The organism is Desulfuromonas sp. CSMB_57 (genome assembly GCF_020194955.2).
GTDB lineage: Bacteria > Desulfobacterota > Desulfuromonadia > Desulfuromonadales > Syntrophotaleaceae > JAFCIY02.
In genome coordinates, this window is the sequence record NZ_JAFCIY020000030.1 from 1 (window position 1) to 84,664 (window position 84,664).

The 84,664-nt window shown below is 61.8% G+C and carries 71 protein-coding genes, 1 tRNA gene and 1 riboswitch; of the genes, 46 read left to right on the forward strand and 26 right to left on the reverse strand.

The features are described from left to right. The first annotated feature begins 243 nt into the window (after positions 1-243). From JQN68_RS09160 to mobA, 4 genes are all read left to right on the forward strand, one after another. Positions 244-861 carry an LbetaH domain-containing protein gene (locus tag JQN68_RS09160; protein WP_225073877.1) on the forward strand — a complete coding sequence of 206 codons (618 nt, stop codon included), beginning with the start codon at positions 244-246 and terminating at the stop codon, positions 859-861. Between the two features lie 71 nt (positions 862-932). Then, entirely contained in the window at positions 933-2,087 is a 1,155-nt protein-coding gene (locus JQN68_RS09165) for a cysteine desulfurase family protein (RefSeq protein WP_225073878.1), read from the forward strand. 25 nt (positions 2,088-2,112) lie between these two features. Further along, complete coding sequence (fdhD, locus tag JQN68_RS09170) at positions 2,113-2,919, forward strand: formate dehydrogenase accessory sulfurtransferase FdhD (protein ID WP_249621131.1); 807 nt, start codon at positions 2,113-2,115, stop codon at positions 2,917-2,919. 31 nt (positions 2,920-2,950) lie between these two features. Continuing rightward, entirely contained in the window at positions 2,951-3,559 is a 609-nt protein-coding gene (gene mobA, locus JQN68_RS09175; protein ID WP_225073462.1) for a molybdenum cofactor guanylyltransferase, read from the forward strand. 296 nt (positions 3,560-3,855) lie between these two features. Here mobA and mazG read toward each other — a convergent pair whose 3' ends face one another. Then, positions 3,856-4,713, reverse strand: coding sequence for a nucleoside triphosphate pyrophosphohydrolase (mazG, locus tag JQN68_RS09180; RefSeq protein ID WP_225073463.1), 858 nt, complete (start codon positions 4,711-4,713; stop codon positions 3,856-3,858). A 216-nt stretch (positions 4,714-4,929) separates the two neighbouring features. Here mazG and JQN68_RS09185 point away from each other — a divergent pair, with 216 nt between their 5' ends. The 19 genes from JQN68_RS09185 (at position 4,930) to JQN68_RS09275 (ending at position 21,399) form a co-directional block, all read left to right on the forward strand. Then, complete coding sequence (locus JQN68_RS09185) at positions 4,930-5,487, forward strand: YceD family protein (protein WP_225073464.1); 558 nt, start codon at positions 4,930-4,932, stop codon at positions 5,485-5,487. Between the two features lie 84 nt (positions 5,488-5,571). Further along, complete coding sequence (gene rpmF / locus JQN68_RS09190; RefSeq protein WP_225073465.1) at positions 5,572-5,748, forward strand: 50S ribosomal protein L32; 177 nt, start codon at positions 5,572-5,574, stop codon at positions 5,746-5,748. A 30-nt stretch (positions 5,749-5,778) separates the two neighbouring features. Next, positions 5,779-6,807: a phosphate acyltransferase PlsX gene (gene plsX / locus JQN68_RS09195; protein WP_225073481.1), complete on the forward strand. Its 1,029-nt coding sequence runs from the start codon at positions 5,779-5,781 to the stop codon at positions 6,805-6,807. A 16-nt stretch (positions 6,808-6,823) separates the two neighbouring features. After that, entirely contained in the window at positions 6,824-7,804 is a 981-nt protein-coding gene (locus JQN68_RS09200) for a beta-ketoacyl-ACP synthase III (protein ID WP_225073466.1), read from the forward strand. 35 nt (positions 7,805-7,839) lie between these two features. Then, positions 7,840-8,754, forward strand: coding sequence for an ACP S-malonyltransferase (gene fabD / locus JQN68_RS09205; RefSeq protein WP_225073467.1), 915 nt, complete (start codon positions 7,840-7,842; stop codon positions 8,752-8,754). Between the two features lie 6 nt (positions 8,755-8,760). Continuing rightward, entirely contained in the window at positions 8,761-9,516 is a 756-nt protein-coding gene (fabG, locus tag JQN68_RS09210; protein ID WP_225073468.1) for a 3-oxoacyl-[acyl-carrier-protein] reductase, read from the forward strand. Between the two features lie 66 nt (positions 9,517-9,582). Then, positions 9,583-9,816 carry an acyl carrier protein gene (acpP, locus tag JQN68_RS09215; RefSeq protein ID WP_225073469.1) on the forward strand — a complete coding sequence of 78 codons (234 nt, stop codon included), beginning with the start codon at positions 9,583-9,585 and terminating at the stop codon, positions 9,814-9,816. A gap of 256 nt (positions 9,817-10,072) precedes the next feature. Continuing rightward, the gene (fabF, locus tag JQN68_RS09220; RefSeq protein WP_225073470.1) at positions 10,073-11,305 is read left to right on the forward strand and encodes a beta-ketoacyl-ACP synthase II; all 1,233 of its coding nucleotides are present in this window, start codon (positions 10,073-10,075) and stop codon (positions 11,303-11,305) included. Positions 11,306-11,316: 11 nt separating this feature from the next. Continuing rightward, complete coding sequence (gene rpiB, locus JQN68_RS09225) at positions 11,317-11,772, forward strand: ribose 5-phosphate isomerase B (RefSeq protein ID WP_225073471.1); 456 nt, start codon at positions 11,317-11,319, stop codon at positions 11,770-11,772. A gap of 158 nt (positions 11,773-11,930) precedes the next feature. After that, positions 11,931-13,181, forward strand: coding sequence for a serine hydroxymethyltransferase (gene glyA / locus JQN68_RS09230; RefSeq protein WP_225073472.1), 1,251 nt, complete (start codon positions 11,931-11,933; stop codon positions 13,179-13,181). Beyond that, positions 13,182-13,649 (forward strand): deoxycytidylate deaminase, encoded by a 468-nt coding sequence (locus JQN68_RS09235; RefSeq protein WP_225073473.1) that lies wholly within the window; start codon positions 13,182-13,184, stop codon positions 13,647-13,649. A gap of 4 nt (positions 13,650-13,653) precedes the next feature. Continuing rightward, complete coding sequence (gene nrdR / locus JQN68_RS09240) at positions 13,654-14,127, forward strand: transcriptional regulator NrdR (RefSeq protein WP_225073474.1); 474 nt, start codon at positions 13,654-13,656, stop codon at positions 14,125-14,127. 22 nt (positions 14,128-14,149) lie between these two features. Then, complete coding sequence (gene ribD / locus JQN68_RS09245) at positions 14,150-15,262, forward strand: bifunctional diaminohydroxyphosphoribosylaminopyrimidine deaminase/5-amino-6-(5-phosphoribosylamino)uracil reductase RibD (protein ID WP_225073475.1); 1,113 nt, start codon at positions 14,150-14,152, stop codon at positions 15,260-15,262. Then, a complete protein-coding gene (locus JQN68_RS09250) occupies positions 15,247-15,897 on the forward strand; it encodes a riboflavin synthase (RefSeq protein ID WP_225073476.1) in 651 nt (216 codons plus the stop codon). Before ribD ends, JQN68_RS09250 begins: the two co-directional genes overlap by 16 nt. 33 nt (positions 15,898-15,930) lie before the next feature. Next, complete coding sequence (locus tag JQN68_RS09255) at positions 15,931-17,136, forward strand: bifunctional 3,4-dihydroxy-2-butanone-4-phosphate synthase/GTP cyclohydrolase II (RefSeq protein WP_283775480.1); 1,206 nt, start codon at positions 15,931-15,933, stop codon at positions 17,134-17,136. A gap of 36 nt (positions 17,137-17,172) precedes the next feature. Further along, positions 17,173-17,637, forward strand: coding sequence for a 6,7-dimethyl-8-ribityllumazine synthase (gene ribH, locus JQN68_RS09260; protein WP_225073477.1), 465 nt, complete (start codon positions 17,173-17,175; stop codon positions 17,635-17,637). Positions 17,638-17,643: 6 nt separating this feature from the next. Then, the gene (gene nusB, locus JQN68_RS09265) at positions 17,644-18,117 is read left to right on the forward strand and encodes a transcription antitermination factor NusB (protein WP_283775481.1); all 474 of its coding nucleotides are present in this window, start codon (positions 17,644-17,646) and stop codon (positions 18,115-18,117) included. Between the two features lie 183 nt (positions 18,118-18,300). Next, complete coding sequence (locus tag JQN68_RS09270) at positions 18,301-19,611, forward strand: homoserine dehydrogenase (protein WP_225073478.1); 1,311 nt, start codon at positions 18,301-18,303, stop codon at positions 19,609-19,611. A 174-nt stretch (positions 19,612-19,785) separates the two neighbouring features. Then, a complete protein-coding gene (locus tag JQN68_RS09275; RefSeq protein ID WP_249621132.1) occupies positions 19,786-21,399 on the forward strand; it encodes a mannose-1-phosphate guanylyltransferase/mannose-6-phosphate isomerase in 1,614 nt (537 codons plus the stop codon). A gap of 51 nt (positions 21,400-21,450) precedes the next feature. Here the strand turns inward: JQN68_RS09275 and JQN68_RS09280 are convergent, their stop codons facing one another. Next, complete coding sequence (locus JQN68_RS09280; RefSeq protein WP_225073480.1) at positions 21,451-21,831, reverse strand: four helix bundle protein; 381 nt, start codon at positions 21,829-21,831, stop codon at positions 21,451-21,453. 188 nt (positions 21,832-22,019) lie between these two features. On the opposite strand from JQN68_RS09280, the gene JQN68_RS09285 reads away from it, so the two are divergent. Then, positions 22,020-23,372 carry a phosphohexomutase domain-containing protein gene (locus JQN68_RS09285; protein WP_249621133.1) on the forward strand — a complete coding sequence of 451 codons (1,353 nt, stop codon included), beginning with the start codon at positions 22,020-22,022 and terminating at the stop codon, positions 23,370-23,372. A 383-nt stretch (positions 23,373-23,755) separates the two neighbouring features. Here JQN68_RS09285 and JQN68_RS09290 read toward each other — a convergent pair whose 3' ends face one another. Next, positions 23,756-24,964, reverse strand: coding sequence for an NHL repeat-containing protein (locus tag JQN68_RS09290; protein ID WP_249621134.1), 1,209 nt, complete (start codon positions 24,962-24,964; stop codon positions 23,756-23,758). Between the two features lie 296 nt (positions 24,965-25,260). Between JQN68_RS09290 and JQN68_RS09295 the strand changes: the two genes are divergently transcribed. Beyond that, positions 25,261-25,806: a C2H2-type zinc finger protein gene (locus JQN68_RS09295; protein WP_249621135.1), complete on the forward strand. Its 546-nt coding sequence runs from the start codon at positions 25,261-25,263 to the stop codon at positions 25,804-25,806. A gap of 20 nt (positions 25,807-25,826) precedes the next feature. Here JQN68_RS09295 and JQN68_RS09300 read toward each other — a convergent pair whose 3' ends face one another. The 3 genes from JQN68_RS09300 to JQN68_RS09310 form a co-directional block, all read right to left on the reverse strand. Continuing rightward, complete coding sequence (locus tag JQN68_RS09300; protein WP_249621136.1) at positions 25,827-26,279, reverse strand: hypothetical protein; 453 nt, start codon at positions 26,277-26,279, stop codon at positions 25,827-25,829. Positions 26,280-26,299: 20 nt separating this feature from the next. Continuing rightward, a complete protein-coding gene (locus JQN68_RS09305) occupies positions 26,300-27,343 on the reverse strand; it encodes a type IV pilus twitching motility protein PilT (RefSeq protein ID WP_225073449.1) in 1,044 nt (347 codons plus the stop codon). A gap of 211 nt (positions 27,344-27,554) precedes the next feature. Beyond that, positions 27,555-28,817, reverse strand: a complete 1,263-nt coding sequence (locus tag JQN68_RS09310; protein WP_225073460.1) for a DEAD/DEAH box helicase — start codon at positions 28,815-28,817, stop codon at positions 27,555-27,557. Between the two features lie 233 nt (positions 28,818-29,050). Here JQN68_RS09310 and JQN68_RS09315 point away from each other — a divergent pair, with 233 nt between their 5' ends. Together JQN68_RS09315 and JQN68_RS09320 are read left to right on the forward strand one after the other, a co-directional pair. Beyond that, positions 29,051-29,695: a class I SAM-dependent methyltransferase gene (locus tag JQN68_RS09315; protein ID WP_225073450.1), complete on the forward strand. Its 645-nt coding sequence runs from the start codon at positions 29,051-29,053 to the stop codon at positions 29,693-29,695. A 42-nt stretch (positions 29,696-29,737) separates the two neighbouring features. Next, positions 29,738-31,159, forward strand: a complete 1,422-nt coding sequence (locus tag JQN68_RS09320; protein WP_225073451.1) for a dihydrolipoyl dehydrogenase — start codon at positions 29,738-29,740, stop codon at positions 31,157-31,159. Positions 31,160-31,187: 28 nt separating this feature from the next. Here JQN68_RS09320 and gap read toward each other — a convergent pair whose 3' ends face one another. Further along, a complete protein-coding gene (gap, locus tag JQN68_RS09325; RefSeq protein WP_225073452.1) occupies positions 31,188-32,210 on the reverse strand; it encodes a type I glyceraldehyde-3-phosphate dehydrogenase in 1,023 nt (340 codons plus the stop codon). 359 nt (positions 32,211-32,569) lie between these two features. On the opposite strand from gap, the gene JQN68_RS09330 reads away from it, so the two are divergent. From JQN68_RS09330 to JQN68_RS09360, 7 genes are all read left to right on the forward strand, one after another. Next, positions 32,570-33,832 (forward strand): metallophosphoesterase family protein, encoded by a 1,263-nt coding sequence (locus JQN68_RS09330; protein WP_225073453.1) that lies wholly within the window; start codon positions 32,570-32,572, stop codon positions 33,830-33,832. After that, complete coding sequence (locus JQN68_RS09335) at positions 33,829-37,311, forward strand: YhaN family protein (protein WP_249621137.1); 3,483 nt, start codon at positions 33,829-33,831, stop codon at positions 37,309-37,311. Before JQN68_RS09330 ends, JQN68_RS09335 begins: the two co-directional genes overlap by 4 nt. A 345-nt stretch (positions 37,312-37,656) precedes the next feature. Continuing rightward, on the forward strand, positions 37,657-39,060 hold the full coding sequence (locus JQN68_RS09340) for an MBL fold metallo-hydrolase RNA specificity domain-containing protein (protein WP_225073455.1): 1,404 nt from the start codon (positions 37,657-37,659) through the stop codon (positions 39,058-39,060). A gap of 138 nt (positions 39,061-39,198) precedes the next feature. Beyond that, positions 39,199-40,860 carry a glycosyltransferase family 4 protein gene (locus JQN68_RS09345; RefSeq protein WP_225073456.1) on the forward strand — a complete coding sequence of 554 codons (1,662 nt, stop codon included), beginning with the start codon at positions 39,199-39,201 and terminating at the stop codon, positions 40,858-40,860. Positions 40,861-40,967: 107 nt separating this feature from the next. Beyond that, positions 40,968-41,054: transfer RNA gene (locus JQN68_RS09350), tRNA-Leu, on the forward strand. A gap of 115 nt (positions 41,055-41,169) precedes the next feature. Next, complete coding sequence (locus JQN68_RS09355; protein WP_225073457.1) at positions 41,170-42,273, forward strand: glycosyltransferase; 1,104 nt, start codon at positions 41,170-41,172, stop codon at positions 42,271-42,273. An 86-nt stretch (positions 42,274-42,359) separates the two neighbouring features. Continuing rightward, positions 42,360-42,800: a nucleoside 2-deoxyribosyltransferase gene (locus tag JQN68_RS09360; protein ID WP_225073458.1), complete on the forward strand. Its 441-nt coding sequence runs from the start codon at positions 42,360-42,362 to the stop codon at positions 42,798-42,800. 97 nt (positions 42,801-42,897) lie between these two features. Here the strand turns inward: JQN68_RS09360 and JQN68_RS09365 are convergent, their stop codons facing one another. The 8 genes from JQN68_RS09365 to JQN68_RS09400 all read right to left on the reverse strand — a co-directional run bounded on the left by JQN68_RS09365 (position 42,898) and on the right by JQN68_RS09400 (position 54,632). Next, positions 42,898-44,574, reverse strand: coding sequence for a Na/Pi cotransporter family protein (locus JQN68_RS09365; RefSeq protein WP_249621138.1), 1,677 nt, complete (start codon positions 44,572-44,574; stop codon positions 42,898-42,900). Between the two features lie 126 nt (positions 44,575-44,700). Beyond that, a complete protein-coding gene (locus JQN68_RS09370) occupies positions 44,701-45,333 on the reverse strand; it encodes a DUF502 domain-containing protein (protein ID WP_225073531.1) in 633 nt (210 codons plus the stop codon). 30 nt (positions 45,334-45,363) lie between these two features. Then, a complete protein-coding gene (locus tag JQN68_RS09375) occupies positions 45,364-47,859 on the reverse strand; it encodes a heavy metal translocating P-type ATPase (RefSeq protein ID WP_249621139.1) in 2,496 nt (831 codons plus the stop codon). Next, positions 47,856-48,428 (reverse strand): DUF305 domain-containing protein, encoded by a 573-nt coding sequence (locus tag JQN68_RS09380; RefSeq protein WP_225073533.1) that lies wholly within the window; start codon positions 48,426-48,428, stop codon positions 47,856-47,858. Before JQN68_RS09380 ends, JQN68_RS09375 begins: the two co-directional genes overlap by 4 nt. A gap of 332 nt (positions 48,429-48,760) precedes the next feature. Beyond that, positions 48,761-50,872 carry a methyl-accepting chemotaxis protein gene (locus tag JQN68_RS09385; RefSeq protein ID WP_225073534.1) on the reverse strand — a complete coding sequence of 704 codons (2,112 nt, stop codon included), beginning with the start codon at positions 50,870-50,872 and terminating at the stop codon, positions 48,761-48,763. Positions 50,873-51,005: 133 nt separating this feature from the next. Continuing rightward, positions 51,006-51,082, reverse strand: a riboswitch (cyclic di-GMP riboswitch). A 192-nt stretch (positions 51,083-51,274) separates the two neighbouring features. Next, the gene (gene metF, locus JQN68_RS09390) at positions 51,275-52,186 is read right to left on the reverse strand and encodes a methylenetetrahydrofolate reductase [NAD(P)H] (protein ID WP_225073535.1); all 912 of its coding nucleotides are present in this window, start codon (positions 52,184-52,186) and stop codon (positions 51,275-51,277) included. Between the two features lie 75 nt (positions 52,187-52,261). Then, on the reverse strand, positions 52,262-53,974 hold the full coding sequence (gene glgP, locus JQN68_RS09395) for an alpha-glucan family phosphorylase (RefSeq protein WP_225073536.1): 1,713 nt from the start codon (positions 53,972-53,974) through the stop codon (positions 52,262-52,264). A gap of 190 nt (positions 53,975-54,164) precedes the next feature. Next, positions 54,165-54,632, reverse strand: a complete 468-nt coding sequence (locus JQN68_RS09400) for an RrF2 family transcriptional regulator (RefSeq protein ID WP_225073537.1) — start codon at positions 54,630-54,632, stop codon at positions 54,165-54,167. Between the two features lie 255 nt (positions 54,633-54,887). Between JQN68_RS09400 and JQN68_RS09405 the strand changes: the two genes are divergently transcribed. The 5 genes from JQN68_RS09405 (at position 54,888) to JQN68_RS09425 (ending at position 62,385) form a co-directional block, all read left to right on the forward strand. After that, positions 54,888-55,265, forward strand: a complete 378-nt coding sequence (locus tag JQN68_RS09405) for a VanZ family protein (RefSeq protein ID WP_225073538.1) — start codon at positions 54,888-54,890, stop codon at positions 55,263-55,265. Continuing rightward, positions 55,262-57,949: a PD-(D/E)XK nuclease family protein gene (locus JQN68_RS09410; RefSeq protein WP_225073539.1), complete on the forward strand. Its 2,688-nt coding sequence runs from the start codon at positions 55,262-55,264 to the stop codon at positions 57,947-57,949. Before JQN68_RS09405 ends, JQN68_RS09410 begins: the two co-directional genes overlap by 4 nt. Then, positions 57,946-61,320 (forward strand): UvrD-helicase domain-containing protein, encoded by a 3,375-nt coding sequence (locus JQN68_RS09415; protein ID WP_225073540.1) that lies wholly within the window; start codon positions 57,946-57,948, stop codon positions 61,318-61,320. The genes JQN68_RS09410 and JQN68_RS09415 overlap by 4 nt, the downstream gene beginning before the upstream one ends. A 101-nt stretch (positions 61,321-61,421) precedes the next feature. Then, positions 61,422-61,937: a hypothetical protein gene (locus JQN68_RS09420; RefSeq protein ID WP_225073707.1), complete on the forward strand. Its 516-nt coding sequence runs from the start codon at positions 61,422-61,424 to the stop codon at positions 61,935-61,937. A gap of 172 nt (positions 61,938-62,109) precedes the next feature. Then, positions 62,110-62,385, forward strand: coding sequence for a DUF4242 domain-containing protein (locus tag JQN68_RS09425; protein WP_225073706.1), 276 nt, complete (start codon positions 62,110-62,112; stop codon positions 62,383-62,385). Positions 62,386-62,463: 78 nt separating this feature from the next. Here the strand turns inward: JQN68_RS09425 and JQN68_RS09430 are convergent, their stop codons facing one another. Then, a complete protein-coding gene (locus JQN68_RS09430; RefSeq protein WP_225073705.1) occupies positions 62,464-64,614 on the reverse strand; it encodes a thioredoxin domain-containing protein in 2,151 nt (716 codons plus the stop codon). A 364-nt stretch (positions 64,615-64,978) separates the two neighbouring features. Between JQN68_RS09430 and JQN68_RS09435 the strand changes: the two genes are divergently transcribed. The 7 genes from JQN68_RS09435 to JQN68_RS09465 all read left to right on the forward strand — a co-directional run bounded on the left by JQN68_RS09435 (position 64,979) and on the right by JQN68_RS09465 (position 70,401). Further along, a complete protein-coding gene (locus tag JQN68_RS09435) occupies positions 64,979-65,401 on the forward strand; it encodes a TadE family protein (RefSeq protein WP_249621140.1) in 423 nt (140 codons plus the stop codon). Between the two features lie 24 nt (positions 65,402-65,425). Beyond that, complete coding sequence (locus tag JQN68_RS09440; protein ID WP_225073703.1) at positions 65,426-65,962, forward strand: TadE/TadG family type IV pilus assembly protein; 537 nt, start codon at positions 65,426-65,428, stop codon at positions 65,960-65,962. 24 nt (positions 65,963-65,986) lie between these two features. Next, positions 65,987-67,363, forward strand: a complete 1,377-nt coding sequence (locus JQN68_RS09445; protein ID WP_225073702.1) for a vWA domain-containing protein — start codon at positions 65,987-65,989, stop codon at positions 67,361-67,363. Positions 67,364-67,378: 15 nt separating this feature from the next. Beyond that, the gene (locus JQN68_RS09450) at positions 67,379-67,558 is read left to right on the forward strand and encodes a Flp family type IVb pilin (protein WP_225073701.1); all 180 of its coding nucleotides are present in this window, start codon (positions 67,379-67,381) and stop codon (positions 67,556-67,558) included. Between the two features lie 112 nt (positions 67,559-67,670). Next, entirely contained in the window at positions 67,671-67,841 is a 171-nt protein-coding gene (locus JQN68_RS09455; RefSeq protein WP_225073700.1) for a Flp family type IVb pilin, read from the forward strand. 193 nt (positions 67,842-68,034) lie between these two features. Then, on the forward strand, positions 68,035-69,879 hold the full coding sequence (htpG, locus tag JQN68_RS09460) for a molecular chaperone HtpG (RefSeq protein ID WP_225073699.1): 1,845 nt from the start codon (positions 68,035-68,037) through the stop codon (positions 69,877-69,879). A 300-nt stretch (positions 69,880-70,179) separates the two neighbouring features. Then, positions 70,180-70,401 (forward strand): hypothetical protein, encoded by a 222-nt coding sequence (locus JQN68_RS09465; protein ID WP_225073698.1) that lies wholly within the window; start codon positions 70,180-70,182, stop codon positions 70,399-70,401. Positions 70,402-70,465: 64 nt separating this feature from the next. Here JQN68_RS09465 and tssH read toward each other — a convergent pair whose 3' ends face one another. The 10 genes from tssH to tssE form a co-directional block, all read right to left on the reverse strand. Beyond that, positions 70,466-73,093 carry a type VI secretion system ATPase TssH gene (gene tssH, locus JQN68_RS09470; RefSeq protein ID WP_249621141.1) on the reverse strand — a complete coding sequence of 876 codons (2,628 nt, stop codon included), beginning with the start codon at positions 73,091-73,093 and terminating at the stop codon, positions 70,466-70,468. Positions 73,094-73,555: 462 nt separating this feature from the next. Further along, positions 73,556-73,735 (reverse strand): hypothetical protein, encoded by a 180-nt coding sequence (locus tag JQN68_RS09475; protein ID WP_225073862.1) that lies wholly within the window; start codon positions 73,733-73,735, stop codon positions 73,556-73,558. Between the two features lie 51 nt (positions 73,736-73,786). After that, on the reverse strand, positions 73,787-74,302 hold the full coding sequence (locus tag JQN68_RS09480; RefSeq protein ID WP_249621142.1) for a hypothetical protein: 516 nt from the start codon (positions 74,300-74,302) through the stop codon (positions 73,787-73,789). Between the two features lie 13 nt (positions 74,303-74,315). Further along, complete coding sequence (locus tag JQN68_RS09485) at positions 74,316-75,512, reverse strand: PAAR domain-containing protein (RefSeq protein WP_249621143.1); 1,197 nt, start codon at positions 75,510-75,512, stop codon at positions 74,316-74,318. Positions 75,513-75,549: 37 nt separating this feature from the next. Next, positions 75,550-77,292: a type VI secretion system tip protein TssI/VgrG gene (gene tssI, locus JQN68_RS09490; protein ID WP_225073790.1), complete on the reverse strand. Its 1,743-nt coding sequence runs from the start codon at positions 77,290-77,292 to the stop codon at positions 75,550-75,552. A gap of 86 nt (positions 77,293-77,378) precedes the next feature. Continuing rightward, the gene (locus JQN68_RS09495; protein ID WP_225073789.1) at positions 77,379-78,323 is read right to left on the reverse strand and encodes a hypothetical protein; all 945 of its coding nucleotides are present in this window, start codon (positions 78,321-78,323) and stop codon (positions 77,379-77,381) included. A gap of 10 nt (positions 78,324-78,333) precedes the next feature. Then, entirely contained in the window at positions 78,334-79,362 is a 1,029-nt protein-coding gene (locus tag JQN68_RS09500) for a lysozyme inhibitor LprI family protein (RefSeq protein WP_225073788.1), read from the reverse strand. Between the two features lie 409 nt (positions 79,363-79,771). Then, entirely contained in the window at positions 79,772-82,570 is a 2,799-nt protein-coding gene (gene tssF / locus JQN68_RS09505) for a type VI secretion system baseplate subunit TssF (protein WP_249621144.1), read from the reverse strand. Then, a complete protein-coding gene (gene tssF / locus JQN68_RS09510) occupies positions 82,549-84,264 on the reverse strand; it encodes a type VI secretion system baseplate subunit TssF (protein WP_249621145.1) in 1,716 nt (571 codons plus the stop codon). The genes tssF (JQN68_RS09505) and tssF (JQN68_RS09510) overlap by 22 nt, the downstream gene beginning before the upstream one ends. 34 nt (positions 84,265-84,298) lie before the next feature. Continuing rightward, positions 84,299-84,664: type VI secretion system baseplate subunit TssE (gene tssE / locus JQN68_RS09515; protein ID WP_225073854.1), on the reverse strand; the 366-nt coding region annotated here is incomplete at its 5' end.

Genomic DNA, 84,664 nt, shown 5'->3' on the forward strand with positions numbered 1-84,664 from the left:
GTTCGCCAAGTTCACCGTGCCGGGTCCGCCCCTGAAGATCGCCGCCGGTCTGCTCATCGCCGGTTTCTTCGTCACCCTGATGTTCAAGCGCCCGCAGCATGTGTCCCATTACCGCGCCGCCAAGCCGGCCGTTTCGGGTCAGTAAGCGGGATTGTTTCAGGTAACCGGTTTTTAACGCAGCAACCTCAGTGGGGCCTTCGTCTGAAGGCCCCACTGTCATAATGAGCATCTGGAGAGGCAGTCATGATCGAAAAAAACGTATTGGCTGATTTTTGCGGCAAGGTTTCCGAACCCGTCATCGACCCGACGGCCTATGTGCATCCCCTGGCGGCCGTCATCGGCAACGTCATCCTGGGCAAGAACGTCATGGTTTCCCCCAGTGCCGCGGTGCGCGGTGACGAGGGACAGCCCCTGTGCGTGGACGATGACGCCAACGTGCAGGACGGCGTGGTCATCCATGCCCTGGAAACGGAAATGAACGGCGAGCCCATCGAGAAGAACCTGATGGAAGTGGATGGGAAGAAGTATGCCGTCTACGTGGGCAAGCGCGTGTCCCTGGCTCATCAGGTCCAGATCCACGGGCCGTCCGTGGTCATGGACGACACCTTTGTCGGCATGAAGGTGCTGGTGTTCAAGTCCCGCGTCGGCAAGGGCTGCGTCCTCGAGCCGGGCGCCATCGTCATGGGCGTGACCGTGGCCGACGGCCGCTATGTGCCGGCCGGTTCCGTCATCCGCACCCAGCAGCAGGCCGATGAGCTGCCCGTGGTTACGGAAGACTATCCCTTCCGGACCCTGAACAAGGGCGTGGTGCATGTCAACACCGCCCTCGCCAAGGGTTACCTGGCGGCGCAGAAGGGCTGATGCGAATGCATGGGGGAGGGCGGTTCGCCTTGGCGGACGCCTCCCCCGTTTTTCTTTTCAGGATTCCGGGCGTGAGTATTCCCATCTATCTCGACAGCCATGCCACCACCTTCGTGGAGCCCAGGGTGCTCGAGGAAATGTTGCCCTATTTCGGCGAGCAGAGCGGCAACCCGTCCAGTCCCGAGCATTACCACGGCGCCGCGGCCCGCGCCGCCGTGGATCGGGCCCGGCAAACCATCGCCGACTGCCTCGGCTGTATCGAGGCACGGGACATCCTCTTCACCGCCGGGGCCACGGAAGCCAACAACCTGGCCCTGATCGGCAGTTGGCGGGCTTCATCGGGGCAAAAGCAGCACTTCATTACCACCGCCATCGAGCATCCCTCGGTGCTGGCAACCCTCGATTACCTTGCCGCCCAGGGTGCGCAGGTCACCCGGGTCGGGGTGGATGCCTGGGGTCGGGTAAATCCCGACGCGCTTCGCCAGGCCCTGCGTCCTGACACCTTCATGGTTTCCGTCATGGCGGCCAACAACGAAATCGGCACGCTGCAGCCGTTGGCGGAGATCGGTCAGCTGTGCCGGGAGGCCGGGGTGCTGTTCCATTGCGATGCGGCCCAGGCCGTCGGCCATGAAGCCCTGGAGGTCGAGGCCCTGCAGGTCGATTTTCTGTCCTTCTCCGCTCACAAATTTTACGGTCCCAAGGGCGTCGGCGCGCTCTATCGACGCGGGACCGAACCGACCATTCCTCTACAGCCCATCTTGTTCGGCGGCGGCCAGGAAATGGGCCTTCGCTCCGGCACCCTGAACGTGCCGGGCATCGTCGGCATGGCTGCCGCCCTGCGTATCGCCAGGGACGAAATGGAACAGGAAAATCGCCGACTGGACAAGCTGGCCGCGGCTATTTTCGCCAGGCTGCAACAAGCCTTTCCCGCCATTCGGCGCAACGGTTCTCCGCAGCACCGGTTGGCGCGCAACCTGAGCCTGACCCTGCCCGGCGTGGAGGCGGCCGCCCTGATCCAGTTGCTCAAGGATCGCGTGTCCTTTTCTGCCGGTTCCGCCTGTGCCACGGCCAAGCCCGAGCCGTCCCATGTGCTCAAGGCCATCGGCCTGAGCGACGAGGAGTGCTATCAGACCATCCGGCTCGGCCTGGGACGGGCCGTACAGGATGCCGGGGTAGCGGAAATGCTGTGCGCCGGCATTGCCGCAGCGCCGGTTTTTCTGGATTGAAGCCGGTATAAGGAAAATGTCTGCCATGGAAGAGAACAAGGAATTTCGTACCTGTTCCGTACTGCAATATCGCCATGGCGAGCTCGCCGAGGCGGACGATGTGGTGGCCACCGAGTACGATCTGACCATCCGCGTCAACGATAAGGAGTTCATCACCCTGCTCTGTACGCCGCGTTCCCTGGAGAACCTGGTGGTCGGCTTCCTGTTCTCGGAGGGGGTGCTGCGTTCCCTGGAGGACCTGGAGAGCGTAGCCGTGGATGTCGAGAACAAGCTGGCCCGGGTGCGGCTGCGCGGCGACGATGCCTATCTGCTGTCCGGCGATCGCCTGTATGCGCAACGCACCGTGACCACGGCCTGCGGCAAGGGTCGCTCCATGCTCTATGTGGCCGATTTCGGCGGCGGAGCGGGACCCATCGAGGCGGTCCTGCCGATCCGGGCCGCGGATGTTCTGGAATTGATGAAACAGTTCAACCAGGAGTCGGAGCTGTTCCGTAACACCGGCGGCGTACACAGTTGCGCTCTGGCCCAGGAAGGGGATATCCTGATTTTCGAGGAGGATATCGGGCGGCACAATGCCCTGGATAAAATTCTCGGCCAGGCCATGCGTGCCGGAATGCCGTTGCATGATAAGATGGTGCTGACCAGCGGGCGGATTTCCTCCGAGATTGTGGCCAAGGTTGCCCGACGGAGAATACCGGTCATCGTGTCCCGCTCGGCCCCGACCAGCGCGGCCATCGAGCAGGCCGGACAGTTGGGCATGACCCTCATCGGTTTCGCCCGGGGCGGGCGTTTCAACGTCTATACCAATTTTTCATGCCTGCGGCAGGATTGAAACGCGGGATTGATGGGAAAAAGGAGAGGGCATGGAATTCGGCAGTGCAGTCATATTGGCCGGCGGCAAGAGCAGCCGCATGGGATTCGACAAGCAGTTTCTGCGGCGTGCCAACTCCTATCTGCTCCACTCCCACGGCGAAACCCTGTCGTCGCTGTTCGACCAGGTCATCGTCGTGACCAACCGCCCGGAGTTTTACGCCGACAGCCGGTTTACCGTGGTCAGCGACGAAATCCCCGGACAGGGACCCCTGAGCGGGATTCATGTCGGCCTCAAGACGGCCCGCTCCCGCCATGTCTACCTGTTGGCCTGCGACATGCCCTATATCCACCTGGAATATGTCCGCTATATGCACCGGCGGATGAGCCTTACCAACGCGGAAATCTGCGTGACCCGTCGCGCTGATCGCCTCGAACCCTTCAATGCCTTCTACGCCCGCAGTCTGGTGTCCGACATCGAAACTTATCTAACCCAGGGCCGGCATTCTCTGTTCCGCTTCATTGCCGAGCACGATGCCTGCTATATCCCTGAAGAGGATGCATTGCGCTTCAGCGCCGATTGGGAAATGTTCCTCAATCTCAATACCCGTCAGGATCTGGAGAAATGGCGGGATCAGGGCGTGCAGCAGGCCGGGGGCTGAAGGAACGGCTTGGATGCGGCGCTCCGCCGGGCTTTCTCCCTACCTTTTCCACCTTTTCCCTTCTGAAATTCGTTATATATTTTAAAAATAACGAAATTTTGCCCTTGCATTCCTTAAGTTCCTGAAAAGATTGATCTTTATATGGTGTCTAGTTTTTGGGCAGAATGGTAAAGTGACTGTTTACGGGCAGCCCCGGCGGTTCTTCAACAGGGTTGTCCACAGGCTTTGCACAGAAGATGTGGAAAAGGCCGCCATCTACCTGATGCACCGATGTTTTTGTTGTGGGTGCGGCGAGGTCATCCTTGTCGGGCGGGATGATCGGGACGGATCCCGGACCCTTCCAGGTCTGCAATGTGCCCTTCCGAGGATTTTTTGGCCGCCTGCCAGAGCAGCAGCAGTTCCTCCATATCCAGATCCTGCACCTCCCGCCCGTCTTGGCGCAGTTGCCCTTCCAGGTGCTGAAAGCGGCGCGTGAAACGGCGGCCGGTCTGACGCAGGGCATCCTCCGGATCGATCTGCAGATAGCGTCCCAGGTTCACCGCGGCGAACAGCAGATCGCCGATTTCGCCGGCCAGTTCATCCTGGTTGCCGCGCCGGAACGCTTCTTCGCATTCTTTCAGTTCTTCGTGTACCTTGGCGAAAGCCTGACCCGCCTCGGTCCAGTCGAATCCGGCCCGGCTGGCCCGCTCACCCAGTTTGCAGGCGGCCAACAGGGCCGGCAGATGATTGGGCAGTTCGCCGAGACGGGATGCGGGGCCCTTCGCCGCCGGCTTTTCACCGCGCTTGATGGCTTCCCACTGGCGCCACAGATCTCCCTCTCCCGTCACCGGCGTGGCCGCAAATACATGGGGGTGGCGCCGGACCAGTTTATCGGCAATCCCGGTGATGACGTCGGTCAGGTCGAACTGCCCCCGTTCCTGGAAAATCCGTGCTTGAAACACCACCTGCAACAACAGGTCGCCGAGTTCCTCGCAGATTTCCTGCGGCGAGCCGCGGTCGATGGCATCCAGTACTTCATAGGTTTCTTCCAACAGACAGGCCTTCAGGCTGTGGGGCGTCTGGCGGGCGTCCCAGGGGCAGCCCTCGGGCGAACGCAGGGTGGCCATGATCTGTACGAGACGTTTCAAGGCCGGATCGGCATCGATTTTGGACATGGATCCTCCAGTATGGTGTGCTGGTCTTCTTTTAGCCCGAAAGCGCCCAAAAGGCAATCTGTGGCAACCATTTATTCCTTGCATTGCACCCCATAATGAGCTAGTAAAAAGCCTGGCCGGGCGCATTTTTCCCGGCCTGCTTTTCACTTGACAAAAGAAGGCCACTCTTTATACTACCCGCTTACCTGTGGCGGAATGCCCAAAAGCGGATGGAGGATGGAGTTGCGCGTTCGGGTCGAAGATATCAAAGCTGAAGGCCTGAGCCTCGAATTTGTCGAGCCCGTGGAGGACTTTCCGGTTCTCGCCGAGATGGTCGAGGAGGGGGAGGCAAGCTTTCTGCAGCCTCTGACCGTGTGTCTGAGAGCCCAGCGCACTTCCGGTGTGGTCGCCATCACCGGCACCCTGCGAACCCGGCTGCGACTGGCCTGCAGTCGCTGTCTGAAGGAATTCGACAGCGATCTGGAGGTGCCCTTCGAGCTGGCCTTCGTCGAGGAGATGCCCTCCCTGGAGGGTTTCGAGGACGAAGAGGGGGCGGAGGTCGAACCGGAGCGGGTGGGACTCATTCCCTTCGACGGCGAAGAGATCGACCTGATCGAAGCGCTGCAGGAGCAGGTGGTCCTGGCCATGCCTTACAAGCCCTTGTGTCAGGAGGCCTGCCGGGGTTTCTGTCCGAATTGCGGTGCGGATCTCAATGCAGGGCAATGCGAATGCGGTCCGCCCGAGCCCACAGGCAAATTTGCCGTTTTGAAGGATTTCAAGGTCCGAAAACCATAGCCCGTTATCCGTTTGGCTTGTAACCCTGTAACGGATACAGACGAACATTGCGGCCGGGGGCCGCTTGTAAAAGGAGTTTGAATCATGGCCGTACCCAAGAAAAAGACCTCCAAGTCCAAACGCGACATGCGCCGCGCCCATGATGCCCTGGCCGCGCCCGGCATCTCCGTCTGCCCGCAGTGCAAGGAGCCCAAGCAACCCCACCGCGTTTGCGCGAGTTGCGGCAGCTACAAGGGCAAGGACGTCGTTGAACCCAAATAATTCGAAAAGGGCGTCCGATTGAGCAAGCGTATTGTTGTTGCGGTTGATGCCATGGGCGGGGATAATGCCCCGGACGTGGAGGTGGAAGGGGCGGTTGCCGCGGCCCGACGGTACCGGATACCCATTATTCTGGTCGGCGATCGTGAGCGGGTCGAACAGTGTTTGCAGCGCCATGACATCCGTGGGTTGGATATCGCCGTCCGCCATGCCAGTGAAGTCGTCGGCATGCACGACGCGCCCTCTGATGCCGTGCGCAAGAAGAAGGATTCGTCCCTGCGCGTTGCCTTCGAGCTGATCGGCAGCGGCGAGGCGCAAGCCGTGGTCAGCGCCGGCAATTCCGGCGCGACCATGGCGGTGGGCATGTTTCTTCTGAAACGCATTCCGGGTATCGACCGACCGGCCATCGCCACCATCATGCCCAATCTGCAAAGCCAGACCGTGGTGCTGGACAGCGGTGCCAATGTCGATTGCAAACCCCTCAACCTGGTGCAGTTCGCCACCATGGGTGCCATTTACGCCAAGTCCATCCTCGGCAAGGAAAGCCCGCGGGTCGGCGTGCTTTCCAATGGCGAAGAGGAGTGCAAGGGCAACGATCTGGTGCGCGCCGCCCACCAGGCCCTGAAAGGATCCGCCCTCAACTATATCGGGTTTGTCGAGGGGCGGGATGTTTTTAACGGCAAAGTCGATGTTGTGGTCTGTGACGGGTTTGTCGGCAACGTGGTGCTCAAGGTCGCCGAAGGACTCAGCGAGGCGTTGCGCAGCATGCTTCGGCAGGAAATCGGCCGCCGGTTTTGGGCCAAGCTCGGCTATCTGCTGGCCCGTCCGGCCTTTCGCAGCTTTGCCCGCAAGGTCGATTATGCCGAATACGGCGGCGCTCCGCTGCTGGGTATCCAGGGTACCGGCATGATCTGTCATGGCGGCTCCAATCCGAAGGCCATCATGAATGCCATCCGGTTGGCGCGGGAGTCGGTGGCCCGGGGGCTCAACGATCGCCTGGTCGCTCAGATGGCTGGTCCGGAGGATTGCGAACCTTCGGAATCGGCTTCCGGGCTGGGCTAGGAACGTATCCACAGTCATGAAGCAGTCACGCATCATCGGGACCGGGTCCTGTCTGCCGGAGCGGATACTGACCAACGCCGAACTGGAGCAGACCCTCGATACCAACGATGAATGGATCGTCACGCGGACCGGCATTCGCGAACGGCGCATCGCCGCGGAGGGGCAATATACCTCGGACCTCGCCGGCGGAGCCGCGCGCCAGGCCCTGGCCATGGCCGGTCTGGAGGCCGCCGATATCGATCTGATTCTGGTGGCGACGGTAACGGGGGATCTGAGCTGGCCGGCGACGGCCTGCCTGGTCCAGGATCAACTGCAGGCCACCCGGGCCGCAGCCTTCGATATTTCCGCGGCCTGCAGCGGTTTTCTCTACGCCTTGTCCACCGCCGACAGCTTTCTGCGGGCCGGCACCGCGCGCCGGGCCCTGGTCATCGGGGCGGAGATTTTCAGCCGCATCGTCGACTGGCAGGATCGCAGCACCTGCATCCTGTTCGGGGACGGCGCCGGCGCCGTGGTCCTGGAAATGGGGGAAGGTGCGGGCCAGTTGCTCGGCTGTCATCTGCACTCGGACGGCAGCCAGTGGCCGCTGCTGTACCAGTTGGGCTACGGATCGCGCAATCCCGCCGGCGACCAGAGCCGCAATCCGGAACATCCCTTTATCCGCATGCAGGGCAACGAGGTGTTCAAGGTCGCCGTGCGCAGCCTCTCGGAAGTGGCGCTGGAAGCCCTGGAGGCGCAGTCGTTGACGGTGGCGGATGTGGATCTGCTGGTGCCCCACCAGGCCAACCAGCGGATTCTCGAGGCGACCGCCAAACGTCTTGGGTTGCCGCCCGAAAAGGTGATGATCAATGTCGACCGTTACGGCAACACCTCGGCGGCATCCATTCCCATCGCTCTGGACGAAGCACATCGCAGCGGGCGGTTGCAGCCCGGGCACCTGGTGCTGCTTAACGCCTTCGGCGGCGGCTTTACCTGGGGAGCGGCTCTGGTGCGCTGGTAGCACGAGACCGCCTTCTGAACCGGAAAGGATCTATCATGACGGCCTTCGTGTTTCCCGGTCAGGGTTCCCAATATCCGGGCATGGGCAAGGAATTGGCGGATAATTTCGCCGTCGCCCGGCAGACCTTCGAAGAAGCCAACGAAGCCCTCGGTTTCCATATTGCCCGACTGTGCTTCGAGGGCCCCGAACAGGAGCTGCAACTGACCGCCAATACCCAGCCGGCCATCGTCGCCACCAGCATCGCTGCGCTGCGCGTCGTGCAGGCTGAGACCGGTCTGCAACCGGCTTTTGTCGCCGGCCATTCCCTGGGCGAATATGCGGCCCTGGTATGTGCCGGCGGCCTGGCCTTCGGCGATGCGGTGCGCATCGTCCGGCAGCGCGGCACCTTCATGCAGCAGGCGGTTCCCGTCGGCGTCGGCGGCATGGCGGCCATCATGGGCCTTGACAATGCCGCTTTGACGGCGGTATGTGAAGAAGCAGCCCAGGATGAACTGGTGGCGCCGGCCAATTTCAACAGCCCCGGCCAGGTGGTCATCGCCGGCCATCTGACGGCGGTGGAACGGGCCATGGCCCTGGCTCGGGAACGCGGCGCCAAGCGCGCCCTGCCGCTGCCGGTCAGCGCCCCCTTTCATTGTCCGCTCATGCAGCCGGCGGCCGATGGTCTGGCCGAAGTGCTCGGCCGGGTGACCATCGGCGAGTTGCTGTGCCCGGTGGTGAGCAACGTCGAGGCCGTCCCCAACCGCGATGCCGGCAAGGTCCGCGAACTGCTGGTGCGGCAGGTCTGCGCTCCGGTGCGCTGGGACGAATCGGTTACCGTCATGGCGGCCCAGGGGGTCGAGCGGTTCATCGAGATCGGCCCCGGCAAGGTGCTGTCCGGTCTCATCAAACGAATTGTCAAAGGGGTCGAGGTGCAGAACGTCGAGGATTGCGCCGGCCTCAAGACATTGTGAGGGAACATGTCCAACCAAACCGGTCTGCTCAAGGATAAAGTCGCCGTCGTGACCGGCGCATCGCGCGGCATCGGCCGCGCCATCGCCCTCAAGCTGGCTGCTTCCGGCGCCCGGGTGGTCCTGTCGGCCCGCAGCCAGTCCGCCTTGGACGACCTGGCGGCGGCAATCGCGGCGGCGGGGGGCGAGGCCCTGGCCGTGCCGACGGATATCGCCCGGACGGAGGACGTCGAAAACCTGTTCGAAACGGCCCTGGCGCGCTTCGGCCAGGTCGACATTTTGGTCAACAACGCCGGCATTACCCGGGACACCCTGCTGGTCCGCATGAAGGACGCGGATTGGGACGCGGTCCTGGAAACCAACCTCAAAGGACCCTTTCTCTGCAGCCGCGCGGCCGCCAAGATCATGACCAAGCAGCGCTGCGGCCGCATCATCAATATCTCCTCGGTGGTGGGCGAGATGGGCAATGCCGGGCAGGCCAACTACTGTGCCAGCAAGGCCGGTCTCATCGGTCTCACCAAGTCCATGGCACGGGAATTGGCACGACGCCATGTCACCGTCAACGCCGTGACGCCGGGGTTTATCGTTACCGACATGACCGAGGTGCTGTCCGACAAGGTCAAGGAAGAGTTGCTGGGCCAGATTCCCCTGGGGCGCTTCGGCGAAGCCGACGATATTGCCGCCGCCGTGGTTTTTCTGGCCTCCGACCAGGCCGCCTACATCACCGGGCAGGTGCTCGGGGTGAACGGCGGCATGTACATGTAACCCGAGTGGTTGATTCATTCTGTCCGGTGCCGTCACCGGGCCGAACCAAACAAGGAGGTGAAGCAAATGGCTTCTATCGAGGAAAAAGTCAAACAGATTATTGCTGAACAGCTGGGTGTTGACGAGGAACAGGTGACCGGTGACGCGTCCTTCATGGACGATCTGGGTGCCGACTCTCTGGACACGGTAGAACTGGTCATGGCGCTGGAAGAGGAATTCGATATCGAAATTTCCGATGAAGACGCCGAGAAGATTCAGACGGTTCAGGACGCCATCGATTATATCAGCGAAAATTCCTGATCCATGCAGGCCCCGGGGAGGTGGACGCCGGCAGGGCGTTTCCTCCCCAGAATTTGCAGCAAGATTAATGAGTTGATCCATAGCATTTCCGGGACATATTTTAACCGGCGCGGTATGGCGTGCGGTTGACACCCGGGAGCTGGCAAACTGGCCGATGGCCGATGGCATGGGTCGCGCGGTGATGTGCGTCGGCCGATACGGTCCACCTACCACGACCCGTGCGTCCGGCCCGAAATCCGGAGGAGTAATCAGAATCATGCGAAGAGTCGTTGTAACGGGTATTGGAGTGGTTTCCCCCCTCGGCACCGGGACGGGGAAGAACTGGCAGGCCCTGCTGCAGGGACAATCCGGAATAGGACCCATCACCCGGTTCGACGCCTCCGACCTGCCGACCCGGATTGCCGGCGAAGTCAAGGACTTCAACGCCGAGGATTATATCGACAAAAAAGAGATCAAGAAAATGGATCTCTTCATTCAATTTGCCATCGGTGCCGCCGACGAGGCGCTGAAGGATTCCGGCCTGCAGATCACCGACGCCAACGCCGAGCGCGTGGGCGTGCTGGTGGGAGCCGGGCTGGGCGGTCTGCCGACCATTGAAAAATACCATGAAGCCTATCTGGAGGGCGGCTACAAGAAGATCTCGCCGTTCTTCATCCCGATGCTCATCACCAACCTGGCGCCGGGCCACATCTCCATGCGCTGTGGTGCCAAGGGGCCCAACCTGTCTTCCGTCTCGGCCTGCGCCACCGGCACCCATTCCATCGGCGACGCCTACCAGATTATCCGACGGGGCGATGCCGACGCCATGATCGCCGGCGGTACCGAATCGACCATCACCCCCCTGGCCGTCGGCGGCTTTGCCGTCATGCGCGCCCTGTCGACCCGGAATGACGATCCCCGCGGCGCCAGCCGTCCCTTCGACAAGCAGCGCGACGGTTTCGTCATGTCCGAAGGTGCCGGCATCCTGGTGCTCGAGGAATTCGAAGCGGCCAAGGCGCGCGGCGCCCGCATCTATGCCGAGGTCTGCGGCTACGGCCTGACCGGCGATGCCTATCACCTGACGGCGCCCGCCCCGGGCGGCGAGGGTGCGGCCCGCTGCATGGCCATGGCCCTGCGCAATGCCGGCATCGCTCCCGAAGAGGTCGATTACATCAATGCCCACGGCACTTCGACGCCCTTCAACGATCTCTATGAAACCATGGCCATCAAGACCGTGTTCGGTGATCATGCCCGCAAGCTCATGGTCAGTTCCACCAAGGGCATGACCGGCCACGCCTTGGGCGCCGCCGGTGGCCTGGAAGCCGCTTTCATGGCCTTGGCCATCCACCGGGATGAAGTGCCGCCGACTATCAACTACGAGGAACCGGATCCCGAATGCGATCTGGATTATGTGCCCAATGAAGCCCGGCAGGCCCCGGTGCGCGTGGCCCTGTCCAACTCCTTCGGTTTTGGCGGCACCAACGCCACCCTGCTGTTTCGCAAGGTTTGAGAGGTCAGGTCATGATTTTCATCGCCAGCGATCACGGCGGGTTGGATCTGAAGGAAGCCATCAAGGCCTGCCTGGCCGAGCGCGGCCTGGCCTGCCGGGATCTCGGCACGGACAACGGCAACTCGGTGGATTACCCCGATTTCGGCGAAAAGGTCGGCCGCGCGGTGTCGTGCGGCGAGGCCCAGCGCGGCATTCTGCTGTGCGGCACCGGCATCGGAATGTCCATCGTCGCCAACAAGTTCCCGGGCGTGCGGGCGGCTCTCGTCTGGGATGAATTTACCGCCCGCATGGCCAAGGAACACAACAATGCCAATGTGCTGGTCATGGGCGGGCGGGTCCAGAGTCCGGACACGGCCTGTCGCATGGTCGGCATCTGGCTGGATGCCGTCTTCGAGGGCGGGCGCCATCAGCAACGCCTGGACAAGATCAAGCAGATTGAAGAGGACGTCCAGGCCGGACGCCTCTGATTCGCCGGAAACCCGGGGCAAGCCAGCGGCTTGCCCTTTGGCTTTCCTTTCGGCTCGACCCTGCCGTCTCCGCTCTGGCCCGACTTCTCCGGGCGAGGGGACGGCCATCCATCAATTCACGACCCTTTTCATCCCATAAATACGGAGGCCCGTTGACCATGTATCAGCAACTTGCCCAGTTCGATCCGGAAATCGCCGCGTCCATCCGCAGCGAAACCGAACGCCAGGAGTACAATCTCGAATTCATCGCTTCGGAAAACTTCGTCAGCGAAGCGGTCATGGAAGCCCAGGGTTCGGTCATGACCAACAAATATGCCGAAGGGTATCCGGGCAAGCGCTACTACGGCGGCTGTGAAATGGTCGATATCGCCGAGGAACTGGCCATCGAGCGCGCCAAGCAGCTGTTCGGCGCCGAGCACGCCAACGTCCAGCCCCATTCCGGTTCCCAGGCCAACATGGCGGTCTATTTCGCGGTCTGCAACCCCGGCGACACGGTGCTGGGCATGAACCTGGCCCACGGCGGCCACCTGACCCACGGTTCGCCGGTGAATTTCTCGGGCAAATTGTTCAATATCGTCTCCTACGGCGTGCGGCAGGACACCGGCTACATCGATTACGAAGAAGTCGAGCGACTGGCCCTGCAGCACCAGCCGAAACTCATCGTGGTCGGTGCCAGCGCCTATCCGCGCACCATCGATTTTCCGGCCTTCCGGCGGATAGCCGACCAGATCGGCGCCAAGATCATGGTCGACATGGCCCATATTGCCGGCCTGGTGGCCGCCGGTCTGCATCCCAGCCCGGTGCCCCATGCCGAGTTCGTCACCACCACCACCCACAAGACCCTGCGTGGGCCGCGCGGCGGCATGATCCTCTGCCAGGAGGAATACGCCAAGACCATCAACGCCAACATCTTCCCCGGGATCCAGGGCGGACCCTTGATGCACGTCATCGCCGCCAAGGCGGTGGCCTTCAAGGAGGCCCTGACTCCCGAGTTCAAGGTCTATTCCGAGCAGGTGATCAAGAACGCCCGGGTGCTGGCCGAGTGCCTGAAGCAGGAAGGGTTCAACCTGGTTTCCGGCGGGACCGACAACCACCTGATCCTGGTCGACTTCTCCGGCACCGAAACCACCGGCAAGATGGCAGAAAAAGCCCTGGAAAAAGCCGGTATCACGGTCAACAAGAACAGCGTGCCCTTCGAGACCCGCTCGCCGTTTGTCACCAGCGGCATCCGCCTCGGCACGCCGGCCTCCACCACCCGCGGGCTGCGTGAAGCGCAGATGCAGCAGGTCGCCGCCTGGGTCGGTCGCGCTCTGCGGGCCATGGAAGACGAGGCCGCCCTGACGGCGATTCGCGAGGAAGTCAAGGCCCTGTGCCTGCAGTTTCCCCTCTACGCCCACCGGCTGAAGTAGATGGAACGCCCGTCCTGGGAAGAATATTTCATGGAAATCGCCCGCCTGGTGGCGCGTCGCGCCACCTGCCTGCGCCGCCAGGTGGGTGCGGTTCTGGTCAAGGATCGGAATATCCTGGCCACCGGTTACAACGGTTCGCCGTCCGGGCTGCGGCATTGCACCGAAACCGGCTGTCTGCGGAACCAACATAATATTCCTTCCGGACAGCGGCACGAACTGTGCCGCGGCCTGCACGCCGAGCAGAACGCCATCGTCCAGGCCGCCAAGCACGGCACCAACATCAGCGGCGCGACCCTGTTCTGCACCAATGCGCCCTGTGTCATCTGTGCCAAGATGATCATCAATGCCGGCATCCGGCAGGTGGTCTACCTCGAGGGCTATCCGGACGATCTGGCCCTGGAGATGTTGCAGGAAGCCGGCGTGGCGGTGCAGGCCTTGGCCCAGTTGCTGGCGGAAAGGGCCGGGTAACGGCATGAAATGTCCCTTTTGCGGCTATCCCGATACGCGGGTGGTCGATTCGCGTCTCAACAAGGAAGGCAACGCCATTCGGCGGCGGCGAGAGTGCTCCCGCTGCGAGCGGCGCTGTACCACCTTCGAGCGGGTCGAGGAAGCCCTGCCCCTGGTGGTCAAGAAGGACGGCCGCCGCCAACCCTTCGATCGTCTCAAGGTTATCGCCGGCATTCAACGGGCCTGCGAAAAGCGGCCGGTCTCCATCGCCACCATCGAAAAAATCGTCGACCACATCGAGCGGCAACTGCAGGAAAGCGGCGAGCGCGAGGTCGAATCGAGCCGTATCGGCGAGGCCGTCATGGAGGCCCTGCACGGCCTCGATCAGGTGGCCTATGTGCGGTTTGCCTCGGTCTACCGGCAGTTCAAGGATATCAACGAATTCATGGCCGAGCTCAAGGATATTCTCGCCCAGGGCGGCGGCCAGGAAAAAGCCTGAGGTGGCGGGAGAAGGCGCCGGCATGAGCCTGACAGCCGAACACTACATGGCCCGGGCCCTGGAACTGGCCCGGCGCGGCGAAGGCCGCACCCGGCCCAACCCGGCCGTTGGCGCAGTGCTGGTCCGGGACGGCCGCATCGTCGGCGAGGGTTTTCATCCCGCCGCCGGCCAGCCCCATGCGGAGATCTTCGCCCTGCGCGAAGCCGGCGAGGCGGCGCGCGGCGCCGACCTGTACGTCACCCTCGAGCCGTGCAATCACCAGGGCCGCACCGGTCCCTGCACCGAGGCCATCCTGGCCGCCGGCGTGGCCCGGGTGGTGGTGGGCACCGAGGATCCCAACCCGCGGGTGGCCGGCTGCGGCCTGCGGCGCCTGGCCGCCGCCGGCATCGCCGTGCAAAGCGGCGTGCTGGCCGCCGAATGCCGGCGGCTCATCGCCCCCTTCGCCAAGCATATCGTCAGCGGTCTGCCCTTCATCACCCTGAAAAGCGCCGTCACCCTGGACGGCAAAACCGCCACCTCCAGGGGCGATTCCCAATGGATCAGCGGACCCGCCAGTCGCGAATGGGTGCACCGCCTGCGGGATCGGGTGGATGCCATCATGGTCGGCATCGGCACCGCCCTGCGGGACGATCCGCGACTGACCACCCGGCTGCCCGAGGGCGGCCGCGACCCGCTGCGGGTGGTGGTCGACTCCCGGTTGCGCCTGCCGGAACAGGCGGCCCTGCTGCAGCTGGATTCCGCGGCCCCGACCCTGGTTGCCACCACGGCACAGGCCGCGCCGGACCAGGTCGACCGTCTGCGTCGTGCCGGGGCCGAGATCCTGGTGGTAGCGGAGCGCGCCGGCCGGGTGGATCTGACCGCCCTGGCCCGCTTGCTGGGCGAACGCGGGTTGCAGCACATTCTGCTCGAAGGCGGCGCCGGGCTCAACGCCGGCTGCTGGGAAGCCGGCCTGGTGGATCGGCTGATGTTGTTCGTGGCGCCCAAGGTGGTGGGCGGCGCTGACGGCTTCGGCATCTTTGCCGGGCGCGGCGTCGAGCGCCTGGCCGAGGCGCGGGGGGTGCGAGAGATGCGGGTTCAGCAGGTCGGCGACGATCTGCTCATCGAAGCCGAGGTGCAGGTATGTTCACAGGACTGATTCAGGATCTGGGCACGGTGCGCCGGCTGGAAAAGCAGGGTGCCGCGGGACGGCTCACCGTCGCCACCGCCCTGCCCATGGACGATTTGGAAATGGGCGAAAGCATTGCCGTCAACGGCGTCTGCCTGACCGTGGTCGGCTTCGGCGGCGGCCAGTTCAGTGCCGATGTGTCGCCGGAAAGCCTGCAGCGAACCAATCTGGGGTCCCTTACCGCCGGCCGGCGGGTCAACCTGGAGCGTGCCCTGCGGCTTTGCGATCGTCTCGGCGGGCACCTGGTCAGCGGTCACGTCGACGGTGTCGGCACCCTGGTCGAGCGGCGCAAGGACGAGAACGCCATCCGTTTCGCCATCGAGGTCGCCCCGGAACTGGTGCGCTACCTGGTGGAAAAGGGTTCCGTGGCGGTGGACGGCATCAGCCTGACGGTCAATACCGTCGGGGAAAACCGCCTGCATCTGGCCGTCATTCCCCACACTCTGGAGAAAACCACCCTGCAGGAGCGCCGGGTGGGGGATCGGGTTAACATCGAAACCGATCTGTTGGGCAAGTATGTGGAACGTCTGCTGCAGCCGGCCGGCGGCGCGGCCAGCGCCGGCGGCCTGAGCCTCGATTTCCTTGCCAAGCATGGCTTTCTGTGACATATTACCAGGCTACCGCAAGGGGAGGAATGCATGATCAAAGCCAATATCGAAGCCGCACTGGAAGATATCCGTCAGGGCAAAATGATCATCCTGGTGGATGACGAGGACCGCGAAAACGAAGGCGATCTGGCCATGGCCGCCGAACTGGTCACGCCCGAGGCCATCAACTTCATGGCCCGCGAAGGGCGGGGGCTCATCTGCCTGTCCCTGACCGAGGAGCGCGCCGACTACCTGAATCTGCCGCTGATGGTGCAGGACAACACGTCCTCCTTCGGCACCGCCTTCACCGTCTCCATCGAGGCCCGGCGCGGAGTATCGACGGGCATTTCCGCCGCCGATCGGGCCACCACCATCAAGGTCGCCATCGCCGACGAATCCGGCGCCCGGGATCTGGCGCGGCCGGGACATGTCTTCCCCCTGCGGGCCAAAAAGGGCGGCGTGCTGGTGCGCGCCGGGCAGACCGAAGGCTCCGTCGATCTGGCCCGCCTGGCGGGTCTCAAGCCGGCCGGCGTGATCTGCGAGATCATGAACGACGACGGCACCATGGCGCGCCTGCCGCAACTCGAGGAGTTCGCCGCCCGCCACGACCTCAAGATCGTCACCATCGCCGACCTGGTGCGTTACCGCATGAGCAACGAAACCCTGGTCCGGCGCGCCGCCGAAACCCTCATGCCCACCGCCTACGGCGGCGAGTTCATGGCCATCGGCTACGAAAACGAGGTGGACAAGGCCCAGCACCTGGCCCTGGTCAAGGGCACCATCGACCCGGCCAAACCGGTCCTGGTGCGGGTCCATTCCGAATGTCTGACCGGGGACGTGTTCGGCTCCATGCGCTGCGATTGCGGGGATCAGCTGCACGCCGCCATGTGCCAGATCGCCGAGGAGGGCTGCGGCGTCATCATCTACATGCGCCAGGAAGGGCGCGGCATCGGCCTCAACAACAAGCTGCGCGCCTACGCCCTGCAGGACCAGGGCTGCGACACGGTGGAGGCCAACGAAGCCCTCGGCTTCAAGGCCGATCTGCGCGATTACGGCATCGGCGCCCAGATCCTCCTTGATCTCGGCGTGCGCAAGATCCGGCTGATGACCAACAACCCGAAAAAGATTGTCGGCCTGGAAGGGTACGGCCTGGAAGTGGTGGAACGGGTGCCGGTGGAGATGCCGCCGACCTGCTCCAATATCCGGTATCTGCAGACCAAGCGGGAAAAGATGGGCCACCTGCTGGAAAATCTTTAGCCGCTCACCGCGACGCGGCGCACCAGGAGATCAGACATGGGTACGACCTTTGAAGGAAAACTCGATGCGAGCGGGCGCAAGTTCGCCATCGTCGTCAGCCGTTTCAACAGCTTCATCTGCGAGCGCCTGGTGGAAGGGGCCATGGATGCCCTGATCCGGCATGGCGCCGCCGCCGGGGACCTCGATTTGGTGCGGGTGCCGGGCGCCTACGAGATCCCCCTGGCCGCCCAGCGCCTGGCCGCCACCGGGCGCTACGACGCCATCGTGTGTCTCGGCGCGGTGATTCGAGGTTCCACCCCCCATTTCGACTACGTCTGCGCCGAGGTTTCCAAGGGCGTGGCGGCCGTGTCCCTCCACAGCGGCCTGCCCGTCGCCTTCGGCGTGCTGACCACCGATACCATCGAGCAGGCCATCGAACGCGCCGGCACCAAGGCCGGCAACAAGGGCGCCGAGGCCGCCGTCACCGCCATCGAGATGGTCAATCTCCTGCAGCAGTTCTGAGGGTCTATGTCCATCGGTGTACGTCGCAGCGGCCGGGAACTGGCCGTGAAGATCATTTACAGCCTCGACCACGCCCCGGAGGGCAGTGTGGACGATGTCCTGGGCACCTTCTGGGGGCATTTCCGTTTCCAGGACAATGTGCTGGGGGAACCCCTCGAAGAAGAGTGGGACAATCTGCCCATCACCGTGGTGCGGTTTGCCGAGGAACTGGTGCGGGGCGTCGCCGCCCATCGGCCGCAACTGGACGAGGCCATCAAGGAATATTCCACCAACTGGTCCCTGGAACGCATGTCCCGCGTCGATTTGGCCATCCTGCGCCTGGCGGCCTTCGAACTGCTGTTCCAGCCCGATGTCCCCGCCAGCGTGGCCATCAACGAAGCGGTGGAAATCGGCAAGCGCTACGGGACCAAGGACACGCCGGCCTTCGTCAACGGTATTCTGGACAAGATAGCTAAGTGCAGGCTGAAGGCTGAAGGCTGAAGACTGAAGACTGAAGACTGAAGACTGAAGACTGAAGACTGAAGACTAAAAGCTAATGGCTGAACACTGAACACTGAATGCAATGCGGGATGGACTGGGTTTAGAATTTACTTCAGCCTTCGGACTTCAGCCTTCAGCCTGAACATCAGCCTTCAGCCTGCCTTATCAAAACAAGGAGTGGCAATGAAAGAGATCAACGTCGGTCTGCTCGGGTTCGGCACCATCGGTGCCGGTGTGGTCAAGGTCTTTCAGCGCAACAGCGCCCTGATGGAACGGCGCCTCGGCGCGCGTCTGCAATTGATGCGCATTGCCGACCGCGACACCACCACCGATCGCGGCGTGACCACCGCGCCGGGCCAATTGGTCAACGATGCCCAGCAGGTGCTCGCCGACCCGCAGATCGATGTGGTCATCGAACTCATCGGCGGCTATGAGCCGGCCCGCACCTTCGTGATGCAGGCCATCGCCAACGGCAAGCACGTGGTCACCGCCAACAAGGCGCTGCTGGCCAAGCATGGCGCCGAGATCTTCGCCGCCGCGGCCGCCAAGGGCGTCTCGGTCATGTTCGAAGCCTCCGTGGGCGGCGGCATCCCGGTCCTGTCGGCCATCAAGGAAAACCTCTGCGCCAACGAATTCCGCTGCGTGTTCGGCATCCTGAACGGCACCTGCAACTACATCCTGACCCGTATGACCAACGAGGGCGCCGACTTCGCCACCGTGCTCAAGGATGCCCAGGCCCACGGTTTCGCCGAGGCCGATCCGACCTTCGACGTCGAGGGCATCGACACCGCCCACAAGCTGGCCATCCTCGTCTCCCTGTGCTTCGGCACCCGCATCGGCCTGGAGCAGATCTCCATCGAGGGCATCAGCCAGATCACCCCGCTGGATATCGAATATGCCCGCGAGTTCGGCTACAAGATCAAGCTGTTGGCCATCGGCAAAAAGCAGAACGGTGCCATCGAGGCCCGCGTGCATCCGACCATGATTCCGACCCATTACCCCCTGGCCGATGTCGACGGCGTGTTCAACGCCGTGCGCCTGGTGGGGGATTTCGTCGGCCCGGTGATGCTCTACGGCCAGGGCGCCGGGCGGGACGCCACCGCCAGCGCCGTCATGGGCGACGTCATGGCCATCGCCCGCGACATGCTGGCCGGCAGCGGCGTGCGCACGCCATCCCTGGGCTATCTGCCGGAAGCCATCGTCGATCTGCCCATCAAGCCCATGGACGAGATCGTCAGCCAGTATTACCTACGCTTCACGGTGGTTGACCAGCCCAACGTCATGGCCAAGATTTCCGGCGTTCTCGGCCGCTGCCAGATCAGCATCGCCTCAATGATGCAGCCGGAACGCCACGCCAGCGGCTCGGTGCCCATCGTCATTATGACCCACGAGGCCAAGGAGGCCGATATCCGGGCCGCCCTGGCGGAAATCGACCAACTCGAGGTGGTGCGGGAGCCGAGCCGGTTCATTCGCATCGAAAGCGAGATGGAATAAGCAGTTGCACCAACAAAAACGGCGTCCCGAAGGGGGCGCCGTTTTTGTTGGTGCCGGCTGAACGCCGAAGGCCGTCAACTTGCCGTCACCTCTAAAATCCATTTCGCCGCCAGGCTGCCGAGCAACCAAGAGCCTTTGCCGGCTGACTAGGCATTTCTTTTCCATGGAAAAACCATGATCACTCCGGTAATTCTCTCCGGCGGAACCGGTTCCCGGCTCTGGCCCTTGTCGCGGGAACTGTATCCGAAACAGCTGCTGCCCCTGGTGAGCGAAGCTACCATGCTGCAGGAAACCCAGCTGCGATTGAACGGCCTGGAAAATCTGCTGGCGCCCCTGGTGGTGTGCAACGAAAGCCACCGCTTCATGGTGGCCGAGCAGCTGCGCCAGGCCCAAGTCCCGGCCGGCGCCATCCTGCTGGAACCGGTGGGCCGCAACACCGCGCCGGCGGTGGCGGTGGCGGCGCTGCAGGCCCAAAAAACGGGGGACGATCCGGTGCTGCTGGTGCTGCCGGCGGACCATGTGATTGTCGACGGCGAGACCTTCCGCAACGCCGTGCTGCACGGAGCGGAGTTCGCGCGGGCCGGGAAGCTGGTCACGTTTGGGATTGTGCCAACGAAACCTGAAACTGGGTATGGCTACATACGCGCGGATCGTGCGTGTCATTTGTTTGAAAACCGTCATTTGTCATTGGTCACTAGTCATTTGTCTGAAAACCGTCATTCGTCATTGGTCACTTGTCATTTGCCAAAAACCAAGGACCAAGGACCAATGACTAATGACTCGACGGCGCAAGCCGTCGTTACAAATGACCAAGGACCAATGACGAATGACGGTTTTACAACAAATGACCAAGGACCAATGACTAATGACGCCACTGCATTTCAAGTGGCCAAATTCGTTGAAAAACCGGATCTGCCTACTGCCGAGTCCTATCTCGCTTCCGGCGACTACTATTGGAACAGCGGCATGTTCATGTTCCGGGCTTCGCGGTATTTGGAGGAGTTGGCGACGTTCGCGCCGCAGATGTTGGCCTGCTGCCGGGAGGCTCTGGAGAAGGCGCAGCGGGATCTGGATTTCGTGCGGCTGGATGCGGCGGCCTTTGCCGCCTGCCCGAAGGATTCCATCGACTACGCGGTGATGGAAAAGACCGCCGAGGCGGTGGTGATTCCCCTGGATGCGGGCTGGAGCGATGTCGGGTCCTGGTCGGCCCTGTGGGAAGTGGGGACGACGGATTTGGACGGCAACGTGGTGCGCGGCGATGTGCTGACCCACGACAGCCGCAACTGCTACCTGCATGCCACCGGGCGCATGGTGGCGGCGGTGGGGTTGGAGGATCATGTGGTGGTGGAGACCGCCGACGCGGTGCTGGTGGCGCGGCGCGACCGGGCCCAGGAGGTCAAGGCCATCGTCGACCGGCTCAAGGAGCAGGGGCGCGGCGAGGCCCTGCTGCACCGCAAGGTCAACCGCCCCTGGGGCGCCTATGAGTGTATCGATGCGTCCGAGCGGTTCCAGGTCAAGCGCATCACCGTCAATCCCGGCGCCAGTTTGTCCCTGCAGATGCATCACCATCGCGCCGAGCACTGGATCGTGGTCAAGGGTACCGCCCGCATCACGCGCGGTGACGAGGTGCTGGTGCTGTCGGAAAACCAGTCCACCTACATTCCCCTCGGCGTACCGCACCGGCTGGAGAATCCCGGTCTGCTTCCGTTGGAACTCATCGAGGTGCAGTCGGGGTCGTATCTTGGGGAGGATGATATTGTGCGTTTTGAGGATCGCTACGGGCGTTAGCCCGTAGCGATCCTCAAAACGGGTCATTTGTATAAAAACCGTCATTGGTCATTAGTCATTAGTCATTGGTTTTTGGGAGCCGATGGAGCGAAGGTAGGCGTTGAGTTTGGGCATGAGTTCCTGCAACAGAGGCTTGGTAGTGTGGATATTATCTTCGGAAAGCAGGCCACGGTTATAGGCGCGGCGCAACCAATGTCGGACTTCGTAAAGGGAACCTCTGGCAATGCGTACGAATCTTCGGTTGTCCTGATAAGTTCCCCGGCCGCTGCCTTCAGCAATGTTGGCCCCTACACTGTCCACGGCACGAACCAGTTGCTTTCCAACAGTATCTCTGGCCAGACCATCCCATTCTGAAACAATCTGCCAGATCTCATCCGCCAATTTTTCCGATAGCTGATAAACCCGTAGCCCCTCAAACCCTCGAATCGACACGATGCCCCCATGATGGATTTTAATTTTCCAAATCTAACACCCATCAAAACAAGATCCAAGCGCAAAGGACACCCCGGCATTAATAAGAAGGGACCAAAATTCCTAAAATGGATAGGTGTAAACAACAAATGACAAAGGACAAGTGACCAATGACGGTTTCTATACAAATGACCAATGACGAGTGACCAATGACGATTTTACCTTGCTTTAAAGCCTACGACATTCGCGGCCGGTTGCCGGACGAGCTGAACGAGGACATCGCCTGGCGCATCGGCCGGGCCTATGCCGCGTACCTGCGCCCGGAGCGGGTCGTGGTGGGACGCGATGTGCGGCTCAGCAGCGCGGCGTTGTGTGATGCTCTGTCGGCCGGGCTCATGGCGGGCGGGGCGGAGGTGTTCGATATCGGCCTGTGCGGTACGGAGGAGATCTATTTCGCCACCTTTGCCGCCGGGATGGACGGCGGCATCATGGTGACGGCCAGCCACAATCCCATGGATTACAACGGCATGAAACTGGTGCGGCAGGGGGCGCGGCCCATCAGCGGCGACAGCGGTCTGCATGCCATCCGGGAGTTGGTGGCCCAAAACATTTTTGCTCCGGCGGCGAAATCTGGCTCCCGCTCGGTTATGGAGGTGCGGGCGGATTACGTGGCCCATCTGCTGGGGTACGTCGAGGTCGGGCAGCTGCGGCCTCTGAAGATCGTGGTCAACGCCGGCAACGGGTGCGCCGGCCCGGTGCTGGATGCGCTGGAGGAACGGCTGCCCTTCGAGTTCATCAAAATCCACCACCAGCCGGACGGCACTTTTCCCCACGGCATTCCCAATCCCCTGCTGCCGGAGAACCGCGCGGCCACGGCCGAGGCGGTGCTGGCCCACGGCGCGGATCTGGGCATCGCCTGGGACGGCGATTTCGATCGCTGTTTCCTCTTTGACGAGCAGGGTGCCTTCATCGAAGGCTATTACGTGGTGGGTCTGCTGGCGGCGGCGTTTCTGCAACACCATCCCGGCGCCCGCATCATCCACGATCCGCGCCTGACCTGGAACACGGTGGACCTGGTCCGGGGCCTGGGCGGCACGCCGGTCATGAGCAAGACCGGCCATGCCTTCATCAAGGAGCGCATGCGGGCCGAGGACGCGGTGTACGGCGGCGAGATGAGCGCCCACCATTATTTTCGCGATTTCGCCTACTGCGACAGCGGCATGATCCCCTGGCTGCTGGTGACGGAGCTGATGAGCCGCCGCGGCCAGCCCCTGTCCCGGCTGGTCGGCGAGCGCATCGCCCGCTACCCGGCCAGCGGCGAAATCAATCGCCGCCTGAGGGATCCGGCGGCCACCCTGGCCCGCATCGAGGCCCATTACCTCGGCGCGGCCCGGGGTGCGGATTTTACCGACGGCCTGAGCATGGAATTCGACCGCTGGCGCTTCAACCTGCGCAGTTCCAACACCGAACCGGTGGTGCGGCTGAATGTGGAGAGTCGCGGCGACCAGGCCTTGATGGAGGACAAGACGCGGGAGATTCTGGGGCTGATGGCGGGGGACTGAGGGAGGCAGCCGGGCCCTGCTTGACTCTATACCTTCATGCCCACCTGCTACAATCTGCGCAATCTGCGTCGAGAGACTTTGAATTCAAGGTCAAAGGCAATTTAGCCGCAGATACACGCAGATGAACGCGGATCAGGGCAAGGTCAAGGGCAAGTTTTACCACCCGCTTCGCTCGAGCCGCAGAGAACACAGAGTAAAGGCGGGAGAAAATCTTAAGAACCTGGTCTTGGGTTAAAACCTAGAAAAAGGTTCTTTGTTTAAGGTGTTATCGGTGTCCATCTGCGTGCATCTGTGGCAAAAAAGGTTTTAGAATTTTGGTTTTCTCAGATTGGACTCCGTGTCCTCTGTGCCTCGAGCGTAGCGGGTGGTGAAACAGGTTTTGCCTATTGCGGGTCGGGCCCAATAAATTCCACCTGAATGATCTGCTGGGCGCCGTAGGGGATGCCGTAGAATTTGTTGTTGATCCGATCGCCCGTGACCCACTTGCCGGTGCTTGTGGGCACGATGCCCTCGAGGGGGATGCGGGTGGCGGTGCCGGCCTCGGGATCGATGACCAGCAGGTCCGAAGCGGTGTAGGGGACGGCGTAGATGTTGCCGTCGGGGCCCAGGACGGCTTCCGACCAGCCGGCGCCGGAAAAATTGGCCCTCAGGTTGTGCAGGGCGGCCGTATTGGTCATGGGGTCGATGATCAGGATGTCCGGGGATTGGCTGTAGGGAATGGCGTAAATCTTGCCGTCGGGAGCGAGAATCCCCTCGGCGTACTTGTGCTGTCGCGTCAGCTTGGCGCCGAGGTCGTCACGAAAGGCTATCCCCGACGCCGGATCGATGATGAGGATGTCCCGGGCATGGCGGGGCATGCCGTAAATGCGGCCGTTGCCGGCACGGATTCCTCCGGACCACTTGTGGGAACCGTGCAACCTGGCCCCCATGTCGCTGCGCACGGCGGTGCCGGCCATGGCATCGATGATCAGGATGTCTCGGGCATTTCTAGGGATGCAGTAGATTTTGTTATCCAGGCCGAGCACGGCGCCGGCCCACTTGGCCCGGTCGGACAGGTCCAGACCGAAGTCGGTCTGCGTCGCGGTGCCGGCGATGGGGTCGATGATCAGCACGGTCGAGGCATGGTAGGGTACCCCATAAATTTTCCCGTCCGGGCCAAGGCATCCGCTGGCCCATTTTGACCCGCCTTGCAGTGTTTCTCCCAAGGTGCTGCGGGTGGCGCTGTTGGTGCGCGGGTCGATGATGAGGATGTCCTCTGCGCTGTAGGGAATGCCGTAGATTCTGCCGTCCGGGCCTTTGACGCCGCCCCACCATTTGGATTTCGTTTCGAATGGTTTCGCGCCGAATTTGCCGATGGTGACAACGAGGGTGAATTCGGCTCCCGGCAGGCGTACGGACTGTACTCGCTGGCCGTTGAGCTTGCTGGACCGCAGGGCACCCGTCTTGGCTCCGTTTGCGCCCATGGGACCTGGCTCGGAGTGCATCACGCGGGAAGCAGGTGTTTTGGAATGGAGTTCGGGGCCTTCTTCGTTGCTGCAGGCCATCACACAGAACACCGCCAGCCACCACAACACAATTGCAGGAATTTTCATGCTCGGCCCCTTGGGGAGAGGGCCATGGGCGCAGGGCAAGAAGGGGGAGGCGGTCCATGGCGGGTCCCTGTCCAAAAGCATACAACCCGAAAGGCGCGATGCCAGGGACACGTCGAATTTTGCCGGTGGCGGACCGCCCTTCTTTGAAAAACCTTGACGATCCAATCCCGGGTGGCGCAATAATACCCATATACAGGTTGCTAGAAAATTTTCCTGCATCGCCAACTGTTTGAGTACGCAGCAGAAATGGTTTTCGTGGCAGCATTGGCAGGGCTCACCTTGCGGAGATTTTCGACATGAACAGGTTCGTCGCTGCAATCCTATTCGTCATGGCGGTTTTCCTGCATGGTCCGTCGGTAAGCGGGACGGCAGGGCATGAATCGGGGGCGGGCCGGACCGCACCCCTGGTCGATTGCTCGAACTGCAGTCTTGATCTTATGAATCCCGGGCGTTGGAAGGAACGACTCGTCGCCCCGTCCAAGCCGGTTGCCGCGCCCATTTGGTGCGCCGCCTGCGGCCTGGAGTTCCCCTCCGCCGACGCCTTGCAGCAGCATCTGCGGGAGCATCCGGAACACCGGACCGCGCCCTTGGTGGATTGCATGAACTGCAGTCTGGATTTGATCAATCCGGGGCGTTGGAAGGAACAGCTCACCAGTCCGGCCCAACCGGTGGCCGCGCCGATTCGATGCACGGCCTGCGGATTGGAATTTTCATCCGGCGAAGGGTTGCAGCAACATTTGCGGGAACATCCGGAACATCGGACCGCTCCTCTTATCGATTGTTCGAACTGTGGGCTGGACTACACCCGACCGGATCGCTGGAAAGAGAAACTCCGGAAATAGCCCCGGGCAAAGGGGCGGGGTTAGTCCCGGACCGAGATGACGAACCGGGCACCGATGTAGACGATGTGCTCCGACACGAACAGGCGGTAAAACCGGTCGGGCCGGTTGAGGTAGTCGCTGACCCGGCTGCGGTCCTGGGGCAGGTCCACAAAGATGTCGCCTTCGACGGTTTTGCCGTGCAGGGTGGTGACCTGTACCCGGTACTTTTTGCCCAGCATCATCAGTTCATCGCCTTCATCCACGGCCGGCGTGGCGGCCATGACGATGTTGGCGGTGTTGATGTGCACCGTGCCGCCGGCGGTTTTTACCGGCACAAAGGCGTCCTCGCTGTCGTTGAGCAGGTTGCCGACCCGTTGCGGCTTCTGACCGCGAACGTCGTATAGGCTGAGAAAAACCTCGCCCGCCACATCGCTGCCATCGGCCAGGGTAAGCCGGACCTCTTGCCGGGTTTTGGTGATTTTCTGGTCGCTCATTCCAACTCCTCCTTTTCCTGCTACTGAAACTGACTCTTGTTGGCCGCGAACTTGTAAGCTTCCTCACGGGTGATTTTGCCGGCGGTGAGCAGGTCCTGGATGGCCTGATCCATGAGCATCATGCCCTGGGCCCGGCCGGTCTGGATGACCGAGGGGATCTGGAAGGTCTTGCCTTCGCGAATCAGGTTGGAAACCGCCGGGGTCACGGCCAGGATTTCCAGGGCGGCGCAGCGCTTGCCCTCGACGGTACGCAGCAGTTGCTGGGCGATGACGCCTTTGAGGGATTCGCCGAGCATGGTGCGTACCTGCTCCTGCTGGTTGGTGGGGAAGACGTTGATGATGCGGTCGACGGTTTTGGCGGCACTGCTGGTGTGCAGGGTGCCGAACACCAGATGGCCGGTTTCCGCCGCGGTGATGGCCAGTTCGATGGTTTCCAGATCGCGCATTTCGCCGACCAGGATGAGATCCGGATCCTCCCGCAGGGCCGCCTTGAGGGCCGAGGCGAAGGAGCGGGTATGGCGCCCGACTTCCCGCTGGTTGATGAGGCTCTGTTGGCTGACGTGCACGAATTCGATGGGATCCTCGACGGTGAGGATGTGGTCCTTGCGGGTCCGGTTGACGTGGTCGATCATGGCCGCCAGGGTGGTGGATTTGCCGCTGCCCGTGGGACCGGTGACCAGCACCAGGCCTTTTTTGAACTGGGTGAAATTGAGTACCGCCGGGGGCAGGCCGAGTTGCTCGGCGCTGAGGATTTCGGCGGGAATCAGGCGGAACACGGCACTCATGCCGAGGCGGCCGGAGAAGATGTTGGCCCGGAAGCGGGATTGCAGTTCCGGGACCTCGTAGGCATAGTCGAGATCGCGCGTGGTTTCGAAGGTCTTGCGCTGGGTCTCGGTCATGATCTCGTAGAGCAGGGCCTTGTTTTGCTCATGGCTGAGCACCTGGTTCATGGCCGCTTCCAGTTCGCCGGAGCGACGGATCAGGGGCGGATTGCCGGGGGACAGATGCAGGTCGGAGCCGCCCTTGTCCTTCAAAATTTTGAACAGTGCGTCAATTTTGGCCATGGGTGTGGTCTCGTGGAATGGGGAAAACGCAGGGTTGCCGTCCTGGTCGCGGCTTCGGTGAAATCCTTCCTCCATGGCAAGCATATTCCATGCCGGCTGAAACCGGGCCGGGAGGGTGGCTGCTGGTGGTGGGGATTTTTAGAAAAATACAAAAGCCAGGAGTTGCGCAAAGGCCGCTCCTGGCTTTTTTTCATCCGTCCTGCAGTCAGGCTCAGCTTTTTACGGCCTGACCGGCCGTTGCCGACCGCGGCCGACGGTGGCTGGAGGTCCGCCCGCCGGGAGGGTTTTGCCGCGAGGCGGGACGCTGCTGCCGGGGGGCCCGGGCATTTTCCCGGGGTTCCGCCGGGGCGGTCGCCTGGTAGTCGAAATCGGCCAGGGTGCGTCGCTCGATGGCGCTGCCCAGGGTCTTTTCGATGGCTCGGACCATGGCGGTATCTTCGCCGCTCACCAGGGTAAAGGCATCGCCGGTACGGGCGGCGCGGCCGGTGCGGCCGATGCGGTGAATATAGGCCTCTGGGGTGTCGGGGATATCGTAGTTGATGACGTGGGACACCTGTGAGACGTCGATGCCGCGCGCTGCGATGTCCGTGGCCACCAGGGTCTGATAGCGGCCTTCACGAAAGCCGTTGAGGGCTTCCTGGCGACGGTTCTGGGACAGATTGCCCTGCAGGGAGGCGGCTTTGTAACCGGCTTTTTCCAGTTGCAGACCCAGGCGCTTGGCGCGGTGTTTGGTGCGGGTGAAGATCAGCACCGACTCGGTATCCGTGTGCTGCAGCAGTTCCAGCAGCAGGGCGGTTTTCAGGTGCGACGCCACGGGATACAGGGCATGGCTGACGGTGGTCGCCGGGGCGACGGTGCTGACCTGCACGGTGGCCGGGTTGACCAGCAGATCGCGGGCCAGTTTGCGGATGGCGTCGGGCATGGTGGCCGAAAACAGCAGGGTCTGGCGCTGCTGGGGCAGATGGCCCAGAATGCGCCGGATGTCGGGGAAAAAGCCCATGTCGAACATCTGGTCGGCTTCGTCCAGGACCAGGACCTCCAGGGCGCCAAGGGCGATGGTTCCCTGGCGGATGTGGTCGAGCAGGCGCCCCGGGCAGGCGACGACGATCTCGGCGCCGCGCTTGAGTTTCTGCACCTGCGGGTTGGCGCTGACGCCGCCGTAGATGGTCATGCTGCGCAGGCCGGTCTGTCCGGCGAGGCTGCCGATGGCTTCGTGGATCTGCTCCGCCAGTTCGCGGGTCGGGGCGATGATCAGGGCCCGAACCCGGCCGCGCGGACCGTCCATGAGGCGGTGCAGGATGGGTAGCGCGAAAGCGGCCGTTTTGCCGGTACCGGTCTGCGCCAGGCCCATGACATCGCGGCCCGCCATCACCGTGGGGATGGCCTGCTGCTGAATCGGGGTTGGGACGGAAAAGCCCGCGGCGACCACTCCGGCGGCGACCTTGGGGTGAAAATTGAACTCTTGAAACTCCATCAAATCCTTCTCTCTGCGTTCCATATAAAAAAACCCCGGAGGGATTCCGGGGTTGACGATGACGACGTTTTGACTTCGTTTTTTTCCTGGAACGGCTTATTCTTGGGCCAAGCCTAACAGTGCGCTACGGGTCCTGTCAAGGGAATTCCCGGCCGGACCTCCACCGCTACAGGTCTTAAATGGGCGGAAATTCAGGCGGGAGCCCAATCATCAGTCCGCTGAAAGTGTTTTCTATGATATCTGAACCAAGCTGTCCGCTGTGCCGCCGGCCCGACATCTACGGCATTGATTGCGCCGAAAAAATCTATTACCGATGCCGTCGCTGTCGACTGGTGTTTCTGGATGCGCGTTTTTATCTCGAGCCCGCCGCGGAAAAGGCGGTCTATGACTGGCATGAAAACCGGGCCGATGATGCCGGCTACCGGAGCTTTTTGTCGCGCAGCTTGCAGGAAATAGTCCAACGTCGGCCGCCGCCGGCGGCGGGGCTGGATTTCGGCTGCGGTCCCGGTCCGGTTCTAATGGCCATGGCGCGGGAGGAGGGTTACGAGATGGCCGCCTACGACAAGTTTTATGCCGACGACCCGGGTGTTTTCCTGCGAAAATATGATTTCATTACCTGTACCGAGGTGGTGGAGCACCTGCGTGACCCGGTCGGGGAACTCGACCGCCTGTGGACCCTGCTCAAACCCCGGGGGCTGCTGGTGGTGCAGACCAAGCGGGTGCTGGACGATGTACGGTTCAAGAGCTGGTTCTATCGGCGGGATCCGACTCACATCTCCTTTTTTGCCCCGGACTCCTTCGAATGGCTGGCGGAGCGGTGGGGGGCGAAGCTGGCCTTCCCCCAGGGCGATGTGGCGGTTCTGGTCAAGGGGGCCTGATGCGCCGGGCGGCGTGGCGGCAGATACTGATGGAGGTTGCGGATGCGTAAAGAGGTGGATGTGGTGGTCATCGGCGCGGGCAGCGCCGGGCTGGCGGCGGTGCGGCAGATCCGGCAGGTCACCGACAATTTCCTGCTGGTCAATCAGGGCGCCCTGGGCACCACCTGCGCCCGGGTCGGGTGCATGCCGTCCAAGGCCCTGATCCAGGTGGCGAAGGATTATCATCGGCGGGAATGGCTGGCTGAAGCGGGCATCCGCGGCAGCCTGGACCTCCAATGCGACCTGCCGGCGGTGATGGAGCATGTGCGCCGGCTGCGCGATCGCTTCGCCTCGGGCATGGTGCGGGTGACCCGGGATCTGGCCGGGGAGCGGCTGGTGGCAGGGACGGCCCGCCTGCTGGGGCCGGATCGCATTCTCCTCAACGGCGAGGAGATCGCCTGCCGCCGCCTGGTGCTGGCCGTCGGAGCCCGACCGACCGTGCCCGAGGCCTGGCAGCGCTTCGGGGAGCGCCTGATGACCAGCGATACGGTATTCGAGCAGCGGGACTTTCCAAAACGGCTGGCCGTGGTCGGCATGGGCCTCATCGGTCTGGAACTCGGCCAGGCCCTGGCCCGGCTGGGGGTGGAGGTGGTCGGTTTCGGCCGCAACCCCAAGGTCGGCGGCATCTCCGATGCGACCATCAGCAGGGTAGCCCGGGATCAGTTCGCGCGCGACTTGCCGCTGCACCTGGGCTCGGCCGTCGAGGTGGCGGAGCAGGGCGCGGAGTTGCTGGTCGGCAACGCGACGACGGAGTTGCGCGTCGACGCCGTGCTGGTGGCGGTGGGGGTCACCCCGAATGTCGAGGGCCTGGGACTGGAAAACCTCGGCGTCGAACTGGACCAGCGGGGCCTGCCGCAGTTCGACCCGCACACCATGCAGGTGGCCGATCTGCCGGTGTTTTTGGTCGGCGATGCCAACGGCTGCCGGCCCATCCTGCATGAGGCTTTGGACGAGGGGCTGATTGCCGGTCACAACGCCGTCGCCGCCGAGGCGGGGCGGTTTTGCCGCCGCCCGGCCCTGCGTATCGGCTTTTGCGATCCGCAGATTGCCGCCGTCGGAAAACTGCCGGTCCCGGATGGGGAGGAAACCATCCTGACCGGTCTCGCCGATTTTTCGGAACAGTCCCGCGCCGCCCTCGAAGGGCGCAACGCCGGCCGCCTGCATGTCTATGCGGACCGGGACAGCGGCCGGCTGCTGGGCGGGGAAATGGCCGTCCCCGAGGCGGAGCATCTGGCCCACCTGCTGGCCCTGGCCGTGCAGCAGCAGATGACTGTCCACGAGGCGCTGCTGATGCCCTTTTATCACCCCGCCGTTGAGGAGGGACTGCGCGCCGCCCTGCGGGATGCCGCGCGGCAAATGAAAGACGCCCATCCGGCCCCGGAACTGTCCCTGTGTGGTGCCGCGCCGGAACGGCCCCTGTGCTGACCCGGCCGCTGCAGCCGAGAAATAAGGTTCAGCAACCCCGGGCGGCCATATGCTTTGCCAGATCCACCAGGCGCGCCGAATAGCCCCATTCGTTGTCGTACCAGGCCAGCACCTTGGCCACCCGGCGGCCGAGCATCATGGTGGAAGGGGCGTCGATGACCGCCGAATGGGGATCGCCGACGATATCCTGGGACACCAGGGCTTCGTCCGTAACCCGCAGAATGCCCTGCAGAGCGGGGTTGGCGGCGGCGTCGCGCAAGGTCCGGTTGATCTCTTCCACGGAGGCGTCCTGCTCCAGGGTGAGGACCATATCGGTGATGGAGCCATCGGGCACCGGCACCCGCATGGCCATGCCCGTCATGCGCCCGGCCAGTTCCGGCAGGACCTTCTCCGCCGCCTTGGCGGCGCCGGTGGTGGTGGGAATGATGGACAATGCCGCCGCCCGGCCGCGCCGCCGGTGGCGCGCCGGGGTGTCCATCAGGGACTGGCTGGAAGTGTAGGCATGCACGGTGGTGAACACCAGGGTCGCGATGCCGAAGCGGTGATGCAGGAGCTTGGCCACCGGGGCCAGGCAGTTGGTGGTGCAGGAGGCCATGGAGACGACGCGGTGGGCCTCCGGACGGTAGGCGTCTTCGTTGACGCCCATCACCAGCATGGCGTCAGAGTCGTCGGCCGGGGCCGAGACGATGACCCGCCGCGCGCCGGCGGTCAGATGGCCGGCGGCCTTGGCCCGCGGTCGCAGGGCGCCGCTGCTTTCGATGACGATGTCGACCTCCAGATCGCCCCAGGGCAGGGCCGTCGGGTCGCTCTGGGAAAAGAAGGGGATGCGCTGGCCGTCGATGCTCAGGGCGGCTTCCGCGGCGGCCACCTTGCTCGCATACCAGCCATGCACCGAATCGTACTTGAGCAGGTAGGCGAGGTCGTCCAAATCCGCCAGATCGTTGATCCCCACCACCTCGAAGTTGGCGTTGCGCAGGAACTGTTTGCAGACCGTCCGGCCGATGCGGCCGAAACCGTTGATGGCGATGCGGGTCTTTGCTGAACCGGGCATGGCATACTCCTTTGGGTTGAAAGGCAGGTCGATGCAGGGTTGAATGAACTGTTCGTTAATGGGGCTCGGGCCCGCCACGCCAAGGGTGTCTGGCGCCTGGATGGCGCCGGTCAAGCCCCAGGGATGGGTTCATGCGTCCCTTGGCGTGGCGGGTGCGAGCCCCTTCTGCGCAGTTTCCGAAGAGTCACGGGCTCGCGTCTATTCTGGAAAGGCCCGAACTCTCTGTCAACCGTCTTCCAAAATTTTCATGGCCGGGGCGACCTGCTCCAGGCTGAAGACCTTGCAACTTCCCCCTCCCTTCGGTAGAGTGCGGATCGGGTTCAGCGATTCTTTTCTACCGGTCCGGGAATGATCCATCCATGTCCACATTCCGCTTTCTGCATGCCGCCGACCTGCATCTCGACAGCCCCCTGCGGGGTCTCGAAGCCTATCCCGATGCACCCCTGGACCAGATCCGGGGTGCCACGCGGCGGGCCCTGGAGAACCTGGTCGACCGGGCCATCGAGGAGCAAGTGGCGTTTCTGCTGTTGGCCGGGGACATCTATGACGGGGAATGGAAAGATTACCACAGCGCGCTGTTTTTTGCCCGCTGCATGGGGCGCCTGCGGGAAGCGGGGATCCGGGTCTTTCTGATATCCGGCAACCACGACGCCGCCAGCGTCATCGCCCGCGCCCTGCGTCCTCCGGACAACGTTCATGTCTTTGCCACCCGCCACCCGGAAACGGTGCGTCTGGATGCATTGGGGGTGGCGATTCACGGCCAGGGCTACGCCCGTCGCGACAATCGCGAGGATATGGCGGCGGCCTACCCGGCGGCCCTGCCGGGGCTGTTCAACATCGGCTTGTTGCACACGGCCCTCAACGGCCGTGCCGGCCATGAACCCTATGCGCCCACCTCCCTCGCCATTTTGGCCGGCAAGGGCTACGATTATTGGGCCCTGGGCCACGTTCACCAGCGCGAGGTGGTTTCCCAGACGCCCTGGGTGGTGTTTCCGGGGTGTCTGCAGGGCCGGCACATTCGCGAAGCCGGCAGCAAGGGCGCTGTTTTGGTCAGCGTCGAGGAAGGGCGGGTCCAGGATGTGGCGGAATGCCAGCTGGATGTCCTGCGCTGGCAGGAATGCCGCCTCGATGTGACCGGCTGCGACAGCCTCGACACCCTCTTGCAAAAGGTTCAGGGGCATTTCGAGGCGGCCCTCAGCCAGGCCGACGGCCGCGTCGTGGCCCTGCGCCTGCGGCTGGCCGGCGCCACCTGTCTGCACCATGAACTGCACCGCAACCTGGCCCGCTGGACGGAGGAATGCCGCGCGCTGGCCGCCGGCTTGGGCTCGGTCTGGCTGGAGAAGTTGATGCTGGATACCCGCCCGGTGGCGACGCCGTGGACCGGGCTGGAGGAGGATTCGCCCCTGGCCGGCCTGATCCGGGCGGTGCAGGACCTGACTCTGAGCGGACCGGCGGCCATGGGCGTCGGGGAACTGGCCGAATTGCGCAGCCGGCTGCCGGTCGAATTGACCGGTGACGGCGATCCGTTCGATTGCCGCGATCCGGAGCGCCTCGGCGAGCTGCAGGAGGAGGTGCGCGAACTGCTCCTGGGACGGCTGCTGGGGCAGGGCAGGGTGGCATGAGAATCCGGCGCTTGGAGCTGAGGGCGTTTGGCCCCTTTACCGGCAAGGTGCTGGATTTTTCCGGCGACGGACCGGGCCTGCACCTGGTGTACGGCCCCAACGAGGCCGGCAAGAGCAGTACCTTGCGCGCCCTGAAGGCCTGGCTGTACGGTTTTGAGGAGCGCACCCGCGACAACTTCCTCCACCCCAACGACCAGTTGCTGGTGGCCGGTCTGGTGGAAGAGGCGGGGCGGCAGCTGTATTTCGCCCGGCGCAAACGCCGCAAGGCCGATCTCCTCGATGCCGCGGGCCATCCTCTGGACCCGGCCCTGCCGGCGGCCCTGCTGCACGGCATCGACCTGGCGACCTTCGAAAAGCTGTTCGGACTCAATCATGAAAGCCTGGTCCAGGGGGCGACGGATATCCTGCTGGAAAAAGGCGGCGCCGGCACCACCCTGTTTGCCGCCGGCACCGGCTTTGCCGCCCTGCGCGAGGTACTGGCCGGGCTGCAGACGGACAGCGATGAGATCTACAAGGCGCGTGCGGCCAAGCCGCTGCTGAACAGCGAACTGCGGCAATTCGCCGCCCTCAAGGAGGATATCAAGGGACTGTCCCTGTCCGGACGCCAGTGGCAGGAGCACGATCAGGCGTTGCGGCAGGCCCTGCAGGAGTTGGAGCGGGCACGTCTGCGACGCGGCGAACTCGATGGCGAGCGACGGCGCCTGGAGCGCCTGCTGCAGGCCCTGCCGGTGTTCGGTGCGCGCCGGGAACTGCGGCGGCGACTGGCGGACCTGCAGCGGGTTCGCCCCCTGCCGGCGGATTTTGCCGACCGCCGGCGCGACGTGGAGGAACGCTTCACCGTCGCGCGGCAGAAGCTGGCCGCGGCGGAGGAGCGGTGCCAGGAATTGCGTCAGCAGGCCGCCGGCATTCAGCTCGATGCCCCCTTGTTGGACCAGGCGGAAACCATCGGCCGGCTTCATCAGCGCCTCGGCGAATACCGCAAGGGATTGCGCGACCTGCCGTTGCTGGAGGGTAAACGGGTCCAGGAAAAGACCGCCGCCGGACAGCTGTTGCGAAAACTGCGCCCGGATCTCGATCTGGCAGGGGCGGAGGCCCTGCGGCCCTTGCTGCGACGTCGGCGGGGCATCCAGGAATTGGGCTCGCGCCTGCCCCTGCTGCAACAGCGGGCCGATGAGGCCGATCGCGAGTTGCGGCGCCTGGAACGGGAGCGGGAGGCATTGCAGAACTCCTTGCAGAGTCTTGCCGAACCCGTCGATGTGCAGCCCTTGAAAGCCGCCTTGGCGGCGGCGCAGCAATTGGGCGAGGTGGACCGGGAGCTGGCCGAACGCGGCCGGGAAACGCAGGCGGAGCGCGAAGGACTGCGGGTGGCGGTGCGTCGCTTGGGGCTATGGCAGGGGACGGCTGAGGAATTGGCGGCCTTGCCGCTGCCCCTGGAGGAATCCGTCGCCCGGTTCCTGGCCGACCGGCGGACCGGCCGGGAAGCGCAGCTGGAACTGGACCGCCGGCGGCAGGAACTGGAGCAGGAGCAGGCTCGTCTCGGGTTGGAGATCGCCGCCATCGAGAATGCCGGCGAGGTACCCACGGAAAGGGAGCTGGAGCGGCTGCGGCGGTTGCGGGACCAGGGTTGGCAGCTACTGCGCCGGCAATGGCTGGACGGGGAGGAGATCGGTGCGGAAGCCAGCGCCTACCATCCCGAGCTGCCGTTGCCCGAGGCCTTCGAGCAGAACCTGGTGCAGGCCGACGCGACGGCCGATCGGCTGCGCCGCGAGGCGGCCCGGGTGCATAAATACGCCCATCTGTTGGCACAACAGGAGGCGACCCGCGCGGCCCTGGAAGACCTGGCGACGGCACGACCGGTGCTGGCAGAGCAGGCTGCGGCCCAGGAGCGGCAATGGCAGGAGCTCTGGCGGCCCTGCGGGGTGCGGCCCCTGTCGCCGGAGGAAATGGCGCCCTGGCTGGCCCGCATGGACAAGCTGCGCGGGCAGGCGGAGCAACTCCTGTGTCAGGAACAGAAACTGGCGGGTCTGGCGGCGCGCCGCGAGGCGGCCAGAGGGAACTTGGCGGGGGCATTGGCGCAGCGGGGCGTGGCGGCGCCGGCCGGCCCCGACCTGGCTCCGATCCTCCATCTGGCGCAGCAGGAACGGGATCGCAGTGAGGCGCAAGCCCGGGAACAGCAGACCCTGCAGCGCCAATGGACGGCTCTGACGGCCGCCTTGCCGGCGGCGGCCGAGGCGGTACGGGAGGCCCATGACGGTCTGGACCGTGCACGACGGAACTGGACCGAGGCTCTGCAGGAGCTGGGCTTGCCGCCCCAGGCCGCTCCCGGCGATGTGGACGATTTTTTCGAAAGTCTGTCCGCCTGCCTGGAACATTTGGACAAAGCCGCTGAATTCGCCAAACGCGCCGCCGGCATTCAGCGCGACAACGACCGGTTGCAGGAAGAGGTGCGACTGCTGCTGGGGCATGTGGCCCCCGACCTTGCGACACTGCCCATCGAGCCGGCCATGGAGCAGCTCAACGGCTTGCTGGAACGGGCCCGCGCCCAGCAGGTGATGCTGGAGGGGTGCCGGGAAAGCCTGCGCAGGGTCGAGACCGAACTCAGCCGCCAGCGCGGCGTGCTGGCCGCGGTCAGGACCGAGTTGGCCGATCTCTGCACCCTGGCCGGATGCGAATCCGCGGACGGACTGGAGACGGCCCTGCGCGATTGGCAGGAACGGCAGGCCCTCGAGGCCCGCCTCGCCGAGGAAGATCGGCGCCTGCTGCAACTGGCCGGCGGCATGCCCCTCGCCGAGTTCGAGGGTTTGGCCGGCCAGGTGGACGCCGATGCCCTGCCGGGCCAGGTGCAGGCCTTGGGCGAAGAGTTGGAAGAGGTTAATCGGCGGATCAGTGAACTGGATCAGCAGGTCGGTGAAGAACGCACCGAGTTGCAGCGCATGGACGGCAACGCCGCCGCCGCTCTGAAGGCCGAAGAAGCCCAAACCTGCCTGGCGCGCATGCGCCGTCTGGCCGAGCGTTTTGTACGCCTGCGCATTGCGGCCCGGGTCCTGGAGGAGGAGATCGAACGGTACCGGACCGAGCATCAGGATCCGGTGCTGGCCCTGGCCGGAGCCTACTTCGCCGAATTGACCCTGCATTCCTTTGCCGGACTGCGCACCGATGTGGGTGACAAGGGGGAGCCGGTCATCGTCGGCATGCGTGGCAACGGCCATCGGGTGGCCGTGGAAGGCATGAGTTCCGGCACCCGGGATCAGCTGTTCCTTGCCCTGCGCCTGGCCTCCCTCGAACATCGCCTGGATCGGCACCCGGCCATCCCCTTCATCGTCGATGATATCCTGGTCAATTTCGACGATGACCGCACCCTGGCAACCTTGAAGGCGCTGAACCGCCTGGCGCAAAAAAACCAGGTCATCCTGTTCACCCACCACCGCCAGGCGGTCCGGGCCGGTACGGCCTTGGATTGCCAGATTCTGGAACTGTAACAGCAGGGCGGCGGTCGGCCGCGGTTCGTAACTATTATTTGTTTATGCCCCCGGCTCCAGCCGAGGCAGTACTTTCTCCTTCTCGTACTCGTAATCGTACTCGTACTCGTAATCGATTCATGGACCGGCTACGATTACCATGACGACAACGACAACCGTTCGCTACCTCTTCACTGACCATAAGGCGAGCTTCTGCGCCCAAGGTCGGTCTCCGACAACACATAACATGAGAAAAGTGTCTAACCAGGTCATATTTTTAGAATTGACAAATCTTCCCCTCTGTGAAACCATGAGCGCTGCTTCATTCGTTTTTTCTTGTACCGAACATCCTCCGGTTGTCTGCCCATGTCTTTCCAAATTTTGCATCATGGCGCCGTGGACGGCGTCACCGGGTCCTGTCACGAGCTGCGACTGGCCTCCGGCGCCGGCCTGCTGGTGGATTGCGGGCTTTTTCAGGGCGAAGAGGAGTCGGGGCAGGGGGCCGGCGCCCAGCGCCTGGCCATCGAATTTCCCGTCCAACACCTGCGCGCCCTGGTGGTGACCCATGTGCATATCGACCATGTGGGGCGTATTCCCTACCTGCTGGCGGCCGGTTTCGAAGGGCCGATCTATTGCAGTCAACCCTCCGCCGAGTTGCTGCCCCTGGTGCTGGAAGACTCCCTGCGGGTCGGGGTCACCCGGGATCGGCAGCTGCTTGACAAGTTTTTGACTCGGTTGCAACGGCAGATCAAGCCTTTAGCCTACGGTGCCTGGCAGAATATTGACACCGGGACTGCCGAGACTCTGGCGATTCGGCTGCAGCCGGCGGGTCATATCCTCGGTTCCGCCTACGTCATGGTCCGGTTGGGCGGCCAGCGACCGGGGCCGGATACTCTGGTGATGTTTTCCGGCGATCTGGGGCCGCCGCACACGCCGTTGTTGGCGGCTCCCCGACCTCCCTGGCGGGCCGATGTGGTAGTGCTCGAAAGCACCTATGGCGACCGGTTGCATGCAGGACGGCGGCTGCGGCGCCGACAATTGCAACAGGTCCTGGAAACCGCACTGGCCGACAACGGCGTGGTGTTGGTGCCGGCCTTCAGCATCGGTCGCACCCAGGAACTGCTGTATGAACTCGAAGGGATCCTTCACGCCCACCGCAAGCCGTCGGATAATTCCGGCCTCACTTGGCAAAATTTGGAAATCATTGTGGATTCGCCCCTGGCCAACCGGTTCTCGGCGGTCTACCGGAACATGAGCCGGTTCTGGGACGCCGAGGCCCACCGGCGTCTGCAGGGCGGTCGCAAGCCCCTGTCTTTTCCACAGCTGACCACCATCGACGACCACGCCGAGCACCAGCGCAAGGTCGCACATCTGACCGCCCATGGCGGCCCCTGCGTGGTCATCGCCGCCGGCGGCATGTGCCAGGGCGGCAGAATCGTCAATTATCTCAAGGCGCTGCTCGGTGACCCGCGCACCGATGTGCTGCTGGTCGGCTATCAGGCGCGGGGTACCCCGGGCCGGGATATCCAGGTGTACGGGCCGCGCGGCGGCTATGTTCTGCTCGACGGCGAGCGCTATCCCATTCGCGCCAAGGTGCATACGCTGGCGGGCTATTCGGCCCACGGGGACCAGTTCAATCTGGTCAATTTCGTGGGGCGCATGCGCCATTGGCCGCAACGGGTACGCCTCGTGCATGGAGAGTTCGCGGCCCGGCAGGCCCTGAAGGCGGCCCTCGAAGAAATTCTGGGTGAGGGCAGGGTGGAATGTTGAAAAAAACCGGTTCCAGGCCGGAGTGCGGCGCCGCCATCTGTTTGGATAGAAAATTATATTAAAATTATTGCAATTTGTTTTTTGCAGGAATATTGTTGCGGGCAAGAGCAATGAACCCTGCGCGCAGGAGGTTCTTCCATGGAGATGCTCAAGCTGTTCTACGTGTTCATGACCGCCCTGTTCGTCAGCCTGGTCATGGTGCCGGGGTTGCGGCGGTGGGCCATCGAAAAGCGTCAGTTCGATGTTCCGGACCGGCGCAAGGTGCATGTCCGGCCCAAGCCGCGTCTGGGCGGGGTGGCCATCTTCCTGGCGTTCCTGTTCTCCGTCCTGCTGTTCGACGGCATCGGCCGCGAGGTGCGGGGGATCCTGGCCGGTGCCCTGATCCTGTTCATGACCGGGCTCATCGACGATCTTTACGGCCTCTCCGCCAAGCGTAAATTTATTGGGGAGATCCTGGGTTGCCTGGTCACCATGGCCGTGGGCGGCCTCTATATCGCCCATCTCGGCAACCTGTTCGGCACCGGATACATCGTGTTGCCGGTCTGGATCGGCGTGCCCTTCACCCTGTTCGCCATGGTCGGCGTGGTCAACGCCATCAACCTGCTGGATGGCCTGGATGGACTGGCCGGCGGTTTTTCGACCTTTGCCCTGGGTGCCTTTCTGGTGCTGGCCATGGAAGGCGGCAACGACCCGGTGATGCTCATGTGCGCCGGACTCATGGGCGGCCTGTTCGGGTTTCTGCGCTACAATGCCTATCCGGCCCGCATCTTCATGGGCGACGCGGGCAGTCTGACGGTGGGTTTTCTGCTCGGTTTTCTGGCCATCTACCTCACCCAGGGGCCCGCTGCCGAAGTCAAACCCGTCATCCCCTTCATCATCCTGGGCCTGCCGATTGTCGATACGGTGCGGGTCATGTCCGAGCGGGTCCTCAAAGGGGGCAACCCCTTTCAACCGGATCGCATTCATGTCCACCACCGGTTTCTGGATCTCGGTTTCAACCACCGTTTCACGGTGATCATCATTCACGGCATGACCCTGTTCTGGGTCATGGTGGCCCTGCTGCTGCACCATCTGCCGTCCCACGTCCTGTTGTTTCTGTACCTGTCCCTGTCTCTGCTGTTTTACCTGGGATTGCGGGTTTCCCTGCATTATCGCGACCGATTGAGCCTGTTCCGGCGCGACTCGGAGCGCAGCCTGCGCGAAACGGCCGTTTATCAGGCCTTGAGTCATTGGATTGCCCAGACCGATCTGTTGCTGGCGGCGGCCCTGGCCCTGTTTTTGATGTACACCATCGCCAATCCGGGCCATGTGGACGGGCAGATCACCCTGTTGTCCTCCCTGTTGCTGGCCGTCAGCGGTCTGACCTATTTGATGACCCGCAATTACCGCCACCCCTTCCTGTTGGCTCTGATTTTCAGCGCCGGCATGCTCATCGCCTTCCAGACCGAACAGTTTAACTCCTCGCGGATGGCATCCGCCATGCTGCCCGAGTCCTTCGTCAATCTGCTGTTCGTGTTCAGCGCCGCGCTCATCGGCCTGCGCATCCTGTTTCGGCAGGCGGAGCCCTTCAGTTTTCGGGCTTCCTTCGACATTCTGTTGCTGGCCATGTGCCTGTCCCTGGCGGTGCTCGCTCCGGACCTGCAGCTGGCCATCCGCCTGCCCGAGGTGCTGTTCAAGGGACTGGTGCTGTTTGCCGCCTGCAAGCTCTTGGCCTTTAAGGCCCAACCCGTGTTTCGCTGGGTCTTCCTCGGTTTGCACGGGGTGCTGCTGACCTTCGTGTTGCGCGGCATGTTGGGGTGACCCCGGATCTTGCCGGCACCGCCGGCAACCTCTGACAATCTTTCGCGATGCCCGAATTTTTTTGTTGCATCGGAATCGGCCATTTGTTATAAGTTGTCTCGCTTCAAGCCGAAGTGGTGGAATTGGTAGACACGCTAGGTTCAGGGTCTAGTGACCGTAGGGTCGTGGGAGTTCGAGTCTCCCCTTCGGCACCACAAAACAAAAAGCCCGTAATCGTGATGATTACGGGCTTTATTGTTTTGGGGCCGGCCTGATAAACTGTGCAGAGCAGGGTACACCGGAAGCAACTGGTCACCGTGGAGAGCCATTGTGCGCATCCTGATCGTCATTCCCCGTCAACCCCGCACAACAGGCAACTGGGTGGCTGCATGCCGCCAGCAAACAGGCCTGCAAGCCCTTGGCCATACCGTTCGCATTGTCGAAGTGGCGGAACCGGGGGAGGGCCTGGAAAAGACCGTGGCAGGCTTTGCGCCGGACGTGGTCAACCTGCTGCACGCCTACCGCAGCGGCAAACCTTGGCTGGCCTGCCACTCTGCGTACCATATCCCTTTGGCGGTCACCCTGACCGGCACCGATGTCAACCACGACCTGAACAGTCCCCAAGAGCGGACCATCATTCTGCAGGTTTTGGCAGCTGCCGGGGCCATCATCACCATCCATCCCGTAACCTGTCAGGCTTTGGCCCTGGAGTTTCCGGACTGGTCGGCCAAACTGCATCATGTGCCGCCGGCGGTGACCTTCGAGGGCGAGTATTTCGACCTTCGAGGGCGGTTGAAAATCCCTCGGGAAGCGGTGCTGTTTCTGCATCCGGCCGGCGTGCGACCGGTCAAAGGCAATCTGGAGTTGCTGTTGATGTTCGACCGGGTCGTCCGCGCCAAGCGCTGCCGCCTGGTTTTCTGCGGTCCGATACTGGATGCGGATTACAGCATGAGTTTTTTTCGCGCTCTGCGCGGCCGTCCGTGGGCCTTGTATGCGGGAGAGGTTCCGGTAGCGGCCATGCCGAGCGTCATGCAGGCGGCGGACGTGGTCCTCAACAATTCCTGCAGCGAAGGGTTCTCCAGCGTTTTGCAGGAAGCCGCCGGTCTTGGCGTGCCGGTGCTGGCTCGGGACATCCCCGGCAATCGGGGGGCCTTCGAGCCGGGATGCCAGGGATGGCTTTACGGTTCCGCCCAGGATTTCGTTCGGCAGGCCGTAGGCTTGGCAAAACATCCCGGTTGGCGCCGCCGATTGTCCCGGCCCACGCCGACTGTCCGTTCCCGGCTGGAAGAAGCTCTTCAATTGGAGCACATCTACCGTCGTCTTCTGGCCGCTCCAGCCAGGCCCTGTCTCCCTTCGACCTTCAGTGACCGGGACGACAACCGGTTTTCGCCCTGTGGGGTCGGACACGGCCGGGAATGGGGGGCCACCTCCTGATCCGTACCCGAGACCTTGGGAGTGGCGGCGCAGAAGATGGCAGGGAAACTTACGCGTGGATTTTTGGCGTGGGAAGGTAAGGACTCATGGTGAAAATATTCTTTTCCGGATCCATTCGCGGTGGCGGAAAGTATCGGGCAAGTTATCTGCGGGTGCTCGACTTTCTGCAGAGCTACGGCGAGGTCATTTCAGAGCATTTCGAGCCAGGCAACGCACCCGCAAGCGGAGAAGGCGTCGATGACGCGGCCATTTATGCCAGGGATGTGCGATGGATCGGGGAGGCGGATCTGCTGATTGCCGACGTTTCGCAACCGTCCATCGGCGTGGGGTATGAAATCGCCTTGGCGGAAAGTCTCGGCATCCCGGTGCTGGCGCTGTATGACTCGCGGGCGGAAAATCCCTTATCCGCCATGATTGCCGGCAATCCCCGGATCCCTGTCCTGCGGTATGCTTCCCATGCCGAGCTGTGGCCGATGCTGGACGCCGCCCTAGTGTCTCATGCGGTCAGTCGTGTCAAGAAATTCTGAGAGATTTTGGTTGTCGGCAAGGCGCGCCGCCGCGGGCCTGGCCAGAGTTAAGCCGCCAGGCCATACCCCATAGCCCTGGGCCTTGCAATGACTCGTCTCACCGGGCTTCAAATGCCAGCGCCTCGTAGAGATTGACGGTATGGTTCTTGATGCGGCGCAGGGCGATGGCCATGTCGCTGAAGATGAGCGCCGACAAGGCACCGCAGGAGCCGGTCTTCATGCGGTCCAGGTGGGCATCGCGCATGGTGTCGGCCATCTCGTTGAGCCGGTTGGCGGCCTCCCGCACGGCGCTCTTGCTGCCGCTGTCCTCGCCGTGGAGAGTTTTTGCCACCAGAATAAAGAATGCAAAAACCCTGGCGTGGAAATTCTCCAAATCCTTCCAGGCCTCTTTGCTGAAATCGAGGTCGTTCTTTTCCAGTCGCTTCAAGTAGGCGACCAGAGAGGCCGCGTAGTCGGTAATCGATTCCAGTTCGTCGGCGGCGCGAATGTAGGCATAGGCCCGATCCGCCTGCTCCAGGCCGGCCTGGCCGGCTTGCATCAGGGAGACGGTGAAGGTGGTGATTTCCTTCTGCATGATATCCGTCTCTTCCTCGATGGCTTTTACTTTCTGGCAAAACCGCTCCCGGCCCTTCAAATCCGGCTGCAGCAGGCTGCCGACATGGCGCAGGGCCTTGTGGACGCGCTTCTGCATCCCTTTGAGTTCCTCATGAACCATTGAAACGCCCATGGCCACCGGCATGCTGCCGGGGGGACCGAAGTATTTGAACGGTCCTTTTCCCTTCTCGCCGGTCTCCGGTACGATTTTAACGACCACCTTTTCCAAGTATTGAAGAAAGGGCAACATGATGAGGGTTGCCGTAATATTGAACAGCGAGTGGCCGAAGGCGATATGGGCGGCGATGTAAGGCCGGCTTCCTTCCTGATTCACGTAATCGGCCGCTCCGGGGACAACCGTCTCGATCAGGCCGATGAAGGGGGCAAAAACCGCGAGGACGATAAGGACTCCCAAAAGATTGAACATGGTGTGGGCCATGGCGGCCCGCCGGGCGGTGAAGGTGCTGCCGAGGGCGGCAAGTTGGGCGGTAATGGTCGTACCGATATTCTCACCCAGAACCAGGGCCACGGCGGTCTGCATGGGGATGGCGCCGGTGGCGGCGAGGGCGATGGTGATGCCGAGCATGGCCGAACTGCTCTGAATGACCATGGTCATCAGGCAACCGATGGCGACGCAGCCAAGCAGGCTCGGCAGCGAGCGGGCATCGAGGAGGAGCATCAGGTTTTTGAACCCCTCCGCATCGCGCAGTGGCTTGAACGCCCCGCTCATGATTTCCAGACCGAAAAAGATCATGCCCAGGGCGACCACAACCTTGGCGATGCCCGAGATGCGTTCATTTTTTACAAAGAGCATGGGGAAGATGGCCAGGCCGACCAGCAGCAGGCCGTATTTGCCGATATTGACCGCTAGAATCCAGCCGGTGATGGTGGTGCCGATGTTGGCACCCAGAATCACACCGATGGCCTGGCTGAGTTGCATCAGGCCGGCGTTGGTGAGGCCGACGACCATGACCGTGGTGATGGAGGAGGATTGGACGAAGGCGGTGACGCTCAAGCCGACCAGCACCGCTAAAATGCGATTGGTGGTAACGGAAGCGATGGCTTTGCGGATCAGCCCTCCGGACAGCATCTGCAGGCTTTCCGACAGGAATTTCATCCCGAGGATGAAAATGCCGAGGCCGCCCAGGACCGTATAGCCCATCTTGAATGGTTCAATCATGGTGTCGATCTCCCACGGAGGAGGGTATCAAGGTGCCATCGCCACGGCGAATTTGCGCGCATAGTAATACGCTTGATGACTTTTGAGCGCAAGTATTTTTAGACGGAGTTTGCAGCGCCGGCAAGGTTAGTGTCCCGTTTCCGGCCCGTGAAAGTTGCCATGGCCCTTGTCGGTGGTCAAACCGCCGGTAACGACGAAGCCCATGGCCCGGTGGGTGGACATGTCGATGGGGGTGATGCGGGAGCGCGGCACGATGACCGTGTAGCCGCCGATCTGGTAGCTGAGGGGCAGGTAGACGGCTACCTCGCCGTCGCTGCCGATGCCTTGCGGCAAGCCATGAAAATCACTGCGGGTCACGAACCCGATCATGCGCATGGGCAGGCCGCCGAATTCCAGATCGAGTGCCACCACCTGGTTGAATTGGGTTTCCCGCTTGGTGGCGAAAAAGCCGACAAAATCCTTCAGGGAACCGTACAGGGTTTTCACCAGGGGGATGCGGTTCATGAGGGATTCGCTCAAATCGAACATTCTGCGGACCAAAAAAGCGTTGAGCAGGATGCCGAGCACCAAGGTGCCGGCCAGTCCCACCAGCAATCCCATGCCGGGCAGATACCAGCCTTCCGGCAGCAGGATTTCCAGAAACGACCCCAGGACCATTTCCGCCGAACGCACCAGCCAGTAAAGAATATAGATGGTCAATAGGGCCGGCAGCATGGCTACCAGGCCTTGAAACATGATCTTGCCGATACCTTTGAACATGATGGGCGGACTCCGAAATGGGGAAATGGGTCACTTTTTTGACAGACGATAAGCCGGACGGATGGAAACCCGGCGCAGCAGGTTGGCGTTGGCCACCACGGACACGGAACTGGTCGCCATGGCAATTTCCGCCAGGACCGGATGCAGCATGCCGGCAATGGCCAGGGGGATCATGACGATATTGTAGAAAAAGGCCCAAAACAGGCCCTGGACCACCTTGCGGTAGGTGGCGCGGGAGAGCTTGAAGGCGCCGATAACGCCGTCCAGGTCGCCTCGCACCAGGGTGATGTCCGCCGCTTCGATGGCGATGTCCGTGCCGGTGCCGATGGCGATGCCGACATCGGCCTGGGTCAGGGCCGGGGCGTCGTTGATGCCGTCGCCGACCATGGCCACCAGGCCGCTGCCACGGGCCTGCAACTGCTTGATCTGATTCAGCTTGTCTTCGGGAAGGACTTCGGCCAGCACCTGATCGATGCCGACCTGGGCGGCGATGGTACGGGCCGTGCGGCGATTATCCCCGGTCAGCATGATGGTTTCCAGCCCCAGTTCCTTCAGTTCGCGCACGGCCGCCACCGCTTCCGGCTTCAGGGTGTCGGCCAGAGCGACGAGGCCCAGGAGGTCGCCGTCGACGGCCACCAGCATGGCGGTTTTGCCGTCGTTTTCAAGGCGCTGCATGCGGTCTTCGGCCTGGTCCGTGGCGATGCCGTTTTGGTTCAGGAAGGCGCGCCGTCCCACCAGCACGGTTCGGGATTCCACCCGGCCGCGTACGCCCTGGCCGCGCACGGCGGCAAACTCCGCCACTGCGGCCAAGGTCAGGTTCCGCTCCCGGGCGCCGCGCACCAGGGCCTTGCCGAGGGGGTGCTCGCTGCCCTGTTCGACGGCGGCGGCCCAGCGCAGCAGGGCGGTTTCGCCATCCGGTTCCTGTGCCAGGTCGCCGATGGGCAGCAGGTCGGTGACTTCCGGCAGGCCGCGGGTCAGAGTGCCGGTTTTGTCGAACACCACCATGCGGACGTCGCGCATGGCCTGGATGGCTTCGCCGGAGCGTATCAGAATGCCGTTTTCGGCGCCGATGCCGCTGCCGACCATGAGGGCCGTGGGCGTGGCCAGACCCAGGGCGCAGGGGCAGGCGATGACCAGCACGGAGACGGCGGCGATGAGAGCCAGGGTGAAGCTGTTCAGGTGCAGGTTGACCCAGGGCAGAAAGGCGCCGCTCCAGGCCAGCAGGGGCTGCAGGAAGCCGGGGAAAATGAGCCAGGCGGCAAAGGTCAGTACGGCCAGCACCACGATGATGGGTACGAAGACGGCGGTGACGCGGTCCGCGAAAGCCTGGATGGGAACTTTGGTGGTCTGGGCCTGTTCCACCAGGCGGATGACCTGGGCCAGAAAGGTGTCCTTGCCGACCCGGGTTGCTTCCACCACCAGCAGGCCGTCCTGGTTGATGGTGGCGCCGATGACGTTGTCGCCGGGCCCGCGATTCACCGGCATGGATTCCCCCGTGGCCATGGATTCGTCCACGGCGCTCTGGCCCTCGAGGACGCGGCCGTCCGTCGGAATCTGTTCCCCGGGCCGGACCACCATCTGGTCGCCGGGCACAACTTCGGCCACGGGAATTTCCAGTTCTTCGCCGTCCCGACGGACCCGGGCGGATTTGGCCCCCAGTTCCAGCAGCTTGCGGATGGCTTGGGAGGCCCGCCCCTTGGCACGGGCTTCGACATAGCGGCCGGTCAGGTGAAAGGCCATGATCATGGCGGCGATGCCGGCGTAGTTGGGCACGTGCAGGAGGAAATGGGCCGGTCCGGTGATGAAGGACGCGCCGGCACCCAGGGCGATGAGGGTGTCCATGTTGGGGGCGCCGTGGCGGGCGGAACGCCAGGCCGCCATAAAGGTCTTGCGACCGGCCCAGAACAGCACCGGGACCGCCAACAGGATCATGCCCAGATGCATGACCGTCATGCTCGGCCAGACGATGCCGAACACCATGTCGGGAATCATCCAGAGGATCAAAGGCAGGGTGAAGGCCCAGGCCAGCAGCATGGCGTGAAGCGCCTGGCGGTGAGCCAGGGCCTCCCGCGTTTCGGCCTCCTGGTCGATGGTCGGGGAGTCATCCAGAGCCCGGTACTGGAAGCCGATCTCCCGCAGCGCCCGGCGGAAATCGTCCACCTGCGCCAATCCCGGAACATGGCGCACGCCGGCCCGGGCGGTGGCGAGATTGACCTGGGCTTCCAGCACCCCGGGCAGTTGGCGCAGGGCTTTTTCGACCCGCGCCACGCAACTGGCGCAGTGCATGCCGTTGACCTCGAACTGCAGGCGTTGCTCCGGCACGTGGTAGCCGGCCGCCCGTACCGCGGCGATGAGATCGTTCAAAGTGGCCTGCTCGCCATCAAAACGGATGGCGGCGCGCTCTCCGGCCAGGTTGACTGCGGCGTCCGACACACCGGGAACCTTGAGCAGGGCCTGGCGAACATGATGGACACATGAGGCGCAGGTCATGCCGCCGATGGGTAGCTGGATCTGTTCCACACTCATGGAGCCACCCCGAACCAGTCGCGCAACCATTGACGCATGGTGGCGATTTCATCCTTTTGGGCACGGATGATCTCCGCCGCCAGGTCCTTCAGGTCGGCATTTTTGGCCAACTGCAGAGCTTCCCCGGCCATGGCGATGGCCCCTTCATGGTGGGAGATCATGGCTTCGAGGAAGCGTTGCTCATAGGGGCGCCCGTCCTCGGGGGCAACGGCCATGGCGCCCATGTCCATGGCCAGTCCCGAGGTCATCGGCAGATCCGGGAACAGCTGCCGACGCAGTTCGGTCATGAACTCGATTTCGGATTGTTGGGTATCGATGATCGCCCCGGCCATGGTCAGCAGTTCAGGGCGTCGGGTTTGATTCTGCAGAGCCCTGGCCATCTCGACGGCGCCCTGATGATGCCCAATCATGCTGTCGATGAAGAGGGCATCGTAGGGCAATCCGCTTTGCACCCGGGGCGGATGGTGGGCGTGATCGTTTTGGGCGAAGGCCGTGTTGGAGAGGGACAGGGCGGTCAGAAATGCCAGCAGGCAGCCGGCCAGCAGGGGCGGCAGGGGCATCGGGCGCATGGACGAATCCTTTCGGCAGGGAAGGGAGAACTCGGCACGCTTGGGGCCGGACCGGTTCAATTGAAACGCGATGTGCGAACTATGATAATACTACCGGATTTTTTCCAAAACCAGCAATTAGATGCCACGTGCCGGCTGGGGACTTGGTTGAAGGTACAGGATCAGGCGTCCTAAGCGATACGTTGTCATGCAGGGGATGCAAGGGAGCGATTGGGGGAAAGACCGGATTGGAAATCCGCCGGGCCGGGCGGCTGCAACAGCTGGCGGCACAATATTTGGTGGCCAAGGGGCACGGCATGCCGTGCCCCTTCAAACTCAATCCTTTAAAACTTTCAGTACCTGCCGAACTCCCCATCATCCAGGGCGATCAGTTCGGCCGGATCCGGCAGTGCTGCAAGGCGGGCCGGTTGGCCGGCCGCGCCGTTGGCGGTGGCCAAGGTCGGCAGGGCGTCGAATTGCCGGCTGCCTGTTACGGCCGAAGACCGGTGTTGCCGGCCGGACTTGACCTGAAAACGGCGCAGCATCTGCCGCAGATGTTCGGCCTGGCCGGACAGTTCTTCCGCCGCCGCGGCGCTTTCCTCGGCATTGGCGGTGGTCTGCTGGGTCACCGATTCAATTTGCCCCAGCCCCTTGCTGACTTCTTCCAGACCCGCCGCCTGTTCCTTGGACGCTGCGGCAATATCGGCCACCAGGTCGGAAACCTTGGCGGCGCCGGTCACGATATCCTTCAGGGCCGCGGCGGTCTTGTCGGCAATTTCCGCGCCCCGTGCCGTGCGGCGCCCCGACTCTTCGATCAACTCTTCCGTTTCCTTGGCCGCCTTGGCGCTCCGGGCGGCCAGGTTGCGCACCTCCTCGGCCACCACGGCGAAACCTTTGCCGTGCTGCCCGGCCCGCGCCGCCTCCACGGCGGCATTCAGGGCCAGCAGGTTAGTCTGAAACGCGATTTCATCGATAACCTTGATGATCTTGGTAATGCTGTCCGCCGATTGATTGATGTCCGCCATGGCTTCGACCATGCCGGACATCAGCCGGTTGCCCTCGGACGCGTTCTGTTGGGCGCTGCCGGAAAGGGCATTGGCCTGCAGGGCGTTATCCGCGTTGTGCTTGGTCTGGGAAGCCAGTTCCGCCATGGCGGCGGAAATTTCCTCCAGGGAAGCGGCCGATTCCGTCGCCCCCTGGGAAAGGGTCTGGCTGCCGTCGGCCACCTGGGTGCTGCCGGCGGCAATCTGTTCACCGGCAAGTTGCAGTTGGGTGACCAGGTCGCTCAGGCCGGCGACCATCTGCCGCAGAGCCTTGCCCAGGACATCCCGCTCGGAAGCCAGTTGGACCTCGATGGTCAGATCGCCTGCGGCAATTTTCTGGGCCGCCTGGACCTTTTCCTCCAGGCCGTCGGCCATGCGGTCCAGGGCCTTGGCCAGGGTGCCGATTTCGTCATCGCGGTTCAGGCGCAGGCGGCGGCTGACATCGCCGGCCATGATGTCTTCGGCCAGGGCGACGCCCTGCCTCAGGGCCTTGACGATGGAATCGGACACCAGGTACAGGCCGATGCCGACGCCGGCCAGGGTGAACAGGCCGGCCAGCAGGCTGATCCAGCGGATACCGGCCAGGGGCGCGAAGATATCGTCGAAATCGGCTCCGGCCGCGACGATCCAGCCGGTATTGGACACTTCCTTGAAGACCACCTGTTTGGGCACCCCCTGCCAGGCGTAGGTCAGCATGCCGCTTTTGGTGCGCAGCATTTCCTGGCCCCAATCCGTGTCGCCGATGGACTTGGTGAAAATGTTTTCCTGCTGGGGGTGGGCCAGGAAGCGGCCGCCGGAATCCACCAGGTAGGCGTAGCCGTGGTCGCCGATGCGGGCCGGGGCGATGAAGTGGCTGGCGATGTAGGTCAACTTTACGGCCCCCAAGCTGACCCCGACCGTTTGTCCATCGCGCTGGATGGGCTGGGCGATGATGAGGGCCGGCTGGCCCGTAGCCCGGCTCTGCACCAGTTCCCTGGCGGCGGAGCCCTGCATGGCGGTCTGGAAGTATTGCCGGTCGTGGATGCGCAGTGTTCCGATCTGGGCGGGGTCCGTGGCGGCAATGGCGGTGCCGGTGGCGTCGGTGATGGCGAGGAACTCAAACTGCTCGGGATAATCGGCCAGCATCTGCAGCAGGGCATCGTTGGCGGCATCCACCTGCCTGCCCGAGGCGCCTGTCCCTGCCTCCAGCAGGTCGCGGACCACATTGCGGCCGGACAGGGTTTTGAAGGTTCGCTGCAGATCCCCGAGGTAGCTGTCGATTTGTGTGGCGATGCCGGTGGCGCTGATGTTCATCTGGCCGCGCAGGGCCGTCTGCAGGGCATTGCGGGCGCTGCGATAGGACACCAGGCCGGATGCGGACAGGCACACCAGGATGATCAAGGCTGTAGGCAATAACAATTTCTGGCGCAGGTTGAGTTTCACGAAGTTTCCTCCTAGCAGGGGTGAGGGAAAAGAACCTTGGCAGCGAAAAAATAAAATAAAAAAACACCCATTCCGAGGATCGGAAGGGTGCTGCAGGGAACGAAAATAGGTCGGTAGTGGTGGTTCGGCATCATTCGGTAACCCGGCCATCGCTTTACAGGATCCGTGGCTTTGCGTCCCCGGGTCACCCCGGGTTTGCTCTTGTCGTGATTGTCAAGGATATGCTTATAGAAAAAAAATTATTTGTCAACAATTCTAATTTTTCAACCGCACTTTTTTTTGGCGCCGGGCGACAGGAGAATGTTGCCACGGAAAAGACAGGTAGTTTATCCGCTTGGGCGGATGGCTTGGGGACAGGCAGGATTTGCTGAAGGGCGGTTCGGCAGGCGGTCCGAGCCGCCATCAGTCGCGCGGAAAGTGCTCCAGGCCGAGATTGAGGTAGATCTGGCGGGTGGCGTCGGAATGATTGAGGGTATAGAAATGGATGCCGCGCACCTGGTTGTCCAGGAGGTCCCGGCACTGTTCCGTGGCCCAGTGGATGCCGATGCGGCGGATGGCTTCGGGATCCTTCTGGCAGCGCTGGACGGCGCGCAGCAGGGAGGCGGGAAAACGGGCGCCGGCGGCCAGTTCCGCCATGCGTTGCATGCCTTCGAAGGTGGCGATGGGCATGATGCCGGCAATGATGGGAATGCGAATTCCGGCCAGTTCGCAGCGCTCGCGGAAGTCGTAGAAATCCCGGTTGTCGAAAAACAGCTGGGTGCAGATGTAATCGGCGCCTTCGTCCACCTTGGCTTTCAGGTGATCCATTTCCAGCAACCGGTTGGGGGTGCCGGGGTGTCCTTCGGGAAAGCCGGCGACGCCGATGCCGAAGCCGCGCCGGTCGGGATGCATGCCGCCTTCATTGAAGCGGCGGATGAAGCGGACCAGGTCGGCGGCATGGGGAAAGGCATCCCGGGAGCGATCGTAAATGCCTGCCTCCGGGGGCGGATCGCCGGCCAGAGCGAGAATGTTGCTGATGCCCGCGGCGGCATAGCGCTCCAGGATGCGCTGGATTTCCGCTTCACTGCTGCAGACGCAGGTCAGATGGGGAATGGGATCGAGGCTGGTCTGGTCGTGAATGCGCATGACCAGGTCGTGGGTGCGTTCCCGGGTCGAACCGCCGGCCCCGTAGGTGACGGAGGTGAAATGGGGCTGCAGGGCTTCCAGTTGCCGGATGGACTCGTAGAGGTGCGAGGCCGCCTTGTCCGTTTTGGGCGGAAAGAACTCAAAGGAGAAGGTGGTGGCGTGGCGGGCGAAGATATCTTGGATATGCATGCTGAAAATCCGTGGTCAGAGCCAAAGCTTGTTTTGTGAACGACGTTGCCGGTTGCGAAAGCGGCTTTCGCCGCCTCAGCGGAAATAGGCTTCCGTCACGTAGCGTCGCATCATGAAATGGGTGTTGAAATAATAGGCGTTCTTGCCGATGGCGTTTTTCATGACGCGGATCCAGCCCGGGCGATCCTGATAATACAGGGGCAGGATGACCTTTTCCAGTTTCTGGTACAGATCGTGGGCATCTTGTTCCGAATGGTTCTGGGTGATGGAAGGTCCGTCGGGCGGCGGGCCGATGGACCAGCCGGTCACGCCTTCGATGTGGCCTTCGATCCACCAGCCATCCAGCACGCTGAAGTTCGGCACTCCGTTGAGGGCCGCTTTCATGCCGCTGGTGCCGGAGGCTTCGAGGGGGCGCAGGGGATTGTTGAGCCACAGGTCGACGCCGGGAATCAGGCGGCCGGCCACATCCATGTTGTAGTCGCTCAGGTAGACCATGGGAATCTGGTCGCTGTAGCGCTGGATGTGCTGGACGATGTTGTGGATCAGTTCCTTGCCTTCCTGGTCTCGAGGATGGGCCTTGCCGCCGAAGACGATCTGGAGGCGGCCCTTGGCGATGGCCAGGAGCCGATCCATGTCCCGGAAGATGAGATCGCCGCGCTTGTAGGTTGCGGCCCGGCGCGCAAAGCCGATGGTCAACAGGTCCGGATTCAGGGCGGTGCCGGTGGTTTCCTCGATGTACTGGAACAGGTAGGCCTTGGCGCCACAGTGGGCTTCCCAGATTTCTTCGTCCGGGATGCTGTCCACCCGCACCAGCATTTCCGGCTCGGTGCCCCAACTTGGGAGGTAGTGGTTGAACAGGTTGACGAAATAGGGGGACGCCCAGGTAAAAGGGTGGATGCCGTTGGTGATGGCGTGGATCTCGAAGCCGGGAAACAGGGCCTGGGAGACTTCGCCATGTTTTTTGGCCACCCCGTTGGTGAAACTGCTGAGATTCATGGCCAGTCGGGTCATGTTGAGATGGTCCTGGCCGCCCAGTTCCTTGAGCAGTGAGATGGGTGTTTCATGGCCCAGGATGCGCTCCACCAGGTCGTAGGAGAACTGGTCGTGCCCGGCTTCCACCGGCGTATGGGTGGTGAACACGCATTGCACCGTCACTTTGCGCACATCCCAGGAGGCGCGCTCATCCCAGGTGTCCTCCACCGGACGCCGGGTGCGATTCAACAGTTCCAGGGTCAGCAGGCTGGCATGACCTTCGTTCATGTGGTATTTGCGCACCCGGAAGCCGAGTTGGGAGAGCAGGCGGGCGCCACCCATGCCGAGGACGATTTCCTGTTTCAGGCGATAGGCCTGATCGCCGCCGTACAGGACATCCGTGATGCGGCGGTCTTCGGGGGCGTTGCCGGGGATGTCCGTATCCAAAAACAGCACCGGGATCTCGCCGCCGGTCGGGCTTTTGACCCGGTACAGCCAGGCCTGAACCTTGACGTCGCGGCCTTCGATGCTGACCAGCGCCTTGTTCGGCAGGCATTCCAGAACGGTTTCCGGGCTCCAGGTGCTGGGTTCTTCCTGCTGCCAGCCTTCCCGGTCGAGGCGTTGGTTGAAATACCCCTGTCGATGTACCAGGGTCACGGCGACCATGGGCAGCTTCAGGTCGGCGGCGGTCTTGATGGTGTCGCCGGCCAGCACGCCGAGACCGCCGCTGTAGGTGGGAATGTCCGCCGTCAGGCCGATCTCCATGGAAAAATAGGCAATGCGCGGCTCGGTTAGGTAGGACTTCCAGTCGCTCATGACGGCCAGTTCTCGCTTGAAAGGTGTTGTTTTTCCCGGGCAAAAGGCCTTGCGCCCCCATCCCGAGGGCGCCCCGGGACCCCTTGGCGGCAGTTAGCATTGCCAAGCCGGATCCGGTCGGAGCACGACGGAAACAGGTGTGGCTCCTAGCTTATACGAAAACCGTCGGGGGTCAATGGGGATGTTGGTCTCAGATGTAATACATCAGGTGTTCATCGGACTCGCGCTTGAAACCCATGTCATCGGCCCGGTTGCAGAGGGTCTGCAGGGTGATGGAGCTATAGTAATCGCCCAGAATCTCCGCCGCTTCCTGCCAGACGGTCTGGGTGACGCATTGACCGGCCAGGTTGCAGCCTTTACCGCTTTTGGGTTTCGGCGCCGTGCAACTGACCAGCAGCGTATCCCCTTCGGCAGCGGCAACGATATCCTTGACGGTAATCTGATCCGGCTTGCGAGCCAGGAAATAACCGCCTTGAGGGCCTTTTTTGCTTTTCAGGATGCCGGCCTTCTTAAAGGATTGGAAAATCTGTTCCAGGTAGCGGGGGGAAATATCCTGCCGACGGGAAATATCCTTGACCTGAGTCGGCTGAGTCCCGGCATTGTAGGCCATGTCGAACAATGCGCGCAGGCCGTAACGGCTTTTGGTTGACAGTCGCACAGCGGACCTCCCGGTGGTGCAAGAGTGAAACCTGATGGAAAAAGTCGATAAAATCCTGACCCTGATTGTGTTATATCCGCACTGATAAGTCAAGCTTCTGCAGCGCGGCGAAACCTGAGGGTGTCTTGTCCCCGCGCATTCCCCACGAGCCGCGGTCACGAATCGGGGTTTTATTCGTCGCCCAAATAACGTATTCTAACCCGGATGTCACAGCCCCTGCTGTCAGATGCAGAACCGGAAAGGTTTTTTCCCCTCATGTCACACCGCAGCGGCATCCGCGTTGCCATCTATCTGTTGACCGCCCTGACCATCATGCTGCTATCCCTCATGGATCGTCCGCCGGTGCCGCAGAGCGGTCTGCTCGGCTGGGACAAACTCCAACACGCGCTGGCCTACGCCTTTCTGACCCTGCTGGGCGGCTGGGCTTTTACCCCTGGCTTGGGAGCGCGGCGCGCATGGCGCTGGGCGCTGCTTTTGGCGGTGACCTATGGGGGGTTGATGGAGGTGGCGCAATTTCTGCTGTCCGGCCGCCGCAGCGGCCATCCGGCCGATGCCCTGGCCAATGCCCTGGGCGCAGCGGCGGTATTCGGTGTCGCGCGCCTGCTGCGCGGTAGTCAGGAGGAGCGGCAGTGACGGAGAGCCGGTTTCCTCTCGCCCAATTGCTGCAGGCGGCCCGGGACGGCGCCTTGGTGCTGACCGTCAACCAGCGCCTGGAACGATATCTGCGACGGCTGTTTGATGACGAGTGCCGCGCGGCGGGCGAGCAGGCCTGGGCGGCACCGGCCATTCGTTCCCTGGGCCGTTGGCAGAAAGAGTTATGCGACCAGCTTGGGCTGGCCCACGCCTGCCTGACTCCCGCCCAGGCTCTGCGCCTCTGGGAGGAGATCATCGAGCAGGACCTGACGCAGTGCGGCGCCGGGTTGTTGCGCGTCGGCGAGACCGCGAAGCTGGCCGGCGAAGCCCATGCCCTGCTGTGCGAATACGGGGTTTCCTTCAACGCTGTCGAAGGTGGCGAGGATCACCAGGTGTTCCTGCGTTGGCAGGGGGCGTTTGAAGCGGCCCTGGAGCGCGGCGGCTGGCAGGATCCGGCCCGCCTGCCGGAGCGGTTGGCGGCGGCCCTCGCGTGGGGCGAGGCGATCTGTCCCAAGCGGGTCTGGCTGGCCGGGTTCGACGACTTGCGGCCCGCCGTCCTCAGGCTGACCGCGGCCCTGGCGGCAGGCGGAGCTGCCGTCGGCAGCTGGCGAGGGGCGCCGGGGGCACCCTCCCGGGCCGGCCAGGTGACGGGCCTGGATCCGGAAGACGAAGTGCGTCGCTGCGCCCGCTGGGCCCGCAACCTGCTGGCTCAAAGCGATGCGACCATCGGCATCATCGCTGTCGATTTGGCAGCCTACCAGAAAACCCTGCAGCGCATCTTTCGGGAAGAGCTGGCACCGTCCTCCCTGCTGCCGGGTGCCGCGCAGGAAAAAGCCTTCAATCTCTCCCTGGGCACACCCCTGGCTGCGACGGGGATGGTGGTCGCCGCCCTGGAACTGCTGTCCCTCGGCCGGCAGGTTGCCCTGGACCGGATCAGTTACCTGCTGCGTTCCCCCTTCGTCTGGGGGTACCTCGCCGAGTCCTCGGCACGGGCCCTGTTCGACCGTGAACTGCGGCAGCTGCGCCAGACTGCCTGGCCCCTCCCGCAACTGGTCAAGCGCGCCCGCAGCGGCTTTAAAAAGGGACTGGGGCGCTGCGATATTTTTGCCCGGATGCTGGAAAACGTCCACTCCGCCCTGGAGGATCGAAGCCGGCGCCGGCCGGGAGCCTGGGCCGAATCTTTCGCCCGTCTGCTCGATGATTGCCACTGGCCGGGGGATCGCAGACTGGACAGCCGCGACTACCAGCTGTTCGTTGCCTGGAAGGAAGTCTTGGCCGGGCTGGCTGCCTATGACGAGGTCTGCTCTCCCATGGGGCGCGCCGAAGCCTTGACCTTGCTGAAACGGGCGGCCGGGGAGACCCTCTTCCAGCCTCAGGGCTCCGAAGAGCGCCTGCAGATTCTCGGTACCCTGGAAGCGGCCGGGTTGCAGTTCGATCACGTCTGGATTCTCGGCCTGCACGAGCAGGCCCTGCCGGCCCCGGCCCGCCCCAACCCGTTTTTGCCGCTGGACCTGCAACGCCGCCACGGCATGCCCCATGCCGATGCGGCCCGCGAACTTGATTTCGCCGGCCGCGTCCTTGACCGCCTGTTGACGGCGGCGCCCCAAGTGGTGGTGAGCTGGCCGGCCCGGCAGGACGGGCAGCCGTGCCGCATCAGTCCCCTGGTCCGACACCTGCCGGAGTGGAACCCGGAGTTGGCCGACAGTCAGGCTCCGGCCCGGATCGTCCGTCGGGAATCCGGCCCCCTGGAGGCTTGGGTCGATGACTTGGGCGCGCCTTTGCCGGCCGGGGTGCGCGTGAGCGGCGGTACCGCCATCCTCAAGGACCAGGCGCTCTGTCCTTTCCGTGCCTACGCGCGCCATCGTCTGGCGGCCGACGGCTTGGCCGTCGGCAGTCTCGGTCTGGACGGACTGGATCGCGGCGTGCTGGTGCACGATGCCCTGGAGCATTTTTGGCGCCAGACCGGCGATTGGCACCAGCTTCAGGCGTTGTCGGAGTCGGCGCGACGATCCCGGCTGGCGACCTGCGTGAACCGGGCTTTGCAGCGTCTGGAAAAGGATCGACAGCTCCACCTGCCGGCGGCGCTGCGCGCCATCGAGGCCCGGCGCCTGACGGAACTGCTGGCGGAATGGCTGCTGGTGGAAGGGGCGCGGGCGCCTTTTGTGGTGGAAGAACTGGAGCGGTGGCACCAGGAAAGTCTGGCGCAACTCACCATTCAGACCCGCATTGATCGCATCGATCGCCTGGCGGATGGCAGCCGCCTCATCATCGATTACAAAACCGGCCGTCCCGCCCTAGGCGACCTTCTTGGCCGACGTCCGGTGGAACCGCAATTGCCCCTCTATGGAGTCGGGCGACAGCAGGAGGAACTGGCGGCCGTGGCCTTCGGCCGGGTGCGGCGTGGTGACTGCGGCTTTGTCGGCCTGGCCTGCCGGGACGAGATCCTGCCCCGGGTGGCGGCAGTGACCGATGGGGGTTTGCCGGTGCCGGCAGGCGGCAGCGCCTGGCAGTCCCTGCTGGAATTCTGGCGAGAGGCGTTGCTGGACCTGGCCCGGGCCTTTGCCGCAGGGCGGGCGGAGGTCGATCCCATCAGTGCCCGCCAGGCCTGTGACCGATGCGACCTCCAGGCCCTGTGCCGCATCGGCGGCACGGCCGATTTCGAGGCTGCGGAGGAGACGCCATGACCGATTCCACTTCCCGGCCTCCCGACTACCAGGCGCGGCAGCAGGCCCTCGACGTCCGGCGCTCCTTCATCGTTCAGGCGCCGGCCGGCAGCGGTAAGACCGAACTGCTCATCCAGCGGATTCTGGCCCTGCTGGCGACCGTCGAGGCCCCGGAAGAGATTTTGGCCGTCACTTTTACCCGCAAGGCCGCCGGCGAGATGCGCGAGCGCCTCGGCCGGGCCCTGGTGGAGGCCCGGGGGCCGGAACCGCAAACGGAGCATGCCCGCCAGACCTGGCAGTTGGCGCGGGCTGCCCTGGCCAACGACGAGCGGCGCCAGTGGCGGCTGCTCGAGCATCCGGCCCGCCTGACGGTGCAGACCATCGACGGCCTGTGCGCGTCCCTGGTGCGGCGCATGCCCTGGCTGTCCCGGTTCGGCGCCCAGGCGACGGTGACGGAGGAGGCCGCCGAGCTGTATCGGGCAGCGGCCGAGCGGGTGCTGGACCTGGCCGAACAGGAAGCCCCGGAAAGTGCCGCCGTGCAGGAGCTGTTGGCCCACCTCGACAACCGGCTGGAGCGGCTGCGGGATCTGCTGGTGGCCATGCTGGCCCGCCGCGATCAGTGGCTGCGGCATTTGGCCGGGCAGAACGCCGAAGGGCAGCGTCGCGTCCTGGAGGACAGCCTGCGCACCCTGGTTACAGAGCATCTGCAGGGGTTGCAGGCGTTGCTGCCATCCTCCGTTACCTCGGCTTTGCCGGCCCTGGCCGCGTTTGCCGCCGCCCACCTGCCGGAGAGGGGCACAGGCGGGCGCATCGGCCGCCTGCATGATCTGGCTGCTTTTCCTCTTCCCCAAGCCGAGGATCTGGATGATTGGCAGGCCCTGGCGGATCTGCTGTTGACGGCCGGCGACACTCTGCGCAAAAAGCTGGACAAGAACTGCGGCTTCCCGGCCCACAAAAGCGGGGCCTTCCCGGCCATGAAGCAGGCCATGGCCGGGGTCTTGGAAGAACTGGCCGCCATTCCGGCCCTGGCCGAAGCCTGGGCGGCGGTACGCCAACTGCCGCCGGTGGTCTATGAAGCCGGACAATGGCGCATTCTGCAGGCCCTGGTGGCCCTGTTGCCACGGGCGGTGGCGGAACTGTGGCTGGTGTTTCGGGAGCGCGGCCTGACGGATTTCGTCGAGGTGGCCCAAGCCGCCGGCCGGGCTCTCGGGGACTGCGACGCGCCCACGGATCTGATGTTGCATCTGGATCGCCGCATTCAGCATATCCTGGTGGATGAATTCCAGGATACCTCCTGGGGACAATACCTGCTGCTGGCCAAGCTCACCGCCGGCTGGCAGCCCGGCGACGGCCGCAGCCTGTTCCTGGTCGGCGATCCCATGCAGTCCATCTACCGGTTTCGGGAGGCGGAGGTCGGCCTCTATCTGCGCAGCCGGCGGCACGGTATCGGTGCTCTGCCCCTGGAAACCCTGACCCTGTGCGCCAATTTCCGTTCCCAGGCCGGCATCGTCGAGTGGGTCAACCGGACCTTTCCGGATCTGTTCCCGGCACGGGAAAACGAGGCTCTGGGCGGCGTCTGTTATGCTTCCTCCGTGGCCGTGCGGCCGGTCCGGGCCGGAGCGGCGGTGCAGGTGCATCCCTTTGCCGGGCGGGACGACGGCGCCGAAGCGGGCCGGGTGCTGGAACTGGTGCGGGAGGCACGGCGCCTGGATCCGCAGGGCAGCGTCGCGGTGCTGGTCCGCGCCCGCAGTCACCTGCAGGCGATTGTCGCGGCGCTGCGCGCTGCCGGTCTGCGGTTCGCCGCCCAGGAGATCGATCCCCTGGCCGATCGGGAGGTGGCGCGGGACCTGTTGTGCCTGACCCGTGCCCTGCTGCACCCCGCCGATCGCATCGCTCTGCTGGCGGTGCTGCGGGCGCCCTGGTGCGGCCTCGCCCTGGCGGAACTGGACAGCCTGTGCCGCGACGGCGCCGGGCGCACCCTGGCGGACCTGCTGCGTGAGCCGCAACGTTTGGCCGGGTTGTCGGCGGAGGGCCGGCGCCGGTTGGAACGCACCTGGCGGATTCTCGGCGAAGCCGCCGCCCAGCGCGGCCGGCAATCCCTGCGTTCCCTGGTGGAAGGGGCCTGGCTGGCCTTGGGCGGACCCGCCTGCACCGATGAAGCCGGGCTGGCGGATGCCGCCGCGGTGCTGAGTCTGCTGGAAGACTGCGATCACGGCGGCGACCTGCTGCCCTACGAAGAGCTGGAAGCCAGGCTGGCGCAACTGTACGCCGCCCCCGATCCCCTGGCCGACGGCGGCCTGCAGGTCATGACCATCCACAAGGCCAAGGGACTGGAGTTCGATACGGTGATATTGCCCGGTCTGGGCCGGCGGCCGCGGGGTGATGATCCGCCCCTGATGCGCTGGCTGGAACTGCCGGAGGCCGGTCTGCTGCTGGCGCCCATCGCCCCCCTGGACGGCCGGACCCGTGACCCCATTTACGATGCCATTGCCCGCATCGAACAGCAAAAGCACGACCTGGAGGCGACGCGCCTGTTGTACGTGGCGGCGACGCGAGCCCGGCACCGGTTGCATCTGCTGGGCCATGCCCGGGCGGACAACAGCGGCGGGTGGCGACCGGAAAACGGTTCCTTCCTGGCCCGGCTCTGGCCGCAGGTTGCCGATGGCTTTCAGGCCTTGGCCCCAGACGCCGACGCTGCGGACGGTCAGGCTCCGGCGGTCGCCGCGCCTTTGTGCCGGCTACCCGTCGGTTGGCAACGGCCGTCCCTGGCGGACGCCCTGATTGCCGCAGGTCCGCCCGTCCTGCAGCCATCGGCCCTGGCGGCCGGCCAGGACCAGCTTTGTCTGGCGCCCCAAACCGAAGACGGGCGGCATATCGGCACCGTCACCCATGCCTGGCTGGCGCGCATGGGCGCGGAGGGGCTTGCCGGTTGGTCGGAGGGCAGACTGCAGCGGGAGTTGCCCGTTATGCGGCGTCGCCTCGGGCAGCTTGGCATTGCAGCCGACCGCCTGGAGCAGGCCGCCGGCCTGGTATTGCGTGCCCTGTGCCGGACTCTGGCCGATGCACGGGGATGCTGGCTGCTCGCGGACCATGCCGAAGCCTTTTGTGAACTGGCCCTGTGCGGGACCCTGGACGATCGCCTGGTGCATGCCATACTGGATCGAACCTTTGTCGACGGTGATGGGGTACGCTGGATCGTCGACTATAAGACGGTGGAGCCCGGCACGGAAGATCCGGCGCAGTTCATGGCCAGGGAAGGAGAGCGCTATCGCCCGCAACTGGAGGTCTATGCAGCCCTGATGACCCGTTGGCGACCCGGAACAGCGGTTCGCACCGCTCTGTATTTTCCCCTGTTCGGGGGGTGGTGGGTTTATGATCAGGCTGAAGGCTGAAGGCTGAAGGCTGAAGGCTGAAGGCTGAAGGCTGAAGGCTGAAGGCGGAAGGCGGAAGGCGGAAGGCGGAAGGCGGGAAAACTCAAACCAGGAGGAGGAAGATGCGCAAACTGATCGGTTCGGCCATGGTGGCGGCGTTGTTGATGGGCGTCGGATGCGGCAAGAAGGAGGAGCAGCAGGTGGTGAAGACCCCGGAAGGCGACGTTACCGTGACCCGCAAGGACGGCGAAGTCAGCAGCGTGACGGTGACCGGCAAGGATGGGACCACTACCTTTACCCAAAGTGGCGGCGAACTGCCCAAGGATATGAAGGTGCCCGTGTATCCCGGGGCCGGCGCTGCGGAAAGCGGCAGTTTCAGAGCCTCGCAGCAGGGCAACGAGGGTGTGGAACACGTTTCCTCCGTTATGCTGCATACCAAGGATGGCTTGGACAAGGTGAAGGATTTCTACCAGGGTCAGCTCAAGGAAAAGAATCCGCATATTTTCGAAATGAGTGTTCCGGACGGCAAAATGGTGACCTTTGCCATGGAGGGCGAGAAACGATCAACCACGGTGGTGCTGACGGAAAACCGGCAGCAGGGCGGTACCGATATCCAGATTGTTTCGGTCAAGAATTAATGCTTTGCAACATGTTGTTTTTGCATTAATCTGCCGGTTTTGCCTGGTGTCTTCAGGCGTCGCCCAGCTTTCAAAACAGTGTTGCATTTGGAACCGGTTTGCAGGCAATATGTAGGGAATGGTGCGGCCAGGTCGGCCGTACCTCAACCTGTTACGAAAGGGGATATGGCACATGCCGAAATTTGTGATCGAGCGTGAACTGCCCGGCGCAGGCAAGCTTTCCGGACCGGAATTGCAGGGAATTTCCCAACATTCCTGCGGTGTTCTGCAATCCATGGGGCCCACCATCCAGTGGGTGGAAAGTTATGTGACGGACGACAAGATCTACTGCATCTACATTGCGCCCAGTGAAGATGCGGTACGCGAGCATGCCGAAAAAGGCGGTTTCCCCGCCAATCGCGTCAGCGAAATTCGTACCGTTATCGATCCGACCACGGCTGAAGGCTAATCCGGCCGGAATGGATCCATGGTAAAACCGAAACGCCCCCGTCACCACGCTGACGGGGGCGTTTCGGTTTAAACGCGGTCAGACTTCCGACTGATCCAACAACGCCGCCAGTTCTTCCGGGCTGCGCGCCGGTTCCAGGCAGGCCTGCTCCCGGCACAGGTAAGCCGTGACGCCGTCGTCCAGAGGCCGTTTGCCCCGAACTACCGGTGCCAGTTCGTCCAGGGCGGCGTCTTGAGGCCGGCGCCAAAGCACCAGGGTACGCGGCCGGAAGCGTTGCCGCAGGGTTCGCAGCATGGCCTTGGCCCGGGGGGTTGTCGGATCGCCGGCCAGTACCAATACCTGGCGGGGACCGAGGGCGAAATCCAGGGCGAGGAGCAACTGTGCGCTGCCGGTGGGATACTTGTTCATCTGTTGGGCTGAAGCCCGCAACACCGCTTCACCGGCCTCTTCCAGGGAGCGATCGCCGGTCATGACGGCGAGTTGCAACAGCACCAGGGCCGCCACGGAATTGCCGGCCGGGACGGCCGCATCGACCAGGGTCCGTTTGCGCCCCAAGACCTCCTCCGCATCCGTGCCGGAATCAAAATAAACCCCATCCTCGTTGCCGAACAGGGCTTGCATGGCTTTGGTCAGGCACAGCGCTTCGCCCAGGTAGCGATGATCGAAGGTGGCCTGATAGAGTTCCAGCAGCCCTTGGATGAAGAACGCGTAGTCCTCCAGAAAGCCCGGAATGGCGGCTTCGCCGTCGCGATAGCGTCGCAACAGGCGGCCTGATGTGTCGCGCATGGTGTTCAGAATAAAGTCCGCCGCGCGGGCGGCGGCCTGAACATATTCATCGTATCCCAAAATCGCCCCGCCGCGGGCCATGGCGGCAATCATCAGGCCGTTCCAGGCCGTCAGGATCTTGTCGTCCCGGTAGGGACGCACGCGCTGCTGCCGGGCTTCCTGGAGCTTTTGGAGACCCAGGGCGAGCACCGCGCCCAACTCCTGGGCGGGAACGCCGAACCATTTGGCCCATTCCGTCAGATCCATTTCCAGCCGCGGTATGTTCTTTCCTTCGAAGTTGCCCTCGGGAGAAATTTCGTAGCAATGGCAGAAAATGGTGCCATGTTCATGCCCCAGGACCTCCTCGACCTGTTCCGGGGTCCACAGATAGAAGGTGCCTTCGGCGCCTTCCGAATCGGCATCCTCCCCGCAACAGAAAGCTCCGCCGTGGTGGGTCAGATCCCGTATGACGTAACGCAGAATCTCATCGGCGGTATTGCTGAAAAAGCCATCGCCGCTGGCCTGGAAGGCATCCAACGCCGCCGTTGCCAGCAACGCCTGGTCGTAAAGCATCTTTTCGAAATGGGGCACCCGCCAGAAGGTATCCACGGAATAACGGTGCACGCCAAAACCGACATGGTCATAGATGCCGCCCAGGCGAATGTGCTGCAGGGTACGCAGGGCCATGGTCCGGGCGTTGTCCAAGCCAAAGCGGGCATGAATGCGCAGCAGCAGGGACAGGTTGTGGGGCGTGGGGAATTTGGGCGCGTCGCTGAAGCCGCCGCGCTTGTCGTCGAAGTTTTCCAGGTATTTCTCGTAGGCCCTCTGCAGCGGGACATCCTTTAGGGCGCCGGAGGATCCGACGGTGGCGGTCGGCTCCTCCATCTTCAACAGCATGTCGCGCAGTTCCCGGCCGGTTTGCAACAGGCGCTCGGGATCCGATGTCCACATGGTGCCGATGCGTTCCAGAACCTCGATGATGCCCGACGCCTCCCCCCGCGCGTTGCGGGGCAGGTAGGTGGCCGCGAAAAAGGGGGTTTTGTCCGGCGCCAGAAAGACGTTCAAGGGCCATCCACCGCCGCCGGTCAGGAGTTGACAGACCGTCATATAGGTATTGTCGATATCGGGCCGTTCTTCGCGGTCCACCTTGATGGCGATGAAATGCCGCTTCAGCACGGCGGCGACCTCGGGATCCTCGAAGGATTCCTGTTCCATGACATGGCACCAGTGGCAGGTGGAATAGCCGATGGACACCAGAACCGGCTTGTTCTCCGCCTTGGCCGCGGCGAAGGCTTCCTCGCCCCAGGGATACCAGTCGACGGGGTTGGCGGCATGCTGCAGCAGGTAGGGACTTTTCTCAAAAACCAGGCGGTTGAAATCCGGTCCGCCATCCGGAGGCAGGGTCGATGTGTCCAGGGCCGACAGGCGGGCAACCAGGGTGTCGCGATCTAGCGTATGGGACATGGTGAACTCCTAGGATGAAAAACTCCGACTATTTGCTGGCGCGATTGTTAAACCTTAACAAGCCACTGCATATATGCAAACCGGGGCCTGGTGCTCCGGGCCGGCAAAAATTCATTCCTCCATGACAATTCAGGTAGCCGGGAAGAAGGGTCTTACTCTCTCTCTCCTGGATCTCTTGCGAACAATTATTTCCTGTTTAATAAAACTTTGTCTAAAAGGTTGACAGAAGCGTTTTTTAAGGTATTTGTCATTTCAAAACGCTGTTCACGTTGGTTTTAAATTAGAAAAATATTTAAAAGGGCGTATTATGGGTGTCAATCAGGATCAGAAGGTCAGAATCAGGAACCGATGCGCGGGGGTATCCGTGGTGGAGTTTGCCCTCATCGTACCGGTCTTTCTGCTGTTGTTCTTTGCGGTGGTTGACCTGGGTGTCATGTTCTGGGTCAACCTGACCATGCAACACGCGGTGCGGGAAGGCGCCCGTTACGCCATTACCGGACGCAAGGATCTGGATCCGAACCCCGATGAAGCGGCCCGCATCCGCGATGCGGCAGTACTGGAAAAAATTAAGAAAAGCTCTCTGGGGCTGTACGATAAGGTTGTCGACGACACCGAGGTAACCGACGCCGATGGCAACGCAGTGGCCGGTTTCGGGCAGCCCGGTGAGACCATCGTCATCAACCTCAACTGTTCGTGGCCCTTGCTGACGCCATTGATCCGTCCGTTTTTCTCCGAGGGGACCTATCACTTTACGGTCAGTACGGCCATGCGCAATGAGATGTTTTAACCCTAAACGCAAACAAGGACGGCTATGAAACTGAACGATCATGGGGTTTCCGTGGTGGAATTCGCGCTGTTATTGCCTTTGCTGATCGTCTTGGTGTTTGGCATCATAGAGTTTTCCCGGGCGCTGTTCACCAACAATGCCATCATTAATGTCAGCCGTGAGGGCGCCAACCTGGCCACCCGCACCTCGACGCAAACTCCGGAAATTCTCAATGCCGTAGCGCGTACGGCCCGGCAGGTCGATATGCGGAACGCGGCGATGATCTATCTGACCCGAATCATCGAAAACGACGGGGTGGCGCAGGTGACGGAACAGTACCGCTGGACCGGTTCCCAGATGGGCAGCCCACCCGACAGCAGCGTCTGGCCCTGCAATCGACCATGGGATTCAGGGCGCTGCAGAATTCAAAATCCCCTCAACCCTTCCAGGCCCGCCAACATCAGCCTTACCCTTAATCCCAACGAAGAGATCATTGCCGTTGAGGTGTTCTATCGCTACGAACCCATATTCAACAATTTCTTCGGAAGAACCCGGCTGCTGTATTCCGCAACGGTTCTCTGACACACTGATGGAGGAGGGAATGTCATGATACTGTTGCGGAGATTGAATGAAAAGGGGCAGGTGGTGGTTCTGGTGGCCCTATCCGCCGTCGTTTTGCTGGGTCTGACAGGGCTGGCCATCGATTCGGGCATCGGCTACGGCGTCAAGGCGAAGCTGAATGCCTCTGTCGATGCAGCGGCCATCGCCGCGGCCCGGGCGGTGGCCACCGGAGACAATGACGGGGCGCGGGTGGTGGCTGCCCGGCAGGCCGCCGAGCGTTTTTTTGCCGCCAACTTTCCCAATGGCTGGATGGGGGCGACTCCGAGCGCTCTCAACACGGTGGCCGTACATGAAGCGGACGGTTTTTGGCGCATCTCGGTGACGGGGCAGGCGACGGTGCCAACCACTTTCATGCAGGTGATGGGGTTCCGCAACATCACCGTCAACGCCGAGGCCGAGGTGATCAAACGGGACCTGGACATGGTGCTGGTCATCGACAACTCGGGTTCCCTGGGGCCGCCGACCAGTCCTCAAGGAACCTTCCGCAAGGTTCAGGATGCCGCCATCAGTTTCATCGACAAGTTCAATGAAGGGCCCGGCGGCGATCGCATCGGCCTGATCTCCTTCGGCTCCGGAGCAGAGATCGATGTGCCCATCAACAAAAATGCCAATCGGGGATTCAGTAAAAACACCCTGCGCAACGCCATTAACGCCATTCCTCTCGGTGGTGCCACGGCTTCTGCCGAAGCCTTCCGTCTGGCCTTCGACGAAATCGAAGCGGTGCCGGCGGATGTGAGGTCGAGCCTGCGGGTGGTGGTGTTCTTCAGTGATGGGGCTCCCAACCTGGTGGCCGCTGACTACAACCGTGCCGGAACCACGGTTCAAGGTGGTCTGTACTCCGAAACGGAGGGCCCCGGCAACAGTCGCGCCAACCGCATGTTCCGCCATAACCAGCGCAACAACCAGATGCCGGGCAATTTTTCCGATATCGTACGGTTGCCTCGCAACGGGCTGGGGAACGTCCCCCTTGCCAGTTTCAACAATCAGCGCAGCCTGACCCCTTCCGGGGCGGAATATGAGCAGACCCGCTGCAATGTCAACAAAGCCGCCCGCAACATGGTGGAAAATCTGGCCAATACGACCCGTGAAGCAGGGGTGCATGTCTTCACCCTTGGTCTGGGCGAGCGACTCAACAGTCTGGAAGTGACTTTCTGCGGGTACGGGCCCGATGAGCGGGGCGCCAACATTCTGCGCCGCCTGGCGAACATGGATCCCAACCGCAATGCCAGCGGCGAGGCGGGCGAATCCGACACCCTGAATACCAGTCAGCCCATCGGGCTGTATGTTTTTGCGGAGGATGCCGATCAGATGGAGGCGGCCTTCAACCAGATTGCCAGTGCGATCATGCGGCTGACGCGCTGAGTCGGGAGGTTGAATATGTGGTTGAAACGTTGGCATGGATTCCTGAAAGGCGAGGGCGGCGCGACGGCGGTGGAATATGCCGTTATGCTGGCGCTGATTGTCATTGTCGCCATCGGCGCCATTCAGCTCTTGGGAGAAAAGGTCAACAATGCTTTTCAGGGTACCGTCGAAGAGCTGGAGGGTACTGGCGGTTGACCGAATAAGGTGGAAATGGTTTCGTAACGCACTATAAAAAAACGGTTTTTTAATATCAGAGAAAATGTTATCCTCATTTTGTGAATTGCTTGCAGCAAAGGAGGTAGGGGCTATGTTGTGGGATACTTTGAAAAATCTTGGCAAGGACGAAAGTGGCGCGACATCGGTAGAATATGCCGTGATTCTGGCCCTGATTATTGTCGTGGCGTTTGTGGCCATCCAAGCCTTGGGGCTTTCCGTCAACAACTCTTTTGAATTGTTCAACACTCGATTCAATCCCTGACTGGGATGGCGCCATAGTTCAACCCGATCTGCCTGGCCAGACAGGCTTCCCCGGAATTGTTTCCGGCCAAGGGGTCGTGTGTGCTTTTCCTTTGAAGAAATGGGTATTTTGCGTGCCGGGGGCGGGTTGACAAATCCGCCCCCTCTGCCTACATTGGCACGGTCAAAATACCTTCCAGGAGGAACTAGCGCATATGACTCAGGAACACAGGGAACAGGGCAACATCACCATCCACACCGAGAACATCTTCCCCATCATCAAGAAATGGCTCTACAGCGAAAAGGAAATCTTCCTCCGGGAACTGGTCTCCAATGCCGTCGACGCCATCCACAAATTGCAGCACATCAATGTCGTTGAGGGATTGCAGCTGAGCAACGAGTATGCCGTCGACATCAGCGTGGACCCGGCCGCCGGCACCCTGACCATCAAGGACAACGGCATCGGCATGACCGCCGACGAGGTCCGCAAGTACATCAACCAGGTGGCCTTCTCCTCCGCAGAGGAATTCGTCGAACGATTCAAGGATCTCAAGGATAAAAACCAGATTATCGGTCATTTCGGTCTGGGGTTCTATTCCAGCTTCATGGTGTCCGCCAAGGTCGAGATTTTCAGCCGCTCCTATTTGCCTGAGGCCGGCGGAGTGCACTGGTCCTGCGAAGGCTCCACCAGTTACACCCTGGGTGAGCACGATAAGGCGGATCGCGGCACCGAAGTGGTGCTGCATCTGGACCAGGATGAGCGTGAATTTCTGGACCCGGTGCGGTTGCGGGAAATTCTCAAGCGCTATTGCAATTTTCTGCCGGTGCCCATTCGTCTGGCCGGCGACGTGGTCAATGACCAATCTCCCCTTTGGACGGCAACCGCCGGCGAGGTGGAGGAGGGTCAGTATCGGGAGTTTTACAAGAAGCTCTACCCCTGGACGGACGATCCCCTGTTTTGGATTCACCTCAATGTCGACTACCCCTTCAACCTCAAGGGGATCCTGTATTTCCCCAAGCTGACCACTGAATTCGATGTGGCCAAAAGCCACATCAAGCTGTTCTGCAACCAGGTGTTTGTTACCGACAACTGTCCGGAACTGATTCCGGAGTTTCTCAATCCGTTGCAGGGTTGCCTGGATGCCCCGGACCTGCCCCTCAACGTTTCGCGCAGCTATCTGCAGAACGAACCCCAGGTGCGCAAGATCCGCGAGGTCATCACCAGCAGGGTAGCCGGGAAAATCGTCGATTTGGCCAAAAAGGATCGGGCCGCCTTCGGGCCCATCTGGGAAAATATCCATACCTTTGTCAAATACGGGATGATGCGGGATGACAAGTTCGGCGACAAGCTCAAGGAACAGGTGCTGTTTAACAGCACCGGGGCCGAGCGGTTGACCACTCTGCCGGAATATCTGGAGCGGGCCAAGGATCAGCACGCCAACAAGGTCTTTTATGCCACCAACGAGGCGGCGCAGGGTACCTACCTGAAACTGTTCGCCAAACAGGGGCTGGAGGTGCTGATCCTGGACAGCCTGATCGACAATCATTTCATCCAGTATCTGGAAATGAAGAACCCGGAGGTGCATTTTCAGCGGGTCGATGCCGATTTAACGGAAAATCTCATTGAAGAAAAAATAAAAATTCAATTGCCCGGGAGCGATGAAAATCAGGCTAACGCATCAAGATTAAAAGAAATATTTGAAAAAACCCTGCACGTAGGGCAGCTTTCGGTGCGTGTTGAAAGGTTGAAGGATGATTCCGTCCCTGCTATTATCCTACTGGCCGAGCAAACCCGGCGCCTGCAGGAGATGACCCGCATGCTGGGCAAGGGGGAGGAAAACCTGTTCGGGGAACATACCTTGCTGGTCAATGCCACCTCTCCCGCGGTTGCCAATATCCTCTCCCTGCAGCAGGCCGGACGCGATGATGACTGCCGGATGCTCATTGAACAGGTTTACGATCTGGCCCTGCTTTCACACCGGCCCTTCGACAAGGAACGGATGGAGGAATTTCTGGCCCGGAGCAACCGGCTGTTGGCCAAACTGGGTTCTTCGAACTGAGCGTTCCGGCAAGATGCGAATTTCCGATCGTATGATCGGGGTTCAGGAATTTTCCGGCATCAAGGTCCCTTGAAAATGGGGTCCGTAAACAGGAAATAAGGCAAGTTTACAGGTTTTTTAACTCGGATATGTCCCTGTTTTTAAACGGAAAAAAAGATTAAAAAAAATTTTTTCGAAAAATTTCGAGCTTTCGAAAAATTTCTGTTGATTTTGCCAGAAAAAGGAGTAGATTCTTGCCGTCTGCCCAAGAGGCGGATGGGTCACTAGACCCAATCAGGGGGATGAAGGAGGTGAAACAGCATGAAGAAACTCGTTGTGATGCTCAGCATTCTGCTTATGGCTACCATGGCTATCGCCTGCAAAAAGCAGGAAGAAGCTCCGGCTACGGTAGAGCAGACCGAAGCGGTTGACACTGCCGCTGACCAGGTTGTCACCGAAGAAGCAGCTCCTATGGCTGAAGAAGCGCCTGCCGCCGAAGCAGCTCCGGCTACTGAAGAGGCTCCTGCTACTCAGGCCAACTAATTGCTGCACCCAGTTTTACGAAAAAAGCCTGCGGGGTTATCCCTGCAGGCTTTTGTATTTTCCGCTACCGAAAGCGCAGGCTGAAGCGGCCGTCTTTGGCCGATCCGATGTGCGCCGTGGCGGGTAGTGGGTCATCGCCCAGGCGCTGCAGGATGCCCGCCGAGAGCTGCGGCAGCAGGGTACCGCGCAGGATGTGGTCGATGTTGCGGGCGCCCGTATCCACCTCGGTGCAGCGCTCGGCGATGTCCGTCACCACCGAGCGTGACCAGCTCAGTTTCATGTTGTGGCTTTGACACAGGCGCTCGGCCAGCTGGTGCAGGCGCAGAGCGGCGATTTCCTGAATGAAGGCCGCGTCCAGCAGGTAGAAGGGCACGATGGTCATGCGTGCCAGCAGGGCCGGCTTGAAGTGCCGCACCAGTTCCGGGCGGATGGCTTCGGTCAGTTCTTTTGCCGTCGGCCGGCTGGAGCCCGCGCAGAGGTGGCTGACGGTATCGGCGGCCAGGTTGCTGGTAAGAAACAGCACGGTGTTTTTAAAGTCGATCTCCCGTCCTTCGCCGTCGGCCAGAGAGCCCTTGTCGAACACCTGGTAGAAGAGGTTGACCACATCCAGGTGGGCCTTTTCCACCTCGTCCATGAGCACCACCGAGTAGGGCTGGCGGCGCACCGCCTCGGTGAGTTTGCCGCCTTCGCCGAAGCCGACGTAACCCGGCGGCGAGCCGATGAGGCGGCTGACGGTGTGGGCTTCCTGAAACTCACTCATGTTGACGGTGGTGAGAAAGCGCTCGCCGCCGAACAGCAGATCGGCCACCGCCAGGGCGGTTTCGGTCTTGCCCGTCCCCGAGGGGCCGACCAGCAGGAAGATGCCCTGGGGTCGGGTGGGGTCGCCCAGTCCCGCCTTGGCGGCGCGCAGGGTTTCGCCGATGACCGCCAGGGCCTCGTCCTGACCCTTGATGCGCCGGCGCAGATCCGCCTCCAACTGCATGGCGCTGCCGGCCTGATCCCGCAGTACCTTGCCCAGGGGGATGCCGGTCCAGTCCGAGACCACCTTGGCCACCATATCGGGATCGACTTCCACCCGCACCAGGGGCTGCGCTGCCTGGGCCGCCTCCAGTTCCGTGGTGACGGCGGCGATGCGTTCGCGGAGCGGTTCGCCGGAAGCTTGCGAAGCCTGCGACGCCACCGCTTCGCCCAGTTCCCGGCGCAGGGCGATGAGGTCCCGAGCCAGGGCCTGCTCTTTCTGCCAGCGCTCGGTCAGGGCGGCCCGTTCTTCCTCCAGTTCGGCGAGCTGCCGCTCCAGCCGCGTCTGCCGCTCCGGGTCCGGAGCCGCGCCGTGCAACAGGTCTCGTTCCAGGGCGGCCTGCTCCCGCCGCAGGGCCGCAATGGCCCGCTCCTGGTCCTCCAGGGCCTCCGGCTTGGCGCTCAGCAGAATCTTCACCCGCGCCGCGCTGGTATCCAGCAGATCCACCGCCTTGTCCGGCAACTGCCGTCCCGAGATGTAGCGGCCTGACAGCTCGGCGGCGGCGACGATGGCGTCGTCCCGCACCGTCACGCCGTGGGCCGCTTCGTATTTATCCTTCAGCCCCCGCAGGATCAGGGCCGCCGTCTCCACCGACGGCTCCTCCAGTTTCACCGGCTGAAAACGGCGGGCCAGGGCGGCGTCCTTCTCGAAGTACTTCTTGTATTCCGACCAGGTGGTGGCGGCGATGGTGCGCAGTTCGCCTCTGGCCAGAGCCGGTTTGAGCAGGTTGGCCGCGTCGCCGCCGCCGGCCTGCCCCCCGGCGCCGATGAGGGTGTGGGCCTCGTCGATAAACAGGATGATCGGCGTCGGCGAGGACTTGATCTCGGCGATCACCGACTTCAGGCGGTTCTCGAATTCCCCCTTGACCCCGGCGCCGGCCTGCAGCAGGCCCAGATCCAGACCCACCAGGGACACCTCGCGCAGAAACTGGGGTACATCCCCCTCCACCACTCGCAGAGCCAGCCCTTCCACCACGGCGGTCTTGCCCACCCCCGCTTCACCCACCACGATGGGATTGTTCTTGCGTCGCCGGGCCAGAATATCGATCATCTGCCCGATCTCCCGGTCCCGGCCAAACACCGGGTCGATCTCGCCGGTTTGTGCCTTGGCGGTAAAATCGGTACAGAAACGTCCCAGAGCGCTGTCACCGCCTGCCGCAGCCGTAGCCGCGCCCGCCGCCGGTCCATCCCCCGCAACCTGCTCCGCCGAGTCGGCTGTCAGGATGGCGAACTGCTTGAGCAGCGTCTCCCGATTGATCCCCTGCAGGGTCTCCATATAGCTGCCTTCGGTCAGTTGCAGGGGTTTGGCCAGCAGGGCCGCCAGCAGGGCGCCGGAGCGGATCTGATTCTGACCCAGGTCGATGGAGGCGATGAGCCAGGCGTCCTGGCACCATTGCAGCAGCAAGGGTGAAAAGACCGGCTTGCCCGCATTGCCGGTGGCCAGACCCTCCACGGTCTGCTCCAGAGCCCGCCGCACCCGGGCCGGTTCCATCTCGAAATGGCGCAGAATGGCCTGCACGTCGTTGCCGCCTTCTTCCAAAAGGCGGCCCAGCAGATGCTCCACGGTAATCTCGTAATGACCGCGGGACACGCACAGTCCCGCCGCCCCCTCCAGAGCACGGGTGCAGGCGGGGTTGAGGCGGCGCAGCAGGTTTTTTAAATCCACGTTCAACATGGGGTTTTCTCCTTGATAAAAGTGGGGCCGATTACAACGAATCGGCCCAGTCGGGAGTCTGGTTGGGCAGGGCAGGTGGGTTGTTTTTTGGGTTAGGTTCAAGTAAGCCGCTTCTCGGCAGTTTCACGCCCAATCCATTGAATCTTTCTGCGTTCTTCCGAGAGTAAGACTTCCGAACCAGCCGATCCTCTGGTTCCCTTTCTGAATAACCCTGTACCCAGAGAGGAGAACGATCATGATGACTGACTGGTACGAAAAATCCATTCGCGCCCTGCAAATGGCCGGCATGAGCAAGCGCACCCAGCAGTGCTGCACTTGGCCATGATGGCGTAGTCGCCATCGATGAGCAGGGAGTAAGTCCGTTCCGGGTCTTCCGAGTCTAGTATTTGTGACACTACTCGGGGGTCGTTTTCGATGTTTTCCGGATCGATGGATTCAAACTGCCGCATGAAGAGCTCCTTGTCAGTAACTGTAGTTTTTCAGCGGGATGCGGCACAGAACCTGTAGCCTCTCCAACTCCCCAAGTTTGCGGGGCTTTTTGTCGTAGGTGAAGACCTCGACGTTGTCGTAGCCCGTGTCTTCCTGCACCGGTCCAAAGGGGGTGAAGGCATTGATGTTGTTGGTCAGGCCTTCATCCCCCATCTTGTCCCTCTGTCTTCTACGCCATACTCTGCCGACAGGTGGGTGCCATGACTACAGCTCCCCCCGCCGAATCCGCTCGGCGTTGTCCTTGAACCACGCGAACAGGCCCAACTCGAACAGGGCGGTGTCGGTGAAGGAGTATTCTTTGGAGATGTTAGGGTCCCGCCGGTCGACGGTGGCGAAGGCGTAGCCGGTTTCGCGGTTTTCCCCCAGGCCGAAATAGCGATCCACCCGAAGCCGCTCCCCTTCGATGGCTTCGGTGAAGTGAAAAACCCCGGCAGGCAGACCGCCTTCTTTGGCGAGCTTGAAGAACTTGTTTTCGATGGTGTCCACCAGCCAGGGCAGGCCCTGCTTGGGGAATTCGAGCTGATAATGCAGCCATTCGCTTTTCCATTTGTTCGGACCCTCCGTGGGGTCCTCCCAGTATTGGGCTGTAGCCAAAATGGTATAATCGCCATCGATGAGCAGGTAGAAGGTGCGTTTCGGGTTGTTCGGGTCTTGCTTGCTTGACACTACTCGGGGGTCGTTTTCGATGTTTTCCGGATCGATGGATTCAAACTGGCGCATGGAAGGCTCCTTGTCAGTAGCTGTAGTTTTTCAGGGGGATGCGGCACAGAACCTGTAGCTCCTCCAACTCCCCCAGGGTGCGGGGTCGTTTGTCGTAGGTGAAGACCTCGACGATGCCGTAGCCCGTGTCTTCCTGCACCGGCCCGAAAGGGGTGAAGGTATTGTCGGCGTTGATGTCGTTGGTCATGCCGCAGCCCAGAAACTGTTCGTTGCAGCCGAATTTGCCTTTGAGCTGGTGGCGTACCCTGAGCATGTCGGCCTCTTCCGCGTCAAAACCGAGGTCCGCAGCCAGTTTGAGTAACTGGTCCGGTTCATCCAGGTTGACCCTTTTGGCCATCGCCTGCTCGTGCAGAGACTCGTAGTAATAGCTGTAGGCCGGCTTCATGGCTTCGTCGATGAGATGGGCTACCGGCGCCAGTTTTTCATCCTTCAGGGCCTCTTTTTCCAGGTAATCGACGATCGCCTCCCGGGTGGGATAGAAGGACTCCATTTCGCACTGGGCTTCCGCCTGCTCCCGATCGATGATCAGCATGGTGTATTCAATTTCGGGATCGTAGGGGATGCCGGTTAGTTCGCAGAGCAGGCGGGCGTTGTGGTCGGCGTGCTCGATTTGGCTGAAGGTGGCGGTCCAGTAGTTGGCAGGCTGCACGCCGGGCTTGCCGATGGTGCCGTTGTCTCCGGCGTGCGCGCTTTCGATGATGCGCACCGTGAATTTCTCCGGCACGTTGTCTTCGACAAGCTTGAGCTTGTCTTCGGTGCTGTAGAACGATGGGGGCAGGGCTGTGCCATTGCTCAGGGCCTGCTCCACGGCGGTTCTGGCGACATCCAGGCGCTGTCGGGCCTCGTCCATGGTGGCCGGACGGGGGGGAATGTGATCCAGATTGGCCGAGGCCGACAGCTCGGGGGTGCCGTAACCGTCGCCGATGATGACGGTGGAGTTACCGGTGACGATGCGGCCGCCGTGTTGGGTGCGGTCGCCGAAGCGGGCGGCGGGCTTGCCGTTAAAAAACACCGTGGAAGAGCCTTCGGTAATGGTGTCCACGGCGCCGCCGATGCACAGAGCCTGGTCGCCCTTGCGGGCGGCGGGTTGGCCGCCGATGAAAATATCCGGCGAGCCGTTGAGGATGGGGCCGCCCACATGGGGCTTGGGACCGGGTTCGACCTTGGGGCAGATGTGATAGTCGCCGACGGTTGCGGCATATTTGGGCATGCTGTCGTCTCCTTTGGATTGTTTAGGGGCGCGGTGTTCAGGGATTGACCTTCACCTTGCCGCCGAGAACCCGAATGCCGGATTTGTCGATGAGAATTTTGTTACCGCCGACCTCGATGGTTATCTTCTTTTTGGCTTTGAGGATGATTTCCTCGGCGGTCTCCGTGAGTTTACCGGTGACGTCGGTGTTGCTGTCGCCGCCGATGGTCTGTCCCTTGTCGTTCTTTATCAAAATGTTCCAGTCTTTTTCGCTGCGCAGGAAGATTTCTTCGGCGCCCTTCGCATCATCGAAGCGCAACTCATGGAATCCCTCGCCCTTGTGGGTTTTCGTTCTGAAGCCGCTTTGGGTTACACTTTTTTTGAGGCTGTTGATTGGCATGTTGTCGGAGTTGTAGACGCTGCCGGTGACGATGGGTCGGTCCGGATCTCCTTCCAGAAAATCAACCAGAACTTCATCACCGACGCGAGGAATGTATTGAGCTCCCCGTGCGCCGCCGCCCCAACTATGAGCGACTCTGATCCAACAGGAACTGGTGTCGTCGCGCTTGCCGAGTCGATCCCAGTGGAAGTGGACAATTATCCGTCCATATTCGTCTGTACAAATTTCCTCACCTTTTGGTCCGACGACGGTGGCAGTCTGAAGGCCGGTTATAACGGGCTTTGGCGTGATTCTGGGCGGGCGGAATTCCGTATTGGCAGGGAGGCAGGAAAAGCCGTTTTCATATCTGGAGCCACCGTTTCCTTTCTCTTCCAGTGATTGTGGCTGTTCACCGGAATGCGCGGCGGCGACGATGAGGTATTCTTTCTCGTCATACACTTTGTCTCTGTCCGACAAGATGAATTTGAACCCCGTAGTGATGCGATGGCAGTTGCTTGTTCCCTTCGCTTTAATTTTAAGCAGATTTTGCTCCGCCAGTCGGATCTTTGCCATGATGTTTCCATTGGACTTGTTTAAATATTTTCCTGAATAGTCATATATTTCAATGTCTTTGAAGTCTTTTTCATTTGTATTGACCTTAAGGTTGTTTGACGTATGCTCATAGTTGAAGCTCGTGTGAGTATACGCACCCGGCCTGATCCTTTGTGAATAGCTGAAGGCAGAGATGCTTTCTTCTTTGGCGTTCATCCCGTTAGAAGTATTAAAAGTCACATTGGACTTCCCCTTGATCTGAGAACAATGGCTGGCGTTGTCGGTTATAACCAGCGTATGCTTATCTTTCTCATGCTCGAAAAAATAGAAGATTCCTTCTTCTTCCAAGAGGCGCGAGATGAAATTCAGGTCCGTTTCGCGGTATTGGACGCAATAGTCCTTGATAATATCTTTGCGGTTAAGGGCGAACCTGACGCGGTTTTCGTCGATGCCGCTCTCTTCGAGAACCTTGGACACAATGTCCTGAAGCGGTTTGTTCTGAAAAATACGACAATCGCGTTCGAGGGAAAGAAGCCAAAGGGAAGGTACTAGTCGCGTATGGAAGAGGTTATAAGTCCCATCGCTTCCAGCCTGTTCAAATTTGACAATTATGCCGTGGAAATAGCGGTTCAAATCCAGTGGTTTTCGTGTTTGCGCCTCGATTGACGCCGGCATGTCGCTCAGGATGGTTAGTACTGCTTCACATGCAGCTACTTCGTCGAAGGTGATCTTTATTGTCTTGGGAACGGCAAGGGTCAGGTTGACCTCATATGTGCAAGAAATCCCTTCTAAAGCATCAAAAGCAACCACTCGAGTCTGGTAACTTTTCCCTTTTATATCGAACAGAAACCGTGAATCAGAAGCGCCCATGGAACTCTCCTTGAATTGAAATGCAACAGTTTTTTTTTTGTTTTTATTCTTATCTTGAAAACGCAATGCCTTCATCGAAACCAGGTTTAATCGCCGTACCGGCCTCTTATTGCACTGTAGGTATCATGGACGTTTTTCAATGGGGCGTCGCAGCCCGCCCCTTGGTAGCGCAACATGATTTGTTCGTATGCTGAACATCCGAGCTTTTGGGGGAGGGACTCAGGAAGCAGGAATTCCATCATGATGGATATTTGTTCCTGGGAAATGCCGGGTTCCTGGACGCTTCGGCTTGGCTGTATAATTGTTTGGCTCTTCGATGGTTGCCATTGTTTTTTCAGAAGCAAGGCTTCATTCTTGGAACGGCCTGGATATTTGGGATCGTTTAGGTGTTGACAGATTTCGTCAATGTCAGCTCCATTTTTGATTGCTTTTGCGGCATTTCTCCCGCCTGTGTTCCATCTTCCATGATATAGCGCGCTCAGTAATACAATTCTCTGTTCTTCCGTCAGAGCTACAGGGTCAAGGCCAACTATTTTTAGTAACCTGTCAAGTTCTTCTTCATTATCGTCAACAATTTGAGATGAAAAGGCGCGTGCAGCCGTGTCGGAAACACTTGGACTTTGGGAGGATTCCCATTTTTTGTTGAGCGGTCCCAAAAGGCGAACTAGCTTCCGTCCGCGGTCCGATAATTCGAAGGTACTTATAGTCTTTTTACCACCAGAGAAGTCTGGTTCTGGTGTATGATTAATTGCGTTCACTGTATCGGTGGCGAAGTCTTTTATTTTTAAAAATTCAGGTGAATCGGTTCCAAGCACGTTTTCAATTGCCGCTAAATTTTTTTTGTGGTCAGAAAATTCGCGACCGTTCGTTTTGTTGCCATCGTCTTTACGTGCAAGTAGAGCGATACCTTTACCTATTGTTGGGATTCCGACAGTGTCAAAATAAACCGTGGTTCTGAATCCTTCGTTACCAAGTAAGAACGCGTCCCGCAGATTCCGATATTTTGTATTCGTCTTATATGTGCCGTCCATTTGGACTCCATTACCATGCATTGTTTACGTTAAACTTAAATGAGCAGGATAGTTCCTGTCCATCTTGGTGGTCCTGGACAGCGCCAACAAGAAGCCAATTGTCGTAAGATGTAGATTTTCGTACTTCCCAAAACATAACATCAGTGTCAAGGGTTATTAATCCAGAAAATTCGGTAGGCCCCTCTATGGTATTCTGAGGTTGATCTAAGAGATTGTCTTCCCAATATTCAAATGAATAAGCTCTCTCACCGTTGGGTGAAATCCATAACAATCCGTCCATGCCAAGCTTTCTTTTCTCCAAAGAAAAATACTTGTCATCAAGGTCAAATAATATGGTGGCCAGGATTATTCGTTTGTAGCCGGTATTTGTGGTCGGTTCACTAAACATTAAGTTTGCCGAGTCCTTGCGTATCCCTCCGAATTCGAAGAATGGCTCCTGTTGATCCCACATATAGGCAAAGTTGTTCCGATATATTTGGGAATCCTCAACGATATTGCCTTGAGCAAAGAAAAGTTGCTGATTGTGAAAGGCCATTTCACGCAATTGCTGATATAGTTCGAGTTTCTGTTGCCGGGTACTTGCATGGACCGTCGGTTCGGGTACGCTGGCCTGCTGCAGATTTTGCCAAATGAATTCACAAACCTCGGGTTTGTCTGTCTTGAATATTTCTGAGATTTCTACATTTTGGGCCTTTCGTGCAAGCTCTTTGAGTTGCGCAAGTTGCTCTGAGAGCCGTTCCATCACTGCGTCTTTTGATGGGCCTGAGGCCGTGGGCGCGGACGCGCGGGCTAATTTGAGCTTGTGTCCTAATTCCCTGATTCGTAATTCATAGTTGTCTCTAAGACACTCTGGCTTGACGGCGCACGGTGAGGCCTTTGGTAGGGTCCTTAACATGTTTAACCAATTGCGCTGGTCCCTGATTAAATCATTACGTTCATCGGGGCGGTCCTTTAGTTCAGTCTTTGTTTCCGCATACAGCTTTGCTATCTGTTCATCCAACGTTGAAAGACCGGCATCGGAGCAAATGGTTTTCTCCATGATAGTCTCTGCTTTTTCACAATTGAAACTCGCCGAATGGGCGGGGATTGAATTGCAACCGAATATAAGCAAACTGAATATCCATATTTTGTGAACATTATTTACGTGGCGCACTGTAAATTTTTGACTAATTTTCATAAGTATGCGTTCCTTTCGATAAAAAACTCCAAAATAGTCACGAGCCCTCGCTTAAACTCCAGACTTTCCCATTGCCTTGGAGGGCAGCTGATACATTAAGTCTGTGTAAAAATCATTAATGATAGCTTCGGATTCACTCAGAAATTCGCTCCTTTAATGTCAATCATAAAATGGCCGCGTAATCAGAACTGGCGTTTATGACGTTCATGCCTTTGCGGGACAGTTGGTTGCCAAGCCGTCCTCCGGGATTTCTGCCTCGTTCTTTTTCCGGCTATAACCGCGGTCTTTGGCCCACCATCAGGGGATAGTCGTAGACGGCTCCATTCTGGAGGTCCTCGACCCGGGTGCGGATAAAGAAGGCTTCAGAAACAAACTCCCGCAGAAAATGGTTCAGGACGGCTCCGAACAGATAGACATCGCCCGGCCCGTCGAAGCAGGCGCCGTTCAGTTTCAGTTCCATGGTCCAGCCCTGACGCCACTCTCCCCGGATGACGCGGCCAAGGGGTTGGGCGCGAAAGCCCACCAGACCCTGAAGGCGTTGTTCCAGGGCGTTGGTGGTGCGCCATTGGGTGCTCACGTTGGTACCGGCCAGATTCAGAATGGCTCTCAGGCCGGCGGCCGTGAGCAATCTGGGATTCTGTATGGACAGACCCAGAAAGCGCCAGGCACGATTGTCCAGAAAATCGCCAGCCATGGCGGTAGTCGCCGGAATGCAATTGGCAAATCGGGCAAACGGGGGCGAACTGTCCGTGGGCAGGCAGATATCGCCGGGCCGCAGCTTGTCCGGCAGTTTGCCGTTGGTGCAGAGCAGATCCATGTTGAGAAGGATTTCTTCATACCTGCCGGCCTCCTGAGTCAGACGGACGCGCAGGGTGGTATCCAGCCCCGGCCGCAGCGGAGAGACTAGCCGCTTGATCTGAAAGGTACAGCTATTGGAGGAGGGCCAAGGGGCCTGCCAGGTCGGCTCGAAGGGCAGGCGGGTGGCGGGTCCCTGGATGATACCCTCCACCTTTTGGATGGAATGCACCTCAAGGTGAGCTGCGTCGTGCCGGTCCGAAAGGACGGGGTGATCCATCGGCTGGGCGGTTTTCATCAACACCTTGCTGCGCACGGGAAACAGGTTGACCGCGGGAGTGGCAAAGAGGACAAAATTATCCGCCGTCACCGGCCCGGGCCGAAACGGCAAAGTGTCGAATTCGAAGCGCAGGGTGAAACGGCCCTCCTTGCCCCGCTTGGTCCAGGATTCCCAGCCGGTGAGTTCCACCAACAGAAATTTTTCCGGCAACAGGGTAAAGTCCCGCAGAATGCGCCCTCTGGAAGGCGGGCAGGATGCAAAGGGGTTCAGGCTTTCATTATCGCCAAACCCCACCGTTTGCAGACAGGCCGGGTCCAGGCTGACGGCGTCTGTTTCGGAACCACTGAAAAGGACCACGCGGCTAAGATGGCGGGTCAACAGCAGGTACAGATTGGCAGCTTGCGGGTAATCCCCGGCCAGATAAAAGCGCAGGCGCTGCGGCTGCCAATCGGTCAAAGAGATGTTTTTCAAAACTATATGCAGGGTTATGGCCGCCGCACGCCCTTCCGGCCCGGAAAAGGCGGCATGTTCAACGGTCAGGGGATGGACCTCGACCGGCAGGCTGGTGGTAAACTGGCAGCTGGTGCCTTCCAAGGGGACGGAGTCGAGTTGAACGCCCGCGGGCACGGTCTGAGAAGTGGTGAGATGAGGCTTGGGCGTAAAGGTGACGACCGTGGCCGCGGCAACTGGCTCTAAATGCTCGGGAGCAATGGCCTGAAGGATCTCCTGAATCACCTCCGGCACATCGTCTTCGAGCTTGCGCCGCAACAGGGCGCAGTACAGGGCGGTGCCTTCCAGGAGGCGCTCGACGCCGGGGTCGGCGTGGGGGCCGCTGACCATGGGCGCCAGGTTGGGATGCCCGGCGACGAAACGCTCGATCTGGTCGGTCAGACCGGCGCGTTCCCGGCGGTAGAGGTCGACCAGGGTGCCCTCCGACGCGGCCGGCCGCGGGTCGGGCAGGGTGGCGCCCTCCGGCGCGGTGTTCTGTTCCGGCCAGGGCGCGGACGGAAACAGGGTGCGCATCTCGCCCAGGGTGTCGCCGGCGAAGCACCAGGTGTTGAGGCCCAGGCGGGCCTCGGGATCGCCCAGGCGCAGGGGCCGGGCCTGACCGGCGGCCAGGATCAGTTCCAGGTCGTATTCCAGGGGGTCGGGCAGGTAGAAGGCCACCAGCCGGCACAGTTTTAGATAGCGCGGCGTGCCTGGCACCAGGCTGTTGTAGTCCTCCCAGCTCAAGGGGCCGATGGCGATGCGGAACTTGCCCATGACATCGTCCATGTGGCTGCCCAGGACGGCGTCCACGCCGAGGCGGCAGCCGGACAGGCCCAGGCGCAGGCGCTGGTCCTCCGGGATGGGCACCCGACGGCGGATGTTCTGCAGGATGCGGATGTTCGGTTCCTTAAGGCTGTCCCGCAGCAGGGACTGCAACCCGGAGGGGGAGCGGGGAAACTGGCTCAGCAGGCCGGCGTAGCGCAGCAGGGAAAAGGCCTCCGGCACGCTTTCGGCCAGCTCTTTTTCGCCCAGGCCGATGAGGCAGAACAGCCGCTGTCGGGCGGCGGCGCTGTTGTCTTCCACCACCTGGTGCAGGAGGTTGTATTTGCTCCAGCATTCGAAATACAGGTGATAGAGCCGTTGATGTACGACATCGAAAAAATGGCGCAGCACCGAGCCATCGCCGGCCTGCTCCTCCAGCAATTCCTCGGTAAAGAAGGTGGGCAGGGGGGATGCGGAACCGTAGAGGCCGAGAAAGGTCGCGGTGATGCGCAAATCGGCGGCGTCCCCCTCGACCTTGGCCACGTCGGCAGCGGGAAAGGCCAGGGACAACTCGGGACGGATTCGCACCCGATCCTGCCAGGGCACCTCGGGCGGCGTGACGCCGCCGTGCTGTTGCAGGTAGCGCCGGGCCAGGCGCAGCACCTGGACAAAGGAGAACTGGTGGCCGTGCGCCAGCAGGTCGTCGAGCAGCGGCGAGTCGGTTATTCCTGACGAAGGGGCCATGGGTAACGCCCTCCTTTCCACAGATCCCGTACCATCAGCCGGGTAAAATCGTTGATGGCCGAGTAGCGAGCGAAAAACCGTTCGAGGATGCAGCCGAACAGGTACAGGTCGCCCGGTCCGGAAAAGTGATCGAGACGTGCCTTGAAATGGATTTCGCTGCCCCTCACGGATTGGCCGTCCTGTCGGTCCGCGCTGTTGAAGATGAGGATTTCTTCCAAGCCTTCGATGCGCTTGAGGTTGGCGGCCGTCGCGGCGGTGTTTGCCTTTCCGTCGAAAATATAGAGGCGCAGCAGGGTGGCGACGTTATCTTCGCACCCCATGGGCATCTCGTTCAGATAAAGGTGAGTGGTCAGGTGCCACAACATGCCCGGTCCCAGGGGCGGTAACACTCCGGGCTGAATTGCCGTGATGTTGCGACCGGCGACGGCAGGAGGAAGTCCGGTGCCGGGACGGTGGATATCGCCGAGACGCAGGCTCTCCGGCAGGCGGCCGTTGCTGCAGGTGACCTCCAGGGACAGTATTTCGCCTTCAGGAAAAGGCGTTTCGGCGGGATAGGCCAGATTCAGACAGGTATGATAATCCTGTCCGGATGGTGACAGTTCCGGATAGACGTGGTAGGACGGCACCGGTTTTTCGTTTTCGCCAAACAAGTGAAAGGGCGCGTAGTGGCGCTCTCGGCCCGTGGCGGGACACAGGCCCGTGACCCTATCGACGGAATGGATGGGCCGGTGTGCGGGCCTGGAACCGCTGGGCCGCAGTCGATAGGTATGGGTGCGATGGTCGGCGAAAACCGGATCGGCGTCATGGGCAAACAGGTTGATGGCCGGAACCGTATTGAGGGCGAAGCTGCCGCGTGCGATGCGAGACGGCGCGAAGGGCAGATCGTCCAATTGAATGCGAATGCGGAAATCGGTCCCAGTGCCTCGCGAGGTCCAGTTTTCCCAGCCGGCCAGATCGAAGGCCAGAAATTTTTCCGGCAGGTGGAAATATTCCTGCAACAGGCGAAAGCCGGCAAAGGCATTGGGCGGGTAGGGGAACAGCGCTTCCTCTTCTGCATAACCCACCGGGCGCAGGCAGGTTGGCGGCAGGGCGATGGAATTGGTCTCATCGGCACAAAGGGTGATCTGGCGGGCATGGACGCAGAGCAACAGAAACAATTCCGTGGCCGAAGCCCGGTCGCCGGCGAGAAACAGGCGCAGTCGGCGCGGTTGCCATTCGGCAAGGGTCAGACCGTGCAGTTGCAGGGAGAGGACGATTTCCCCGGCCCGGCCGGATCCGTTTTGCAGGGCGGCCTCCTGTAATTCCAGAGGATGAACATCCAGATCCTCGGTGGTGCGAAACAGGCAGGGCGTGCCATCCACCGGCATCGAGGCCAGTAGGCTGCCGGCGGGAACCGTGACGATGCGGCCATGGGATTTCGGCGTGCTGAATTCGAGCATGGTGCAGGCTGGAAGGGGCCGCGGATAGTGGGGCAGCAGATGCTGCACCAAGGTGCGGGTGAAATCCGGGCGACTTGCAATAAGGCTTTGTTCCAGAAGGTCCTTCAGGAAGGCCACGCCATCCAGGGTACGCTCCACGTCCGGGTCGGCCGACGGACCGCTCAGCAACGGCGCCAGGGACGGGTAGGCATGGGAGAAGGCCGCGCTAAAGGCTTTGAGTTGCTGCAACTGGGTTTGAAATGATGGACAGAACAAGCGGGGCCTCATGACAGGTTAAGAACCAAAACAATCAAGGGAAAACGGAAATACGGCCATCCGAACTCACCGTCGTCTCCAGCAACACCTGGCCTTCGCCTTCGATGGCCAGGCAGCCGACAATCTGAAAGCGCAGAGCAAGATCGTCGTCTTCCCGGGGAACGAAGGTCACCTTGGCTCCGGCAAGCCGTGGTTCATACTTGCGAATGGCACTGCAGATACTCTCTTCGATTTGCTTGATGGAGTCGGGAAAGTCCTGCAGATACCCGACGAAGTCCGGCGCACCGTAATCCTCGGCAAGGGGCACATTGCCCTGTCGGGTGTTGAGAATGCACTGCAGATGCGCCACCACCGAATCGATGCAGCGTTTGCGGCTTTGTTTGCCGCGCCGCATCGGTTC

Excerpts from the sequence above, each read along its gene's own strand:
- JQN68_RS09415 (WP_225073540.1), top strand. The coding sequence starts at position 57,946 with ATGACCGATTCCACTTCCCGGCCTCCCGACTACCAGGCGCGGCAGCAG.
- JQN68_RS09255 (WP_283775480.1), top strand. The coding sequence starts at position 15,931 with ATGATCAAAGCCAATATCGAAGCCGCACTGGAAGATATCCGTCAGGGC.
- JQN68_RS09275 (WP_249621132.1), top strand. The coding sequence starts at position 19,786 with ATGATCACTCCGGTAATTCTCTCCGGCGGAACCGGTTCCCGGCTCTGG.
- metF (WP_225073535.1), bottom strand. The coding sequence starts at position 52,186 with ATGCATATCCAAGATATCTTCGCCCGCCACGCCACCACCTTCTCCTTT.
- mobA (WP_225073462.1), top strand. The coding sequence starts at position 2,951 with ATGGAATTCGGCAGTGCAGTCATATTGGCCGGCGGCAAGAGCAGCCGC.
- JQN68_RS09445 (WP_225073702.1), top strand. The coding sequence starts at position 65,987 with ATGATACTGTTGCGGAGATTGAATGAAAAGGGGCAGGTGGTGGTTCTG.
- ribH (WP_225073477.1), top strand. The coding sequence starts at position 17,173 with ATGGGTACGACCTTTGAAGGAAAACTCGATGCGAGCGGGCGCAAGTTC.
- nrdR (WP_225073474.1), top strand. The coding sequence starts at position 13,654 with ATGAAATGTCCCTTTTGCGGCTATCCCGATACGCGGGTGGTCGATTCG.
- ribD (WP_225073475.1), top strand. The coding sequence starts at position 14,150 with ATGAGCCTGACAGCCGAACACTACATGGCCCGGGCCCTGGAACTGGCC.
- fabD (WP_225073467.1), top strand. The coding sequence starts at position 7,840 with ATGACGGCCTTCGTGTTTCCCGGTCAGGGTTCCCAATATCCGGGCATG.
- JQN68_RS09440 (WP_225073703.1), top strand. The coding sequence starts at position 65,426 with ATGAAACTGAACGATCATGGGGTTTCCGTGGTGGAATTCGCGCTGTTA.
- rpiB (WP_225073471.1), top strand. The coding sequence starts at position 11,317 with ATGATTTTCATCGCCAGCGATCACGGCGGGTTGGATCTGAAGGAAGCC.
- JQN68_RS09425 (WP_225073706.1), top strand. The coding sequence starts at position 62,110 with ATGCCGAAATTTGTGATCGAGCGTGAACTGCCCGGCGCAGGCAAGCTT.
- JQN68_RS09315 (WP_225073450.1), top strand. The coding sequence starts at position 29,051 with ATGATATCTGAACCAAGCTGTCCGCTGTGCCGCCGGCCCGACATCTAC.
- htpG (WP_225073699.1), top strand. The coding sequence starts at position 68,035 with ATGACTCAGGAACACAGGGAACAGGGCAACATCACCATCCACACCGAG.
- JQN68_RS09295 (WP_249621135.1), top strand. The coding sequence starts at position 25,261 with ATGAACAGGTTCGTCGCTGCAATCCTATTCGTCATGGCGGTTTTCCTG.
- JQN68_RS09335 (WP_249621137.1), top strand. The coding sequence starts at position 33,829 with ATGAGAATCCGGCGCTTGGAGCTGAGGGCGTTTGGCCCCTTTACCGGC.
- JQN68_RS09375 (WP_249621139.1), bottom strand. The coding sequence starts at position 47,859 with ATGAGTGTGGAACAGATCCAGCTACCCATCGGCGGCATGACCTGCGCC.
- acpP (WP_225073469.1), top strand. The coding sequence starts at position 9,583 with ATGGCTTCTATCGAGGAAAAAGTCAAACAGATTATTGCTGAACAGCTG.
- JQN68_RS09305 (WP_225073449.1), bottom strand. The coding sequence starts at position 27,343 with ATGGCCAAAATTGACGCACTGTTCAAAATTTTGAAGGACAAGGGCGGC.
- JQN68_RS09405 (WP_225073538.1), top strand. The coding sequence starts at position 54,888 with ATGTCACACCGCAGCGGCATCCGCGTTGCCATCTATCTGTTGACCGCC.
- JQN68_RS09235 (WP_225073473.1), top strand. The coding sequence starts at position 13,182 with ATGGAACGCCCGTCCTGGGAAGAATATTTCATGGAAATCGCCCGCCTG.
- JQN68_RS09250 (WP_225073476.1), top strand. The coding sequence starts at position 15,247 with ATGTTCACAGGACTGATTCAGGATCTGGGCACGGTGCGCCGGCTGGAA.
- JQN68_RS09200 (WP_225073466.1), top strand. The coding sequence starts at position 6,824 with ATGAAGCAGTCACGCATCATCGGGACCGGGTCCTGTCTGCCGGAGCGG.
- JQN68_RS09430 (WP_225073705.1), bottom strand. The coding sequence starts at position 64,614 with ATGTCCCATACGCTAGATCGCGACACCCTGGTTGCCCGCCTGTCGGCC.
- rpmF (WP_225073465.1), top strand. The coding sequence starts at position 5,572 with ATGGCCGTACCCAAGAAAAAGACCTCCAAGTCCAAACGCGACATGCGC.
- tssH (WP_249621141.1), bottom strand. The coding sequence starts at position 73,093 with ATGTTGAACGTGGATTTAAAAAACCTGCTGCGCCGCCTCAACCCCGCC.
- JQN68_RS09455 (WP_225073700.1), top strand. The coding sequence starts at position 67,671 with ATGTTGTGGGATACTTTGAAAAATCTTGGCAAGGACGAAAGTGGCGCG.
- JQN68_RS09420 (WP_225073707.1), top strand. The coding sequence starts at position 61,422 with ATGCGCAAACTGATCGGTTCGGCCATGGTGGCGGCGTTGTTGATGGGC.
- fabG (WP_225073468.1), top strand. The coding sequence starts at position 8,761 with ATGTCCAACCAAACCGGTCTGCTCAAGGATAAAGTCGCCGTCGTGACC.
- JQN68_RS09485 (WP_249621143.1), bottom strand. The coding sequence starts at position 75,512 with ATGCCCAAATATGCCGCAACCGTCGGCGACTATCACATCTGCCCCAAG.
- JQN68_RS09495 (WP_225073789.1), bottom strand. The coding sequence starts at position 78,323 with ATGGACGGCACATATAAGACGAATACAAAATATCGGAATCTGCGGGAC.
- JQN68_RS09290 (WP_249621134.1), bottom strand. The coding sequence starts at position 24,964 with ATGAAAATTCCTGCAATTGTGTTGTGGTGGCTGGCGGTGTTCTGTGTG.
- JQN68_RS09360 (WP_225073458.1), top strand. The coding sequence starts at position 42,360 with ATGGTGAAAATATTCTTTTCCGGATCCATTCGCGGTGGCGGAAAGTAT.
- JQN68_RS09475 (WP_225073862.1), bottom strand. The coding sequence starts at position 73,735 with ATGGGGGATGAAGGCCTGACCAACAACATCAATGCCTTCACCCCCTTT.
- fabF (WP_225073470.1), top strand. The coding sequence starts at position 10,073 with ATGCGAAGAGTCGTTGTAACGGGTATTGGAGTGGTTTCCCCCCTCGGC.
- JQN68_RS09160 (WP_225073877.1), top strand. The coding sequence starts at position 244 with ATGATCGAAAAAAACGTATTGGCTGATTTTTGCGGCAAGGTTTCCGAA.
- fdhD (WP_249621131.1), top strand. The coding sequence starts at position 2,113 with ATGGAAGAGAACAAGGAATTTCGTACCTGTTCCGTACTGCAATATCGC.
- JQN68_RS09365 (WP_249621138.1), bottom strand. The coding sequence starts at position 44,574 with ATGATTGAACCATTCAAGATGGGCTATACGGTCCTGGGCGGCCTCGGC.
- JQN68_RS09300 (WP_249621136.1), bottom strand. The coding sequence starts at position 26,279 with ATGAGCGACCAGAAAATCACCAAAACCCGGCAAGAGGTCCGGCTTACC.
- nusB (WP_283775481.1), top strand. The coding sequence starts at position 17,644 with ATGTCCATCGGTGTACGTCGCAGCGGCCGGGAACTGGCCGTGAAGATC.
- JQN68_RS09480 (WP_249621142.1), bottom strand. The coding sequence starts at position 74,302 with ATGCGCCAGTTTGAATCCATCGATCCGGAAAACATCGAAAACGACCCC.
- JQN68_RS09185 (WP_225073464.1), top strand. The coding sequence starts at position 4,930 with ATGGAGTTGCGCGTTCGGGTCGAAGATATCAAAGCTGAAGGCCTGAGC.
- JQN68_RS09320 (WP_225073451.1), top strand. The coding sequence starts at position 29,738 with ATGCGTAAAGAGGTGGATGTGGTGGTCATCGGCGCGGGCAGCGCCGGG.
- tssF (WP_249621144.1), bottom strand. The coding sequence starts at position 82,570 with ATGGCCCCTTCGTCAGGAATAACCGACTCGCCGCTGCTCGACGACCTG.
- JQN68_RS09500 (WP_225073788.1), bottom strand. The coding sequence starts at position 79,362 with ATGGAGAAAACCATTTGCTCCGATGCCGGTCTTTCAACGTTGGATGAA.
- JQN68_RS09450 (WP_225073701.1), top strand. The coding sequence starts at position 67,379 with ATGTGGTTGAAACGTTGGCATGGATTCCTGAAAGGCGAGGGCGGCGCG.
- JQN68_RS09345 (WP_225073456.1), top strand. The coding sequence starts at position 39,199 with ATGGAGATGCTCAAGCTGTTCTACGTGTTCATGACCGCCCTGTTCGTC.
- JQN68_RS09465 (WP_225073698.1), top strand. The coding sequence starts at position 70,180 with ATGAAGAAACTCGTTGTGATGCTCAGCATTCTGCTTATGGCTACCATG.
- mazG (WP_225073463.1), bottom strand. The coding sequence starts at position 4,713 with ATGTCCAAAATCGATGCCGATCCGGCCTTGAAACGTCTCGTACAGATC.
- JQN68_RS09270 (WP_225073478.1), top strand. The coding sequence starts at position 18,301 with ATGAAAGAGATCAACGTCGGTCTGCTCGGGTTCGGCACCATCGGTGCC.
- JQN68_RS09340 (WP_225073455.1), top strand. The coding sequence starts at position 37,657 with ATGTCTTTCCAAATTTTGCATCATGGCGCCGTGGACGGCGTCACCGGG.
- tssI (WP_225073790.1), bottom strand. The coding sequence starts at position 77,292 with ATGGGCGCTTCTGATTCACGGTTTCTGTTCGATATAAAAGGGAAAAGT.
- glgP (WP_225073536.1), bottom strand. The coding sequence starts at position 53,974 with ATGAGCGACTGGAAGTCCTACCTAACCGAGCCGCGCATTGCCTATTTT.
- JQN68_RS09285 (WP_249621133.1), top strand. The coding sequence starts at position 22,020 with ATGACGATTTTACCTTGCTTTAAAGCCTACGACATTCGCGGCCGGTTG.
- glyA (WP_225073472.1), top strand. The coding sequence starts at position 11,931 with ATGTATCAGCAACTTGCCCAGTTCGATCCGGAAATCGCCGCGTCCATC.
- JQN68_RS09310 (WP_225073460.1), bottom strand. The coding sequence starts at position 28,817 with ATGGAGTTTCAAGAGTTCAATTTTCACCCCAAGGTCGCCGCCGGAGTG.
- JQN68_RS09380 (WP_225073533.1), bottom strand. The coding sequence starts at position 48,428 with ATGCGCCCGATGCCCCTGCCGCCCCTGCTGGCCGGCTGCCTGCTGGCA.
- gap (WP_225073452.1), bottom strand. The coding sequence starts at position 32,210 with ATGCCCGGTTCAGCAAAGACCCGCATCGCCATCAACGGTTTCGGCCGC.
- JQN68_RS09330 (WP_225073453.1), top strand. The coding sequence starts at position 32,570 with ATGTCCACATTCCGCTTTCTGCATGCCGCCGACCTGCATCTCGACAGC.
- JQN68_RS09370 (WP_225073531.1), bottom strand. The coding sequence starts at position 45,333 with ATGTTCAAAGGTATCGGCAAGATCATGTTTCAAGGCCTGGTAGCCATG.